Raw genomic sequence first — 105413 nt, 5'->3', positions numbered from 1 at the left:
CCGTCGCGGTTGATCGAGTTGTGGCGCCAGGTGTTCTGGTTGACGTTGATCTGGCGGTTGGAGTTGATGTTGTTGTAGCGGTTGACGTCGATGTCGATATCGCCGCGACCCCAGTCGCAGTCGCCCCAGAGCGAATTGACGATGGCCACGCCCGCGCCGAAGGCCAGGCCGGTGGCGAGCGCGGAGCCGAGGTAGGAGCCCGGCGGCGGCGGGTAGTACGCCGGCGGGTAGGAAGGGTAGGCCCAGGTGCCATAGACCACGCTCGGGTTGTAGCTCGGTACGTAGACGGTCTGCGGCTGGGCCGGCTCAATGATGATGGTCTGCGTGGCGGCAGGCTGCTGCACCACCACGGTCGAACTGGCCGGTGCCGGCGCAGCCGGCTGCACGATGATTTTCTGTTGCTCGTTGGATTCGAGGTGGCCGGCGGCTTGCGCTTGCCGGCGCAGGCGTTGCACTGAATCCATCACGGCGTTGGGCTGCGCGAGGAAGGCATCGCCCACGCGCTGCACCCAGGCCGGATCCTGGCCCAGGATCACCAGCGCTGCCGGGAAGGCGACCAGCGATTGCACGCTCGGGTCCCAGGGCTCGTTCGCGACTTGACGCACGGCGGCGTCGCCGCTGCTGTCCGGATGCGCCTTGGACCAAGCCACGGCGTCGGCGACATCGCCCGGATAGGTCGCCGCCATTAGTACCTGGGCCAGTAACGAATCCGGGTACAAGGCCAGCGGCGCCAGCATCTGGTCGAGTTCCTCCGGCGCAAAGACAGCCTCGGCCGGTGCAGTCGGTTCGGGTGCGGGCGCAGCGCCCGCGACACCCGCCTCGGGAACGGCGGCCAACGCCTTCGTGGTGAGGAACCCATCCTCGTCCGAATAGCCGGACAGAGACAGTACGGCGAGCAGGATTGCGCTGAAGCAATAGCAAACACGCATAACGCTTCTCCCGGGGGAAGAAAAAGCGGGACTGGATGCAGGGTTGTAGCGACTGCCGTAGGCGGGGCGGAATTTTATAAATCATACGCCGGGCGATAAGGGGGGCGTAGCGATTTATGTGGATGGATCACTACGCCTCGAAAAAATAAATCCATCCCCTTCTTCGCGATAGTGGCGCACAGGGGCTATTTTTCAACGATGAAGAAAAATGTGCAGCTGCACGGCCTCATGCACCAGTTGCCTGCGTTCGCAACCACATGACCTAAGCTTGTGGCAGTAAACCAAGCCGGCGCCCTTGGCGAGCCCAATAGCCAAACAGGTCACCCAAGGGGCGGTCTCTACGGTAACGATGCCGTTCAGCAATGAGCCGCCCGAGCATTGGCTTCGTCGCCATCAAAACCGTCGAACAGCGGGATATATAGATGACTATGAAAATCACCAGCCTGATTGTGGCGCTGTTTGTGCTGATGCAAGGCTGCGCCTGGGCGCCGCCTCGCCTATCCGCGGTGCCGTCCGAGTTGACGGCGAGAGCGCAGATCCCGGGAATGCCCGGGGTGCGTTATGTCGCTGGTGGAGACATGACAGAGCTGACCCGAGTCGCGCTTCAAGCGCTGCTGCGCGAACAGGCTTACCTCGTCAAGCAGGGGCACAAAGGGCCCCTGCCGCCAGCGGTATATCTGGCCATTTCGGGCGGTGGTGACAATGGCGCGTTCACCGCGGGATTGATGAATGGCTGGACGGCTGCAGGAACGCGTCCTGAATTCAAACTCGTTACCGGCATCAGCACGGGCGCGCTGATTGCGCCGTTCGCCTTTCTTGGGCCGAAGTACGACGCGGAGCTGAAGCGGGTCTATACCACCTTATCGCCCAAAGACGTCATTTTGCATCGCAGCTTTTTCGCAGGCGTTTTGGGCGATGCGATGTCGGACAACGCACCGCTGTTGGAGCTGACGCGCAAATCGGTGACCGATGACATGCTCAAGGAGATCGCCGCCGAGTATGCGAAGGGCCGCTTTCTGTTGATCGCCACCGCCGACCTCGATGCGCGACGCCCCATTATCTGGGACATGGGGAAAATCGCGACCTATGGTGGTCCGAAGGCTCTGGACCTTTTCGTGAAAATCATGATCGCATCCGCCTCGATTCCGGGAGGATTTCCGCCCATGATGATCGATGTGCAAGTCGACGGTAAAACCTATCAGGAAATGCACGTGGATGGCGGCATCATGGCGCAGGTATTCGCTTATCCGGCCGGGATCCGTGTCAATGAGGAGGCGCTAAAAGCAGGATTCACCCGCGAGCGCAAACTCTACGTGATACGCAACGCGCGACTCGATCCAGACTGGGCGCAGGTCGAGCGCAGCACCATGAGCATCGCTGGACGCGCGGTCGCCTCGTTGATCCATAGCCAGGGCATCGGCGACCTGTACCGGATCTATGCGACCACCCAGCGCGACGGTGTGGACTTCAACCTCGGGTTCATACCGTCGAGCTTCAAGTTCCCCCACAAGGAAGAGTTCGACAACGAGTACATGCGCAAGCTCTACGACACCGGATATGACATGGCATTGCAGGGCTTCCCGTGGCTCAAAGTGCCGCCCGGATTCGCTCCTCCAGGGGCAACAGCAACGGGAAAACAGTGAGCGTGTGTTGCGCTCCAGGCGCAACACCTACAGAACGCCCCAAACAGTCCTTATTGCAATCAGCCATGACTCATCGCTGCCGACTTAAAGAAGATAGCTAGAGATGAGCTTCGAAATTTCTACAACCGAAGTCTTTCCGGTGAATTCAAACTTCACTTTGCCCAGCGACGAAAAGTAAATTTCCAGTTCGGAGTCCAGATCAAAGGTTCCAGACGTCTCCACGGAATAGGCGACGATATTTTTGTAGGGCAAGGAGGTGAAGTCTTTTTTGCTTCCAGTGATGCCTTGCACGTTTACCGCGATGATTCTTTTGTTCGTAAATACCACGCCATCGCGCATGGATTTATATGAATCGATTACCTGCTCTCCCTCCAGCAGAAGGGAAGTGACCCGTTCAGCATACTCATCGTTCTGTTTCAGCTTGAAGAAACCCTTGTTGTTGAAATCGATCATCCAGCCGTCCTCGTTATTAAAATAATCATCCAGGATTCCTGCGAGCTGCTGACTATAGCTGGCTGCAAATCCTTGCTTGCCAGCTCGATTCGCCAGCATCCCAAATGGGTATCCCTTTTTTCTTGTTTATTTTGTCTGCTGCTATTTAGTACTCGACCCGTAGTCGCTTGCGTAGTGGTCGCAGGCGTCGCTGACCGCCTTCTCGGCGCGTTTTATTTCCTGCCGAGCCTCGGCCGGTATCCGCCGCTCTTCATTGACCACCCGCTCGACCTGGGCCTCGATATCGGCTTCGCTCCTGTCGGATTTACTGTCGCTGACGGAGGCGAACAACTCGGCCTCAACGTACGCGCCCGTTGGCAACGCAGCAACTGAAGCCCGCGCCTTGGCGTAGAGGTCTTCCACGTGCAGCTGTGCCATTTCGCACAGCGCGTCCTGCTTTCGGCCCGCTTCGATGGAGTACTCGCTGACGGCATAAACCGCACCGATGGCCAGTGCCAATTTCATGCCGTTGGCGAACCAGTTGTTTGTCATGGTCTGCGTCCTCGAGGACATCAGGGAAAGAGTAGTCAGGGGGCATCGCTTCGACTCCATTCGAAAAATCCAAAGCCTGGCAGCCTGCAAACCGAAGTCTAGCCGCAATGCTGAGCCGGTTAACTCGGATCGGCATTTGGATTGCCTTGGAAACAAAGGAGACTGATCTGTTTTTTGAGCAACTGGCAAGCCGGGAAATGAGCCCGTCCCCTTTCCCCTTTCAAACTCCAGATACAAAAAAACCGGCTTTCGCCGGCTTTTCCCCCCACTCTCCAGATGGTCAAGCCACGCCGCAGATATGGGTTAGTTGTTGAGGCCAAGTCTGTTCAAGGTTGACGCTCCTGTCAACCGAAGCTATTCGGCGTCAGACCACCCGTTCAAACCTGTAATTCGTGCTCTACCTCTATTTCCAGCGACTGCGCCCCAACCTGCAACGGCCACTCCCAGTGCCCCGATTCCGGCTCCACTAGCCGCTCGAAATGCCCGGCAATCGCCTCGACCAACCCCGCATCCTTGACCGGGTCCAACCCCGGATAGGGCTTGCCGTTGTAGCTCCCGGTATACGTCAGCACTGTCTCGATACTGCCGCTGTCAGCGTAGAGTTTGCGCATCAGCTGGCATTCCTGGTCCTTGCTGTCGGTCGAACGCAGGGCATAGTGAATGGCCAGTGCTGTGCCGAACTCCAGGGCGGGGGAGTCGATGCCGTGTTTTTTGGCGAGATCGATGCTTCGCAGAATGCGTTCGTTGCGTTGCAGTTTGCGCAGCGGATCGCGGCCTACTCGCGCGCAAGGGTCCTTGAAGGAGGTCTTGCAGCGTTCGAGGAATGTCTTGGCAAATACCGCGACGGCCTCGTTCATTTGCGCATTTTCGGCCACCAGGGCCGGCCCGACTTCTTCTCGGATCAACCGTTCGGCCAGGGCGGCGACACGCGGGTCACCCATGCCCTGCCCCAGCAATTTATGCCCCAACAGGCTGGCATACCAGGCAATGATCGCGTGGGGGCCGTTCCATAGGAGGTTTTTGATCACTTGGGTCTGGGCGATGTCTTCCACGGTCTTCACTTGGCGCAATCGCTCCAGCAGGTTGCTGCCGCGCTCGACGTAAAGGGGCATGTCCGGTTCGCTGTTGAACAGGATCAAGTGCAACTGGCTAAGCGCGTTGCTCGACTGGGTGAAGGGCCGGAAGCGACCGATCAGCCGTTCGTACTCGGGAACCGGTGTCGTCGGCTTCACCTGAGGCTCGATCTGCTCGTCGTTGATGCTGTTCTGGAAGATCTTCGACTTGATCCGCAGCTGGCGCACCAGGGCATCGGTGGAGATCTTGGAGACGATGCGGCTGACCACTGTTTCGGCAAAGTGGGTCTTCTCCAGAACCTTCTGGCAGAACTCAGCCGAGCACATACGCTTCAGCTCCGCTTCGACCTGTCGACGAACGAAGGCCGCGCCGCCCACCTTGTTCAGCACGATGAGGATCGTCAGCTCGCGCCGACGGCGTTCAAAGCGGCGGATCAAGCCTTTGGCAATCACGCCGGCCTGTTTGCGTATGGCCGCCTCGGGCAAGCAAAGCCCGACGATTTCCGCGACGTGGTACATGTCGATCACCGCTTCGGCGTCGTCCATGTCGATCATTCTGAGGTTTTCGATGGTCTGGTCGAAGGACGTGGCACCGTAGCGCACGCTGAATCTGCCAAAGGCTGTGACCGTTTCACGGAGCATCCGCGAGCGAGTGGCGGCGATGATTTCACAGGGCCGGGTGTAGCCGTCCCAGTGGGAGAACACCTGTGTCAGGTAGCCGCCACCGATCGCGCCGAAGCCGTGGATGCCCACGCGAAACTGGTTGAGCGCCGTAGGGAAGGCCTCGGTCAGCTCGGGGGTGCCGAGGTCGGGCATGCACTCGCTCAAGTCACCGAGAAACTCCTGCATGTTGCTATACGCCTTGAGCGCGCCGGCTTTGACCTCGGGCGCTGGCGGCTTGATGTCCTCGATCAGGATCGGTTGCCCCTCGGCGCGGATCGCCGACAGCAGGCCGTTTTCAGAATCTTCGAACATCAAGCAGCTGCCCGGCAGGCAATTGAGTGCGCTGGCCGCCTTCAGGAAGATCTCGGGATGGGGCTTGCCATGGCTGACTTCGTCGCCACAAACGGTGATGTCGAAATATTTGAGCACGTTGGCATTGATCAAATATTCCTCGGCGATGGCCCGACGGCTTGAGGTCGCGACCGCCATGGTCAGGCCGTACTTGCGCAACCGCTCCAGCACCTCCAGCAAGCCAGCCTTGATCGGCACCCCGTGATTGCGCACAAACGCCAGCTCGAGTTCATCGGCGCGCTGGCGGATTTCGGCGTAGGGGAAGTCTTCACCATGGTTCGCCTTCGCCAGGGCTTCGGCTTTCTTCGCGCTCAGGCCGAGTGAACCGATCAGGGTTTCCTCGCTCAGTGGCGTGCCGAAAATCTCGCTGGAGGCCTGCTTGAGGGTCTTGAAACGCAGGCGCTCAGTGTCAAACATGGTGCCATCCATATCGAAGATGGCGCTGAATATTCTTTTACCCTGGAAAAAAATCATAGGCTGATACTCCTTGTGACGTGGTGGCGCGCCTGCAGGCCAGTCTCCTGGGAGAGGCACTGCGGCAGCACTCTGTTATGCCGTGTAGCGGACGGGCGCCGTTCGAGGCTGGAATGCCGACGGGGCGATGTCGCGCTCAGGTAGTGATGAATTCAGATAGAAAAAGCCAGACGAGCAAAACATCCCGCGACAAAACGGAAAGGGATGCGCCGGTTTCAGTGGCTAACGATCAGAAAAAGCAGGCGGAGGGACGTATCGATGGCGCCGATCGAGGCAGCTGCCAGACAAACAAGGTCGCAGACGGTGTAAAGCGGAGAGGCGAGTAACAAGCCCTGTGGCTGCGCCAGCGCAGCATTTTACGTGAGGCCCACAGTGCGCAATCAGGGATGCGGACAGTGGGCCGGACGGGCGATCGATACGTGTGATTCCATGCATATTGGCGTGTAATTTCCTGCGGTGTGGCTAATCGTCTTATTAGCTATACAGCATACGATGTGTCTAAATCAAGGTTAATGGTCGGATGGGATTAGCCGGGAGCGGTGCGAACTGTTACGGTATTCGCATAAATACTAGATATTGTTGCGAGGCCATCCCATAGCATTTCAATCCCACGACCGTCCGTTTCACGTCACCCACGACGCAGAAACCGCGAGCAAGATGGCCTTGAGAAGGGAGCTGTCGCTGTTCATCACCGACTGCATCAAAAAGCTCGGTCTCAAGCAAGTTGAAGCCGCCGCCAGGCTGAACGTACCTCAGTCGCGCGTCTGCGAATTGGCCAATGGCAACATCGAGAAATTTACCGTCGATGCCATGATGGACATGCTGGATAAGCTCGGCTTTCGCACCCACGTCAGCCTGCCGTCCAATGAGGCCGGGGCGTCAGCTCAAATAGTCGTTAAGCCACCACCTGTCTGCTAGCAAGGGCAGTGCCGGCGATCCCGTCCGACACGTCGCCGCCCTCTCGCACGTTGGATTCCCTCGCTTGATAAGCGAGTCAACGCTTGTGGTGAACAGGCTCAACCCTTGACCTGTTGATTCCTGCCGTAGACATCTTCCAGACGCTCGATATCGTCCTCGCCCAGGTAACTGCCCGACTGCACTTCAATGATTTCCAGCGGGATCTTGCCGGGGTTGGACAGCCGATGCACCGAAGCGATCGGGATGTAGGTGGACTGGTTTTCAGTGAGCAGGAAAACCTTTTCATTGCACGTTACCTGGGCGGTGCCGGAGACCACGATCCAGTGTTCGGCGCGGTGGTGATGCATCTGCAGGGAAAGCTGCGCGCCAGGTTTCACGGTGATGTGTTTGACCTGGTGGCGGGTGCCGCTGTCCACCGAATCGTAACTGCCCCAGGGGCGATACACCGCGCAATGGTTCTGGGTTTCCGAGCGGCCTTTGGCATCGAGCGCATTGACCAGTTTTTTCACGTCCTGCACGGCATCGCGGTGGGCAACCATCACCGCATCCTTGGTTTCTACCACGACCAGATCGTCCAACCCGAGCAGGGTCACCAGTTTGCTGGTGCCATGGACGAAGCAATTGTGGCTGTTGTAGCTGAGGACATCGCCCTTGAGCACATTGCCATCGGCATCCTTTTCATGCACATCCCACAGCGCCGACCAGCAACCGACATCGCTCCAGCCAGCGCTCAACGGGACGACCCAGGCACGGCTGGTGCGCTCCATCACCGCATAGTCGATGGAGTTGTCCGGGCAGCATTCAAAGGTGACCCGATCGATATTGGTCACGCTTTCGTTGCTGTGACTGCGCTCCAGGGCCATCACGCAGGTGTCGTACATGTCCGGTTCGTGAGTGCGCAACTCTTCCAGATAGCGACTGGCACGGAACAGGAACATGCCGCTGTTCCAGAAGTAGTCGCCGGACTGGACAAATCCGCTGGCGGTTTGCTGGTCAGGTTTCTCGATAAACTGCTCGACCTTGAAGGGGCCGGTGCCGGCATCGCCGCAGGCGGCCTTGATATAACCAAAGCCGGTTTCCGGACGTATCGCCGGAATGCCGAACAGCACCATATTGCCTTTGAGTGCCTCTTCCTGCGCCTGCGACAGCGCGGCGCGCAAGGCCGGTACGTCGCTGATCACATGGTCGGCCGGAAGCACCAGCAGCAGTTCATCGCGGCCCTCGGCGATCAGCTTGAGGGCCGCCAGCGCCACCGCGGGCGCGGTATTGCGACCGAAGGGTTCGAGCAGTATCGCCTGCGGCGTACAGCCGATGGCGGCAAGTTGTTCGTTGACGATAAAGCGATGTTCCTGATTACAGACCACGATCGGCTTGCCGATACCCTCGAACGCCAGGCGCTGCAGGGTCTGCTGAAACAGCGATCCGTCGCCGGACAGACTCAGGAATTGCTTGGGGTACAACTTGCGCGACAGCGGCCACAACCGTGAGCCACTGCCGCCGGACAGAATTACCGGAATCATTTTACTTTCCTCCCATACCTTTATCACTCGATATGAAGGCTCTTCGAACAGCGAAGGACTGCCCTCCCCGTTTACAACCATAGGCATCTACACATCTTTTTGGTCTAGCCTCGTAGCAGCTGCCGAGCCTGCGAGGCTGCGTTCGAGGACGGAGTCCTCGCAAATCCTGCGTACGCGGTTTACTTGAAGCAACCCGTTGCCTGATTTAACGACAACGACCGCTTCGCGGTCGGACGCAGCCTCGCAGGCTCGGCAGCTGCTACGGACTCAGCCCTATGCCGCATTGGCCCCACCTTGTACCCAGGGCGTGTTGGCTATTGCATCTACTTCTTCTGGTCAGCAAATAGCTGGGTGATGTCGCCGCCCAAGCGGTAGGTTTTCATCGGTTCGGCCGATTCGCGCCAGCGGTTGGTTTGCACCGAGCAGGCGTACAGCGCGCAGTAAGGTTCCAGCCAGGCAAACTTGCCATCCTCGTCGAGGTCCTCGAGTTCCTGCTTGTAGCCGGTCTTGCGTTCAAACGAGCGAGGGTCCTTGATCCCCTCCTCCACCCGCGTCGCCAGACGCCGCATGGCGCCATGATTTTCTTCGCGCAAGTCGACGTCATTGGCTTGGGCGAAGGCGGCGATCATCATCAGCGGCCCCATCGCGTAATTGTGGTAAGCCAATGCGCGGGTTTCGCGGCGCAATTCGTTGGGCAGATAACCGTCTGCGTCGACCTGGGAAGCGCCGATGCGGAACTGTGCCACCGACCAGTCGAACAAATCGTGCCGGTCGACCACCACTGAGGCCGCCATCACTGCCCAGGCTGCCCAATACTGGTGATTGTTCAGCCGATCCCGCGGCTGGTCGCGCCAGTCCCGCACCACCTGATCGGCGACCTGGCCGATCCAGGCCTCGATCGGCCGGGTCTGCGCCTCACGGCCCTTTAAAGGTTGCGAACGCGAATACTTGAGCCGCAGATAGGCCGAAGAAATACTGCCCAGCGCCCATTTGCGCATCGACTTGCCGGTATGGGTGTAGGTGGTGCTCAGCAGCGCCTGCGCCTTGGCCCAATTGCCCAGCCAGGTCAGGGTGCAATCGACATAACCAGGGCGACCGAGCCGCAAATAAGCGGCCACTTGTTTGTTGACGCCCTTCTCCAGTTCATTGATATCGGCTGACAGTTGCTTGTAGCGCTTGTTGGATTCCACGTTGAGCTGATCACGTGCCTTGCCCGAGCCCTCGTACTTACTGGGGATCAACAGGTCACCGGTATAGGGCTTGGGCGCTGCCGGACAGCTCGGCACGTCTCCCTTCTTGTCCACGGCCGGCGCGTAATAGCCCTCTGGCGGGCGGAGTTGAGCCGCGGCCGCCTGCACGGTCGGCCCCGTCAGGATGAAGGCCACCCCAAGGGCGGCCCAGTGCACAGGACGCATCAGCGACCCTCCGTCTGCGCAGTGCGCAGGGATGGTGTTTCAGAGAGGATCGGCTTGGCGCACAAGCGGGCCGAGAGTCCCATGGAGGTCGCCCCAAGCGGTGGCTGCACGTCCAGGGAAAGAAAAGTGAGTTCGTCCCAGTCCGCATCGGCGCGCAGTTCGAAGGCGAAGCGGCCCTGGGTGTTGACACTGGGTGGACGGCTCAAGTTGATGTTTTCCTGGCGACCGTTCATGAAGGTCAGGGTCGCGCTCATCAGGTGCACACTGGGATCGGCGAACGTCAGGTCGACCTGATAACGATTGCCCTTGATCGGATACACCGCGCCGCCACCGCCGTTGAACAACACTTGATTGCGCCCGCTGTGCAGGGTCGAATGGCTTTTGAGCAGCGGCGTCTGAATGTCGCAACCATCGCTCAGCGCCGCCATCGCCTGTCGGTAGAAGCTGGATTTCTGGATGCTGTCGAGATTATCGGTTTCCCACACCAGCACCGCCGGCGGGCGCTTCTGGAAGTCATCGCCGAGCAGGTAGGCGATCAACGAATCATCGTAGCCACCGCCCGGTACACTGAAGTTGCTGACGGGCGTCTGCAGATACTGTTCGAGGAAGCCGGCAAAGTTGAACGACTCGCCACTGGCGCTGGTACCGACCAATGCGACCTTGGCGGGGACCTTGACGCCTCCCTGGACCTGAGTCTGATAACGGGGGACAAACTGCGCCGCATAACCATTGCCGCAGATCTGCAAGGCAGCGGCGTACAAGGTGCCGGAGCGTCCCAACAGGCCGGTCGGCTGGCTGGCGAAGACCTGATGCGGCAACCCCTTGAGCGCATCGTTGCCTTTGAGCGTCTGGGCCACCAGCAGGGCGCTGCGTTCGGCGCCATAGGGCGTCCAGTTATGATCGCCCTTGAAATAGAAGGGCTGTTCGGCTGACTGCGGCGCACCCAGCACGCTGGAAAAGTCGGGCACAAGAATACGTAAGCCACGCACCCGCTCCAGCGTTTGCAAGTAGTTCTGCCGGGCCGTGGGCTGATCGAAGTTGGCCCGTTCCTGCGGCGTCAGCCGGTCGGCATGCAGCAGGCCGCGGCTGGGTGGCAACACCAGCACCAGCTCGACCCCGCGCTGGGCCAGTCCGTCGCGCAGGCGCTTGAGGGCCTTGTAACCGCTCTCATCGAGGCCGAATTCGGTGCGAAAATCGCTTTTGCTGCGGAACAGCCACTGGTCCTTGGCCTCCACCAGGGTTGCGTAGTTCTTCAGCCCCGGCTGTTCGTACAGTGTCGCCTGCGCCGCTTGCGGGCACAGCTGACAGCAGGCTTCGGCGGTGTACTGCGGCTCCGCCTGGACCCACGCCGGCACAGACAGCAGGCACAGAGCGGCGGCACATCCATGGATTGTCTTCATCAGCAGGCTCCTCAAAGTGTCTGCGGCAGAATCAGCGCGGCTTCATGGCGGCGCAGGAGAATCTCCATCAAGTCACCCTGTACCTCCCCCAGCAAACCGGTGAAGGACAGGCCGTCCTGTTTCTGCGGCGCCAAAAAGGTCAAGTCATAGAGCTCCAGCCGCGACGGCGAAAACACCGTGATGGGGCTGGAGCCGTTGCCGATCAGCTTGCCGCCGACCACGGTGAGCGACAGCTTGGCTTCGAAGGGGTCTTCCTTGAGATCGCGGTCAGTGCCGCGCAAATCCTTGATGTGGCCATAGATACCGGTCAGGGCATTGGCCATCAGTTCGTTTTCATAAAGCCGCACACGGGTACTGTTACGCACCCGGATCCCGTGCCGGTTATTGTCGACCGCGCGGTTGCGCCAGAGCAGGTTATTGCCGCTCTCATACAGGGTGATGCCGTCGGAGAGGTTCTTGTAGGTTTCGTTGTAGGCCACCAGGTTATTGACACTGGAGCGGTCCAGGACGATGCCCGACAGGTGATTGTTGTAAGCGCGGTTGTAGATGATCCAGCTGTCATTGACCTCGCGCGAGAGGATAATGCCGTGCTTCTTGCGGGTGCCGAAGGCGTCGTTGTGGGCAATGATCAGCCGGCGCGAACGGTCGTGCGGGTCGATGCCATAGACGATGTTGTCGCGATAGGAATTGCCGAGAATCACCACGTCGTCGGCCTCATAGCAATAGAAGCCGTACCAGTTATCGACGAACTCCGAATTGAGCAGCCAGCCGGTCGGCCGCTTGCGCTTCATCTTCGGCGCCATGCTCGGGCTGTACTGGGAAATACTCACGCCATAACTCTTGCTCGCGGTGTAGCCGAAGCTGGCGATGGTGCTGTTGACGATGTAGGTCTCGGTGCCGCCCCAGGACACCAGGAAGGGCCGGAACTCCCCCTCTTTCTTGAACCAGGCCGGGCTATTGTTCTTCTCGCTCCAGGCAGTGACCTTGGTGTCGGTGATAAACAGCTTGCCGTCATTGACCAGGAATGAGCCGGCTTCCTGGGACAATCGCAACTCCTTGACCGACTTGTCGATATGCAGGGTCCCGCCGGGACGTATCACGATCGGCAAGCGCGCCAGAAATACCCCCGGCGCGGTTTCGCGCAAGGCCGTTGGCGGCAGGCTGCGCGCCAGTTGCCCCAGGCTTATGTAGCCACGGTCGATGAAGATCGCCACTGGCATGCGCTGCTGGCGCACTACCCATTCCTTGAGTCGCTCCTTACCGCCGATGAACTCGTCGAGCGAGTTTTCCTTGAGCATCGGCTGGATCAAGGCACGGCCAGCGGGCTTGTACGAAATCTTCGCCTTGGCTGCCTCGGCTGTGTAGCCGGACAGGTTGGGCATTTTCGGTTCTTTAAGCAGCAGGGACTTTCCCGGAGCCTCACTGATGGTATAGCGCGGCGGTACGACGAGACCCGCCGCACTGACACCTGCGACCTGCACCAACAGCAGACCGGCGAGCAACAGCCCTATCTTGACGACACTGTCCATAAGTCTCACTCATCAAAAATAAATGCAACTTGGTGTGATCAAGGCGCTGTTGCCCACAATGGCATCACTGTGGGCAACAACCTGGACCTAGATTTTCCAGACGAAATCAACGAACGCCCGGTGCATGCTCGAGTCGGTGTCGCTGGCGTAGGCATCGCCCGTGAAGAACACGCCGAGGCGCAAGCGGATCAGCGCCGAGGGTTCGTCGACCCAATCCACCATGCTCGAGGGCAACAGGCCCTGCTTGAAGTACTTTGTCATGACCAGATCGACTTCCTGGCCCAGATCCTTTTCACCGTCCACCAGCACCGCATTGATGATCCCGCCGTCGCCGGTCTCCTCCTGGTCGTCGACCCGCCAGAAGTGGTGGTAGACAAGGCTGGCGTCGTAGTCCTCGCGGAGCGACCAGGAGCCGAACACTGTGGCCACCTGGAGGTTGCTCAGTTCACCGCGAAAGGCTTCGCCGAAGCGGTGTACGCGCGCACGCGTGCCGGTGTAGTTCGAGCGGTTACTCTGCAGACCGGTTTGTTGGTACTGACTTTCCTGGTCGGTACCACCGCCTTCGCCGCGGGCCGCGCCAGCGCCGAGGCGCCAACTCTCATTGATATTCCAGCGCAGGCCCATGTCCGCGCCCCAGGCGTCGACGTCACCACTGTTGTGCCCCGTCGCGACGCGGTTGCCATTGGCGTCGACCTCGCTGCTGAGGGTGTCGCGACTGCCGGTCAGCCAAGTGCCGCTGAGCCAGTAGTTGACCGGCATCGTCGAGCGATAGTTGTAGCCGTCGCCGTTCGCTTCAAAACCGACCCAGGTCAGGCTGCCGGTATTGGTCTTGTCGAGTGCGTCGAGCTGCTCGCCCGGATCGGGCAGGCTGCCGCTGTCCTCGATGTGATGCACGCGCAGGCCGAACCAGTGGTTGGGCGCCCATTGGGTGGAGATGTCGGCGAACGCATGGCTACGGTCCTCGTCTTCGGGCGAAAGGTCGTCCACGTCGGTGCGGTAGTCGGAAAAGCGCTGGGCGGCACCCAGGTGGGCGCGCAGCAGCGTGGTCTCGAAGCTCCAGTTGAGCGCTTCGATGTTGGTGTCCATCCACTCGCCGCTGTCCTCGCGCAAACGCTGGCGTCCCAGGCGCAAATGCTCGCCCGGATAGGCGCTGATGCCCGTGTAATCGACCCAGAACTCGCGCATCGCCAGGTAGCTGTCATCCGTATCACGGGCATTGGTGGCGTCGACGCCGTTGTTGATCGTATCGGTATCGATGGTATCGGTCGCGGCCACCGCCTGCGCCATCGTATAGGCACTCCAGTTACCCCACTGGCCAAAGGCCCAGGGGCGCAAGTCGATACCAATACCTTCGACCGAGCCACCGCGCGCGGTGCCCAGGTCACGGTCTTCCTGCGACTCACCGGTAATCTTCACATCCAGACCGAAATTCTTCGGTGCCACTTCCGCCGCCAGCACCAGACCGGCACTGCACATCAGCGAAACCCCAAGTCCATATCCTGCCAACAATGCTTGCTTCATAGTAAGTCCTGTCCATTTTCCGGAGTTTGCAGTCTAGCTAAAGCCGCGCCCGTCACACGGGCCTGGGCTTCCCCCTCAAGCAAGGGCTGCGCGATTTTCTTTTCCGCCGGGGTCAGCCCCGACTGCAAGGCCGACAGCACTGGCTCTGCATTTACCACCCCCTGACGCTGCGCAAGTTGCGCAAAGACAAAGGCATTGATCCGATTGACCTTGACCCCGCGCGAGTCGGAAAACATGTGCGCCAGGGCCAGGTCGGCATTGGGCGAACCGTTGCGGGCCGCCAGCAACAAATGTTGTAACGCCTTCTGCGGTTCGACCTTGCCCAGATAACCGCGCCGGTACAATTGGCCCAAGTAGTAATGCGCCCCGACTTCACCGGCCGCCGCCGCCTTGAGCAAATGCTCTTCAGCCAAGCGCGGATTCTGCGGCAACCATTTGCCGAGGTAATACAGCCGCCCAGTCAGCAGTTGCGCCCGTGGGTCGCCCGCTTCGCGCCCGCGCTGCAAGGCCGAGAGCAATTGAGGCGCATCGCCCTGCACCGGGTAGTCATTGATCAAGCGTGCCAGGCTGGTCCAGGCCGGCGCATAGACCGGCGCCAGTTCCTCGAGCAGGCGCTGGGCGCTTTGTGCATCGGCCGGGCCTTCCAGGGTTGGCGACGACAGGACGCGCGCCACCGACTCGACCCGCAAGGGCGCTACTCGCCCCTCGCGCCAAGCCTGGCGTAATTCCACCAGCAAGGCCGCTTGCGCCTTGGGCTGGGCGCGCATCCGATTGATCGTGGCCAGTTCCACATAACAGGCATCGAGTACCGCCAGCCGAGCCTTGCACATCTGCTCGATCTGCGGCAGGTGAGCCTTATAGGTGCCCTGGTTGCGGTAAATCAGGATCTGCGCCAGATCCGCCTCGACAATGCCCTGGGCACGCCAGCTATCGACCTTCTGCTGCGGATCCACCCCCGGTGCCAGTTGCGGGTAGCTCAGGTACAACAGCGTTAACGGCACCACCGCACTGAACTCGTTTTTATCCAGCGCGCCTTGCAACAGGTCCTGGGCCTCGCGCACTTGCTTGGGATCAGTCGGTCCCTGACGCAGCAACAAGCGGCCCAGCCGCGCCTGCGCCTTGACCGACTCCGGTGCGGCCTGCCGGTACATGGTTTCAGCCTCCTTCAGGCTCGCCGGGTCCCCCGCCGACGCCGTCAGGTCGCCCATACCGGCCTGGGCATCGGCATAGCCGTCCTCGGCCAGCGCCCCATAGTGCTTGCGTGCCGTTTCATAATCGCCGCGCAACATCGCCTCGCGCGCCAACCCCTGATCCGGCAGGGTGCCGCAACCATGAATTATCGTCAGAGCAGCGGCCAGCGCACAAAACCGCAGCCCCGATCGCCATGGGCCGTTCATTTTCCGGCCGCCATGACTTTGTTCACCCAGGAATTATTCGTCCAGGCATCCTTTACCCAGGCATTGCCCGCCAGGCTTTCGATGCTGACTTCCACCGGACGCCCGGCCAGTTCGGTCGGCAACGCGCTGTCAGATTCAATGGTGACCCGCAGGTCGGAGGCCAGGCCGCCGTTGTCCAGCACCACCGTGGCGATTTTGCCGGTGCGTGGCTGTTCTTCACCGGCCAGCTGGAAGGTCACTGCCTTGCCAGGCTGGATCTTGGCAAAGCTCTTATAGGGGAAGCGCGCTTCAATGGTTGCCACACCATCGACCGGCATCAATTCGAATACCGTGGTGCCCTTGCCGACGACCTGGCCGTCCGGCACCAGTTGCGCCACCACCCGGCAATCGCAAGGACTGGTCAGCGAACCTTGCAGGGTCCGGCTGAACAGGCGCTCGAGGTTCTCCGGGGTTGCCTGCCCGGGCGGCAGGTTGCCTTTCATCACATCCAGCAGCGAGGCGGAAAAGGTCGCCAGCGGGGCCCCCTTGGACACCACCGACCCCACCTTGACCACCGCATTGACGCTGCCGTCACGCGGCAGGCCGATCAACTGGCCAGGGACGTTGACCCGCGCCGATTCGGCGTGAGTGACGAAATAAACGCCATACAACTGGTGCAGCACATAACCAAAGGCACCCAGTCCCACCAGGAAAATCAGCAAGCTCACCGTGGTCGCTCGCAAGCGTGCGATAAAGCCCAGGCCGTTACCACTTTCGTGCTTACGCGGCCTGGCGAAGTTATTGCGCTGCTGGGTCGCGAGCATGTCACCCAGGCTGACCACCCCGCCCGAGAGGTAGGAGGTGATCAGATAACGCAATGCGGAGATCTCGCGCGGGCGCAGGTTGTGAAACTCGCATCCCACCCGTAGCCCCTCGTCGCATACCGAGCGCACGACAAACTCCACGTCGATGGCGAACCCAAGCGCTTCGACCTGGAACGTCACCTTGCCTTTGTGCTGCCGGCCCACGATCAGCGGTGAGCTTGGCTGATTCAGACTGAAGCCACCGGCCGACAAGTCGATCAGCTCGCAATCGAACTTCTCCCGGTTCAGCCCGTGAAACTTGATCCGCGCCGGTAGTTTCAGCCGCGCATGCTGACGCGCCACCTCCGACTCATGCACGACATTCTCATCAACAGCAATATAGGCTGTGCTCATAAAGCGTCCCTTCCTATCCACGATTGAGATCGATCCGGCAGCTCAGAGCCGGTGTTCAGCTTTTATCCTTTGCCACTGTGCAGACCGGCACGGCATACCGACTACCCTGGCTCTGGCGTTACACCATCCACATCAACAGCGCGCAATACACACTGCCTGCCGAAAAGGTCATGGCCCGCGACGACCAGGTATTGAACCAGCGTTGATAGCTGGCCAGCCCGCGGTCGAGCTTGGTGTTCTGGCGAGTCCACGATTGCCGGTCGAGACGGAAGAACACATAGATCTTCACCATTGCGCCGACCAACTGGTTGTAATAGAGAATCAGTGGAAAGGCCGGCCCGACCGGGTGCCCCGAGGCCAGCAACAGCAGGCTCAGGATCAAGCGAGTCAGGCCGATCCAGAGCACATAGATCAGCAGGTAGGCCATGCCGTATTTGAGGCTGGCAATGATCGCCACCGACGGCCCGAGCAGGCTGGCCCACATCGATACGCGTTGGTCGAACAGCACCAGCGAGGTGAACCAGCCCAACCGGTTCGCGCCCAGGTGCAGGGCCCGCGAGTTCTGCCGCAGGTTATTGCCATACCAGCGGAACATCAGTTTGCGGCTGGCCTTGAAGAAGCTCTTTTCCGGCGGGTGCTCGACCGTGTTGATCGCCGCATCGGGCACATAAAAGGTGTCGTAGCCCAGCCGCATCAGGCTGTACCAACTGGACTTGTCATCACCGGTCAGGAAGCGGAAACGCCCCAGACGCCAGTGCTGCAGATAATCGCTCTCGATGTCTTGAATAAAGCCGGGGTCGGTCACCACCTGGGCGCGGAACACCGACATCCGCCCGGTCATGGTCAACACTCGCTTGCCCAGTGCCATCGAACACATGTTGATGTGCCGCTGGGCGAACCGCAGCTTGTGCCATTGGCTCATCAGGTAGCTGCCGCGCACCTCGCAGAATTCATTGGTGGTCAGCCCGCCGACTTTCGGGAACAGCTTGAACCAGGACACGGTCTGACGCACCAGGCCGGGCGAGAGCACGGTGTCGCCATCGACCACCGCCACCACCGCATCGGCATCCGGCAAGTGCCGGGAGATCGCCCGAAAACCATGGGCCAGGCCATCGCGCTTACCTGTGCCGGGAATCCGCACGAAATCCAGTTTGACGTGCTTCGGCGGGCTATAGCTGTCCCAGAGCGCCTTGATCAGCAGTTCATCGGCCAGCTCGACGATGGAACAGACCATCCTGGTCGGGTAACCACAACCGATGGCCTCTTCGATCACCGAGCGGTACACCTGCGCCGTGGTCAACGCATCGATACGAAAACTGGTCACCAGCAAAAACACTTGCGATGGATCGGCACTGCTGCCCAGCCTGGTGACTTTGCGCCGGTAATAAGGGAACACCAGATACAGGAACAGCATCCCCCGCAGGTAATGGATCGCGCCCATCGAATAACGCCAGAGCCCGACCGCCCCCACCAACAGGAGAAAATCCGTGGAGTCGGGATCAAACACCGTGTGCGGCAGCAACAGCGCAAGCCCCATCAACGCGGTGAGGTAGAACAGCCAGCCCGCAGCTTCGCGCAAGTAAACCCTGGAATCAGCCATGCCTATGCCCCCCTACCCCTGTTCGATAACCCCATGTTGTTCAGGGCACGCCAGCACCGCGCCTCGCCCAATTTCCGTATTTACCAGCAGATACCTTCGAGCTGATCGTTACTGGCGAGTGGCATAAAGCCCACCAGGTCGACCACCCGTTTGCCCTCGGGCACATCAAGCGCAATGGCTTTGAACGACTCGTCGCCATTACCCAATACAATCACATCCGCCAGTCCGATCACCTGCGCCAAATCCGAGCACAACAGCGACGCCAGGTGCGGAATCTTCGACTCGATGTATTCCTTGTTCGCCCCGTAGATGCGCGCGTACTCAACGTTGCGGTCGTATATTTGCAGGTCGTAGCCCTTGCCGATCAACATCTCGGCCAACTCCACCAACGGGCTTTCGCGCAGGTCATCGGTGCCCGCCTTGAAGCTCAGGCCGAGCAGCGCGATACGCCGCTTGCCATAACTGGTGATGATGTCGAAGGCTCTCTGTACCTGCGCCGCATTGCTGCGCATGATCGAGGCCAGCATCGGGTGCTCGACATCCATTTGCCCGGCGCGATAGTTCAGGGCACGCACATCCTTGGGCAGGCAGGAACCGCCAAACGCGAAGCCGGGGCGCATGTAATAACGCGACAGGTTGAGTTTGGTGTCCTGACAGATCACGTCCATCACATCGCGACCGTCCACGCCGACGGCTTTGGCGATATTGCCGATCTCATTGGCGAAGGTCACTTTGGTCGCGTGCCAGACGTTGCAGGTGTACTTGATCATCTCCGCCACTTCGATGCTCCTGCGCAGGAGCGGCGCATCCAGCTCTTGATAGAGCGTAGCGAGCATCTCACCGCTGCGCCGGTCGAGTTCACCGATCACCGTCATGGGCGGAGAGTTATAATCCTTGATCGCGGTACTTTCGCGCAGGAACTCCGGGTTGATCGCCACGCCAAAGTCGATCCCGGCTTTCTTGCCGGAACAGTCTTCAAGTATCGGGATCACCACGTTCTTCACCGTGCCCGGCAGCACCGTGCTACGCACCACTACCGTGTGCCAACTGCCCTTGTCGTGCAGGGCTTCGCCGATCTCGCGGCAGACCGACTCGATGTAGACCAAATCCAGATCGCCATTCTTCTTGCTGGGCGTACCGACGGTGATAAAGGACATATCCGTCCCCATCACCGCCGCCTTCACATCACAGTCACCCCGCAGGCGCCCAAAACTCACCCCCAGTTCGAGCAACCGCTCCAGATCCGGCTCGACGATGGGCGACTTGCCCTGGCTGATCAGGTCGACCTTGACCTGCGAGACATCCACCCCGATTACGTCATGACCGCGAGCGGAGAGACAGCCTGCGCATACAGCGCCCACATAACCCAGTCCAAATATGCTGATACGCATCGGTGAAATCCCCCGCAGCCCCAGATTCAAGAAAGCCGTCGGCATGCCACGCAGGCCGACATTCGTTCTACCGCACCAACTAACCGGCAGTCAGGTACAACTTGATCCTCTACCTACACTCGACGCACTCGGAGGAGTGTAGACAAACAATCACAGGGGTATTGTTATTTTCTTTAATCGAGATTTAAAACACACTTTACGCCGCCAAATTCATTTATAGCAAAGCGAGTGCCAAAAACCACAACCCACAAATAATTAATGTTTTTTTATTAAAATCAGATAGTTATAAAGTATTTTCGACTGATGACATGAACAAGGAAAATAGCTATAGCACCAAAAGGTAGCAGGCATTTTTGATACTTCCCGCACAGGCATGCATAAAGCCCTGAAGCGGTGCAAGGCCAATATTATAACTTTATCAATGGTTTTATTAACTTCAGCGCAATGTGTAAAGCAAATGAAACACGTCAATTTTTTTACAACCATTTATTGGCGCACACACTACTTTATACATTCAAAAAAACTATTAGATAACTTCCCCGGCGAGTTCTCTGCATATCCGCAATAGCGAGTTCCCGACGCGGGTCTGCCCAGCAGCGGTCGAGGCGATTGCTGCGACTGAAATGTCATGAGATATCGTCATCAGAACGGCACACGCGATGCGGCGTGACGAAAGTGCTCGGAGGCCAGAGCACTGTGGGTCATAAAGGTCTTTTTTATCCCGCAGAGACTCCCCGGCATACCCCCCGTAACTGCCGAAGGTTCAGGCTGCATTCAGACGATTTTTTTATCTTGAAAAATCGCAGCCCTGATGTATCTCCTTACATAGCCCCCGCAATCGCAGCGCAATCAGCCGCAACCGCCTGCTGGCCAGGACGCTCCATCTCAATACCAATCAGCTCACCAATCGCCAGCGCATCCATAGGCTTGCTCAAGAAATACCCCTGAACCTCATCACACTGAGCATCCTGCAACACCTCGAGCTGCTCGATCGTCTCGACCCCCTCCGCCGTGACCGTCAGCGACAGCGCTCGCCCCAGCCCGACGATGGCCTGGATGATCGACTGATCGTCACTGCTGGCGGTCAGCCCGGAAACAAAACTGCGATCGATCTTCAGCCCATCGAAGGGAAACGAACGCAGATAGCTCAACGACGAATAACCGGTGCCGAAATCGTCCATCGACAGCCGCACGCCCAGCGCTTTCAAGTCGGTCATGATCAGCAGCGCGCCCTTGGCGTCTTCCAGCATCACATTCTCGGTCAACTCCAGTTCCAGCCGGGCCGGGCTCAAGCCAGTATCCGCCAACACCGCCTGGACCCTGGACACCAGCTGCCCGCGCTGAAACTCGGTCGGCGACAGGTTGACCGAAACAAAGAACTCTTCAGGCCAGGTCGACGCGGCCATGCAGGCGGTGTGCAGCACCCAGTTGCTCAGTGGCAGGATCAGGCCGGTGTCTTCGGCGATGGGAATGAATACATCGGGGTTCAACAGCCCGCGCTCCGGATGCTGCCAGCGCACCAGTGCCTCGGCACCGGCCATCCGCCGGCTTTCAATCTGGTAGCGCGGCTGGAAGTGCAGGCGCAACTCACCATGTTTGATGGCATGGCGCAGGTCGCTTTCCAGTTGGCGACGATCGATGATTCGAGCGTTCATGTCGCCGGCGTAAAAGCGCCAGGTATTGCGCCCCGCGTCCTTGGCTTCGTACAGCGCGATATCGGCATAACGCAGCAACTCGTCGGCCTGGGTGGCGTCAGCCGGGGCCATGGCGATACCGATGCTGGCACTAATAAAGATCTCATGCTCCTCAACCTGGAACGGCTGCTCGATGCAATCGATCAAGCGCTTGCACAAGAGCTCGACTTCATCCTGAGAGACCATGTTGGCCAGCACCAGGACAAACTCATCGCCGCCGATTCGCGCGACCAGATCATCATTACGCAGGCACTGCCCCAGTCGTTTGGACACTTCGTTGAGCACTTGATCGCCCGCGGCATGCCCGAGCAAGTCATTTACCGGTTTGAAGCGATCAAGGTCGATGCTCAGCATCACCAGCGGCTCGTCGAGGGTCGGCGCGGCCTTGAGCTTGCCGTCGAGGAATTCCTGCATGCGGGTGCGGTTCGCCAGGCCGGTCAGCGCGTCGTGTTGCGACAGGTATTCGATACGCCGGCGGGCCGCCACTTCCTCAGTGATATCGCACGCCGTGCCGCGATACCCCAACCCTTCCATCTCCCGCACCGAAAGACGGCTGATCCGGGCTTGCCCGTCACCAGCCTGATAACTGCACTGCAAAATGGCGTTGGCCCGGCGCGAGTGGTTTTTCAGCCACTGGGACAGCGACCCCTGATCAGAGACCAGCAAGTCATCGATAGGGCGACCGATGCAATCGGCCCTGAGCAACCCCGTCACTGCCTCGAAGCGCTCCGACAGGTAAGTGAAACGCAGCCCGGAATTGATTTCCCAGATCCAGTCGGACGAAGCTTCGGCGACATCCCGAAACCGCGCCTCACTGGCCGCCAGCGCGGTCTGGCTGACCTGCAGGGAAGTGTAATTGGCATCCATGGCCCGCGCCGCCGCCGTGGTGCGCCGCCGCAGAATCCAGGTCATCAGCCCGATAACCAGCCCCGCGATACCGATCAACGGCAAGACAACCGTCAGCAACTGGTGCCCCGGACGCTCCGGCGTCCATTGCAGAGCTCCCGCTGCACCTGTCTCCCCCAAGGGTAAAAACGATGAGCTGAGCACTGCACTATCGCCAGGGGCAACGCGCAACTGGTCAATACCAAAATCACTGCCCAGGGCGCTCAACCTGGCGGCGTCCAGCTTGGCGACGAACACCAGCACCGAGGAAGGCCTGTCATCCGCTTCCACCTGGGGGTCGGTGCCAGGCGTCAAGGGCGCGGCGGCAACCAGCACCGGCGTGCCCTCAACATTGAGATAGGTAGCGACTGGCGTCTCGCTTTCCAGCCCCTCGCGAGCACGCTCGATCAGCGCGGTGAAGGGTTGTTTCAACCAGTCTTGCGCCGCGACCGATTGCATCTGACCATCAATGAGCGAGTACACCGTTCGATCGGTGGGGTCGATAACAAACACCCCCTGAAAGCCGAAATCTTCAGAAAGCGTAGAGCCAATGTTCTGCCGGCCGAACGCCCAATCGGTATCCACCGTCTTGTGCAGATGCTCATAGGCATCGCCCCAGAACGCGTAGTCCTTGATCGTCAACAGCACCGACTTCTCCAGGGACTGCACGGCCTTTTCCGTATAAAAACGGCTGCGTGCCTCGGCGTCATGGTTCTGCTTGAAGGCGATAAAAATAATCAGCACGCTGGCCAGCAAGAAAATCGACAGCAACAGGCCAGAGAACCCCATCAGCGAAATGCGGGTCAGGGACAGATTGGAGGTTTGCACCTTCACGTGGGGGTCGAGATTATGAATTTTCATAGTGCTCCAGGCGGTGCAGCGAATACGGGCCAGCAATGGAAGACAACGACACCACCTCGGCAGTGTGCGTTTAGAGTTTTCCCTGACTGGTAGTGCGCTACCCCCTCAGCCCGGACTATTGGCAGAACAATCCGGAATGCACCTGTTGACTGTATCGGCCTGAATCTTGAGGTCTTGACCCGTGGCCGAATTCAACTTCCCACATACCGACGTTTGCGCCGAAAGCAGACAGCGCAACGCCTGAAGGCCTGCACAATTCAAGGGAGGAAATGGCCATGGGAGATGGCAGGGAAAGTCTGCTTTGTTTCCTCGGCAGACTTGTTCCGCAGGTAAGGACAGGACGCCAAAACCCAATACTTGTGGCGAGGGGGCTTGCCCCCGCTGGGTTGCGAAGCAACCCCAAAATCAGCCACCGCGAGTCTTCAGATACAACGCGGCGGCCTGCAGCTTTCCATCAACTGACCGGCATTGCCACCCGCCCGTCAAACCAACCGTCAGCGGTCGTTCTTGATGCTTGAGGCGCCAGCATTACGCAGCCCCTTGGTATTGTGATCGCCGGGCGTGGTGCGAGAAATCGCAGTCGCCTTGGTCAACCCGCGGGTATCACTGTCATGCGCCACCGAAGAAGTCACCGAACCATGACCATTGTCGTCATTGCGCGTACTGCCGTAATGCTTGCCGCTGTCGCCTCTATCCCGGACGGCTTTCCCCGCATGGTCGCTGCTTAGCCCCTTGCCGATACCACTGCCGGCCGAACCACCGGAATGACCAGCGCCACCGCCATTACCGCCACCGTGACCTCCCCCATTACCGCCGCCATTGCCACCACCGTGGCCGCCACCCCCGCCACCGCCACCGCCGTTGCCACCACCTTGGGCCTGAGCAGAGGAGATGAGCGATAGCTCACCTGGCAGCATGGTTGTCCCCGCCAGCATCAAGGCGCAAACAGCAACAACCATCAAATTTTTCTTTTTTATAAACATGATGCCTCCCGGCGATTGGATTCCACCCTCATCAGACAGGGACCTTGAAATTAGGTTCTTGCTCCCTGCAAAGGTTTCCCTGCGTTACACACGGCCTCCACAGGAACTTAGGGCTTAACCATAATCTAATGGCATGTGGGCAGCCCCTGTAGAAGCGAGCTTGCTCGCGATGGACTCAAGGACGGCGCGTTTATCCAGAAAACACGCGTTATCCTTAACGTCCATCGCGAGCAAGCTCGCTCCTACAACACCATCTCCTTAACGGACTGGCATTGGGGCAAGCCCCTCCTCCAGAGGCATCTACGCTATGTCGAATATTCGTCTGTCAGTCGCCACCTTCACCGCCGCTGCACTGCTCGCCGGCTCACCCGCGCTGCTCGCCGACCCAGGCAACGGCAAAGGTAACCCGCATGCCAACCAGAACCAGCAAGGCAATAGCGGCAACAAAGGCAACCCGAACGGCGGCAACGCCAAACCGGGGCAAGGAAAGCAGGGCGATAGCAACTGGGATCGTGGCCCGTCTATCGACGTGGGCGGGATCCGGGTCATCCTTGGCGATAATCGACAATACTGGGGCAGCGCCCAACCCCTTCCACCGGGCATCCAAAAAAACCTCGCTCGCGGTAAACCCCTGCCACCCGGCATCGCCAAAAAGCTCGACGGCCGGCTGATCGGACGCCTGCCCCACTATGACGGGTACGAATGGCTCCAGGCCGGAACCGACGTGATCCTGGCGGCCGTCGCGACAGGCATCATCTACGAAGTCCTGCACGACGTACTCCATTGACAGAACACAGCCTGCACAGGCCGGGACAGCAACCCCGGCCTTTTGCCTGAACAAACATTGAGCGTCTTGTGCTGAATGCGGCCAAAAAACAACCTTGAGAGACTGGCAGTGGCGCCGGGCACATCACTTGCTCCCGCTGGGCTGCGAAGCGGCCCTAAAATCAGCACCTTCACTTTGTCAGGTAGAGAGAACAAACGGAGAGCAAACGGACAGAGCAAACGGGACAGATTTATTTTTCGAACGTCTAACATCCGACCTCTAGAGATCGGTGTCAGAACTACATGTCGACGGCAATAACAAGTGGTCTTGGTTGTTTAGAACCAAGGCTTGGCAGAGTTGACGTAGATTTGTTCGAAGTCTTCGTCAGACTTGGTGAGATAAACAATAAATTCAACAAAGGCAATAATGCCAATAATCATCGACGGAATGCCAACCAATATAAACCCGAAGATAAATAACAGCAGCATAATCACGCCTTGCTTGTTGTAGCCAAGGAAAAATTTATGCGCACCAAAGGCGCCGAGGAATAAAGCCAGTATTGCTGCCGTTATTCTCTTTGAACTACTACCTGTCGCACCTGGCTCTTGGTAGATAGTCTCGGCAATGCCATTATTTGTAGAAAAATCCACCTTGACGCCAACTTTCGGCAATACAGAGCTTTTCCATTGTGCGACTTCAAAAGTATAGCGATTTCCATCATCCGCACTAATAATGCCAGTGCGGTTTTCACTATTGAAGTCCAGAATTTTTCCTTTCATGCAGCTTTTCCTTCTTCTGTTTGCGTTTTTTTTGATAGACGTTTGATCAGGTTGAAATTCAGGCTCGACGAGCCGAAGGCCAACAAACTGATGGATGCGAGAAAAATCACGCGATGGCGGTACTTGAGTGCGAGTTTCTTCAGCGCCGGGCAGTCGGTAAATATAAATTGGCTCGCACCTATAGATAGATGCCCAAGGCGCATAGGGTGACAGCAGAGATGAGTTTTACAAATCGCACAAAAATTCCTTTTTTCCGTTCTGAATTTATTTGAATGCCATCGTGGCATTCTGCCTCCATCCATCTAAATTGTACCCGGGCCTGTACAAAAAATCACCCAGAGATGCCCTTCAAATAGCTTCAATCCGGGCAATGCAGGTGAGGTCGTTCGAGGGTGCAGCGTAAGTCAGCAGATGGTGTGCCCCCTGCGCGGCGACGAGCAATGTTCGTTTTGCAGTGAGTACACCGCCGGTTTTATCGTCAGACCAATCTCGGCCATAGCCAAGCCGATACTCCTGATAAAAACTCTCAGGTATACCTTGGCGACCCGCAGGTTCAGCGCCGGTTCGAAACTATCTCGGCACCCAGGATCGCCCGCTCCGGCAACCCTTCAGTGCGCTTCACGCCTTGCGCCCAATGGCCATCCTGGTAATAGGTCGTCGGGGTTGCGGTCACGCCAACAGCCTTGCCGGCATCCTGCTGGGCGGCGAGCGTACTGATGTCGTTTTTACTGCACGTCTGCACCTTCACCCGCTTACCCTTCATAGCGTCATCGAGCGCCTGCTTCGGGTTGTCGCTGCACCAGATGTTCTTGTAGATCGTCCAGGCCGGCTCATCGAGTTGCCCCGTCGGCCAGGCGACGTAGCGCACCTCAATGCCCTTGGCGTTGAACTCAGGCACCTTCTGGTGCAGTTCACGCGAGTAGGGACAGGTGGCATCGGCGAACACGTAGACGTGGGCCTTGGGGTTAGCCGGACTGAAGGCAATCCAGTTCTCCGGCTTCAGCTTGCCCAGAGCATCGCGGACATAGCGCAATTGCGGGTCAGGCTTGGGCACCGGCGGCTGGGTCAGAGCAGAAAGGAAGCTGCCGACGCTCTTTGTGGCCTCGCCCAGGCTGACAACTTCTGCTTGGGCAAGCGGCGAGGTGAGAAAAAAAACTGCTGCAAGACCGGCACCAGCCAGGCTGAACGAACGTTTATTGGAAATCATCCATGTTGCGCGAGAGCCGCGCCTCCAAGTTTGCGGGTTGCCGGTCAGGCCGGGCACGCGGTGAGGATATGCCACCGTTGGTCAGTGTGGGAGGCTTCAGCGAACAAAAAAATCCCGGAGACATTTCTTAATCCAGAATCTCGATTCCTGCATAACAAACCCCCAACTCCACCTGCGGTATGATCCGGCTCTGTTTTGCGCAAAGAGCCTTGAACCTGGATGTCTGTCACTTCCCCGCTACCCGAGTCCCCAGCCCCATTACCTTCCGTATTGGCCGGCCCGCTGCTGCGACGCCTGGAGCCGACGCGGCTGGTGTTGTGGTTGGTAGGATCTCGGGCGTTGGCGCTGACGTTGCGCCTGCGGTTCGTCGAGGGTGGCGGTAACGAGAAGGCTCTCGATTTCCCCCTTGATGCCCAACAGTGCCAAGTAGTACCAATCGGCCTGCATGGCTTTGTCCATCTAATCGATCTACACCTGGACACCGCCCTCCCCTGCGACCAGTCGATTAAATACGACCTGCTGATCACCGAAACAGACGGCCAGCATTCAGGCATCGCCGACTGGGCACCACACCTGCTTTACGGAAATGCGCGTTGCCCCGACTTCGTCCTGCAGAGCCGCATCAAGCAATTGCTCCACGGCTCCTGCCGCAAACCCCATCATCACGCCGACGAAGGTCTGCTCTGCGTCGATCGATTGCTGGCCGAGGCTCCCGAGCCTGAGCAGCGTCCGGCGTTGTTGATGATGAGTGGCGATCAGGTCTACGCGGACGATGTCGCAGGCCCGATGTTGCGGGCGATTCATGCCTTGATTACGCGTCTCGGGTTGTTCGAGGAGTATCTGGAGGGCGCGGTGGTCGAGGACAGTGCCCGGCTCTATGGGCATCCGGCCAGTTATTACCATCGGGCTGATTTGCTGCCGGCGCTGGAAAGTAATGAAACCCTGCGCGAGCGGTTTTTCGGTGGGGTGAAGAAGCCGATTTTCACCAGCAGTACCGCCGACAATCACTTGGTGACCTTCTCTGAAGTGATGGCGATGTATCTACTGGTCTGGTCGCCGGTGCCCTGGACGTTGATCGCGCCGCAGCCGCCGGTGCTTACTGCCGAAGAACAGGCACGCTATGACCTCGAGCAGACGCACATCGATGCCTTCAAGGCGGGTCTGGGCGGTGTTTCGCGGGTGTTTGCGCACTTGTCGTGCCTGATGATCTTTGACGACCATGACATTACCGATGACTGGAATCTCAGCGCTCAGTGGGAGGAGACGGCTTACGGCCATCCGTTTTCCAAACGCATCATCGGCAACGCGCTGATGGCTTATATGCTCTGTCAGGGCTGGGGCAATAACCCCGATGTGTTCGGCGAGCTGCTGGAGAAGACCGGCGCGCTGAGTGCCGAGGCGATCGGCGGGGACCGTCACTTGGACAGCGCCGATCAAGACAGTTTGATCGATGATTTGCTGCGCTTTCAGAACTGGCAGTATGTGTTGCCGACCACTCCGGCGCTGGTGGTGCTCGATACCCGCACTCGGCGCTGGCGCAGTGAGTTCACCCTGAAGCAGCCGTCGGGCCTGCTCGACTGGGAAGCCCTCAGCGAACTGCAGCAGGAATTGCTGGATCACCCTTCGGCGATCATCGTTTCGCCGGCGCCGATCTTCGGTGTCAAGCTGATCGAGACGGTGCAGCGGGTGTTCAGCTGGTTCGGTTTTCCGCTGTTGGTCGACGCGGAAAACTGGATGGCCCATCGCGGCGCGGCGCAGGTGATCCTGAATATCTTCCGCCACTCCCGCACGCCGGGGAATTACGTGATTCTGTCCGGGGATGTGCATTATTCCTTTGTCTATGAAGTGCTGATCCGCCACCGCAAGGCTGGCCCACGGATCTGGCAGATCACCAGCAGCGGCATCAAGAATGAGTTTCCGCCAAAACTGCTGGAGTGGTTCGACCGGCTCAATCGCTGGCTGTACTCACCGCGCTCGCCCCTCAACTGGTTGACCAAGCGTCGCCGGATGCAGGTGATTCCGCATATTCCCGAGCATGCTGAAGCGGGTGAACGGCTATGGAATTCGGCGGGGATCGGGCAGGTGTTTTTCAATGAAAAAGGTCAGCCGCAGGCTATCTATCAACACAATGCCAATGGGTCACCGCCTACGCGGTTGGTTGGGCCTGAGGAGCCGCGGTGAGCAGTGGTTGTCGGATGTTTGAGTGTGCGGTTTTCCCGATGCCAGTCAGCCAGGAGCCGGGCGCAGCCAAAAGATCGCAGCCTGCGGCAGCTCCTACGGGGTTTGAGTACACCTGATCATTTGTGGGTGCATGGGATTGGCGTAGGAGCTGCCGCAGGCTGCGATCTTTTGGGGCATTCGGCTGGCTGCACCGTCAGGTCTTTAACTCACTCTCGGGCAGGCTCCACTGCGCCCGATATTCCATCAGGAAGTCGACAAAGGCCCGAAGCCGCAACGGGGTGTGGCGTCCGCCCGGGTAGAGCAGCGTGAAGGGCCGGGATCGTCCGTGGAACGCTTCAAGGACTTCGATCAGCGAGCCTTGTGCCAACTCTTTTTCAACAATGAATTTATAGGTCTGAAACAGGCCGGCACTGTGTTTGGCCAGGGTCACGCCGCCCAGTACATCATCCGAGCAGCTGTAGCCACCTTCGGTCAGCAGGTCCTTGTCTTCGCCGTTGTCCTTGAACAACCAGGCGATGTGCCGGCCGCTGCTGGGTAGCTCGAATTGAATGCACTCATGTTGCTGCAGGTCCTCCAGGGTTTGCGGCGTACCCGCACGCTGCAGGTATTCAGGGCTGGCCACGATGACCAGTTGCGCGTCTTCCAGGTGGCGGGCAATCAAGCCTGAATCCGGCAGGACCCGAACCCTGATCGCCATGTCGTAGCCTTCCTCGATGAAGTCGACGTTGCGATTGCTGACATGGGCCTCGACCTTTACCGCCGGGAACCGCTCTCTGAATATCGGCAGCAACGGCAGGATGCGGTGATGGGCGTAGGTAGTGGGCACGCTGATGCGCAAGGTCCCGGAGGGCGTTTGCTGCTTGCCCATCACTTCCCGTTGCGCTTCGACCAGTTGGGCCAGGGCCTGGCGGCATTGCTCAAAATACGCTCGGCCGCTTTCCGTCAGTTTGACGCTGCGGGTGGTTCGGGCAAACAGCCGTACGCCCATGCGCGCCTCCATCCGCGACACCGAGCGACTGACTGCAGCCGGGGTGACACCGGCGACAGCGGCTGCGGTGGTGAAGCTGCCGGACTCAGCCGCCAGGCAAAACAACTCGATGCTGCCCAGCTGAATATCTTCGAACTGTCGCTTCATGATTGATTACACCATGGATCAAATGAAGTGCTCGTACCTGTATTTATCAAACAAAGGTAAAGAAATACAGTGAATTCAACCCGAGCAGTTCCTTCCGAAAAAGGGCTCTGGGACAACCTATGAAACCCAATTTTTGCAGGTACCCGACATGAACTCTCCAAGAACTGTAGTAATCACCGGCGCGTCGAGCGGCATTGGCCTGGGCCTGGCAAAGGCCTATCTGGAGCAAGGCTACAACGTGGTCGGCAACGCTCGCACTGAACAGCGTCTGCGCGAAGCGGCCGAGCAACTGGGCAACTCCCCGCGCTTTCTCGGCGTAGCTGGCGACATTGCCGAGCCGGACACCGCCAAGCGGCTGTTCCAGGCGGCCATCGAGGCCTTCGGCCAGGTCGATATCCTGATCAACAACGCCGGGATTTTTCAGGCCAAGCCGTTCATTGACTACAGCCCGGAAGATCTGGAAGCGATGATCAGTACTAACCTCAGGGGCTTCGTTTATCCGTCACAGGTCGCCGCAGCGCACATGATCCCGCGCAAGCAGGGCTTCATCGTCAACATTACCGCGAGCGTGGCCTTGCAACCGAATCAACAGGTGCCGGCGACCTTGCCGGTGTTGATCAAAGGCGGGATCAACCAGGCCACTCGCGCCCTGGCGCTGGAGTTGTCACCCCATAACATCAAGGTCAACGCAGTGGCTCCCGGTATTGTCGACACCCCTATGCACAGCCCGGAACACCGCGAATTCCTCAAGACCCTGCAGCCTCTGGGACGTATGGGCAACATCAGCGAAATCACCGATGCTGTGCTTTACCTGACCAATGCCGAGTTCACCACCGGCACGGTGCTGGCGGTAGATGGCGGGATGAGCAGCGGCAAGTGGTAAACAGTCTTGCCCGGGGAGCCGCCAACGGCTCCCCGGTTCAGGGTCATTCGAGTACATAACAGGAGCACGATCATGCCTTTCGTCAATGTGCGCATCACCCGAGACGGAGTGACCCGGGAGCAAAAAGCCCAGGTCATCGCCGAAATCACCGAAACCCTGGAACGGGTCCTGGGCAAACGTCCCGACCTGACCCATATCGTTATCGAGGAAGTGGATACTGATAACTGGGGGTATGCCGGGATGACCACAACTGAGTATCGCAAGAACTTGAATCCTGGATAGGGTCCAGCCATCTAGAACCAACCCCTGTGGTGAAGGGGTTTAAGACGTTACGCAATCCGTAGCAGCTGGCGAAGCCTGCGTTCGGCTTGCGTAGCAGCTGCCGAGCCTGCAAGGCTGCGTTCGGCTGCGAAGCAGCTGCCGAGCCTGCGAGGCTGCGTTCGGCTGCGAAGCAGTCGTAAAATCAGGCACTGCGGTTTTCCAGAAAACCGTGGACGCATAATTTTACGGCTGCTGCGCAGCCGGACGCAGCCTTCGGCAGCTGCTACGAGCCCCCTAGCTACAAGTGAGCATCGCTTCAGGCACCGCGCGATGCGCAGCGCGAATTCATGTAATTATTCCTTCACTAACCAAGTTAAAACGCCAGAATAATTGCACTGCACTTTTTCCAGAGTTTACATTTAGTGTTATTATTTTTGCACTCTATGGTAATAAACACTGGAATACTGGCACTCATGGCCAAAAAAACTGCTCCATTGCTCCCGACCACAAGCCATTTGCTGGTAGAGCTGGGTGAAAGGCTGCGCCTCGCGCGGCTGCGGCGCAAGCTGACGGCCAAGCAAGTGGCGGAGCGCGCCGGCATGTCGCAAATGACTTTGCGGGCGCTGGAGCGCGGCGGCTCGGGCGTTACCATGGGGGCTTATCTCTCTGTGCTGCAGGTGCTTGGCTTGGAGAAAGACATTTCCCTGATTGCCCAGGCCGACGACATAGGTCGTCATTTACAAGACTCCGCGCTCTCGGGAAAGCAGCGGCCTGCAGCGCAAAGATCGACCTTGACTGGCAAATCCAGACCGGCGCCTCACTTGAAGGAAGAGTCCGCGATACCTGCGCCCAAACAGGCCAAGCGGCTGCCCAGGCCGAGTGAGCCTGGTGCCCCGGTTCAGGTCGCCTCGAAGCTTTCGGCCTTGATTGTGAAACCCAAAAAGGTCAGTAAAGCGCCTTCCGACACAGGGGACAAGGAATGAACCCGATAGCTGTTTATGCCGACTGGGATGGTTTGCCAGCACCTCGACGCCTGGGCCTTCTTCATGCGCGGCGTAGCGGTGCCAGTGAGCTGTTTGAATTCGAATATGAGCGTAAGGCGCTCTCGGATCCGACCCTGGGGATGATCCAGCTCGAGCCCGGGATCGGTTTATTCGAAGGCTCGCAATATCCTGCGCGGGGACGCGAGACCTTCGGCGTTTTTTCTGATTCGAGTCCTGACCGATGGGGTCGCATGCTCATGAATCGTCGGCTCGAGCGTGACAAGAGAGCAGGCGCGGAACCGGCGAATAAGCGACTGTTCGAGTCGAACTATCTCTTGGGAGTGCATGATACTTACCGGGTCGGTGCTCTGCGTTTCAAGCTCAATGACGAAGGCCCGTTCCTCGATGATCGGCAAGGTCTGGCGGCCCCTCCGCTGGTCAAGTTGCGCGAACTGGAGGCTGCTAGCCGGTCCCTGGAAAATGACCAGGACAACACCGCGGCCGAAGGCGGTGACTGGATTCGCCTATTGATTGCTCCAGGCGGCTCACTGGGAGGTGCCCGGCCCAAGGCCAGCGTGGTCGACACCGACGGGCAACTCTGGATCGCCAAGTTTCCCAGTGTGCGCGATGAGCAGGATATTGGCGCCTGGGAATATATCGTCGGGTCCCTGGCCGAGGCCTGCGGGCTTCGGGTCGCGCAGATGGATGCAGAACGTTATGCCAGCGCGCATCACTGTTTCCGGGTAAAGCGTTTTGACCGGACCGCCAATGGCCGACGACTGCACTTTGCCTCCGCCATGACCCTCACCGGCCATACCGATGGTGATGATGCCTCGACCGGCATCAGCTATCTGGATTTGGCTCAGGTGCTTATTACTCAGGGCGCCAACACCAACGCAGATCTGCGTGAGCTTTGGAGCCGCATCCTGTTCAACATGCTGGTTTCCAATACCGACGATCATCTGCGCAATCACGGTTTCATCCTTGAACCTGCCCGAGGCTGGCATCTCTCCCCTGCCTATGACATGAACCCGGACCGCTACGGGCAAGCGCTCAAGTTGAATGTCAGCGAACACGACAATGCACTCGACCTTGACCTGGTTCGTTCAGTAGCACCGATTTTTCGGGTTCCGCTGAATGAGGCGGACCAGATGATCGAGGACTTCCAGGGAGTTGTGCGCCAATGGCCAACGCTGGCCAATGCACTCGGCCTATCTCGACGGGAGCAAGATGAAATGAGCATGGCGTTCAGACTCGCCGTTGAGACTCGCCATTGAGGCTCGACCGTAGCAGCTGGCGAAGCCTGCGTTCGGCTCGCGTAGCAGCTGCCGAGCCTGCGAGGCTGCGTTCGGCTGCGAAGCAGTCGTAAAATCAGGCACCGCGGTATTCCAGACAAACCATGGAAGGAGGATTTACGACTGCTGCGCAGCCGAACGCAGGCTTCGCCAGCTGCTACGGGGGACAGTACTGAACCTCAAATTCCTTAACGGACCGGCATTAGAGCAAGCCCCTTCGCCACAATTGTCACCCGCCAGACAAATTGCTTTATTAATCGGCATCGGCCTTTCTCCCTTACATCCCCGCCTTCACCAACACCGGCTTCTCCTGATAACGCTGTGGATACAGCTGTTTGAGCTGCGCCACCTTTGGCAGATCGTTGATCACGATGTAGGGATAGGTCGGATGTTCGGTCAGGAAGTCCTGATGGTAGTCCTCGGCCGGGTAGAAGCCGTTGAAGGTTTCGAGCTTGGTGACGATCGGTTTGTTGAACGAATGCGCGGCGTCGAGTTGGGCGATGTAGGCCTGGGCGACTCGTTGCTGTTCGGCGTTTGCCGGGAAAATCGCCGAGCGGTATTGGGTACCGGTGTCCGGGCCCTGGCGATTCAGTTCGGTGGGGTTGTGGGCCACCGAGAAGAAAATCTGCAGCAAGTTGCCATAGCTGACCTGGGTCGGATCGAAGGTGACTTCGACGGCTTCGGCGTGGCCAGTGTTGCCGTTGCTGACCTGCTCATATTGAGCGGTGCTGGCGGTGCCGCCAGCGTACCCGGAAACCGCTCGCTTAACGCCTTTCACGTGCTGGAATACCCCTTGTACACCCCAGAAGCAGCCACCGGCGAGCACTACGGTTTCACTGGCGGATTGACCGGCCGGCAGATCCAGAGCCGGTGGGGGGATGGCGACGGCATCCGCTGTGGAGCCGAAGGAAAAGGCGGTGCATTGACCGATGAAGGTGGCGGCGGCGAGGCCCAGCAGGAGACGGCACCAGATTGGTTGGGACGGGATTTTCATGGTGGTGACTCCAAATCTGATGATTCCGCTGCAAGGGCCTTTCAGTGCTTGCCAGATTGCCAAGATCGCAGCCTGCGGCAGCTCCTACAGGTTTTGCATTCACTCGGTATCTCTCGGGTGTATGGCGTCGGCGTAGGAGCTGCCGCAGGCTGCGATCTTTTAGGGGCGACCCTACTCATCGCTAAACGCCTGCAGTTTTCACCCAAAGGTAAACGCATACGCCGACACCTGCGGGTCAAGAAACTCGATGCTGAAGGTGCGTTCCGCCACGTCACCGGGTTGGCGTACCAGCTGATACAACCGCTGCTCGGTCACGACGCCCGTGCCGTCCGGGGCTACGTCGGTGCCATGGGCCGCGCCTGGGATCTGGCCGTCGAGGGTGACTTTGAAGCGCACCGGTTTACCGTCTGCGCCGGGGCCCAGTACCAAGTGCAGATCCCGGGCATGAAAGCGGTAGACAATTTTCCCTGCCGGAGCTGCCAGGGTGGCCTGCTCGGCGCCGACCTTCCATTGGCCCTCCAGCCCCCACTCGTTGAGGGCCGGATTAGTCGGTGGGCTGTAAGCCGTGACACGGTCGCGCGCCAGGCTGGCGGCCGGAACAAAGTGTTCCAGGCGTTGATAGCCCAGATAGGTTTCCGGCGAGCGGATTTCGCTCATATCCGCGGCCAATTGCACGCCCTGAGCCTTGGCGTCGATCAGACCGCCCGCCACTTGGGCGGCACCGGCCTCGCGCAACAGCTGCTGGATCACCCGCTCCGACTCGGCATAGTTGCCCTCGCCAAAATGGTGATAACGGATCCGGCCCTGGGCATCGGCAAAGTAATGCGCCGGCCAGTACTGGTTGCTGAAGGCGCGCCAGACCTTGTAGTCGTTGTCGATGGCCACCGGGTAGTTGATACCCAGATCCTTCATGGCTTTGGTCACGTTGCCGACGTCACGTTCGAAGGCAAATTCCGGGGTGTGCACGCCGATCACTACCAGCCCCTGATCGCGATACTTCTCTGCCCAGGCCTTGACGTACGGCAAGGTGCGCAAGCAGTTGATGCAGGAGTAGGTCCAGAAATCCACCAGCACCACTTTGCCCTTTAACGCCTCGGCGCTCAGTGGCGGCGAGTTGAGCCATTGCACGGCGCCGTCGAGGGGTGGCAGCTTGCCTTCGATCGGCAGCGTCGCAGCGGTCATTTTCATCGCGCCACCGGCAGCCATCATGCTTGAGCCGAGCTGAGAATCTTGCGCCATCATCGCCCCGCTGCTGATCGCCGATTTGCCGGCCAGCCGACCGACCAGCGCCTGTTCGATACCGCCGGTAGAGGCCGTCGACAGCCGCGCCAAAATGCCGGTATCCCACCCCAGGGAAATCGCCACTACGCCCGCCAGCATCAAAGCTCCCAAACCACGGCGCAGCCATTCACCGGCGCCGATCGAGCGCTTCATCGCGGCGAAGACTTTACCGCCCAGCAGCAATGCTCCGGCAAGCGAAGTCGCGGCACCCGCGGCGTAGGCCAGCAACAGCAAGGTCGTGCCGATGTTTGCCCCTTGCAGCGCCGCGCCGGTCAGCAGCAGCCCGAGGATCGGCCCGGCGCACGGCGCCCAGAGCAGACCAGTGGCGACGCCGATCAACAACGAGGCGCCAGGCCGTGGCCGGGTATCGGCACCCGCCGCTTCGGACAGCCGACCGCCGGCTGCCACCAGTGGCCGAGTCAGGCGCTCGGCGAGGCGCGGCAGCAACAGCGTCAGCGCGAATAGCGCTACGAACAGCAACGCGAGCCAGCGACCATACTGATTGACTTGCACCACCCAACCGCCGCCCACCGCCGCCAGCGAGGCGACCAGCGCGAAGGTCAGGGCCATCCCCGCCAGCAGCGGCAAGCCACTGCGCAAAAACGGTTGGCCGGTGCGCGCGAAGACAAAGGGCAATACCGGCAGAATGCACGGGCTGACAATCGTCAGCACGCCGCCGAGATAAGCGAGAACCAGGAGCCACATGGCGTCGACCTTATATGAAGTGAATGAACCGGCTTATGCCGACAGTGGTTTGAAGGTCAGGGCCAGACCGTTCATGCAGTAGCGCAGACCGGTCGGCTTGGGCCCATCGTCGAAGACATGCCCCAGATGGCCGCCGCAACGTCGACAGTGGACCTCTTCGCGCACCACCCCGAATGAGCGGTCCTGACGAGTCGCGACCGCATTGTCCAACGGTGCCCAGAAACTCGGCCAGCCGGTGTGGCTGTCGAATTTGGTGCTCGATGAAAACAGCGCCAGGTCGCAGCCGGCGCAGGCGAACACACCTTCACGGTGTTCGTTGTTCAGCGGGCTGGTATAGGCGCGTTCGGTGCCTTCCTTGCGCAGAATGTCGTACTGCTCGGCGCTGAGCAGCGCCCGCCATTGCGCATCGGTATGAGTGACCTCGAAGGTCTCGCTGGCACTGGCATCGCTGACCAGGGCCGGACTTGCCGTCCACCTGGGCAGCACGCCGATGGCCAGTGCCGCTACGCCCAGCCCGCCGCCCGCTATCAGGAACTGTCGCCGAGAAAACATGGCTCTCTCCAAAAAATCGCAGTGTGTTGCGTTGGATACAGCCTAGGCTGGTGGTGGTCGCCAAATCCTCACGCCAAGTTAAACAATTCGTGATAACTCGGCCCCGTGAAAACCCGCACAATAAGAACATTGCCCAGCGCAGGATCGAGTTCCGATGGATCAGCCCAAACGTGTCCTGGTGGTCGAGGACGATATGCACATCGCCGACCTGATCGCGCTGCATCTGCGCGATGAACAGTTCGAGGTGGTGCACAGCGCCGACGGTAATGAAGGCCTGCGCCTACTGGAGCAAGGCGGCTGGGACGCGCTGATCCTCGATCTGATGCTGCCGGGTGTCGACGGACTGGAAATCTGCCGCCGTGCCCGTGCCATGGCGCGCTACACACCGATCATCATCACCAGCGCACGCTCGAGCGAACTGCACCGCATTCTCGGTCTGGAGCTGGGGGCCGACGACTATCTGGCCAAACCCTTTTCGATGCTCGAGCTGGTAGCGCGGGTCAAGGCGCTGCTGCGACGGGTCGATGCGATGGCGCGCAACCTGAAAATGGACGCCGGCAGCCTGATGGCCGACGGGCTGTTTATCGACCCGCTGACCCGCGACGTCTCCCTCGACGGCCGGCGCCTGGACCTCACGCCGCGCGAGTTCGACCTGCTGTATTTCTTCGCTCGCCAGCCAGGCAAAGTGTTCTCGCGCATGGACCTGCTCAACGCCGTGTGGGGGTACAGCCACGAAGGCTATGAACACACGGTCAACACCCATATCAACCGCCTGCGGGCCAAGATCGAAACCGATCCGGCGCAACCGGTGCGCATCCTTACGGTGTGGGGCCGTGGCTATAAATTCGCCTCAAAGGAGGATCAGTCATGAGGCTGACCCTCACCCAGCGCCTGTCGGTGGTGTTCGCCCTGCTGTTGCTGGTGTGCTGCGGCACTTCGGTGTGGATGCAAGTGCGCTCCAACAAGATGCACGAACTGGAAGTGGTGCAAGGGCTGTCCCGCGACCTGGCCCGACACATTGCCCGCGACACCCAACTGATGGACGCCAACGGCTTGAAGCCGGACGCCGTGCGCCAGTTGTTCAGCCAACTGATGCTGGTCAACCCCAGCGTCGAGGTCTATCTGCTCGACGCCAACGGCCGCATCGTCGGCAATGCCGCGCCCGAGGGTCGCTTGCGCCGCGACAAGGTCGATCTGGCGCCGGTGCAGCGGCTGATCAATGGCGAGGCCTTGCCGATCCTCGGCGAGGATCCGCGCAGTGTCGACGGGCGCAAGGTCTTCAGCGCCGCGCCGCTGCAGGTCAACGGCCAGCAGGCCGGCTACCTCTACGTGGTGCTGCTCAGCGAGGAACACGATCGTTTTGCCGAACGCGGCGCAACCAGCGCGGCCCTCAACACTGCGCTCTGGTCGATTGGCCTGGTGGCGCTGTTGTGCCTGATCGCCGGCCTCACGGCCTTTGCCCTGATCACCCGGCCTCTACGCCGGTTGACCGAGACTGTCGCGCATTTCGATATCGACGGTGCCCCGGTGGTCCCGCCCTCGCCGCCCGCATCAGACACAGCGCAAACAGCCAGCCATGACGAAATCGCCACGCTCGACGCGGCGTTCCGCCAAATGCAGACCCGCCTCGGTGAGCAATGGCGCTCACTGACGCGCCAGGATCAGGAGCGTCGGGAACTGGTGGCAAATATCTCCCACGATCTGCGTACGCCGCTGGCGTCGTTGCATGGGTATCTGGAAACCCTGTCACTCAAGGACGCCACGCTCACGTCTGCCGACCGGCGCCGCTACCTGGGCATCGCCCTTGATCAGAGCCGCAAGGTGAGCGGTCTGGCGCAGGCGCTGCTGGATCTGGTGCGGCTGGAACATGGTTTCGTGCAACCGGTGCTGGAGCGGTTTTCCCTGACCGATCTGGTGCAGGACGTGTTCCAGAAATTCGAGCTGACAGCCGAGGCGCGGCAGATCACCTTGAAAGCCACCTTCGCCCCCAGCGGGTCAGCGGTGTGTGCCGATCTCGGCCTGATCGAACGGGTCCTGACCAACCTGCTGGACAACGCCCTGCGGCATACGCCGCTCGGTGGCGAAGTCGAAGTCAGTCTTGTGCCCCAGGGGGCCTTCGTCGAAGTGACCCTCAGCGACAGCGGCCCGGGCATCGCCGACGAACTGCGCGAAGGCTTGTTTCTGCGCCCGTTCAACATCGGCGGCGCCCGGCGTGATGGAGGGCTGGGCTTGCGCATCGTGCACCGGATCCTGCAACTGCATGGTCGCGAGATCCAGCTGATCGATGTTCCCGGCCAGGGCGCGACCTTTCGCTTCTCGCTGCCGGTGGATGAGGAAATGGCGGCGCAGCTGGCGATTCGCTCGATGAATCTGAATTCGCCAGGGAAGTAAGCGCGATCTCGCGCCGGGCACAAAACCTGTGGCGAGGGGGCTTGCCCCCGTTCGGCTGCGCAGCAGTCGTGAAACCGGCTGACGCGTTCTGTCTGAAGAATCACCATGGCCGGGTTTGGGGTCGCTGCGCAACCCAACGGGGGCAAGCCCCCTCGCCACAATTGATCACCAGGCTTGGGATCTTCGTTGATTTTCCGGCATGGGCAACCCCTCTCCGTACCTCTTCCACCGGGCCGCTGGATGACCTGCGCCTGGCCGACGGGGTGCGCCTGGACGCGATCCTCACGCAACAAAGCACCCTGGAAGCGGCGGTGAAAAAGAACTACCCGCTCAAGGCTGTTGATGGCAGCGTGGTGTTCTACGAACCGCTGGCGATTGCCATCGACAAGGGTGACCCGGAGTTGAAAGCCAGTCTGGGCGAAGTCATCGGCGCCATGCACAAGGATGGGACCCTGACTAAACTCTCTAACAAGTGGTATGGGGTCGATTATTCGACGGTGAAATAATCGGGTGGCCGGGGGAGTTTCAATAATTCCCCGGCCTTTGTGTTGAGGCTTGAATCGCCAAGATCGCAGCCTGCGGCAGCTCCTACAGGATAACTATGCCCTTTCCAAAAACCTGGTATTCCCAGACCTCGCTCCCGCGCGAGACCAGAGCCGAACTGCTGACCGATGCAGAATGCGATGTGTGCATCATCGGCGCCGGTATCGCCGGTTTGACCGCGGCACTGGAGCTGACCCGACGCGGTAAACGGGTGATCGTCCTTGAAACGCACCAGATCGGCTGGGGTGCCTCCGGGCGCAACGGCGGCGTGGTTTCTCCTGGCTGGGCGCAGGGAACCGACGCCATTCGGAAAAAGCTCGGGCTGGAGCGTGCCAAGGCCTTGTTCCAGATGTCGGTGGAGGGGCTGAACATTGTCAAAAGCAATATTGCCGAACTCGCACTACAGGGCTGCGACCCGTCGCCCGGGACGATTCAGGTCAAACGCTACGACGACCACGCAGCGGTGAAGAACTACGTCGAGAGCATGCAACGCGACTTCGGTTATCCATTGAATTTCCTCGATACCGAGCAGGTACGGGCACTGGCCCACACCGAAAAGTACTTTCAGGGCATCGAAGATCCACAGGCCATGCACTTCCATCCGCTGAATTATTGCCTGGGGCTGGCCAATGCCATCGAAAGCGCCCACGGGCGGATTTTCGAACACTCGAAAATGCTCGCCTGGCGCCCTGAAGGTGCCATTAAAACGGTACAGACCACCCTCGCCAGTGTGCGCTGCAAGGACCTGATCTTCTGCGCCGGCGGTTACGGTGGCAACGAACTGCAGAAGTTGAGCCGCGCCTATCTGCCAATCGCCACCTATGTGGTGCTGACCGAACACCTGGGCGCCTCGATCAAAGACATCCTGAACTCCAGCGCGGCCTTTTCCGATGACCGCCGCGCCTCGGATTACTACCGGGTGGTCGAGGGCGACCGCTTGCTGTGGGGCGGCCGTATCACCACCCGCAACGAACAGAACGAGCAAGCCCTGGCCAGCATGCTCAAACACGACATGGTCTCGGTGTATCCCCAGCTGGCATCGGCGAAGATTGAATTGGCCTGGTCCGGGCTGATGGGGTATTCAACCAACAAAATGCCAAATCTGGGCCTGCTTGAACCGGGCGTCTGGGCCTGTACTTCGTTTGGCGGCCACGGGTTGAACACCGGATCCATCGGTGGCCGGGTGATTGCCGAGGCGGTCTGCGGCGAGAGCGACCGCTATCAACTGTTCAAACCCTACCTGCTGGACTGGAACGGGGGCCCGTTCGGATTGCTCGCGGCCAATGCCATCTATCAATCGTTGAAGGTCATGGACTTTGTGCAGGAGCGTCTGCGTAATCGCTGAGGGCTGTGGTTACTGAATGCAGGTCAGTCAAGACGACCACGCGCCGCACTACTCTGGGTCCTGAAAATCGCCACTGCAGCATGGTTCCTTGACGCCGCCGCACAGCCGCGCTGAAAATGCCCGGCGCTTTTCCTGTCTCAAACCCTGTTAAACGAAGTAGTGAAATTTCAATGCCTGATTCCAACACCGATGAATCCGTAATCAGCTTGTCGTCCAAAGCCGAATACGAAAACGCCATCAATCTTTCGCAGCATGTGCCGCAGGCCAAGACCATCAGTGAAATGGTGCTCGATGCTTTCCACACATCGAAGGAAAGCGACCAGATTCGTGAGTTACGCAATGCGATTCGCCACGCCCATGACCAGTTTGACGACGACAAAGCCTACGACCTGATGGGCGAGCTGAAACAGCTCAAAGACGCAGAGGCCGCCGACAGCGCCGCGCTGGAGGACTTGAGCACGAAATTCTCCATCAGCCGGATCCTTTCCTGCTTCAAGGACGACCCTGAATTCCAGGAGTTGGTGTACGGCCTGGCGCTAAAAGTGCTGAACCACACCCACCAGGCGGTGAAGGATCCAGCCGGCGGCAAAACCAAAACCGCTCGCGCCAAGAAAGAAGTCGAAGTGTTCTCCATCAGCAAGGACGGCATGAGCGTCACCCTGCCCCTGCGCACGCCCCGCTCCAAGCCGAACGTAGACCGTGAAGCCTTCGAATTCCTCGGCTTTGCGTTCATCGGCGAAGGTGATCAGGCCGAGCTGGAAACCGAGACTTTCATCGACAACGAAGGCACCGAACAGCCGGTTACCCGCAAAAGTATCATCGCAGCCCTGCAGCAGCAGAGCGCGTTCGACGGTTACAGCATCGCTGCGCAGTAACATCAAAAGATCGCAGCCTGCGGCAGCTCCTACGCCGACCGAGTACACCTGTGAAATTGCAGGAACACGCGGTCCTGTAGGAGCTGCCGCAGGCTGCGATCTTCTGCTTTTAGCGACCTAAAAAAAGCCCCGCTCTTCACATCGAAGGCGGGGCTTTTTTTACAGCGTCAGACACTCAAGGCGCGTACGTCAGCAGTAGCTCACTCGGCACTTGGAAGTCCAGGGACATCATCACGCTCAAAGCGGTGATGGTGAAGATCGAGAACACGAACAGCTTGCGCGCCCAGACTCGGTCATCCACTGCCTTGTAGCCGGTCCAGGCCATGTACAGCCAGTACATGCCCATGGCGGCGGCGACGGCGAGGTAGCTCATGCCGGCGTAGCCGCTGAAGGTCAGCATCAAGGTCGCGATGAGGAACGCCAGGATGTAGAGCAGGATGTGCTTCTTCGCCACTTCAATCCCGCGCTTCACCGGCAGCACCGGGATCGATGCGGCCAGGTAATCGTTGAAGCGGAAGATCGCGATGGCGTAGGAATGCGGCATCTGCCACAGGCTGAACATCACCAACAACGTCAGCGCGGCCATGTCGAAGCTGTTCGTCACAGCCACGTAGCCAATCACCGGAGGCATAGCCCCCGACAGGCTGCCCACCAGCGTGCCGTGAACCGACTTGCGCTTGAGGTACAGGCTGTAGAAGCCGACGTAGATGACAAAACCGATCACCGCGAACAAAGCGGCCAACGGGTTGGCCACCTTGTACAACAGTGCAACGCCGAAAACACCCAGGACGGTTGCAAAAGCTAGTGCCAGTTTCAGGGAGATCAGGCCCTGGACCAGCACGCGGTTTTTGGTGCGTTCCATCTTCAGGTCGATGTCGCGGTCGATGCAGTTGTTGAACACGCAACCGGATGCCACCACCAGCGAAGTACCGATCATCGCGGCCAGGAAAATGGCGATGTCGACATGCCCTTTCGAGGCCAGGAAGAACCCGCCTGCCACTGAAAGCACGTTACCGAAAATGATCCCCGGTTTGGTGATTTGGATAAAGTGCTTAAAGGACATCCGGAGTTCCTCAGTGCGCCATCATGTTGGAGTGGATGCTGAACATGATCCACAACGACAGGCCGACCAACAGGACGATCACCAGGGCAGCGAAGACAAACGCGATCACGTTGTTACGCTGGGCGGCGGAGCGGTCCAGATGGAGGAAGTACACCAGGTGCACCAGCACCTGGATCACGGCGAAGGCCAGGACGATCCACAGGGTCACGTCTTTGGGCAGCGACGGGTACATCACCAGGCCGAACGGAATGACGGTCAGGATCACCGACAGGATGAAGCCGATAGCGTAGGACTTGACGCTGCCGTGGCCGGCGTCATGGCCAGCGTGGGAATGTGCTGCGTTAGCCATTTACATAGTCCCCATCAGATAAACAACCGTGAATACGCAGATCCACACAACGTCCAGGAAGTGCCAGAACAGGCTCAGGCAGCTCAAACGGGTTTTGTTGGTCGCCGTCAGGCCGTTTTTCTGCACCTGATACATCATGATCGCCATCCAGATCAGACCGCTGGTCACGTGCAGACCGTGGGTCCCGACCAAGGTGAAGAACCCGGACAGGAAGCCGCTACGGCTAGGGCCGAAGCCTTCGGCGATCAGTACGTGGAACTCGTTGATCTCCATGCCGATAAAGCCGGCGCCGAACAGGAAAGTCATGCCCAGCCAGCCCAATACCTGGTTCTTCTTGCCCTTGAACAACGCCAGCATGGCGAAGCCGTAAGTGATCGAACTGAACAGCAGCAGAGCGGTTTCGCCCAGCACGTACGGCAGCTCGAAGATGTCGTGGCCCGACGGACCACCCGCTACGTTGTTAACCAGTACCGCGTACACCGCGAAGATCGACGCAAACAGAATGCAGTCGGTCATCAGGTAGAGCCAGAAACCGAATACGGTTATCTCGCCCGAGTCGTGGTGGTGGTCATCGTGCCCATGGTCCAGACCATGGGCGTGTCCAACATTGGTCACTAAGTTCGACATGGTTTAAGCCTGTTCCAACGAGGTTTCAACACGGGTGGCGGTGGCCGGAATCGCTTTGGCCGCTACCAGACGCTTGTGCTGCTCGGCTTCGATGCGTTCGATTGTTTCAACCGGCACCATGTAGCCCTGGTCATCACGAGCAGCGTGGATCACGAAGTACACAACAGTGCCGACCAGACCGAAGATGGCCAGCCACCAGATGTGCCAGATCATCGCGAAACCGAACACCGTCAACAGAGCCCCCATGACCACACCGGTCGCGGTGTTGTTTGGCATGTGGATCGGTTCGTAACGGTTTGGCGCCTTGTACGCAGTACCGTTTTCCTTGGCCTCGGTGAACGGGTCGATGCAGTCGGCTTTCGGCAACACGGCAAAGTTGTAGAACGGTGGTGGCGACGAGGTCGACCATTCCAGCGTGTGAGCATTCCACGGGTCGCCGTGTTCGCACGCGTTCTGCGGCAACTTGCGATCACGCACACTGACGTAGAGCTGGATCAGCTGGCAGGCGATACCGATGGCGATCATGACCGCACCGAACAACGCAACGTACAGGTAAGGCACCCACTCAGGGTTGGTGCTGGAGTTCAGACGACGGGTCATGCCCATGAAGCCCAGGACATAGAGCGGCATGAACGCAACGAAGAAGCCGGTGATCCAGAACCAGAACGCTGCCTTGCCCCAACCTTCGTGCAGCTTGAAGCCGAACGCTTTAGGGAAGTAGAAGCTGAAGCCGGCGATGTAACCGAATACCGCGCCGCCAATGATCACGTTGTGGAAGTGAGCGATCACGAACAGGCTGTTGTGCAGTACGAAGTCGGCACCCGGGATGGCCAGCAGTACGCCGGTCATGCCGCCGATGGCGAAGGTCACCATGAAGCCCAGGGTCCACAGCACCTGACTGGTGAAACGCAGACGGCCCTGGTAGATGGTGAACAGCCAGTTGAATAGCTTCACCCCCGTCGGGATCGAAATCAGCATCGTCGCCAGACCAAAGAAGGCGTTGACGCTGGCACCCGAACCCATGGTGAAGAAGTGGTGCAGCCAGACCATGAAGCCGAGGATCGAGATCGCGCCGCTGGCGTAGATCATCGAGTGGTGGCCGAACAGTTTCTTGCCGGTGAAGGTCGAGATGACTTCGGAGAAGATCCCGAACGCCGGCAGAATCAGGATGTACACCTCGGGGTGACCCCAGGCCCAGAACAGGTTGACGTACATCATCGGATTGCCACCAAGTTCATTGGTGAAAATGTGGAAATCCATGTAACGGTCAAGCGTCAGCAGTGCCAGAGTAGCGGTCAGGATCGGGAACGAAGCCACGATCAGGACGTTGGCCCAGGTGCAGGTCCAGGTGAAGATCGGCATGTCCATCAGCTTCATGCCCGGGGTACGCATTTTCAGCACGGTGGCCAGGAAGTTGACCCCCGTCAGCGTCGTACCTAGCCCGGATAGCTGTAGCGCCCAGATGTAGTAATCCATCCCGACGCCCGGACTGTATTGCAGCCCCGACAGCGGCGGATAGGCAACCCAGCCAGTCTTGGCGAATTCGCCAACGCCCAGGGACAGGTTGATCAGCACCACGCCGGACACCAGCAACCAGAAGCTCAGGGAGTTGAGGAACGGGTAGGCCACGTCACGCGCGCCGATCTGCAGCGGCACTGCAAGGTTCATCAGGCCGGTGAAGAAAGGCATCGCCATGAAGATGATCATGATCACACCGTGAGCGGTGAAGATCTGGTCATAGTGTTCAGGTGGCAGGTAGCCAGGTGAACCTTCGGTGGCCATGGCCAACTGGGTACGCATCATGATGGCGTCGGCAAAACCACGCAGCAGCATGATCATGGCGACGACTATGTACATCACGCCGATTTTTTTGTGATCGACCGAAGTCAGCCACTCGGTCCACAGATAGGTCCACTTCTTGAAGTAGGTGATTGCAGCAAATACCGCCAGACCACCGAGCGCGATCATGGCAATGGTCACCATCACGATCGGCTCGTGGAACGGGACCGCTTCCCAACTTAATTTACCTAACATCGATTACTCCTCTGCCCCGGCAGCTGAATGCGAACTCATGTCCATCCCTTCCATATGGGCCACTGCTTTGTCTTTCTTCTCGTGGTGCATCGGCTTGCCCGGTTTCATGCCTTCGTACTTATCGACGATGGTCTGGAACAGGTTCGGCGTGAACGAGGAGTAGAGCTCGACAGGGTTGTTCTGGCTTGGTTTGGAAAGGGCTTCGTATTCAGCTTTTTCAAGCTGTTTAGGTGCCTTCTTGACATCACTGACCCAGGCATCGAAATCCGCCTGAGAGGTGGCGATTGCTTTGAACTTCATGCCAGTGAAACCCGCGCCGCTGTAGTTGGCGGAGATACCGTCGAGTTCGGCGTTCTGGTTGGCAATCAGGTGCAGCTTGGTCTGCATGCCCGCCATCGCGTAGATCTGGCCGCCCAGGCCCGGGATGAAGAACGAGTTCATCACAGTGTCGGAGGTGACCTTGAAGTTGATCGGCGTGTTAGCCGGGAACACGATCTTGTTGACGGTGGCGATGCCCTGTTCCGGGTAGATGAACAGCCACTTCCAGTCCATGGCGACCACTTCGATGGTGATCGGCTTGACGTCGGACTCCAGCGGACGATACGGGTCCAGTGCGTGGGTCGACTCGTAGGTGATGTAGCCCAGGGCAATGATGATCAGCACCGGAATGGTCCAGATCGCGATTTCGATCTTGGTGGAGTGCGACCACTTCGGGGTATAGACGGCATCTTTGTTGGAAGCGCGGTATTTCCAGGCGAACAGGAAGGTCATGAAGATGACCGGTACGACGACCAACAGCATCAGCAGCGTTGCGGTGATGATCAGGTTTCGCTCGTCCAGGCCGACCTGGCCCTTGGGATCGAGCAAGGTCATGTTGCAACCACTCAGCAACAACGTGCCGAGCAGCGGCAATAAGCCTAGGAATCTGGGGTACCTGTTTTTACTCATCTCACGACCTCTAAAGCAGCTTGCGCAATGCAGTTGGGTTTTGATCGCCAACACTTCACCCTGCCAAGGGTTGGCATTTTTCTTGGATTGAATAAGGGCCTGCCCGAAGCGCTGAGCGCTGATCGACAAATCCCGGGCTAGCGGTGAGTCTTATTCGAATTCTGGGTCAAAGGCCTTTTTACAGACCAATTCCATTTGGTGCGGAAAGCTGGAAGGTGCCGACACCTGGGGTCCTATGGAGCAAGCAAATCGCTCCTCGACCGCACTCGTATGCCCAGGGATGAGCAGCGTCGGAAATTCAGTGCCGGCGATTGTAGATATGTAACGTTTCAGAAACCATGTCTCATCTCGAAATAATTAATATCGGATTCGGCAACAATCGCTAAATATTATTGCAGCAGCGAAAAAGCGTATCAATTTTCATTCTCAATAATAACCTCGAGAAATGTAGGCCTAAGCTGCTCATTTCAGACAGTTTTTTTCTTACCAATGGTTTCTTGATCCGTCCGAAGGCCAATTGAACCAAGGCCTCAGGCGATTCGCCGGAATCTGTTAAATCTGCATGATGGGACTTTGCGACTATTGGAAAATAGACTGTGTTGCGCCGCCAATCAGCTCAATCCTGAAGCACGGATTCAAGCTGGGGAAATGTTTTGCCACACCTTGCATGTGACAACGTGTCGCACATGTGCAGCGCATTTCCTTGCGCCAAATCATGTTCTTTTTCCAATTCCCTGAAATGCAAAACGCCCCGGCCCTCACAAGGAGGACCCGGGGCGTTTTGATGTCACTCACCGATGAGGCTTAACGGATGCTCCTGCGGTTGCGGGAAACGCCCAACGGCACCAGCACGATAGTCAGTACAAAGGCCACCAGCGCCCACTGCGCCAGGGACAGGCCCAGCACCGGCGGGTAAGGCGTCGAACAGAAACCGTCGACCTGAAAGCCCAGCGGGAAGACCGACGCCAATGGCAGGCTATCAACGATTGGCTGCAGCACATCGATACCGCAACTGACCGTCGGGTAGAACTGGGTATACACGTGATGCCCGGCGACCGCGGCACCGGCGATGGCGCTGAGCACCACCAGCCCTTCGAGCACGGTAATGCTGCGTCGGCTGCGCATTGCCGCACCGATAAAAGCGAAGATCGCGATCAGCAACAGGGCATAGCGCTGCAGAATACACAGCGGGCAAGGCGCCTCGCCCAATGCCACCTGCATGTACAGCGCGCCGCCGATCAGCGCCAGGCAGATCAGGCCGAGCAAGACCAGGAATCGTCGCTCGCGTCCCAAACGCAGTGTTTCGTCAATCATCCCCGTATCCCTTTGCTGAAGTGGTGGTAGTCATCGATAGGCTAGTTTACCGCGCGACGGCAGTGTGGTGGTTTAACAGGAGGGAATTAACGGGCAGGGGCATTAACGGGGGATTAAGCTGGAGAGGTGTGTTGAAGCGGATGACGCTATCGCGAGCAAGCCCGCTCCCACACTTGACCGCGTCCAGACACAAATTCTGTGTACGACGCAGTGCTAATAATGTGGGAGCGGGCTTGCTCGCGATGGACTCAAGGGAGGCGAGTTTACTCAGAAAAACACGCGTTATCGTTAACGTCCTTCGCGAGCAAGCTCGCTCCTACAAGGCAGCAGCCGGGCCGAAGAACTCATAACGGCTTTGCTTCTCCGGAACGCCCAACGCCTTGAGGTGACGTTTGACCGCGCCCATAAATCCTTTGGGACCGAGGAAATAGGCGTCAAGATCGCGCTCTTCAGGCAGCCAATCGGCAAGCTGCTCCTCGCTCAACAGCCCAACCTGGTCCGCCGCCGGGCTGACGCCGTCATCTTCGGCGTAGCAGTAGAAGCGCTTGAGTTGCGGGTGACGCTCGGCGAGGCCATCGACCCAATCCCGGAAGGCGTGAACGCCACCATTACGCGCGCAGTGAATGAAGTGCACCGGGCGCTTGCTCGCCAGTGCCGCTTCCAGCATCGGCAAGGTCGGCGTGATACCGACTCCGCCGCTGATCAGCACCAGCGGCTTGTCGCTGGCAGTCAGGGTGAACTCGCCGGCCGGTGGAAACAGCATGATGCTCGCGCCGACATGCAACTGGTCGTGCAGGAAGTTCGAGGCACGGCCACCGTCTTCGCGCTTGACGCTGATGCGGTATTGACCGGCATCTGCCAGGGCCGACAACGAATAGTTACGACGAATTTCTTCACCCTCAAGCACAAGCTTCATGCCGATGTACTGGCCAGGTTCCGCCGCGAGAATCGGGCCTTTGTCCGCCGGTTCAAAGTAAAAGGAGGTAATTTCCGAACTCTCCTCGACCCGCGCAACCAGTTTGAACGCCCGCTCACCGCGCCAGCCGCCCGGTGCCTGGGCCTTCTGGTCGTAGATCGCGGTTTCGGCACCGATCAGGATCTCGGCCAACTGGTTATAGGCCGCGCCCCAGGCACTCATGACTTCAGGAGTGGCAATTTCGCTGCCAAGTACTTCAGAGATGGCCCGCAACAGACAGCTGCCGACAATCGGGTAGTGTTCAGGAAGAATTTGCAGGGCAACGTGCTTGTTGATGATCTTCGCCACCAGATCGCCAAGCTGGTCCAGCTGGTCGATATGCCGCGCATACATCAATACGCCATTGGCCAGTGCCCGCGGCTGATCGCCGCTGCTCTGGTGGGCCTGGTTGAACAGTGGGCGCACTTCAGGGTATTCGGAAAGCATCATGCGATAGAAGTGAGTGATCAACGCTTCACCACCACTTTCCAGCAGCGGGACGGTCGATTTGACGATGGCACGGTCTTGAACGCTAAGCATAGAGTGTCTCCTGAGCTTTTATGATAACTAGCTGATTGCCCCTTACGTATCAGTATTCGTGCCAACAATTAAAGCCATATAAATCAATTGCTTGATAAATGTGTAGTCATATCGACAACCATTATCTATAGTCATCCTGACCACATGGAGTCAATATGACTGCGAAATCCCTGCTCACCACCCTGCTCCCCCTGGTTTCCGACCTGTCCCGTGAGTTGCCGGAGGGTGAGCGCTATCGACGCCTGCTCGAAGCCATGCGCGAACTGCTGCCCTGCGACGCCGCCGCTTTGCTGCGGCTCGACGGAGAATGGCTGGTCCCCCTGGCGGTGGACGGCCTCAGCCCGGACACCCTGGGCCGCCGTTTCAAGGTCAGCGAACATCCGCGCTTCGCGGCTTTGCTCAGCACCCCGGGACCGACCCGTTTCGCCAGTGACAGCAGCTTGCCCGATCCCTATGACGGGTTGGTGGACGGCCTCGACGAACACCTGGAAGTCCACGACTGCATGGGTTGCCCGCTGTTTATCGATGAACGTCCCTGGGGTCTGCTGACCCTCGATGCGCTGGACCCACAGCGTCGCGAACCCATCGAACTGGATGCCCTGCAGGCCTTCGCCAGCCTCGCCGCCGCAACGGTGAATGCCGCCGAGCGCATCGAGCGCCTGGCCCTGCGCGTTGAAGACGAACATCAACGGGCCGAGGTCTACCGCCAGGCCAGCGGCCAGCAAAACCGCGAAATGATCGGCCAAAGCAAAACCCACAAACGCCTGATCGAAGAGATCAAGCTGGTCGGCGGCAGCGATCTGACGGTGCTGATCACCGGTGAAACCGGGGTCGGCAAGGAGCTGGTGGCTCAGGCGATTCATGCCGCCTCGGCACGCGCCGACAAACCGATCATCAGCCTCAACTGCGCCGCCCTGCCAGAGACCCTGGTGGAAAGCGAACTGTTCGGCCATGTGCGCGGCGCCTTCACCGGGGCGATGAACGACCGCCGCGGCAAGTTCGAACTGGCCAACGGCGGCACGCTGTTTCTCGATGAGGTCGGCGAGTTATCCCTGACGGTGCAGGCCAAGTTGCTACGGGTTCTGCAAAGCGGCCAGTTACAACGCCTGGGCTCGGACAAGGAGCATCAGGTCGATGTGCGCCTGATCGCCGCGACCAACCGCGATCTGGCCGAAGAAGTGCGCAGCGGTCGCTACCGGGCCGATTTCTACCATCGCCTGAGCGTTTATCCGCTGCTGGTCCCGGCGCTGCGCGATCGCGGTCGGGATGTATTGCTGCTCAGCGGTTTCTTCCTGGAGCAGAACCGCTCGCGCATGGGCCTTAACAGCTTGCGCCTGACCAGCGATGCCCAGACGGCGCTGCTGGCTTATGCCTGGCCGGGGAATGTCCGTGAACTCGAACACTTGATTGGTCGCAGTTCGCTGAAGGCGCTGGGCAATTGCAAGGAGCGACCGAAGATTCTCAGCCTCAGTGCGGCGGATCTGGATTTGCCGAATGTCACGGTGCAGGTGCCCGCACCAGTACCTGCCGGTGCTCCCGAGGTTATGCTCGACGTCGCCGGGGATCTGCGCCAGGCCACCGAGAACTACCAGCGCCAGCTGATCACTGCCTGCCTTGAGCGCCATCAGCACAACTGGGCAAGCGCCGCCCGTGAGCTAGGCCTGGACAGGGCGAATCTTGGACGGATGGCCAAGCGGTTGGGGATGAAGTGATCGCACGCCGAACACATCATTGTGGCGAGGGCTTGTGTGGCGAGGGGGCTTGCCCCCGCTCGGCCGCGCAGCGGTCGTAAACCAGCTTGCGAGTTGTACCTGAAGAAACCCAGTGGCAGATTTTGGGACCGCTTCGCGGTCCAGCGGGAGCAAGCTCCCTCGCCACAAGGTTCAGCGTATGACTAACGGACCGCCAATAACCCTAAAGCCAGCCCGCAACAAGTCGATAACCCGTTATCGATAGCTGTTCACGGTGTCGCACCGCGAACCACCTTTTCCACAGAAGGTTCATATGTCCTCCACCAAAGCTCGCGCAGATTCACTCTCGCTTCTACTGTTTACCTTGCGCAGCGGCAAGCTGATGGCGATCAACCTGCTGAAAGTCAGTGAGATCATCCCCTGCCCGCCCCTGACCCGGCTGCCGGAGTCGCACCCGCACGTCAAAGGCATCGCCACCCTGCGTGGCGCCTCGCTGTCGGTGATCGACCTGAGCCGGGCCATTGGTGAAAGGCCGTTGGTCGACCCGGACGGTGGCTGCCTGATCGTCACCGACGTCAGCCGCTCCAAGCAGGGTTTGCACGTTCAGGCCGTGAGCAAGATCGTGCATTGCCTGACCACCGATATCCGTCCTCCGCCCTACGGTGCTGGCGGCGCCAAGTCGTACATCACCGGTGTGACCTCGGTCGACGGTACCCTGGTGCAAGTGCTGGATATCGAGAAAGTCATCCACGGCATCGCGCCTGCACCCATCGAAACGGCGCCGACCGAACTGAGCATGGAAGACGCCGAGGTGCTGGGTAATGCGCGGATTCTGGTGGTCGATGACAGCCAGGTGGCGCTGCAGCAATCGGTACACACCCTGCGCAACCTCGGCCTGCAATGCCACACCGCGCGCAGCGCCAGGGAAGCCATCGACTGCCTGCTGGACCTGCAGGGTACTGATCAACAGATCAACCTGATTGTCTCGGACATCGAGATGTCGGAGATGGACGGTTACGCCCTCACCCGCACCCTGCGCGAGACTCCGGATTTCGCCCACCTCTACGTGCTGCTGCACACCTCCCTGGACAGCGCGATGAACAGCGAGAAAGCCCGCCTGGCCGGGGCCAACGCGGTGCTGACCAAGTTCTCTTCACCGGAACTGACCAAGTGCCTGATCGAGGCCGCCAAGGCCGTCGCTGCCCAGGGTCTTTGAGCCGTGGCCAAGGACTATTGCCTGCTGCTGCGGCGCGACCTCACTGAGGTTTTGCCACCGGTCATCTGGCCGAGCGGCATCAGCCTGACCGCTTACCACCCGGCGCTGGCCGAGGAGGTTCACGGTTTGATGACACTCGGTTATCAGCAGGGCGGCGGACAGGTGCCGGTGCTGGACCTCTGGCGCGCACAATTCGAAACCGATGCCGAGTATGACCCGGCGCTATGTTTTATCGCCTCGGACGCTCAAGGGCTTGTCGGCGTTGCCCAATGCTGGACCAGCGCCTATATCAAGGATCTGGTGGTACATCCGCGCGCTCGGGGCCGGGGCCTGGGTCGAGCATTGTTGTTGCATGCGTTCACGGTGTTTCAGCAGCGCCGGGAAGGTTTTGTCGATCTGAAAGTGCTGGAAGACAACCAGCGGGCGCGGCGCCTTTATGACAGTGTCGGGATGCGACTGGTGCGCAGGGAACCCGTTCCAACATAAAGCAGCTAAAAGATCGCAGCCTGCGGCAGCTCCTACACCGACCGAGTCAGGCCATCGATATGCGCGCCTCGACACAATCCCCTGTAGGAGCTACCGCAGGCTGCGATCTTGGCAGCCTCAGCTGCACAGCAGATCCTCAGGCATACTTCCCACTTCGCCCAAACGACGCCCCTAGGAAGCCTCGCCATGAAAGCCCTCACACTGCCCTTCATCTGCCTGGCCACTTTCGCCGCCCAGGCCAACGCCTCCAGCTCCGACGCCTGGGCGTCTTTCGACAAGGCGGTGCTCGCCAGCTGTAACAAGGCCAGTCATCTCAAGTACGCCAAACCGGTCGGCAAGATCGCACAGTTCGATGACCGGGTGGGCTACAGCGCGATACTGCTGCACGGCCAGTACCCGCAAAAGCACATGAAGGGTCAACCCGGTACCGAGCTGTGTCTGTACAACAAAAAAACCAAAACCGCGTATGTCACCGAGTGGGACTCTATCCACCTTCCCGCCAAAGCCCAATGACTGGCGCATAACTTGCTTCCAGACAGGCCTTCATGGTGGTTGCGTGGGTATTCCCGTCACCACTCACACCTATCAATGACGGCCGCCCGCTCGATGAATACAATGTTTTCCTGTGTAGGTTGCGGCAAGTGCTGCCACGACCACCACGTCCCCCTGACCCTAGCCGAAGCGCGGCAGTGGGCGGCGGACGGCGGTAACGTGATCGTGCTGGTGGAAGGCTTTCTCGGTAATGGCCTGGGCCTGCCTGTAGCCCAGCGCGAACATGCCGAGCGACGCTCCTGCGTGGTGCCCAGCGGTTCGACCGAGGCGTATGTGGCAATCACCTTCGCGGCGTACAACGTCGGTCCCTGCCGGAATCTTGACGAAGACAACCTCTGCCGGATCTATGAACGCCGGCCTTTGGTCTGTCGCATCTACCCGATGGAAATCAATCCGCACATCGCGCTCAAGCCAACCACCAAGGAATGCCCGTCGCAATCCTGGGAAAAAGGCCCGTTGCTGATTGTCGGTGGCGAGTTAGTCGACCGGCAACTGACCGATCTGATCCAGCGTTCGCGCCAGGCTGACCGGGACGACATCCAGACCAAGGAAGCCATTTGCGAACGACTGGGCATTCGCACCACAGCGCTCAAGGGTGACGGGTTTACCGCTTACCTGCCGGATATGTCGGCGTTCGCCGTGGCCATTGAACAGCTTGAAGGGCAGGTGCTGGCGGGCTCGACCGGCGAGTGGCAGTTTCATGTTTCGGGAGACGATATCGCCGAACAGGTGCAAGCGGCCGGGGCTCAGCTGGTGACGGCGGAGCCGGTGAATTATGCGTTTATCTCGTTGCGAGCGGCCTGAAGACCCAACTCGAGATTTCCATTGGCTGTACGGGTCTCTTCGCGGGCAAGTCGGATCGCCGCACCGCTGCTCCCACAGGTGACATGCGCAATACTTGTGGGTTTGGGCTTGCGGCGAAGTCAGATGACAGTGTCGTCAGGCCAATTCAGGACTTGATGGCCGCCAGGCATTCCACTTCGACGCGGGCATCGAGTAACAATTTTCTGGCAGAGAACGTCGTACGGACAGGCAGGCGATCCTCAGGGAAATACCTGACATACACTGCATTCATCGCGGAAAAGTCGCCAATATCGGCAAGTATGACCGTGCATTTCGCCACATGAGCAAAGGAAGAACCGTTGCGCTCAAGCGCCTTACCCAAGAGGTTCATGGCCTGGGTCATTTCTGCGCGAATGCCCCCGGGCACCAGTTTCTCATTGGTACCGATGCCCAGCACCCCGGATAGGTACAGCGTCGAACCCAGCCGCACGGCTTGCGAAAAAGGCAGGCCTTTCCCCTCGGGGCTGTACTGCAATGAGTTTGCCGCAACAGGTTCAACCGTCGCAGAGGCGGACGACTCAGATAGATAGCGCTTGATAATGGAGTCGTACTGGCCATTTTGTTTAACTTGCGCCAGCGCTTTGTTCAAGGCATCGCGCAGATCAGGATCGGTCTTGCGCACCCCCATCGCCACACCACTGCCCAGCAGCTCGTCGATAATCACTGGCCCGGAGAAACCGAAGTCATGGCCTTGAGGCCTATCGAGCAAGGCAGCGGAAATCTCGATGGTGTCTTGCAGAGTTGCATCGATCTTGCCCGTCAGCAGGCTGTCGATCAGTTCGTCATTGAGTTTGAAACTCTGAATGAGTACTCCGGCCGGAGCCCACCGAGCCTGAGCAAAGGCTTCCCGGCTGGTGCCGGCCAGGACACCGACCCGCTTGCCCTTGAGCAGTTGCCCATCAGGCATTAAAACCATATTTTTGCGGGTTACCAGCCGGCTGCCGAGGGGGTAGAGATTCTCGGTGAAATCGATTTTCTGCCGGCGTTGGGGCGTCGCGCTCATCGGCATGATCGCGTCGAAACGTCCGGCCTCGAGCGCTGCAATGTTGGTTGCATAATCCTGATCGACCCAGACACAGCGGGCATCGAGTTCGGCGCACAGGGCGTTGCCCAGCTCGATATTCAGTCCGACCAGCTCACCTTGGGCATTGCGGCTTTCGAACGGTGGTACCAGGGCTTCGACCCCGAAGAGGATTTCAGCCCATTTCCGTTCATCTGCGACAACCAGCGAACACAGACCACCCAGGGTCATGGACAAAAGCAGCGTCGTCAGGGGTTTTCCAGACATCATCGTGGCGTCCTTCCAGAAAGATCAATGGAACCCGCAACGACCTCCTCCGGGATGAGCAACGTTGAACGGGCAATGAACTTTCAACCAATCTCCGCTTCCCCTCTACAGGAAGAATCTGGGCTTGGCGTAGGACGAGGCCTGGAATGGAGCAGCTTGATTACTGCTCCGCAAGGGAAAGTCAGCTAAAACTGCGCGAATCAGCGCTTGCCCATCGAGCGACGGGTGCCGGGAGGCGCTACGCCCGGGGTCTTGGTGTGACCGTTCTTGGCGCCGTTTTTGTACCACGGTTGGTTGGCGTTCTTCGCCGCGGTCAGTTCGCCCGGGTTGAACGGGAACTTGAACGCGGGGATAGCGGCCTTGTCTTCGGTCTCTGCGCTGGAGTCGACGCTGTTTTGCAGCTCAGCCTGTTCGTCGCTCTGAACGTCAGCAGCAGACGGTTGTTTAGGGGAAGTCATGAAAGCTCCGGGTGATGCATAAATAAGAGTCGGGCCAGGATGGCGGGCCGCGAAAGGCGGCAGTATACCTGCCCGGCTGGTGCCCGCACGCTCACCTTCGGTCGCCCGTTGCAAAATTCTCTGCGGCCGCTTTAATCTGCACCGTTGAGCGGCGATCCAGCCTTACTGACAGCGCTGTCAGTCAGCAGTCATTTTGCTGACCGGGTCAGAGGGCTATAAGTAGTCATTGATACTGGCCAATCCATTGATCACTTGCTCTGGCGTCCTGACAGCATGCGCATTCAGAAAAAAAACATCGTGATCGCAGGCTTGCTGATCCTCCTGGCCGCCATTGCCGGCTGGTACCTGACCAAGCCCGCCACGGCCAGAGTGGCGGCACCGAGCGCGATTCCAGTGCGGGTAGTCAAAGTCAGCGAGCAGGACGTGCCGCGTTATGTCAGCGGTATCGGTTCGGTGCTGTCGCTGCACAGTGTGATCATTCGTCCGCAGATCGACGGGATCCTCACCAAAATATTGGTCAAGGAAGGTCAGCTGGTGAAAGCCGGTGATCTGCTGGCCACCCTCGACGATCGCTCGATCCGCGCCAGCCTCGATCAGGCCCGCGCGCAATTGGGCGAAAGCCAGGCGCAACTGCAAGTGGCACAGGTCAATCTCAAACGTTACAAGCTGCTGAGTGTCGATGATGGCGTTTCCAAGCAGACCTACGATCAGCAACAGGCGCTGGTCAATCAGTTGAAAGCCACTGCCCAGGGCAATCAGGCCGCCATCGACGCCGCGCAAGTGCAACTCTCCTACACACAGATTCGCTCGCCGGTGACCGGTCGGGTCGGCATTCGCTCCGTTGATGAAGGCAACTTCCTGCGCATGGCTGACGCTCAAGGGCTGTTCTCGGTCATCCAGATCGACCCGATCGCCGTCGAGTTCTCCCTGCCGCAACAGATGCTGCCGACCCTGCAAGGGCTGATCGGCGCTCCGCGCCAGGCCGAAGTCAGTGCCTACATGGGCGCCGATACCGATGGCGAAACCGGTGACCTGCTGGGTAAAGGGCAGCTGACCCTGATCGACAACCAGATCAATACCAACACCGGGACCATTCGCGCCAAGGCCGAATTCAACAACCCGGGGCAAAAGCTCTGGCCGGGGCAACTGGTGACCATCAAGATCCAGACCGCTCTCGACAAAGCCGCCCTCGTGGTACCGCCGACAGTGGTACAACGCGGCCTGGACCAGCATTTCGTCTACCGGGTCAACGCCAATACCGTCGAAATCGTGCCAGTGCGAATGGTCTATCAGAACAGCAACCTGAACATCATTACCGGTGTGCAGCCTGGCGATGTGCTGGTCAGTGACGGCCAGTCGCGGCTCAAGGCAGGTTCCAGGATCGAGGTGCTCAGCGAGCCGCCGCAAGTCATTGAAACGGCGAAGACGCAGGTGCAACCATGAAAGGCCATGGCTCGATTTCGGCCTGGTGCATTGATCATCCGGTCGCCACGCTGTTGTTGACCTTTGCCCTGGTGCTCCTGGGGGCGATCGCCTTCCCGAAGCTGCCCATCGCACCGTTGCCGGAAGCGGAATTCCCGACCATTCAGGTCAACGCCCAACTGCCCGGCGCCAGCCCGGAAACCATGGCGTCCTCGGTGGCCACACCGCTGGAGGTGCAATTCAGTGCCATTCCCGGCATGTCCCAGATGACCTCCAGCAGCGCCTTGGGTTCGACCAACCTGGTCCTGCAATTTGTCCTCGACAAAAGCATCGACACCGCCGCCCAGGAAGTCCAGGCGGCGATCAACACGGCCTCCGGCAAATTGCCCAATGATATGCCGAGCCTGCCCACCTGGCGGAAGGTCAACCCGGCCGACAGCCCGGTGCTGATCCTTGCTATCAGCTCGACGCAGATGCCAGGCACCGAACTCAGCGACTACGTGGAAACCTTGCTGGCACGGCAGATCAGCCAGATCGACGGAGTCGGCCTGATCAACATCAGCGGCCAGCAACGCCCGGCCATTCGCGTGCAGGCCTCGCCGGACAAGCTGGCGGCCATCGGCCTGACCCTGGCCGACATCCGCGTGGCCCTGCAGCAGGCCAGCCTGAACCTGGCCAAGGGCGCGCTGTACGGTCAGTCGAGCATTTCCACCCTGTCGACCAACGATCAACTGTTCCACCCCGAGGAATACGGGCAACTGATCGTCTCCTACAAGGACGGTGCGCCGGTCCTGCTCAAGGATGTCGCGCGGGTAATCGCCGGCCCCGAGAATGCCTATGTGCAAGCCTGGTCCAATGACCAGCCGGGGCTCAATCTGGTGATCTTCCGGCAGCCCGGGGCCAACATCGTCGAGACCGTTGACCGCATTCAGGCCGAACTGCCGCGCCTGCAAGGGATGCTGCCAGCCTCGGTGCAAGTGACTGTGCTCTCGGACCGGACCAAAACCATTCGCGCTTCCTTGCATGAAGTGGAAATTACCCTGCTGATCACCGTGTTGCTAGTGGTCGCGGTGATGGCTTTGTTTCTGCGCCAGCTGTCGGCGACGCTGATCGTTGCCAGCGTACTCGGCGTGTCGTTGATTGCCAGTTTCGCCCTGATGTATGTGATGGGCTTCAGCCTGAACAACCTGACCCTGGTGGCGATCGTGATTTCCGTGGGGTTTGTGGTCGACGATGCGATAGTCGTGGTCGAGAACATCCATCGCCATCTCGAGGCCGGCGACGGCATGCGCGAAGCCGCGATCAAGGGGGCCGGCGAGATCGGCTTCACCGTGGTCTCCATCAGCTTTTCGCTGGTGGCGGCGTTTATCCCTTTGCTGTTCATGGGCGGCGTGGTCGGCAGGCTGTTCAAGGAATTCGCCCTGACTGCGACCTCGACCATCCTGATTTCGGTGGTGGTGTCGCTAACCCTGGCGCCAACCCTGGCCGCGCTGTTCATGCGCAGGCCGGCGCACCACACCCACGGTTTCGGCGAGCGCTTGCTGGCGCTCTACGAAAAAGGCCTGCGCCGCGCCCTCGCCCACCAACGGCTGATGCTCGGGCTTTTCGGCTTGACCCTGGCCATGGCGATCGCCGGCTACGTGACGATCCCCAAAGGCTTCTTTCCAATACAGGACACCGGCTTCGTGCTCGGCACCACAGAAGCAGCCGCCGATATTTCCTTCCCGGATATGGTGGAAAAACATAAGCAGTTGGCGAAAATCCTCGGCGCCGACCCTGCCGTCCAGACCTTCTCCCATTCGGTTGGCGTATCCGGCAACAACCAGACCATCGCCAACGGGCGTTTCTGGATTGCCTTGAAGAACCGCAGTGATCGGGACGTCTCGGCCAGTGAGTTTATCGACCGTATCCGGCCGCAAATGACCAGGGTGCCGGGCATCGTCCTGTATTTGCGCGCAGGGCAGGACATCAACCTCAGCTCCGGACCGAGCCGCAGCCAGTACCAGTACGTGCTCAAAAGCAACGACGGACCGACCCTCCACACCTGGACCCAGCGTCTGACCGAGAAACTGCGGGCCAACCCGGCGTTCCGCGATATGTCCAACGACCTGCAACTGGGCGGCAGCATCACCCACATCAGCATCGACCGCAGCGCCGCGGCGCGTTTTGGCCTGACCGCCACCGATGTCGACGAGGCGCTCTACGATGCCTTCGGCCAACGCCAGGTCAACGAATTCCAGACCGAGACCAACCAGTACAACGTGATCCTCGAACTCGACGCCAAACAGCGCGGCAAGGCCGAAAGTCTGAATTACTTCTACCTGCGTTCGCCCCTCAGTGGCGAGATGGTGCCATTGTCGGCATTGGCCAGGGTCGATCCCCCCAGGGTCGGCCCGCTGTCCATCGCCCATGACGGGATGTTCCCTGCGGCCAACCTGTCGTTCAACCTCGCGCCGGGCGTGGCCCTGGGCGATGCAGTCAGCATGCTCAACCAAGCGAAGAACGAGATCGGCGTGCCGGCCACGATCATCGGCACCTTCCAGGGCGCGGCCCAGGCGTTCCAGAGTTCCCTGGCCAGCCAACCCTGGCTGATCCTCGCGGCGCTGGTGGCGGTCTACATCATTCTGGGTGTGCTGTACGAGAGTTTCGTGCATCCCCTGACGATCATTTCGACCCTGCCCTCGGCCGGCCTTGGCGCCCTGATCATGCTGTGGATCTGCGGTCAGGACTTTTCGATCATGGCCTTGATCGGCCTGGTGCTGCTGATCGGGATCGTCAAGAAGAACGGCATCCTGATGATCGACTTCGCCCTCGACGCCCAGCGCAAAGGCGGCCTGACGCCGGAGGAAGCCATCTACCAGGCCTGTTTGACCCGGTTCCGGCCGATCATCATGACCACCCTCGCCGCGCTGCTCGGCGCCTTGCCATTGATGCTCGGCTACGGCACCGGCGCCGAGCTGCGCCAGCCGCTGGGGATCGCCGTGGTCGGCGGGTTGCTGGTGAGCCAGGCGCTGACGTTGTTCACCACTCCGGTCATATACTTGTGGCTTGAGCGGCTCTTCCATCGGCCCAAACCAGCCCCGGTGCTGGCGACCACTTACTGAGGCGGGGTCATGCGCGTTCTGATCATCGAAGACGAGGAAAAAACCGCGGACTACCTGCACCGCGGCTTGACCGAACAAGGCTATACGGTGGACGTGGCCCGGGATGGCGTCGAAGGTCTGCACCTGGCGCTGGAAAGCGATTACGCGGTGATCGTGCTGGATGTGATGCTGCCCGGCCTCGACGGTTTTGGCGTACTGCGCGCCTTGCGCGCGCGCAAGCAAACCCCGGTGATCATGCTCACTGCCCGCGAACGGGTGGAAGACCGGATCAAGGGCCTGCGCGACGGTGCCGACGATTACCTGGGCAAACCCTTTTCCTTTCTCGAACTGGTCGCGCGCCTGCAAGCGCTGACCCGCCGCAGCGGCGGTCATGAACCGGTGCAGATCAGCATCGCCGACCTGTGGATAGATTTGATCAGTCGCAAGGCCACCCGCGGCGGCACGCGCCTGGACCTGACCGCCAAGGAGTTTTCGCTGCTCAGCGTGCTGGCCCGGCGTCAGGGTGAAATCCTCTCGAAAACCGCCATTGCCGAAATGGTCTGGGACATCAATTTCGACAGCGATGCGAATGTCGTCGAAGTCGCGATCAAGCGCTTGCGGGCCAAGCTCGATGGGCCGTTCGAAGAGAAACTGCTGCACACCATTCGCGGCATGGGTTATGTGCTGGAGAGCCGCAGTGAGTAACTCGATTGCCCTGCGCCTGAGCGGTATGTTCACCCTGGTGGCGCTAGTGGTGTTCCTGCTGATTGGCTGGGCGCTGTATCAACAAGTCGACAAAGGCCTGGGCCTGCTGCCCGAAGCCGAACTGGATGCGCGCTACAGCGTGCTGGAATCGACGGTTGGCCGTTATGGCACCCCGGAACACTGGGTCAAGATCAACAACAAACTCAAGTTGCTCGGCGAAGAAGACAAACGTATCCGCTTCTGGATCATCAGCGGCGATCCTGACTATGAATATGGCAACCCGACCCCGCAGATTCGTGCCTTTGCCGAAGGCCCGCTGGGTAGGCGCGACTTGCAACTGCCAGACCAGCCCTACCCGTTGAAAGTACTGGTCAGCCAGTTCCCGGCCAAGGACCAGCGTCCGCCGCTGCGCTTCATGATCGGCATCGATACCGAAACCTTCTTCCAGACCCAGCATCAGTTGCTGGTCGCCCTGATCAGCCTGGCCATCATCGGCGTGCTACTGGCCTCGGCGCTGGGTTACTGGGTGGCGCGGATCGGTTTGAAACCGCTGATCAAACTGTCCCAGGAGGCACAACGCCTGGCCCCCCCGCGACTCTCCGGACGCCTGCAACTGTCGCCGCTGCCACCGGAGCTCAACCAATTCGTCAGCGCCTTCAATTCGACCCTGGAACGGGTGGAACAAGCCTACTCGCGCCTGGAGTCGTTCAACGCCGACGTGGCCCACGAACTGCGCTCGCCGCTGACCAATCTGATCGGCCAGACCCAGGTTGCACTGACTCGCGGACGTTCGGCCGAACACTACTTTGAAGTCCTGCAATCGAACCTCGAAGAGCTGGAGCGGCTGCGCTCGATCATCAACGACATGCTGTTTCTGGCCAGCGCCGATCAGGGCAGCAAAGCCACCGCCCTCACCTCGACTTCACTGGCCGATGAAGTCGCGACCACCCTGGATTACCTAGACTTCATCCTCGAAGATGCTCAGGTCAAGGTCGAGGTCAGCGGCGATGCCCAGGTGCAGATCGAAATCGCCCACCTGCGCCGGGCACTGATCAACCTGCTGAACAACGCCGTGCAACACACCGCGCCCGGGCAAACCATTCGCGTACAGATTGAAATGCAAGAACACCAGGTCGCCATCGGCGTTGCCAACCCCGGCGAAGCCATTGCCCGCGAACACCTGTCGCGGTTGTTCGAACGCTTCTATCGGGTCGACGCCTCACGCAGCAACAGCGGCGCCAACCATGGGCTGGGCCTGGCAATCGTCAAGGCCATTGCCTTGATGCATGGCGGCGATGTGTTTGTGCGCAGTGATGACGGGATGAATACCTTCGGGATTTATCTGCCGGTGTAGTCGGTTGGACTTCTGGTGAGGAGGCTTACCTTCCCCCGTAGCAGCTGGCGAAGCCTGCGTTCGGCTGCGCAGCAGTCGTAAATCATGCCGCCACGGTTAACCTGTAAAACCGCAGTGCCTGATCTTACGGCCGCTGCGCAGCCGAACGCAGCCTTCGGCAGCTGCTACGGCCTGTCGCAACTATTGCCCTTTACGCAACAGTCCTTTAAGCGATCCGCTCTTTTTCCCCACGCCCAAGACCGGTACTTTTGCCACACCAAATATCACTTGCTCTGCAAGAAGGTTTTCAAGATGTCCAACACTATGGGTATTGCCAGCGCTTTTGTTTTGTCTTCCTTGTTTCTGTCGCCGTTCGCCATGGCTGAAGAGTCGCCAGCATTCGTTGCCCAGAATGCCGCACGTGCCGACGCCTGGGAACAGTCCCGGAGCGAACTGACCGCCAAGACCAAAACCGCTGAGAAACCCCAGCAAACCTCAGTCAATCAAGCGCAAGCGCCGGCTGATATAGATAGCTGATCTGTACTACCGCTCTATTTCCCTCGACACTTTCAGGGCTCTTTCCCCCGAGAAGTTGTCTTCAAAGCCGCTGCTCTCAGCGGCTTTTTTTTCGTGGTGAAAAACACCTCGAATGCCCGGTCCTGCCGAATAAGAAACACCCCCTCAACACAATAATAACTGCCATTATCGATCGAAGGAGTTTTAACCCCACGTGTATCTTTCACTAAAGCTCAGCCCGCTATTCATTGCAATGGCTGTAACTATCGCCTCAACCGCGCACGCAGCAGACGAACCGGCCGAAGGCTTCGTCGAAGGTTCCAGCCTCAAGCTCAACGCCCGTAATTACTACATGAACCGCAACCGTCTGCAGGGCGCGGATGACAACATTGAATGGGGTCAGGGCTTGCTGGGGATTTTCGAATCCGGCTACACCCCGGGTACCCTCGGCTTCGGCCTCGACGCCCACGCCATGCTCGGGCTCAAGCTCGATGGTGGTGGCGGTACCGACAGCTCGAGCATCCTGCCCATCGGTAGCGGCAACGGCAAAGCACCCCCCGGATTCTCCACGGCAGGCGCCACGCTGAAAATGCGCGCTGGGGATACCGAACTCAAAGCCGGTGATCTGTTCCTGAATAATCCAGTGATTGCCGGCGGCGAGACCCGCATGTTGCCGCAGACCTTTCGCGGCATCAGCCTGAGCAACCAGAGTATCGACGGCTGGCTGATCGAAGGCGGCCAGGCCAGCTTCACCAAGCTCTACAACCAGAGCGGTCATCAGCGCATCGGTACCTCTTATGGCAGCCTGCCAGCGGGTGAAGAAAGCCAGCACCTGAACTGGGCCGGGGTCGCCTGGAGCAGTCTGCCAGGGCTGACCAGCAGCCTGTATGCCTCTGAGCTCAAGGACATCTGGAACCAGTACTACTACGACCTGGACTACAACTATGCGCTGACCGATCAGGTCAGCCTCAACCCGGGCCTGCACTTCTATCACACCCAGGACACCGGCGATGCACTGCTGGGCAAGATCAACAACAACACCTTCAGTCTTCACTTGGGCGTCGCCGTCGGTCATCACACCGTCACCGCTGCCTATCAACGGGTGAATGGCAACACCCCCTTCGATTACATCAACCAGGGCGACAGCGTCTATCTCGATAATTCCCAGCAGTACTCGGATTTCAACGGCCCGAACGAACGCTCATGGAAACTCAAGTACGCCTATGACTTAGTGGGTCTCGGCCTGCCGGGCCTGACCTCGGCGGTGTCTTACTCGCGCGGCGAACTGGACCTGAGCAAGGTCGATCCGCAGAGCGCGGGCTACGGCGAAACCTGGTACAGCGCCGATGGCAAGCAAGCCAAACACTGGGAGCGCGACATCGATCTGAAATACGTGGTCCAGAGTGGCAAGGCCAAGGATCTGGCGCTGCGCCTGCAATGGGCGACCCACCGCGGCGGCAATGGCTACGGCGCGCTGGATCAGGACACTGACGAATACCGGGTGATCGTCGATTACCCACTGAATGTGTTCTAAGCTCAATGATGCAAATGGTCAGCATTTTTTGCTGGCCTTTTTTATGCTTCGGATTTATACAGGCGCCCCAGGCGCGACTGGTCTCTGCCACTCTGCACGCTTGCTCGCAACCCTCTTGATACCGTCCCGGACAGCAGAAGTCAGAACCATGAGTGTGAGAAGTGCGACATCACTGCGCCCGCCCCCTGTCAGTCGCTCGGTATTGATCCTGATTGCTGGCAGTTCGCTGACGGTGATCGCCATACTGAGCATCGTGACCTTTCTGCTGATCCGCGAACACCGCAGCGCCGAGCTGGCCGCAACCCGCAGCGCCACCAATATCGTGCAATTGATCAATGCCGACGTGCTGCGCAATGTCGAACTCTATGACCTGTCCCTCAAAGGTCTGATCGCCGCCGCCCAGCGTGACGACCTCAAGCAGGTATCACCGCAGATACGCCACCTGGCGCTGTTCGACCGGGCCACAAGCGCCCCCTTCAAGGGCGAGATCCTGCTCCTCGACAAGTATGGCGAGGTGATCGCCGACTCGTCGCTGATCCAGCCGAAACCGGCCAATTTTGCCGACCGCGACTACTTCCTCGCCCATGCCTTCAACCGCGATACGGGGATGTTCATCAGCCGCCCCTTCAAGCTCCGCTGCGAGTGCAACGAGCGTGACGAATGGCGCATCAGCTTCAGCCGACGACTATCCTCCGTCACTGGCGAGTTTCAGGGGGTCGCAGTGGCTTCCATGCGCCTGGGGTACTTCGATCAGTTGTTCAACAGCCTGAACATCGGCAACGACAGCACCATCAACGTCATTAACCGCGACGGCATCATGCTGGCGCAACACCCATTGCGGAACAAGGATCTGATCGGCAAAAACTTCAGCGCCCGGCCGAACGTCGAACGCATTCTTAGCGAAGGCTCTGGCAGCTTCAGTGGTGTATCGAGCGTCAACGGGGAAATCCGCCTGTTCACCTTTTCCCAGGTTGGCAACCTGCCTTTGACGGTGATGGTGGCCCTGTCTACCCATGAAGTATTCGCCGCCTGGAAGCGCACTGCGATAGTCATCAGCAGCGCCACCGGAGTGCTCTGTATCGGCCTGCTGTGGCTGACCTGGTTGCTCTGCCGCGAGCTGAAGCTGCGCCATCACGCCGAGCAGGAACTGGCGCAACTGGCCGCCACCGACGCGCTGACCGGCGTCGCCAACCGCCGGGCGCTGGATCAGGTGCTCAGCGGTGAGTGGGCGCGCGCGCAGCGTACGGGCAAACCGCTGTCGGTGCTGATGATCGATGCGGATCACTTCAAGGCGTTCAATGACCGACATGGCCATCAGGTCGGCGACGACGTCTTGCGCACGGTCGCCAAGGTCATCGGCGAGAGCGTCCGCCGGCCGGCCGATCTGGTGGCGCGTTATGGTGGCGAGGAATTTGCGGTAGTACTGGCCGAGACCGATCGGGCTGGCGCGTTACAGATCGCCGAAAGCATCCGCGCCGCGGTCGAACGCTTGCCGCGGACCAAGGGTGATGTGTCACCGATTACCGTCAGCATCGGCTTGAGCACCTGGTCCGGAGCGCCTGAAGAGAGCTTGAAGACCTTGCTGTTCGCCGCCGACAAGGCGCTGTATCAGGCCAAGGAAAGAGGCCGCAATCGGGTGGTGACTGGATGAAAGCTGCGGCGTGGCCTCTGACCTCATCGCGAGCAAGCTCGCTCCCACATTAGATCTGCGTTGGACACAAAATTGCGGGTTGATGCAAATCAACTGTGGGAGCGAGCTTGCTCGCGATGGCGTCCTGATAGGCGCCGCCAAATTAGAGGCACCCATAAAAAAAGGCCACCCGAAGGCAGCCTTTAAAAACTAAAGAAAGAGAGTGTTACTTACACGGCCGCAACCGGACGCATGTAAGAGATCGGTGCAGTGCTGGCATCTTCGAAGGTCACGACTTCCCAGGCATCTTTCTGCTCAATCAATTTGCGCAGAAGCTGGTTGTTCAGTGCATGCCCCGACTTGAAGCCGCGGAACTCACCTATCAGGCTGTTGCCCAGCAGGTAGAGGTCACCAATTGCATCGAGGATCTTGTGCTTCACGAATTCGTCTTCATAGCGAAGGCCGTCTTCGTTCAGTACTCCATCCGCGTCGACCACGATGGCGTTTTCAACGCTACCGCCGAGTGCGAGGTTGTGCTTGCGCAGGTACTCGATATCACTCATGAAACCAAAGGTCCGGGCGCGGCTGACTTCTTTTACGAACGAAGTGCTGGAAAAATCCACGCTGGCGCTTTGAACGCGGTCACGGAACACCGGGTGATCGAAATCGATCTCGAAGCTCACCTTGAAACCTTCGAAAGGCAGGAAAGTGGCGCGCTTGTCGCCGTCTTCCACAGTCACTTCACGCAGGATACGGATGAATTTCTTGGCTGCGTCCTGTTCTTCCAGGCCGGCAGATTGAATCAGGAATACGAAGGGTCCAGCGCTACCATCCATGATCGGGACTTCAGACGCGGAGAGCTCGACGTAGGCGTTATCGATGCCCAGGCCAGCCATGGCCGAGAGCAAGTGCTCCACCGTGTCCACTTTAGTGTCACCGCTGACCAATGTGGTCGACATAGTGGTTTCACCAACGTTTTCTGCGCGAGCAGGTATCTGCACCACAGGGTCCAGGTCGGCACGACAAAACACAATGCCGGTGTCTACAGGCGCAGGCTTGAGAGTCAGGTATACCTTCTCCCCGGAGTGCAGACCTACACCTGTGGCACGGATAATATTCTTCAGGGTGCGTTGTTTAATCATGGCTTGGGCCGCTTCAGCGCAAATTGCGAACTGGTATCAACAAAGGCTGGCGATAATAGCAGACCAGACCTTTGCTGAACACCAATCACCCTAATACCCCTGATACATTTCATCAATCGGCCTGGCGACGCAGGAATGCCGGGATGTCCAGATAATCCAGATCATCGTGCGGATTCAGTTTCGCCGCGGTCGCAGCACTGGCCTGAGCCTGGTTGCGCATCACGGTTGGACGGTCCAGATCGCGGTAGTTGACCGACGGCATTTCCTGACGGGCAGGTGCCGGCGATTGAGCTGCCATGGAGGTATGAACGGTATTATCGATAAGTTTAACAGGCTTCTCGATTTTTGCGCCCAGACCCGTGGCTACCACTGTCACGTGCAACTCGTCGCGCATGTCCGGATCGATAACAGTACCGACCTTGACCATTGCGTGCTCGGAAGCGAAGGCTTCGATGATGCTACCCACGTCGGAGTACTCACCCAGGGACAGGTCAGGACCGGCGGTGATATTCACCAGGATACCGCGTGCACCTTGCAGGTTCACGTCTTCGAGCAACGGGTTGCGGATCGCCGCTTCAGTGGCTTCACGTGCACGGTTCGGACCGCTGGCGCAGCCAGTGCCCATCATCGCCATGCCCATTTCGCTCATCACGGTACGCACGTCGGCAAAGTCGACGTTGATCATGCCCGGACGCTTGATGATGTCGGAGATACCGCGAACGGCACCCGCCAGCACGTCGTCAGCCTTGGCAAAAGCCGACAGAAGGCTCGCGTCCTTGCCAAGAATGGTCAGCAGCTTCTCGTTGGGAATGGTGATCAACGAGTCGACGCTTTCGGAGAGCAGACGGATGCCTTCATCGGCGATCTGCATGCGCTTTCGGCCTTCGAACGGGAACGGACGGGTCACCACCGCAACGGTGAGGATCCCCATTTCCTTGGCCACTTCGGCAATGATTGGCGCAGCACCGGTACCGGTACCGCCGCCCATGCCGGTGGTGATAAACACCATGTTGGTGCCCTGCAGCACTTCGGCAATGCGCTCGCGGTCTTCCAGAGCGGCCTGACGACCGACTTCCGGATTTGCGCCAGCACCCAGGCCCTTGGTCACGCCAGTGCCCAGTTGCAGGATGGTTCGTGCGCCGATGCTTTTCAGCGCCTGGGCATCAGTGTTGGCGCAGATGAATTCCACACCTTCAATGTTGCTCTTGACCATATGGTTGACAGCGTTGCCGCCGCCACCGCCGACACCGATAACTTTGATTACCGGGCTTGCGGGGATGTTGTCTACGAGTTCGAACATTTTCCCTCTCCTTACATTTCTCTAGTTTTTCGCCTACTGCTTTTTGCTGCTGCCTACCGCTTGTTGCTTGCTGCCTGCCGCTTTTTACTTGCTGCTTGCCGCTTGAAACTTGTCACTGCTCTCTTGCGGTAAATCTTTAGAAATTGCCCTGAACCCAGCTCTTGAAACGATCGAACAGCGGGGTCTTGGCCTCTTCACTGCTGTAGCTGTCGCGGTTGCTGCTGATTCCGGAAAAGGAAACACCGCCGTCGGACTGTTTTTGCAGTCCATACATCAGCAAGCCCACACCAGTGGAATAAATCGGGTTGCGCACGACATCGTCGAGGCCTTTGACGCCATGGGGTACGCCGAGGCGGACCGGCATGTGGAAAATCTCTTCAGCCAGTTCCACCGCGCCTTCCATCTTCGAAGTACCGCCGGTCAGCACGATGCCGGCCGGAATCAGGTCTTCGTAGCCGCTGCGACGCAGTTCGGCCTGGATCAGCGTGAACAGCTCGTCGTAACGCGGCTCGACCACTTCGGCCAGGGCCTGACGGGACAGTTCGCGCGGCGGACGGTCACCGACGCTCGGGACCTTGATGGTTTCACCGGCACCGGCCAGCTTGGCCAGGGCGCAGGCGTAGCGAATCTTGATTTCTTCGGCGTACTGGGTCGGAGTGCGCAACGCCATGGCGATGTCGTTGGTCACTTGATCACCGGCTATCGGGATGACCGCGGTATGGCGAATCGCGCCTTCGGTGAAGATCGCGATGTCGGTGGTGCCGCCTCCGATGTCCACCAGGCACACACCCAGCTCTTTCTCGTCATCGGTCAGCACCGAATAAGCCGAGGCCAGCTGCTCGAGAATGATGTCGTCGATTTCCAGACCGCAGCGGCGCACGCATTTTTCAATGTTCTGTGCGGCGTTCACAGCGCAGGTGACCACATGGACCTTGGCTTCCAGACGCACGCCCGACATACCCAGGGGTTCGCGCACACCTTCCTGGTTATCGATCACGTAGTCCTGCGGCAGGGTGTGCAGCACGCGCTGGTCGGCCGGAATCGCCACGGCCTGGGCCGCGTCGAGTACCCGCTCCAGATCCGCAGCGCTGACTTCGCGGTCACGAATCGCCACGATGCCGTGGGAGTTCAGGCTGCGGATATGATTACCCGCCACGCCGACGAATGCCGAGTGAATACGGCAACCGGCCATCAGCTGCGCTTCTTCAATGGCGCGCTGGATCGACTGCACGGTGGATTCGATATTCACCACCACGCCCTTCTTCAGGCCACGGGATGGATGAGTGCCGATACCGACGATTTCCAGGGTGCCATCGGCCCCCACCTCGCCCACCAGTGCGACCACCTTGGAGGTGCCGATATCCAGACCGACGATCATTTTCCCGCTTTGCACGTTTGCCATGGTCCTGCCTCTCTTAATTCTTCGCGACAGCGGGTGCGGCTGTCGTCGGCGCTACAGGTTCCCGCCAGCCGACGGCGAGGCCGTTGGCATAACGCAGGTCGATGCGCGCAATGTTCGTAATCTGTTCTTTAAGCGTCTTGTCGTAGATGGCAATGAAGCGGCGCATCTTTTCCACCAGGTAACCGCGACCCAACAACAACTCGATCCCCGGGCCGGCGCTTCCTGCACCAGTGGTCAGAAACCAGCTGCCACGTTCACGCAACTCCAGACGGGCAATCGAAAAGCCCATCGGCCGGAGCATCTGACTCAACACCTGATACTGCTGCATCACTTGCTGTTGAGCCCGCTGTGGGCCGAACAACTGTGGCAAATGTTCGTAGTTCGCCAGTTCACGCGGGGTGAACGCTTCGCCCTGGTTGTTCAACAGCGCTTCGTCACCCCAACGGGCTACTGGCAGCTGCTCTTCCAGGCGAATCACCACTTGATCAGGCCAGACGCGACGCACTTCGGCGTGAGCGATCCATGGCATTTTTTCAAGCTCGGTACGCATGCTTGCCAGATCAATGGTGAAGAAGCTCGAGGCAACGTAAGGGGCGATTCGCTGCTGCACGGCTTGCTGGCTGATGTAACTCAAATCGCCCTGGACATTGATTTTGGTGATCGGCCGGTCGGCGTACGGCAGCAAACGCTGCGCGCCTTCGTAGGTGCAGAATCCCAGCGCCACCAGCAGCACCGGCCAGAACAGGCTTTTCAGAAAGCCGAAATTGGCTTTCGGCAGGCGCGACGACATCGGCTCTTTGGCCACCATTCGGCTGGCACCACGCGGCACCGGCTTGCGGCCGGGAGCGGGTGACTGATGACGTAGCGATGCGCCTTGCATGGACTTAACCTCGTGGCTCTTTGTTGCTGGCGGCGTTACTGGCCATACTTGCCGCCAGGATTGCCAACACCAGTTGCTGGAAATCCAGGCCGGCGGCACGAGCCGCCATCGGGACCAGACTGTGGTCGGTCATGCCCGGTGTGGTGTTGACTTCCAGGAACCAGAACTGCCCATCGGCGTCCTGCATCACGTCAGCCCTGCCCCAACCGGCAATACCCAGCGCCTCACAGGCTTTGGCCGTGAGGTCCATCAGTTGTTTTTCTTTGTCGCTGTCGAGGCCACACGGAATCCGGTACTGGGTATCGGAAGCCACGTACTTGGCGTCGTAATCGTAGAAACTGTGGGTCGTGCCCAGGGCAATCGGTGGCAACACCTGGTCACGCAGAGTGGCGATGGTGAACTCCGGACCTTGAATCCATTGCTCGACCAACACTTGCGAATCGTAGGTACTGGCCGTTTTCCAGGCGTCGATCAATTCCGACGCGCTGGTCACTTTGGCCATACCAATACTTGAACCTTCATGGGCCGGTTTGACGATCAAAGGCATGCCCAGTTCCGTCGCCGCAGAAATACAATCGGCTTCGCTGCTCAGTACTGCATGACGCGGTGTTGGAATGCCCAGGCTGTGCCAGACCTGCTTGGTCCGCAGCTTGTCCATGGCCAGCGCCGAGGCGAGGATTCCGCTGCCGGTGTAAGGAATGCCCAGGCATTCCAGCAGGCCCTGCATGCTGCCGTCTTCACCGCCACGACCGTGGAGGATGATGAAGGCGCGGTCGATCTTCTCGTTCAGCAGGCGCTGCAGCAAATCGTCGCCGACGTCGAGGCCGAAGGCATCCACGCCGGCGCTCAGCAGCGCGTCGAGCACGGCATTGCCGGACTTCAGCGAAACCTCACGCTCGGCGCTCTTGCCGCCGAACAGCACGGCGACGCGACCGAAGTCTTTCGGCTCGATTGTCGAGACCAGGTTGGCATAGGCAGCAGTCATTTCACTTTCCCCGGAGCGGGAGCGGCAACGGCACCCGCAAACAACGGACTGTTCAATAGTTTTGGCGCGAGACCACCGATGTCACCGGCGCCCTGGCACAGCAGGATGTCGCCGGCACGCAGCAGCGGCTTGACCAGCGGCGCCAGTTCGACGCCACGCTCGATGTAGATCGGGTCGAGCTGGCCGCGTTGGCGGATGCTGTGGCACAGCTGACGGCTGTCCGCGCCCGGGATCGGTTCTTCACCGGCCGGGTAGACTTCCATCAGCAGCAGGACGTTGGCATCGGCCAGCACTTGCACGAAGTCGTCGTACAGGTCACGGGTGCGACTGAAACGGTGCGGCTGGTAAACCATCACCAGACGCCGGTCCGGCCAGCCACCGCGTACCGCTTTGATCACGGCCGCGACTTCGGTCGGGTGGTGACCGTAATCATCGACCAGCATTACGCTGCCGCCATCGATCGGCAGTTCGCCGTAGACCTGGAAGCGTCGACCGACACCCTGGAAGCCCGACAGCCCCTGAACGATGGCTTCATCGCTGATGCCCTCGTCGGTGGCAATGGCGATAGTCGCCAGGGAGTTCAGGACGTTGTGGTTGCCCGGCATGTTCACCGAGACATCCAGCGGCTCACGATCAGGACGCAGCACGGTGAAGAAGGTCAGCATGCCTTGCTGGCGCACATTGATCGCACGCACGTCGGCTTCTTCGCTGAAGCCATAAGTCAGGGTTGGCCGAGCGATCAACGGGAGGATCTCACGGACCACCGGATCGTCCAGGCAGACCACCGCCAACCCGTAGAACGGCAGGTTGTGCAGGAACTCGACGAAGGTTTTCTTCAGTTTGTTGAAGTCACCGTCGTAGGTCGCCATGTGGTCGGCGTCGATGTTGGTGACGACCGCGACCAGTGGCTGCAAGTGCAGGAAGCTGGCGTCGCTTTCATCGGCTTCGGCGATCAGGTATCTGCTCGTACCCAGCTGTGCATTGGTGCCTGCTGCATTCAGCCGGCCACCAATGACAAAGGTCGGATCCAGGCCACCGGCGGCGAACACCGAGGCGATCAGGCTGGTGGTGGTGGTTTTGCCGTGGGTACCGGCAACCGCGATGCCATGGCGATAGCGCATCAGCTCGGCGAGCATTTCCGCGCGCGGCACCACCGGAATCCGCCGTTCCAGGGCAATGGCGACTTCCGGGTTGGAGGTGTTCACTGCACTGGAAACCACCAGCACATTGGCATTCACGGCGTTCTCGGCACGGTGGCCGATAAAGATCTGCGCACCGAAAGATTCGAGACGTTCGGTCACAGGCGAGGCCTTGAGGTCGGAGCCCGAGACGTCATAGCCCAGGTTCAGCAACACTTCGGCGATCCCGCACATGCCCACACCGCCGATACCGACGAAGTGGATGCGACGGATACGGCGCATTTCCGGTTGTGGCATGGCTTTCTTATTCTCAACCATGGGCCACCTCCAGACAGATATCGACCACGTTACGGGTGGCATCGGGTTTGGCCAGGCGGCGAGCCGCGGTGGCCATAGCGTTGAGTCGTTCCGGTTGCATCAATACCTCTGTCAGGCGTGCAGCGAGATCCGCTGCGCCAGTCGTTCTTTGCGGCATCAGGAAGGCAGCGCCTTCGCGGGCCAAATAATCGGCATTGCGGGTCTGGTGATCGTCGATTGCATGGGGCAAAGGCACCAGCAACGAGGGCAGACCGGCGGCAGCCAGTTCACTGACAGTCAGCGCACCTGCGCGACAGACCACCAGGTCGGCCCAGCCATAGGCTTGGGCCATGTCTTTGATAAACGGCTGCACTTGCGCCTCGACGCCAGCGGCGCGATAGCGCTCGGCAGTCACTTCATCGTGGTTTTTACCGGCCTGATGAAATACCTGCGGACGCAGCTCGGGGGAGACCTGCGCCAGGGCTTCAGGCAGCAATTTATTCAAGGGTTCTGCCCCCAGGCTTCCGCCCAGGATCAGCAAATGCGCCTTGCGTCCGGCCAGGGCCTGACGCGGTGTCGCGAGGAACAGCTCGGTACGCACCGGGTTACCGGTTGTACGCCGGCTGTTCGATGCCCCGAAGGTATCCGGGAAAGCTTCGCAGACTCGGGCAGCCAAGGGCACCAGCAGCCGATTGGCGGTACCGGCCACGGCATTCTGTTCGTGAACGATCACCGGTACGCCGGACAGTTTTGCCGCAACACCACCGGGGCCGGTCACATAACCGCCAAATCCGACGACGCAAACCGGCTGCAACTGACGAATGATCTTGCGTGCCTGCAACACCGCCTTGAGCAACACGAATGGCGCCTTGAGCAGGGACAACTTGCTCTTGCCGCGCAGGCCGCTGACGTTGATCAGATGCAACTGCAGGCCCGCGTTCGGCACCAATTCATTTTCAATTCCGCGAGGCGTGCCAAGCCAGTGCACGGTGTAGCCACGCGCCTGGAACTCGCGCGCACAGGCCAGCGCCGGGAACACGTGCCCGCCGGTGCCGCCAGCCATGATCAGCACGTTAGCGCCCATGAGTCGGCTCCTCGGCGAAGTCGCTCTCTTTGAATTCCATCTCTTCGCTGCCCAAGTGGGTTCGACTCTCCCATTCGATGCGCAGCAACAAACCGAGGCAGGCGCAGCAGATCACCAGCGAGCTGCCGCCGTAGCTGAGGAACGGCAAGGTCAGGCCTTTGGTCGGCAGCAGGCCGACGTTCACCCCGATGTTGATCAGGAACTGACCAATCCACAGGAACGCCAGCCCATAGGCGACGTAAGCGGCAAAGAATTGCTTGGATTTTTCTGCCCACAAGCCGATGTACATGGCCCGCACGCAGACGAACACGAACAGCCCGACGGTGAGCAGCGAGCCGACCATGCCGAGTTCTTCGGCCAGCACCGAGAACACGAAGTCGGTATGCGCTTCGGGCAGGTAGAACTGTTTCTGCACGCTGTTGCCCAGGCCGACGCCCAGCCATTCACCGCGACCGAAGGCGATCAGTGCCTGGGTCAATTGATAACCGGAGCCGAACTGGTCGGCCCACGGGTCGGTAAACGTAATCAGACGCGCCATACGGTAGGGTTGGGCCTGAACCAGAACCGTCACCGCGCCCACTGCCAGGGCCACCATCAAGGTGAAGCGGAACAGGCCGACGCCGCCGAGGAACAGCATGGCCGCCGCAGCGCCCATCATCACCACGGTGGCACCGAAGTCCGGCTCCATCAGCAACAGACCCGCCATGGGCAACAGCACGATGAATGGCTTGAAGAAACCCATCCAGCTTTCGCGCACTTCTTTCTGACGCCGCACCAGATAACCGGCCAGGTAGATGACCACGAACACCTTGGCGATTTCCGACGGCTGCACGTTGAAGAAGCTGAAGCCGATCCAGCGCATCGAACCGTTCACTTCGCGGCCGATACCCGGCAGCAGCACCATCACCAGCAAACCGAACGCACCGATCAGCATCAGCCAGCCCAGGCGCTGCCAGGTGGCAATCGGAATCATCATGGTCACCAGGCAGGCGCCGAGACCGATGATCAGGTAAATCAGGTGGCGCATCATGTGGTACAGGGTGTTGCCGGACTGCACCGCGGCGACTTCCGAGGACGCCGAAGTGATCATTACCAGGCCCAGGCCGAGCAGGGCCAGGCAACCGGCAAGCATCGGGAAGTCGAGATCGATACCGCGCCCGGTGATCAGCGGCGATGGATACGGCTTGATGATGTTACTGAAGATCATTTCAAGCCCTCCACGGCCTGGGCGAACAACTGCCCACGCTCTTCGTAGTTCTTGAACATGTCGAAACTGGCGCAGGCCGGCGACAGCAACACCGCGTCGCCCTTTTCTGCGATCGAGCGGCATTGTTCCACCGCTTCGATCAGCGAGTTGACACGAATCAGCGGCACGGCATCGCCGATGGCCTGGCCGATCAGCTCGGAGTCCCGACCCATCAACACCACGGCGCGGCAGTTGGCCGCGACCGGACCGCGCAAGTCCTTGAACTCCGCGCCCTTGCCATCGCCACCGGCAATCAGCACCAGCTTGCCGTCGATGTCCGCACCCAGGCCTTCGATGGCGGCCAGTGCGGCGCCGACGTTGGTGGCTTTGGAATCGTTGTAGTAGCTCACGCCGTTCAAGTCGCGAACCCATTGGCAGCGATGTTCGAGTCCGGCGAAGGTGCGCAGGCTCGAGAGCATGGCGTCGAACGGCAGACCAACGGCGTGACCCAAAGCCAATGCCGCCAGGGCATTGGACTGGTTATGGGCGCCGCGAATTTTCAGCTCGCGCACCGGCATCAGGTTCTGGAATTCGAAGGCCAGGTATTTCTCGCCGTCTTCTTCCCGTATCCCGAACGCCTTGAAATCGGGTTTGCTCAAACCGAAGGTCCAGCACGGCTGACCTTCGCCAATCAACGGACGACTCAGGGCGTCCTGACGGTTGACCACAAACTGTCTGGCGCCACGGAAGATCCGGTGTTTGGCCAGGTGATAGGCCGGCAGACCGCTGTAGCGGTCCATGTGGTCTTCGCTGATGTTCAACACGGTGGCCACTTCAGCACCCAGGTGATCGGTGGTTTCCAGCTGGAAGCTCGACAGTTCCATCACGTACAGCTCGACGTCGTCGCTGAGCAGGTCCAGCGCTGGCGTACCGAGATTACCGCCGACCGCGACGCGCTTACCGGCCGCTGCCGCCATCTCGCCGACCAAGGTCGTCACGGTGCTTTTCGCGTTGGAGCCACTGATGGCGACAATCGGCGCTTTCGCGTTACGCGCGAACAGCTCGATGTCGCCGGACAATTTCACTCCACGGGCGGCGGCAGCCTGCAGGGCCGGGGTCGCCAGGGCCAGGCCGGGGCTCACGTAGAGCTCGTCGGCACGGCACAGGAACTCGACGTCCAGCTCGCCACAACGCACTTCCACGTGCGGATAGTCACGCCTTAGCGTGGCCAGCTCCGGTGGATTTTCCCGCGTATCGGCCACAGCAAACGACACGCCCCGGTTCGCCAGGAAGCGAACCAGGGACATGCCGCTCTTGCCGAGGCCGACAACGATGCGGAAGTGGTCAGAAGCGATCAGAGACACTCGTTCTACCTCAGCTTCAGGGTGGCAAGGCCGACCAGAACCAGAATCACCGTGATAATCCAGAAACGGACGATCACGCGCGGCTCGGGCCAGCCCTTGAGTTCAAAGTGGTGGTGTATCGGTGCCATGCGGAACACCCGGCGACCGGTCAGTTTGAAAGACGCGACCTGAATGACCACCGACAGGGTCTCCATCACGAACACCCCGCCCATGATGAACAGGACGATTTCCTGACGGACGATCACCGCAATGGTGCCCAGGGCCGCGCCCAGCGCCAGTGCGCCAACGTCGCCCATGAAGACTTGTGCCGGGTAGGTGTTGAACCAGAGAAAACCCAGGCCGGCACCGATCAGCGCGCCGCAGAACACAATCAATTCACCCGCGCCCGGCACATAAGGAATCAGCAGGTATTCGGCGAACTTCACGTTACCCGACAGGTAGCAGAAGATCCCCAGTCCACCGCCGACCATGACCGTCGGCATGATTGCCAGGCCATCGAGACCGTCGGTCAGGTTGACCGCGTTGCTCGAACCGACAATGACGAAATAGGTCAGCACCACGAAGCCCACGCCCAGCGGAACGGTCACGTCTTTGAGCATTGGCAGGATCAGCGTGGTTTCAACCGCGCTTGGCGCGGTCATATAAAGGAAGATCGCCGCACCGAGACCAAACACCGACTGCCAGAAATACTTCCAGCGGCTTGGCAGCCCACGGGAGTTCTTCTCGATCACCTTGCGATAGTCGTCGACCCAGCCGATAGCGCCGAACAACAGGGTCACCAGTAGCACTACCCAGACATAACGGTTGCTCAGGTCCGCCCACAGCAACGTGCTGATGCCGATCGCCGAAAGAATCAGCGCGCCGCCCATGGTCGGCGTACCGGATTTGGACAAATGCGATTGCGGTCCGTCGTTACGCACCGACTGACCGATCTGGCGACTCTGCAAGGTGCGGATCATCCATGGCCCCAGGCACAGCGACAACGACAGCGCGGTCAGCACACCGAGGATCCCGCGCAGGGTCAGGTACTGGAAGACCGCGAAGCCTTTGTGGAACTGTTGTAGGTACTCCGCCAGCAGCAGCAGCATTAATGTTTCTCCAGACTGGTCGCGCAGAAAGCCGCAACGATGTTTTCCATCGCTGCGCTGCGCGAGCCTTTGATCAAAATAGTGGTATTAGGGTCTTGCTCGGCACCCAGGGCCTCGATCAGTTCAGCCTGAGTGGTGAAGTGATATGCCTGTGGGCCGAAAGCTTTCACTGCGTGAACCATCATGGGTCCGACCGCATAGAGTGCAGAAACCTTGCCGGCGGCATAAGCACCCACGTCACGGTGCCCCTGCTCCGCCCACTCGCCCAACTCGCCAATATCCCCGAGCACCAGGACGGTGCGACCGGAAAAGCCGGCAAGTATATCAACCGCGGCGCACATAGAGGTGGGGTTCGCGTTGTAAGTGTCATCGATCACGCGCATGCCATTGCTCGCCAGTTGCGCGACAGTCCGACCCTTGACCGGCTGCACCGCGCCCAGGCCACTGGCAATGCCAGACAGCGAGACACCCAGTGCATGAGCCGCAGCCGCCGCGGCCAGCGCATTGGCGACGTTGTGGCTGCCGAGCAGATTCAACTGCACCCGCGCCACACCCTGCGGGCTGTGCAGGTTGAACGCCAGGCAACCGCGTGCATCGCGATCCAGATCAGTTGCATGGAAGTCGGCAGCGCTATTGTTCAGGGCGAAACTCAGCACCTGACGACCGCCAGCGCGGGTCTTCCAGATGGCGAAAGCCTTGTCGTCGAGATTGAGCACGGCGACGCCATCGGCCTCCAGCCCTTCCAGGATCTCGCCCTTGGCTTCGACGATTTTTTCCGGACCGCCAAACTCACCGACATGGGCGGTCCCGGCGTTGTTGATCACGGCCACGTGGGGCTTGGTCATGCCCACGGTATAGGCAATCTCGCCGATTCGCGAAGCACCCAGTTCGATCACCGCCGCGGTGTGTTCCGGGGCCAGTTCGAGCAAGGTCAGCGGCACGCCGAGGTCATTATTCAAGTTGCCACGGGTCGCCAGCACAGGGCCGCGCGTACGCAGGATGCTCGCGAGCATTTCCTTGACCGTGGTCTTGCCGCTGGAGCCGGTGATGGCCGCGAGCGGATTGCTGTACGCAGCTCGATTCAACGCACCGAGTTCACCCAAGGCCTGACGGGTGTCCTTCACCAGCAATTGCGGCAGAGCCGAATCGGCCACTTCACGTTCTACCAGTGCGCCGACCGCGCCTTTGGTGGCAACCTCATTCAGATAGTCATGGCCATCGAAACGCGGACCGCTCAACGCGATAAACAGTTGCCCCGGTTTAATCGCGCGGCTGTCGATGCTGACGCCGTCGAAGCTGCAATCGCCAGCGATCAGGCGACCGGCCAAAGGCCCGCTCAACTCGCTCAATTTGAGAGCTTTAAGCATGGGCCACCTCCCATGCGGTCAAGGCTCTGTCGGCCTCGACCAGATCCGAGAAGTCAAGGCGCTGACCGTGGATTTCCTGATAGTCCTCATGACCTTTGCCGGCCAGGACGATCACGTCGTCGGCCGAAGCGCTGGCAATCAGTTGGGCAATGGCCTGGCCGCGACCGGCGACAAAATTGACTTTATCCACAGCACTGAAGCCGGCGCGGATATCGTCGAAAATCTGCGTCGGGTCTTCGCTGCGCGGGTTGTCGTCGGTGACCAGCACACCGTCAGCCAGACGCTCGACCACTTCGGCCATCAGCGGACGCTTGCCGCGATCACGATCACCACCGCAACCGAACAGGCAGAGCAACTTACCCTTGGCATGCGGACGCAGAGCGGTCAGGACTTGTTCCAGTGCATCCGGGGTGTGGGCGTAGTCGACCACCACCAGCGGTTGCGTACCGCCGCCCAGACGCTGCATGCGACCGGCCGGGCCTTCGAGTTTCGGCAGCACCCGCAGAATCTCGTCCAGCGCGTAGTCCAGGCCCAGCAAGGCGCCGACCGCCGCCAGCACGTTGCTGAGGTTGAAACGACCCAGCAAGGTGCTGCGTAAATGATGTTCGCCCTGGGGCGTGACCAGGGTGGCGCGTACGCCCTCGTCATCGAACTGCGCTTCACGGCAATACAGGTAGGCGCTGGAATCTTCCAGGCTGTAGCTGATCAGTCTTGACTCACGTTTTTCAGCGGCCAGCTGCCGACCGAAATCGTCGTCGAGGTTGATCACCCGGCAGCTCAGGTCAGCCCAGTCGAACAACTTAGCCTTGGCGTCGGCGTAAGCCTCCATGGTCCCGTGATAATCCAGGTGATCGCGGGACAGGTTGGTCATGACCGCCACATCGAACGCCAGCGCGGTGACGCGACCTTGATCCAGGCCGTGAGAGGAGACTTCCATCGCCACGGCTTTGGCGCCGGCCTTTTTCAGGTCGGCCAGGGTCGCCTGCACGGCGATCGGGTTAGGCGTGGTGTGCAGGCCGCTTTGCAGCGCGCCATAAAAGCCGCTGCCCAGAGTACCGACGATGCCGCAATGCTGGCCGAGCAGGTCCAGCGCCTGGGCGATCAATTGGGTCACGCTGGTTTTGCCGTTGGTGCCGGTGACCCCGATCATATTCAGGTGCCGGCTCGGATCACCGTAAAAACGACCGGCGATATCCGACAACTGCGCCGCCAGGCCTTTGACCGGAATCAGTGGCACATCGGTGATAGGCAGAACGGTAGCGCCTTCAACTTCATAGGCCACCGCCGCCGCGCCGCGCTGCAAAGCATCGGTGATATGCGTACGACCATCCACCTTGCCGCCCGGAACCGCGAGAAACAGGTCACCGGCACGTACATTGCGGCTATCGAGCGTCAGCTCGCGAATCAACAGATCACGGCCAGCGTGGGCGAAAATCTTGTTCAGGCTAAGAGACATCAGCCGCGCCCTCCATTAGCTTTGACTAAATTGCCGGGTGTGGCATTGGCTTGTTCCACGGGTGGCAGGTTGTCCGGGGTGATATTCATCAGGCGCAGGGTGCCGGACATCACTTTGCTGAACACCGGTGCCGAAACCAGGCCACCGTAGTAGCCGGCCTTGCTCGGCTCATCGATCACCACCACGATCGCGTAACGCGGGTCGTCCATGGGACCGAAACCGGCGAACAGCGAGCGATAGGAATTTTCGGCATAGCCTTTGGTGCCTACCGACGTCTTGCGTGCGGTACCACTCTTGCCAGCCACGTGATACGCCGGCACCTGTGCGCGGAACACGCCGCGCGGTGCTTCGATCACTTGCTGCAACATGCCTTGCATGGTTTTGGCGACATGCTCGGAAATCACCTGGGTGGTTTGCGCAGGCTTATCGGATTTGATCAGGGTCAGGGGTGCGATCCGGCCATGGTTGGCCAACGCCGAGAAGGCATGGACCAGCTGAATGGCGGTGACCGACAAACCGTAGCCGTAGGACAGCGTGGCCGTTTCGGCCTTGCGCCATTCGCGGTAGTTCGGCAGGTTGCCGACGCGCTCGCCCGGGAAAGCCAGACCGGTGTCCTGGCCCAGGCCAACTTTCTGCATCAAGCGGTAGATGTTTTCACCACCGACATCGAAGGCAACCTTGCTCATGCCGACGTTACTGGAATTGATCAGAATCCCGGTCAGGTCGAGCACCGGCCCTTCGGTCCTGGAAACGTCACGAATGGTGTATCGGCCGATCTGCAAAGTGCCCGGATACACCTCGACGGTGTCGCTCGGCTTCCAGCGCCCGGTTTCCAGGGCGGCACTCATGGAAATCGCCTTCATGGTCGAACCTGGCTCGAACACGTCGATCATGGCGCGGTTACGCATCGCCGCCGGTTGCAGGTTGCGACGGTTATTCGGGTTGTAGGTCGGCTGGTTGACCATGGCCAGGATCTCGCCGGTCTTCACGTCCATGATCACCAGACTGCCGGCCTTGGCACCGTTTTCGACGATGGCATTGCGCAGTTCGCGGTTGGCCAGATATTGCAGGCGCAGATCAATGGACAACGCCAAGGGCTTGCCGGCCTTGGCGTTTTTGGTGACCTGGACATCCTTGATCAACCTGCCTCGTCGATCCTTGATGACTTGTCGCTTGCCGGGCACTCCGGCCAACCACTCATCGTAGGCCAGTTCGACCCCTTCGCGTCCGCGGTCATCGATATCGGTGAAGCCCACCATATGCGCGGTCACTTCACCGGCCGGGTAGAAGCGTCGGAACTCTTCGATGCCGTAGACACCCGGCACTTTCAGATCGAGCACCAACTGGCCTTGCTCCGGGGTCAAGCCGCGTACCAGGTAGATGAATTCTTTAGTGGCCTGAGCCTCGAGACGCTCGGTCAGCACTTTAGTGTCTTGCCCAAGCGCGGCGGCCAACGCCGGCCACTTGTCCTTGGCCTGCTGCATTTCCCTGGCGTTGCCCCACAAGGTGGTCACCGGGGTGCTGACAGCCAACGGCTCGCCATTCCGATCGGTAATCAAGCCGCGGTGTGCAGGGATAGGAATATGCCGAACGCTGCGGGCGTCGCCCTGACCTTTGAGGAAGGCCCTGTCCACGACCTGCAAGTCGATGATGCGCCAGGCGATCGCACCCACCATCAATGCCAGCAAACCCAGCACCAGACGGAAACGCCAAGGATAAAGGGCGCCTTCGAGTTTCATCATGGCGCCACCATCCGAACTTCAGCCGCGCCAGGAATGCGCATCTTCAGTTGCTCGGTCGCCAGCACTTCGATTCGGCTGTGGGCAGTCCAGGTACTCTGCTCGAGAATCAACCGGCCCCACTCGGCTTGCGTCTTGTCACGCACACTCAACTCACCGTACAGGGTATTGAGCAGCTGCCGGTTCCAGTGGGCGCTGTATGACACCGCGATCGCGGAAACCAGCACTCCAATAAACAGGAGCAGCATGAAAAAGCTCCCGCCCGGAAGTGGTTTGGCGAAGAGCTTGCTCACCGCAGCTTCTCCGCCACACGCATGACGGCGCTACGCGAACGTGGATTGGCCTTGAGTTCGGCTTCGGAGGCAAACTGCGCCTTGCCGTGAACCTTGATTTTCGGAACGAAGGCTTCGAAGCGCACGGGCAGGTTGCGCGGCAGGTTGTCGCTCTCACCTTTGACCAGGCGACGCATGAACAACTTGACGATGCGGTCTTCCAGCGAATGGAAGCTGATGACCACCAGGCGGCCGCCCACTTCAAGGGCTTGCAGCGCGGCTTCGAGGCCGGTTTCCAGATCGCCCAATTCGTTATTGACGTGAATGCGCAAACCCTGGAAAGCCCGGGTCGCCGGGTGCTTGCCCTTTTCCCAGGCCGGTTTGGCAACTTTCAGGACTTCGGCCAGATCGCCGGTGCGCTCGAACGGTTTGATTACACGGCGCTCGACGACCGCTCGGGCCATGCGCCCGGAGAAGCGTTCCTCGCCGTACTCCTTGAACACCCGGGCGATTTCTTCCGCGGGAGCCGTGGCGATGAATTCGGCAGCACTGACCCCGCGGCTCGGGTCCATGCGCATATCCAGCGGGCCATCATTCATGAAACTGAAGCCGCGCTCCGGATCATCGAGCTGCGGCGAGGATACGCCCAGGTCGAGCAGAACACCGTTGATCTTGCCGGCCAGGCCGCGTTCGGCGATTTCCGAACCCAGCTCGGCAAAGCTGCGCTGCACAATGACAAAGCGGCCGTCTTCGGCCGCTAGCGCTTGCCCGGTGGCAATCGCTTGAGGATCCTTGTCGAACCCCAGCACCCGACCATCGGGCCCGAGCTGGCTGAGTATCAGGCGACTGTGTCCGCCGCGTCCGAACGTTCCGTCCAGATAGCAGCCATCAGCGCGTACGGCGAGAGCCTCCACGGCTTCGTCAAGCAGTACGGTGATGTGGTTAAAGCCGCTATCAATAGTCACAGGATCAAATCACGCAGTTCATCAGGCATGGCGCCCGGTTGTTGAAGAGCAGCCAGGTCCGCAGCAGAAACTGCGTCCCAGGCATCCTCGTCCCATAATTGGAACTTGTTCAGTTGGCCGACCAGCATCGCGTGCTTATCGAGTTTTGCGTACTCGCGCAGACGTGGCGGAACCAGAAAACGACCACTACCATCGAGCTCGAGGTCGACGGCATTGCCGATCAGTAAACGTTGCAAACGACGGTTTTCTTCGCGTAGCGAAGGCAGTGCGCGTAGCTTGGTTTCAATCAACTCCCACTCATCGAGGGGATAAACACATAAACAAGGGTCAACGGCATCAATGGTGACAATTAATTGGCCAGCACTGCGCGAAACCAGCTCGTCACGATACCGGCTCGGCATGGCAAGCCGACCCTTTGCATCGAGGCTGATAGCGTTAGCTCCGCGAAACACTTCTGCGTTTCTCCAAATTTTAGCGTTTTTCGTTCAAAAAACCCACTTCATGCCACTTTTCGCCACTTGTGCACACTATAGGAATGCGCCCACCGCACCGTCAAGGCGCGGTTTCAACGAAAAGCCTTACAGAACTGAGATTTAGGAGACTCTAAAGAGGGAGTAACAAGAATTTGGCGGATGATTCGAATCGCGAACTTCAACCGAACCAGGAAGCTACGATCAGAAGTTAATGTAATTTATTAAGAGTAAGATTTTTTCGGTCTTATAAAAGCGCTTCTGCCATTGATTTCAGCAGGGAGGGAAATCGCCAAAACTAGCCCCCCGCTGTCAACGATTCAAGCAGGGAGATAGCGGTATTGCAACGCCCTGTCGTCAGCGACCGGGCGGGAGGGAAAAAGGTGGAGAGTCGATCTGTAAGCCGGGTTCTGTCGAGGACAGTCATTCGTCTACGATGGCCATCACTGGACATCTTTAGCAACCTACCCGGTTCCAGCGCGGGCCACGCCTTGGAGCCCTATTTGGTCTTGCTCCGAGTGGGGTTTACCTAGCCACGAACTGTTGCCAGTCGTGCGGTGCGCTCTTACCGCACCTTTTCACCCTTACCGGCACCGAAGTGCTTAGGCGGTTATTTTCTGTGGCACTTTCCGTAGGCTCACGCCTCCCAGGCATTACCTGGCACTCCGCCCTATGGAGCCCGGACTTTCCTCCCCCCTCTAATTTTCATAGAAGGCAGCGACTGTCCAATCGACTCTCCGCGGCGAAGATTAACGGCAGAACCGTCGAAGAACAAGCGCTAAACGCCCTTCGCCACTCTACAGCCCGCAGGCTACTCGTCTTTCTGCTTATCCAGGGCAACCTGATACAAGACATTTTTCCGCTCGCCGGTAATTTCCGCCGCCAGCGCCGCAGCTCGTTTGAGTGGCATCTCCTTGAGCAGCAAATCGAGAATGCGCATCGCCTCGCTACTGACCGCCTCCTCGGTTTCCGGCGCCGACCAGCCGGCGACCAGTACCACGCACTCGCCACGCTGCTGATTGCTGTCGCCCTCGACAAAAGCCCGCAGCTGCGCCAGCGGCAACCCCTTGAGTGTCTCGAAGGTCTTGGTCAACTCACGAGCCAGCAGAGCCGGGCGCTCGGCACCGAACACCAACTCCAGATCCTGCAGGCATTCAAGAATCCGGTGCGGCGCTTCGTAGAAGATCAACGTGCGCGGCTCTTCCTTTAAAAGCTCAAGACGAGCCCGGCGCCCAACCGCCTTGGCCGGCAGAAAGCCCTCGAAGATAAAACGATCGGAGGGCAAACCTGCCGCGGACAGTGCAGCAATCAGCGCACAGGCACCCGGAACCGGAACCACATTGATACCGGCAGCACGGGCCTGACGAACCAGATGGTAGCCAGGGTCGGAAATCAACGGGGTGCCCGCGTCGGAAATCAGTGCCAGGTTGTCACCCGCCAGTAATCGGGTAATAAAACGGCTGCCTTCGTCGCGCTCATTGTGCTCATGGCAGGCTGCCAGCGGAGTCGAAATTCCGAAGTGCTGCAGCAAACGGATGGAATGACGCGTATCTTCGGCGGCGATCAACGCCACCTCACGCAGTATTTTCAGCGCCCGTGCACTGATGTCGTCCAGGTTGCCGATGGGCGTCGCCACCACATAAAGCGAGCCAGCAGCGGAATTCAAAGCACCTGGAGCAGTCAAAGCGCACACCTCGTGATCGTTAAAAAGCGCCATTGTAGCGCGTAGAGGCTCTGCGAATGCGCGTTACGGACATACTGTATTGCCGTGTTTTTCAGCCTTTTGCGATGCATCGCAACATTTGCACCAGCTAAATAATCAGTTTAACGCCAGTAACATCGCGCCCCGGCCAGTGCTTGGGTACAATTCCACGCTAATTTGATCGAGTATCAGGAACACTTACATGATCGCTTGCCTGCGGCTGTTCTCTGCCCTCTGCCTCGCTGCCCTACTGGCGGCTTGCGCCAGCTCGCCCTCGTCCAGCCTTGGCGACCTCCCACGGACTCCGGATGCCAGTATCGAGCAGCTGCTCGAACAGGCCGCCACCAGCAAAACGCCGGAGAAAGCGGCGTTGCTGCGCCTGAGCGCGGCGGACCTGGCCTACCACCAGAACAATCCCGGCCAGGCCGCGCAGATCCTTGCGCAAGTCCCGCTGGAACAACTCAAGCCCGGCCAACAGATCTTCGCCAGTACGCTGGCGGCCGAGTTGGCCATGGCCCGCAACCAGCCCAAGGCAGCACTCAGTGCCTTGAGCCATCCGAGCCTGCAGCGCCTGGGTGAAATGCCGGAAGAGCAACAGGCCCGCACCGGCACTGTTCATGCCCTGGCGCTTGAGGCCGATGGCCAGACCCTGGCCGCCGCCCGGGAGCGCATTTTCATTGCTCCGCTGCTCAGCGGTGAGGCCGCGAGCAAGAACCATGACGCGATCTGGACGTTGATTGCCTCCTTGCCCACCGATCAGCTGCAACCCACCAGCGATGACGATCTCGGCGGCTGGCTGAGCCTGGCGCTGGCGGTAAAAACCGCCGGCACCCTGGAACAGCAACAGGCCGCTATCGACAGCTGGCGCGCCCAGAACCCGAAACATCCGGCCGCCATTCAACTGCCGCTACCGCTGACCCAGCTCAAGCAACTGGCCAGCCAGCCGATCAGCAAGATCGCCTTGCTGCTGCCTCAGGAAGGTCCTTTGGCCTCGGTGGCCAAGGCCTTGCGCGAAGGTTTCATGGCCGCTCACTACCAGGCCCAGCAAGCCGGGCAGAAGCCACCCAGCATCGAGTTCTATGACAGCTCGCGCCTGACCTCCCTGGACGAGTTCTACCGCAAGGCCCAGGCCGATGGCGTGCAACTGGTGATCGGCCCGCTGGAAAAACCCCTGGTCAAGCAACTCAGCGCTCGCCCGCAACTGCCCATTACCACCCTCGCCCTGAACTACAGCGAAGGCAACCAGGGCCCGGCGCAACTGTTTCAGTTCGGCCTTTCCGCCGAAGACGAAGCCCGCGAAGTCTCGCGCCGCGCCCGTGCCGATGGCCTGCAACGCGCCGCCGCCATGGTCCCTAAAGGCGAATGGGGCGATCGCGTACTCAAGGCCTTCCGTCAGGACTGGGAAGCCAACGGCGGCACCGTGATCGGTGTCGAGCGCGTGGATCAACCAGTGGCCCTGGCCCAGCAGATTGCCAATCTGTTCCAGCTGCGCCAGAGCGAAGGCCGCGCCAAAAGTTTGCAGAGCACCGTCGGCTCGCAAGTCGCCGCACAGCCTTCGCGCCGCCAGGACATCGAATTCCTGTTCCTCGCCGCGACCCCACAACAGGCGCAGCAGATCAAACCGACCCTGAATTTCCAGTACGCAGGCGATGTGCCGGTTTATGCCACCTCCCACGTGTTCAGTGCCAGTGGCGATCAGAACCAGTACAACGACATGAATGGCGTGCGCTTCTGTGAAACGCCATGGCTGCTGGACCCCAACGATCCGCTGCGCAAGGAAGTGACTGCACAATGGCCACAAGCCGGCGGCAGTCTGGGTCGCCTGTACGCCATGGGCGTCGATGCCTATCGCCTGGCGCCGCGCCTGGGTCAGCTCAAGGCACTGCCAGACAGCCGCATCGAGGGACTGTCGGGCAGCTTGAGCATGAGCCAGACCCAACGGATTCAGCGCCAACTGCCTTGGGCCGAGTTCATCAGCGGCCAGGTTCAACGCCTGCCCGATACCCCGCACTGATGCCCGACAGGTCACGCCAGCAAAGCGGTCGAGATGCGGAAAGCCAGGCGCTCAAGCATCTCCAGCAACAGGGTCTGCGCCTGCTGGCGCAGAACTGGTTGTGCAAACGCGGCGAGCTTGATCTGGTCATGCTTGACGGCGATACAGTAGTATTCGTCGAAGTCCGTTATCGACAACACACTCAATGGGGCGGCGCACTCGGCAGCATCGATGCCCGCAAGCGCCGGAAGCTGATACTCGCCGCGCAGTATTTTCTGCTGCGCGAGTCCCGCTGGGCCGATCACCCCTGCCGTTTCGATGTGGTCGCCATAGACAGCGCCACGGGCGCAGCACCTCATTTGAACTGGCTACGGAATGCCTTTGACAGTTGATCGAAGCGCTCAAGCCGAGCCGGTCATTTTCACTCAACCATTTTGCTCTTTGCTTTGCGGGCTGCACTTTCATGTGCCGGAAAGCCGCGCTACTTAAGGTCACACAGATGGACATGCAATCCCGAATTCGCCAGCTTTTTCAGGCCAGTATCGATACCAAGCAACAGGCGATGGACGTACTTGCACCGCACATCGAGCAAGCCAGCCAGGTGATGGTCAACGCCCTGCTCAATGAAGGCAAAATGCTCTCGTGCGGTAACGGCGGCTCTGCCGGCGACGCACAGCATTTCTCCTCCGAGCTGCTCAACCGCTTCGAGCGCGAACGCCCGAGCCTGCCGGCCATCGCCCTGACCACCGACAGCTCGACGATTACCTCGATCGCCAACGACTACAGCTACAACGAAATCTTCTCGAAACAGATCCGCGCCCTCGGCCAGCCCGGCGACGTTTTGCTGGCGATTTCTACCAGCGGCAACTCGGCGAACATCATTCAAGCGATCCAGGCCGCACATGATCGCGAAATGATTGTCGTAGCATTGACTGGACGCGATGGCGGCGGCATGGCTTCGTTGCTATTGCCCGAAGATGTCGAAATCCGCGTACCGGCCAATGTCACCGCACGTATTCAGGAAGTCCACCTGCTGACGATCCACTGTCTTTGCGACTTGATCGACAGCCAACTGTTCGGGAGTGAAGAATGACCCCTAATCGCCTTGGCCTACTGGCCTTGACTCTGTGCCTGAGCATCAGCGGCTGCACCTCGGTAGTGACTGCCAGCCGCGAAAAACCCATTGATGACGACCGCGGCACACGCACCTTCGGCAGCACGATCGACGACTCCTTGATCGAAACCAAGGCTGGCGTGAACATTTCCAAAGCCAATCCGGACCTGGACAAAAACTCGCACATCGTCATCACCAGTTTCAACGGCGTCGTCCTGCTAGCCGGACAGACACCGCGCGCCGACCTCAAGGCCCAGGCCGAACAGGTTGCGAGCGCTGTCCAGCGCGTGAAAAAGGTGCATAACGAACTGCAGGTCATCCAGCCCTCCTCGCTCCTGGCGCGGCAGAACGACACCTGGCTGACCACCAAGATCAAGACCCAGATGCTCGCCGACGCCAACATCCCCGGCTCGCGCATCAAGGTCGTGACCGAGAATGGCATCGTCTACCTGCTGGGGCTGGTGACCAAACAGGAAGCTGCCCAGGCCACCAGCCTGGTGCAGGGCGTTTCCGGCGTGCAGAAGATCGTCAAACTGTTCGAGTACATCGATTGAGATGCACCTAATAAAAAAGGCGATCTGAGATACACCCTGTAGGAGCTGCCGCAGGCTGCGATCTTTTGATCTTGAAAAGCAAAATCAAAAGATCGCAGCCTGCGGCAGCTCCTACGTAACAAAAAAGGCGATCCTTGCGGATCGCCTTTTTTGTTATTTGACCACTTTCAAACTCGGCCGGCCAGTGGGACGCGGCGGCTCGTCATCGGGTGGTGGAACGTCATCATCGGGCTCGACGTCCTCATCGTCTTCCAGGGAAGACTCCAGGTCGAAGACCATACCCTGGCCATTCTCCCGAGCATAAATACCCAGGATCGCAGCGATAGGCACGTACAGCGTATGCGGCACACCGCCGAAACGCCCTTCGAAGCTGACTGCATCGTTATCCATGTGCAAATGCCGCACAGCACTGGGCGATACGTTCAGGACAATCTGGCCATCACTGGCAAAGCCCTGCGGCACCTGCACCGACGGGTACTCGGAATTGACCAGCATGTGCGGGGTGCAATCGTTGTCAACAATCCACTCATAGAGCGCACGGACCAGATAAGGTCGACTGGAGTTCATAGCGGCTCCTTAAGCTTTTTAGCGCATATCGCGTTCGACACCAGACAGACTCGCCTGGAAAGCCTCACGCGCAAACTGGCGCTCCATATAATCAAGCAGCGGCTTGGCCGGCCGCGGCAATTCAATACCTAGAATCGGCAAACGCCAGAGTATTGGCAATAGGCAGCAATCGACCAGACTTTGTTCCTCACTGAGGAAAAACGGCTTGTCGGCGAACAGCGGCGAAACACCGGTGAGGCTTTCGCGCAGTTCTTTACGAGCCTGGACGCGAGCGGCTTCTTTGCTGCGCGAATCCAGAATCAGATCCACCAGCCCACACCAGTCACGCTGAATGCGATGAATCAGCAGACGGCTATTGGCACGCGCCACCGGATACACCGGCAGTAAGGGTGGATGCGGGTAACGCTCATCCAGATATTCCATCACCACGGTTGACTCCCACAACGCCAGGTCACGATCGACCAGGGTGGGCAAGCTACCGTAAGGGTTCACTTCGATCAGTTTCGGTGGATGACGACCCACCTCCACGCTGATGATCTCGGCGCTGACACCCTTCTCTGCGAGCACGATGCGTACTCGGTGGGAATAGTGGTCGGCGGGGTCGGAGTAACAGGCCAACCGATTGGTCACGCCCATGGCGGTCCTCCTCGCTTGTTGAAATTATCGGGAGCGGAAAAACGAGCGCGCCCAGAGGGCGCCTCCCGTAACGCCTGGAGATCCAGACTCGTTACACTTTCAGAGACGCCCTTGGGCGCGCACGATTAACAGCAATTGCTTACAACTTAATCAATGAACATCCTTCCAGTATTCGCGCTTGAGCAGATAAGCGAATACGAAGAAGAAGGCCAGGTACAGCAACACGTAGGTACCGATGCGCTGATGCTGCAGCTTCACCGGGTTGGCCGAGTAGGCCAGGAAGGTCACCAGATTCTTGACCTTCTCGTCGAACTGCTCTTCGTTCAGCGTGCCGGTTTTCGGCAATACGGTCAGCTGATCGCAGGCTTCGTGAGTCAAAGCCGTGCCGGTCAGTGGATCGAATTGCTTCTTGCCGTCTTCGACGATTTGAACTTGTTTGCAGCCTACCACCTGACGACCTTGCAGGCCGACCAGAACGTTAGGCATACCGACGTTCGGGAATACCTTGTTGTTCACACCATAAGGACGCGACGGATCTTCGTAGAAAGACCGCAGGTAGCCGTACAGCCAGTCCGTACCGCGAACACGAGCCACCAGAGTCAGGTCGGGCGGAGCCGCACCGAACCAGTTCTTGGCATCGGCCGATTGCATGCCGATGTTCATGTGGTCACCGATTTTGGCACCGGTGAACACCAGGTTCTTGAGCATCAGATCATGGGGAATGCCCAGATCGTCGGCAACGCGCTCATAGCGCTGGAACTTGGCGCTGTGGCAGCCCATGCAGTAGTTGGCGAACGTACGCGCGCCATCCTGCATTGCGGCCTTGTCGGAAACGTCGATATCGACGCTTTCCAACGCAGGACCACCGTGCTCGGCCGCGAAGGACAAGACAGGCATGGCAGCAAGAATCAGTACAGCAAATAGCTTTTTCATCAGCCAGTCACCCTTTCCGGAACCGGTTTGGTCTTCTCGAGCCTGGTGTAGAACGGCATCAGAATGAAGTAGGCGAAGTACAGGAAGGTACATACCTGCGACAGCAGCGTACGACCCGGAGTCGGCGCCAGAACACCCAGCACACCCAGAATCACGAACGAGATGCAGAACACCCAGAGCCAGATCTTGCTCAGCCAGCCTTTGTAGCGCATGGATTTGACCGGACTGCGGTCAAGCCAGGGCAGGACGAACAGCACGGCGATCGCGCCACCCATGGCGATAACACCCATGAGCTTGTCCGGAATCGCCCGCAGGATCGCGTAGAACGGTGTGAAGTACCAGACCGGCGCAATGTGTTCCGGGGTCTTGAAGGCGTTCGCCACTTCAAAGTTCGGCTTCTCGAGGAAGTAGCCGCCCATTTCCGGGAAGAAGAACACGATCGAGCAGAAGATGAACAGGAACACCACCACGCCGACGATATCTTTCACGGTGTAGTACGGATGGAAAGGAATGCCATCCAGCGGTACGCCGTTTTCGTCTTTGTGTTTCTTGATGTCCACGCCGTCCGGGTTGTTCGAACCGACTTCGTGCAGCGCCAGGACGTGCAGCACCACCAGGCCGAGAATCACGATCGGCAAGGCGACTACGTGCAACGCGAAGAAGCGGTTCAGGGTAATACCCGAAATCAGGTAGTCACCACGAATCCACTGGGTCAGGTCGTCGCCAATGAGCGGGATCGCACCGAACAGCGAGATGATCACCTGGGCACCCCAGTAGGACATCTGGCCCCACGGCAGCAGGTAGCCCATGAAGGCTTCCGCCATCAGCGCCAGGTAGATCAGCATGCCGAACACCCACACCAGTTCGCGCGGCTTCTGATACGAACCGTAGAGCAAGCCACGGAACATGTGCAGATAGACCACCACGAAGAACGCCGAGGCGCCGGTGGAGTGCAGCAGACGCAGGATCGAGCCGTACTCGACGTCGCGCATGATGTATTCGACGGAAGCGAAAGCCTCCTCCGCCGACGGGGTGTAGCTCATGGTCAGCCAGACACCGGTAACGATCTGGTTAACCAGCACCAGCAGTGCCAGGGAGCCAAAGAAATAGAAGAAGTTGAAGTTCTTCGGGGCGTAGTACTTGCTGAGATGGTCTTCCCACATTTTGGTGGCGGGAAAGCGCGCATCAACCCAATCCATGAACTTGCTCATCACGCTTTCTCCGTATCGACGCCAACGACAATGACGTCGTCCGACTCATAGGAATGCGGGGGAACTGGCAGGTTCAAAGGCGCAGGTTGCGACTTGTAGACGCGGCCAGCCAGATCGTAGTGGGAACCGTGGCAAGGGCAGAAATAGCCCCCTACCCAGTCCGCGCCCAGATCCGCAGGCGCCACTTCTGGACGGAAGGTCGGCGAACAGCCCAGGTGTGTGCAAATTCCGATCAGCAGCAGAATTTCTGGTTTGATCGAACGCACTACCGGGTCGACATAAGTCGGTTGGTCCGAGTTCTTGGAGTCAGGGTCAGCAAGCTTCCCCTCGATCTTTTTAAGATTCCCCAGGATTTCCTCCGTACGGCGGACAATGAACACCGGCTGACCGCGCCACTCAGCAATCATCTGCTGACCTGGCTCAATCTTGCTGACATTCACTTTCACCGGTGCACCTGCGGCTTTCGCCTTGGCACTGGGAAACCATGACCCCACGAACGGGACCGCAGCCCCCACCGCTCCTGCAGCACCCACCACGGATGTGGCTGCTACCAAGAAGCGACGCCGGCCTGCATTCACGCCGTCATTGCTCATTCAGTCCTCTCCCATCAGCTTTGTGGCCTGTTAAATCAGGCATCTACTAAGTAAAAATCTGAACTTATAAAAATTTTGCCGAATGGTAATGAAAAGCCCCTATTCTGACAAGGTAATTACCAGCCCTCTCCAGCGCGAAGCCTTGTAACGCAAGGGGGCTGCGGATGTGGCAAGTTGTCACAGCTAAAACAGTCGCCCATAAAAAACGCCCAGCTCCGTGAGGAACTGGGCGCTTTTGAACGCAAAAGCGAATTAACGCTTCGAGTACTGCGGACGCTTACGCGCTTTACGCAGACCAACTTTCTTACGTTCAACTTCACGTGCATCACGAGTAACGAAGCCAGCTTTGCGCAGTGCACCGCGCAGAGTTTCGTCGTACTGCATCAGAGCGCGAGTGATACCGTGGCGGATTGCGCCAGCTTGACCACTTACACCACCACCGATCACGGTGACGTAGATGTCGAATTTCTCGACAGTCTCAGTCAATTCCAGCGGCTGGCGAACTACCATGCGGGCAGTTTCGCGACCGAAGAAATTTTCCAGGGTGCGGTTGTTGATGGAGATGTTACCAGTGCCCGGACGCAGGAAAACGCGTGCGGTTGCAGTCTTGCGACGGCCAGTGCCGTAATTTTGAGTCGCCGACATAATGAACTATTCCGTTAAAACTTCAGTTCTTGGGGCTGCTGAGCAGTATGAGGGTGTACAGCGCCCGCATAGACTTTCAGCTTACGGTACATGTCGCGACCCAGCGGGTTCTTAGGCAGCATGCCTTTAACCGCGGTCTCGATCACGCGTTCAGGAGCTTTGGCGATCAGCTTTTCGAAGTTGATCGACTTAATCCCGCCCGGGAAACCGGAGTGAGAGTAGTACATTTTGTCAGTGAACTTGGCGCCAGTGACACGTACTTGCTCAGCGTTGATCACGACGATGTAGTCACCGGTGTCAACGTGCGGAGTGTACTCAGGCTTGTGCTTGCCACGCAGGCGGCTCGCGATTTCGGTGGCCAGACGACCCAGGGTCTGACCAGCAGCGTCGACGATGAACCAGTCGCGCTTTACTGTTTCCGGTTTAGCAGTAAAAGTTTTCATTCTTTATAGCCTCAGGGGCCGCCCTGATAAATTAGACGGCGGATCTTACTGAATAGTGCGTACTTTGACAAGTCAAAGGCAGCCGGATACAGACGCTATCGGGGGCTCGGGTCAGCGCGTCCGTTCAACGGCAAGATTCTTCGGCAGGCGGCGCATCACTTCCACTGCAGAAAGAGGTGCGCAATTATGCAGATTGCGAAAAAATTTTCAACCTGCTTTTATGAATGTTTTGCCAAGGGAGCACCTGATGGACTATCGCCAGCTAGGCAGAACCGATCTGAACGTGAGCGCCATCTGCCTCGGGACCATGACCTGGGGCGAGCAAAACAGCGAGGCAGAGGCCTTTGCCCAGATCGAGCAGGCCAAGAGCGCCGGGATCAATTTCATCGACACCGCCGAAATGTATCCGGTGCCGCCCAAAGCCGAAACCTACGCCAGCACCGAACGCTACCTCGGAAACTGGTTCAAGACCCGCGGTGATCGCGCCGACTGGGTACTGGCGAGCAAGATCGCCGGCCCCGGCAACACCATCGATTATATTCGCGACGGCCAGCTCAAGCACAACCGCAAACACATCGTCGAGGCGCTGGACGCCAGCCTCAAACGCCTGCAGACCGACTGGATCGACCTGTACCAGCTGCACTGGCCGGAGCGCAGCACCAACTTCTTCGGCCAGCTCGGCTACACGCACAAGGCCGACGAGGATTTCACCCCACTGGAAGAAACCTTTGAAGCACTGGAGGAGCAGGTCAAGGCCGGCAAGATCCGCCATATCGGCCTGTCCAATGAAACCCCGTGGGGCACCATGAAGTTCCTCGCCCTGGCGCAAAGCCGTGGCTGGCCGCGGGCGGTGTCGATCCAGAACCCCTACAACCTGCTCAACCGCAGCTTCGAAGTCGGCCTGGCGGAAATTGCCATCCGCGAACAGTGCGGCCTGCTGGCTTATTCGCCGCTGGCGTTCGGTTTTCTCTCCGGCAAGTACGAAGGTGGGGCCCGCCCGGCCAAAGGCCGCCTGAGCCTCTACAGCCGCTTCAGCCGCTATTTCAACCCACAGTCCGAAGCTGCTTGCAGCCGTTATGTGGCACTGGCTCGGGAACATGGCCTGGACCCGGCACAAATGGCGCTGGCATTCGTTACGCAACAGCCGTTCGTGACCAGCAACATCATTGGCGCCACCACCCTGGAGCAGCTGGAGAGCAACCTTGCCAGCTTCGATTTGAAATTGTCGGATGAAGTGCTGGCGGGGATCGAGGCGATTCACAAGGATCATCCGAACCCGGCGCCGTAATTTTCGTCGCTCCCGAAAAGATCGCAGCCTGCGGCAGCTCCTACGGGATCGAGGTAAACCGTTTGTTCCCGGTTGCACCCGATCCTTGTAGGAGCTGCCGCAGGCTGCGATCTTTTTTCAGGCACCGCAGATTGATCAAAGCGACCGCGCAATAATCTCCTTCATGATCTCATTGGTTCCCGCATAGATCCGCTGCACCCGCGCATCCGCCCAGGCGCGGGCGATCGGGTATTCCCACATGAAGCCGTAACCGCCATGCAACTGCACGCACTCGTCGAGCACCTTGCATTGCAGGTCGGTGCCCCAATACTTGGCCATTGCCGCCGTTGGCACGTCCAGCTTGCCTTGCAGATGCAACTCCAGGCAGCGATCGACAAACACCCGACCGATCTGGATCTCGGTGGCCATCTCGGCCAGTTTGAAGCGGGTGTTCTGGAAGTCGGCGATCGCCTTGCCGAACGCCTTGCGTTCACGGGTGTAGTCCAGCGTCCACTGCAATGCCGCCTCGGCCGACGCCAGGCCGCCTATGGCGACCGTCAGGCGCTCCTGAGGCAACTCCTGCATCAGATAGGCAAAGCCCATCCCGGCCTGCCCCAGCAGGTTCTCCTTGGGCACACGGACGTCCTGGAAGAACAGCTCGGAAGTGTCCTGGGCCTTCATCCCGACCTTTTCCAGGCGCTTGCCCTTGGCGAAGCCCGGCGTATCCGCTTCCACCAGGAACAGGCTGGTGCCCTTGGCGCCGGCTTTCGGGTCGGTCTTGGCCACGACAATCACCAGATCGGCGAGAAAACCGTTGGTAATGAAGGTTTTCGAGCCATTGATCACGTACTCGTCCCCGTCCAGCACCGCCGTGGTTTTCACCCCTTGCAGGTCGGAACCGGCGCCCGGCTCGGTCATCGCGATGGCCGTGACCATCTCGCCCGAGACCAGCTTCGGCAGGTACTTGTGCTTCAGCGCTTCACTGCCGTAATGCAGGATGTACGGCGCGACGATGTCCGAGTGCAGCGAAAAACCGATGCCGGTCAAGCCGAGACGCCCGACCTCCTCGATCACCACCGCGCTGTAGAGAAAATCTGCCCCGAGGCCACCGTATTCTTCCGGCAGATGCGAGCAGAGCATCCCCGCCTCCCCCGCCTTGTTCCACAGTTTGCGGTCGATGTAGCCCTGTTTTTCCCATTGCCCATGGAACGGCACGGCCTCTTTTTCGAGGAACGTGCGCACGCTGTCGCGAAACAGTTCGTGCTCGGAGCTGAACAAGGTTCTGGGGATCATCGGGGCACCTGTAATTATTGTTAGTCGGGATTGACTCACAGAGCCTAAGCCTGCGATCCGATACAGGACACTGGACACATGCGACAAAAAATAAGACGATCCAGCCGTTTGGTGACCACTTTCCCCTATAAGAATAATTGAATTTATGTCTATCCAGCTCTCCACGCCTCTGCGGCGCGTCAGCATCCTGGCTATCGACCGGGTTTTCGCTTCCACCCTGATGCAGGCCAAGGATTTCTTCCATCTGGCCAGCCTGCGTTATGGCAAACAACTCGGTCACGGCCTGACTCCGGCCTTCGAAACCCGCCTGGTCAGCCCTGATGGCCAATCGGTGTGCAGCTTCAGTGACGTGATCCTGCCGGTGGATGGCGGCCTGGAAAACACCGACGTGATCATCCTCCCGGCCTTCTGGGACGATTTCGAAACCCTCTGCCAGCGCTACCCACAAGTATTGCCATGGCTGCGCGAGCAACATAAACGCGGCGCGGTGCTCTGCGGCGAAGCCACCGGGGTGTTCTGGCTCGCCGAAGCCGGTTTGCTCGACGGCAAGGAAGCGACCACCTACTGGCGTTTCTTCAATGCCTTCAGCGAACGCTTCCCCAAGGTCCAGCTCAATCAGGACAAACACCTGACTGACGCCGACAATCTGTACTGCGCCGGCGGCACCACCTCGGCCTGCGACCTCTACATCTACCTGATCGAGCGTTTCTGCGGCGCCAACGTCGCCCAGGCCGTGGCCCGCGACATTCTCTACGAAGTGCAGCGCAACTATTCGCCAGGCCGGATCGGCTTCGGCGGGCAGAAACTGCATCAGGACGTGATCATCCTGCAGATCCAGCACTGGCTCGAAGAACACTTCGCCGACAAATTCCGCTTCGAAGACGTCGCCCGCGAACACGGCATGAGCATCCGCAACTTCATGCGCCGCTTCCAGACCGCCACCGGCGACAAGCCGCTGCATTACCTGCAACGCCTGCGCATCGAAACTGCCAAGGGCCTGCTTTCCGCCAGCCGCAAAAGCATCAAGACCATCAGCTATGAAGTCGGCTACGACGATGCGAGCTTCTTCGCCCGACTGTTCCGCCAGCACACCGAACTGTCACCGAATCAGTATCGGCAGCAGTTTCAGCAGGCGGCGTAGGAAAGCGCGATCGCACCCACGCTTCTTCGGTGTAGAGGAGATCGCACCACCACGCTTCTTCGGCGCATAGGAGATCGATGAAGATCGCAGCCTGCGGCAGCTCCTACGCGGTGTACGGCATGACCCTGTAGGAGCTGCCGCAGGCTGCGATCTTTTGATCTTCAGCACAAAAAAGGGCCTGCAATGCAGACCCTTTTTATTTTCCGAAATGTCCTACGGCTTGTGCGCCCGCGACAGGAATTCGTGGGACTGCATTTCCAGCAGACGGCTGAGGGTGCGCTGGAATTCGAAGTTCAGGCGACCGCCGGTGTAGAGGTCTTTGAGCTCGACTTCAGCGGAGATGATCAGCTTGACATTGCGGTCGTAGAACTCGTCGACCATGTTGATGAAACGTCGGGCAATGTCGTCGGTGGTGACGCTCATTTGCTCGACGCCACTGATCAACACAGCATGGAAGATTTTGCCGAGTTCGATGTAGTCATTCTGGCTGCGTGGACCGTCGCAGAGTTCGCGGAAGTCAAACCAGGCCACGTCTTCGCAGGTGCGCAAGGCACGGATTTCGCGGTTTTCGATCATCAGCACATCGTTTTCGACAGCCAGAGTGCAATCCGGCGTCAGGGCACTGAAGCTTTTACGCAGGCTTTCGTTGGCCTCAGCGTCCAGCGGGAAGTGGAACAGTTCGGCCTGCTCGAGGTGACGCAGACGATAATCCACGCCGCTGTCGACGTTGACGATGTCGGTGTTCTGCTTGATCAGGGCGATAGCCGGCAAGAAGCGCGCACGTTGCAGGCCATCCTTGTACAGGCCGTCCGGGACGATGTTCGAGGTGGCGACCAGGGTCACGCCATTCTTGAACAGCTCTTCCATCAGCGTGCCGAGGATCATCGCGTCGGTAATATCGGACACGAAGAATTCATCGAAACAGATCACCCGCGCTTCATCGGAGAAACGCTTGGCGATGATGGTCAGCGGGTTTTTCTCGCCTGGCAGGGTCTTCATCTCTTCGTGCACGCGCTTCATGAAGCGGTGGAAGTGAGTACGGACTTTTTTCTTGAACGGCAGGGCTTCGAAGAAGGTATCGACCAGGTAGGTCTTGCCGCGGCCAACGCCGCCCCAGAAGTACAGACCCTTGACCGGTGCCTGGTCTTTCTTGCCAAACAGTTTGCCGAACAGGCCCGGCTTGCTCTGCGAGGCGGCGACCAGATCGTCGTACAAGCGCTGCAAATGACGCACCGCAGTTTCCTGGGCGGCGTCATGGAAGAATTCCGGGCGTTTCAAATCAGCTTGATATCGTTCTAGGGGCGTCATAATTCGCTGGCAAGGACAACAAAAACGGGCCGTCACTGTAGCGACGGCCCTGGAGAATGGCAATCAACCCTTAGTCGGGCTGGCCCCTGATTAGTCCTGGGAAGGACTCAGAGCGATCCGCAAAGCCTCGATGGCGGCATCACGCGCAGCACTGTCGGCGAATGTCGGGCTGTCCGCCACGCATTCACCTTCCAGCCAGACGCTGAAGCTCAGGTCTTCGCTGCGCAGATCCAGGTCTTGCCCGGCTTGCAGTTGCTTGGTCACCGCGCCAGCGGTTTTACCGTCGGCGAAGTTGCGCGACAGCAGCAATTGCTCGCCATCAGCCGCCAGCAGCCGGAAGCGGAAACTGCCGTCATCTTCACGGAAGCTGACGAAGCGCGCGGCTTTTGCGGCTTTCTTTTTGCTGGCCGTGGTGGTTTGCGCCTGATTGACGAAAGAACGCAGGCCGACCGCTTCACGCAGTTCGCCAAGGAACGGTGTGGCGACACTGCGGGCTTTCTTCGCGCCGATCTGAAGGATGTCTTCCAGGTCCGCCGGACGTTCGAGCAACAGGTGATAACGCTCGCGGGACTCGCCCAGCTCGTTGTCCAGCAGCTTGAACAAACGACTTTTGGCTTCGCCCCAGCCCAGCCCCTGCAACAGTTCGCTGCGGAATTCGTCAGCCTGTGCCGGCGTGGCGAAGGCCTGGAACAAGGTGAACAGGTGAGAATTGTCCGGATCCTTGGCTTCGCCAGGAGCGCGGGAGTCGGTAACGATCCGCGAGATGGCGTCTTTCATTTCCTTGGCGCTGCTGAACAACGGAATGGTGTTGTCGTAGCTTTTCGACATCTTCCGGCCGTCAAGACCTGGCAGCGTGGCCACGCCCTCTTCGATCACTGCTTCGGGCATGGTGAAGAATTCTTTGCCCTGGCCGAACAGGTGGTTGAAACGCTGGCCGATGTCGCGGGCCATTTCCACATGCTGGATCTGATCGCGACCGACCGGCACCTTGTGCGCGTTGAACATCAGAATGTCCGCGGCCATCAGCACCGGGTAGCTGTACAGGCCCATGGTGATGCCGGCGTCCGGGTCTTCACCGGTCTCGACGTTTTTGTCCACCGAGGCCTTGTAGGCGTGGGCACGGTTGAGCAGGCCCTTGGCCGCTACGCAGGTCAGCAGCCAGGTCAGCTCAGGGATTTCCGGGATATCGGACTGGCGATAGAACGTCACCCGATTCACATCCAGACCACCGGCCAGCCAGGTCGCGGCGATTTCCAGACGCGAGCGCTGGATGCGCAGCGGGTCATCGCACTTGATCAGGGCGTGGTAGTCGGCCAGGAAGTAGAACGAATCGGCGTTGCTGTCACGGCTGGCAAGGATCGCCGGACGGATAGCCCCGGCATAGTTGCCCAGGTGCGGCGTGCCGGTGGTGGTGATGCCGGTGAGAATTCGCGTACGAGTAGTCATGGGTAATCGCTTATCAGACTGCAATCAATTCGAAAGGCGCGGCAGGATCAGATCTTTGAGATCCGTCAGCTTGCCGTGAAAAAAGTGTCCGCATTCTGCCACTTTCAGCAGCTCATGGGGGCGATCAAGGGCTGCTGACCACTCGTAGACCAGTTGCGGATCGATCACTTCGTCGGTTTCTGGCTGAATCAGGGTCAGCGGGCAGTGTTGCGGCAACTGATCCTGATCGCCCAGACGCATCACCGCAGGCGCGATCATGAATAAGTGAGCAAGTGTTTCGCCCTTGGCTTCGAGGCGACCGCCAAGGCTGGCCGCAATGAAACCACCAAAGGAGAAACCACACAGGGTCATTGGCAAGTCAGGGTGTCTGGCTCGCAACCATTGGGCCACAGCCTGCGCATCATCGACTTCACCGGCGCTCATGTCATGGCTGCCGGCGCTGGCGCCAACCCCGCGATAATTGAAGCGCAAGGTGATCAGGCCGGCATCCCGCGCTGTGCGCTGAAGGGTCGACACGACTTTATTGAGCATGGTCCCACCCTGCACCGGATTGGGGTGGCAGATCAGCGCCAGGCCACGGGCGTCGGGCTGATCCAGGTACAAGGCTTCCAATTGGCCAACCGGGCCATCGATAAATACAGGGGTTTCGCGCATAAGCAAGGAAGGAACTCCGTGACCTCGAATTGGGTCGACTCGTCTAGCTAAAAGTCTGCGCCTGGCATGATTGCGATCTCGTCGCGGTATACAGCGCAGGTCCGAGCCGTTAACGTAAAGCAAAGCCGTTTATAGAGGAAGGACTCGTGGAACACTCGCTCTTAGTTTGGCTGTTGCCGACTCTTGCCCTGGTTGCTGGTGTCGCCATTGGATTCCTGATCGCCCGGCTGCTGCCGAATGCCGCGCCTAACCGCACGCAACGTCAGCTGGATGATATTCAGGAACGTTTTGACAGTTATCAGAATGAAGTGGTCACCCATTTCAACAGCACTGCGTCTTTGGTGCACAAGCTCACTCAAAGCTATCAGGATGTGCAAGATCATCTCGCCGAGGGCGCCAATCGTCTGGCCCTGGACGAACTGACTCGCCAACGCCTGCTGGCTGCACTGCACGCCGATTCCGTGCAGGCTCCACGGGAACGCCTGACGCCACCGCGCAGTCAGGAAGCGCCGAAAGATTACGCGCCAAAAACGCCGAATGCTCCCGGCATGCTCGATGAGCATTATGGTCTGAAGAAATAACCGGACTTTTCGAGCGACACTAAAAAGCCCGGCCGATCATTGATCGGCCGGGCTTTTTTACGCCAGTAGCCGAGGCGGGCTTACTGGTACTGCTGCCCGGGAATCGGCTTGAGATTGACCTCGACCCGACGGTTCTGCGCACGACCATTGACGTCGCCGTTGCTGGCGACCGGATTGTCCGGGCCGGCACCGCGGGAAGTCAGGTTGGCACCGCTGACGCCTTGGGAGGTCAAGTAGGTCGCGACGCTTTGAGCGCGACGCTGGGACAGGTCCATGTTGTGCTGACGGCTGCCGGTGCTGTCGGTGTAGCCGACGATTTCAATCTGGTTCTGGTTGAACTCCTTGAGGGAGCCCGCCAGGTTGTTCAACGGCTGATAAAAGCCTGAGGCGATGTTCGCCGAATCGGTGGCGAAGGTGATGTTGCCCGGCATGATCAGCTTGATCTGATCGCCCTCACGCTGCACTTCGACCCCGGTATTGGCCATGCTCGCACGCAGTTTCTTTTCCTGCTGATCGGCGTAGTAGCCATAACCGGCGGCGGAAGCACCGACCACTGCGGCGCCAATCAGCGCACCCTTGCCACGGTTGTTGTGGTCGATAGCGGCACCGGCCAGCGCCCCGGCCAAAGCACCCAGCCCACCGTACTTGGCGGTCTTGCTCATGCCCGTGGAGCTGTCGGCCTGACCCTGGTTGTCATACGGGTTAGGCGAAGCGCAGCCAGACAGCAAAGCCACGGCAGTAGCGACAATAATCAAACGACGCGAGGTGAACATGGAAAGCTCCTGTTTTTTTTGCATTCTGAGGTGCAGCGGACGTTGGCAATAGACTTTAGCTGGCGTTGGAACACGACGGACGGCAAAAATTCCATCAACTCGTCCAGGCAAATCAATCAGGCCCGTACAAAAGGGTTTTCGCGCATTTCATCGCCCAGACGGGTGTCGGGGCCATGCCCGGTGATCACGGTTGCGTCTTCATCGAGGGTGTACAGACGCTGTTTTATCGAGCGCACGATCGTCGCCTGGTCGCCGCCCCACAAATCCGTGCGCCCTACCCCGCGACGAAACAGTGTGTCACCGGCAATCAGCAGCTTGGCATCGGAAAACCAGAAGCTCATAGACCCTGGAGTATGACCGGGTGTGTGCAACGCCACGCCACAGCCGCAGGCCAACTCTTCGTCATCGGCCAACCAGCGATCCGGAGGCGGCACGGGTGTATAGGGCACGCCGAACATACTGCATTGCATCTCCAGGTTGTCCCAGAGGAACTGATCCTCTTTATGCAGATGCAGCGTGGCGCCGGTTTTTTCCTTCAACAGGCCAGACGCGAGGAAGTGATCCAGATGGGCGTGGGTGTGAATGATGCTCACCACCTTCAGGCCCAAGGCATCGAGCCGCGCCAGGATCAACTCATGATTGCCACCAGGATCGACGACGATGGCCTTTTTTGTGATCGGGTCGCCGATGATCGTGCAGTTGCACTGCAAAGGGCCGACGGGGAAAGTTTCGCGGATAAGGGCGGGTTTGGCAGCGTCCATGGGTGTTCCTGGAAAAAATGGATCGCCTATTCTGGCACAGCCCACCGGTATCGCCGATGCCGGGGCCGTTACAATTTCCTCAGCGGCGACGCTGCCTGATTGCAGAATCGACCTACACCAGACAAAGAAACGTCTGATTTATCTCCCGCATCGCCTTACCTAGCGTGTTCGTCCCTGCAGATAAAACAAGGACATAGACCGCATGAGGCGCTATCACATCACCGTCGGGGCTAAAACCACCGTCGACGGCACCGTGCGCACCGGCTGGGAGTACAGCACGATCAATGGCCTGGCCATGGCCCGCGAAGGCGACGAGGTCGATTGCCCGGAATGCAACAGCACCGGGGAGATTGTCTGCGACGGCCCGCGCCTGGTCGACCTGCTGGAGGGACGCCACGCCGCCCTGGACGGCGACCTCTGCCGTTGCAAGTGCGATCCGCCGCCGCGCCTGATGGCCAACCAGACCCTCAAG

General features: G+C 59.4%; 94 protein-coding genes and 1 other RNA gene. 33 read left to right on the top strand and 62 right to left on the bottom strand.

Annotated elements, in window-relative coordinates; translation table 11 throughout:
- A partial coding sequence (locus tag F8N21_RS09820; RefSeq protein WP_150641937.1) for a DUF3300 domain-containing protein occupies positions 1 to 929 on the bottom strand: 929 nt, incomplete at its 3' end.
- 422 nt (positions 930 to 1351) lie between these two features.
- Here F8N21_RS09820 and F8N21_RS09815 point away from each other — a divergent pair.
- Positions 1352 to 2572, top strand: a complete 1221-nt coding sequence (locus F8N21_RS09815; RefSeq protein WP_191624264.1) for a patatin-like phospholipase family protein — start codon at positions 1352 to 1354, stop codon at positions 2570 to 2572.
- Between the two features lie 84 nt (positions 2573 to 2656).
- Here F8N21_RS09815 and F8N21_RS09810 read toward each other — a convergent pair whose 3' ends face one another.
- The 3 genes from F8N21_RS09810 to mtlD all read right to left on the bottom strand — a co-directional run bounded on the left by F8N21_RS09810 (position 2657) and on the right by mtlD (position 6117).
- Positions 2657 to 3025, bottom strand: coding sequence for a PH domain-containing protein (locus F8N21_RS09810; protein ID WP_150641941.1), 369 nt, complete (start codon positions 3023 to 3025; stop codon positions 2657 to 2659).
- Positions 3026 to 3166: 141 nt separating this feature from the next.
- The gene (locus F8N21_RS09805) at positions 3167 to 3556 is read right to left on the bottom strand and encodes a hypothetical protein (RefSeq protein ID WP_150641936.1); all 390 of its coding nucleotides are present in this window, start codon (positions 3554 to 3556) and stop codon (positions 3167 to 3169) included.
- A 377-nt stretch (positions 3557 to 3933) separates the two neighbouring features.
- The gene (gene mtlD, locus F8N21_RS09800) at positions 3934 to 6117 is read right to left on the bottom strand and encodes a bifunctional mannitol-1-phosphate dehydrogenase/phosphatase (RefSeq protein WP_150641935.1); all 2184 of its coding nucleotides are present in this window, start codon (positions 6115 to 6117) and stop codon (positions 3934 to 3936) included.
- 594 nt (positions 6118 to 6711) lie between these two features.
- Here mtlD and F8N21_RS09795 point away from each other — a divergent pair.
- Positions 6712 to 7035 (top strand): helix-turn-helix domain-containing protein, encoded by a 324-nt coding sequence (locus F8N21_RS09795; protein ID WP_150641940.1) that lies wholly within the window; start codon positions 6712 to 6714, stop codon positions 7033 to 7035.
- A gap of 98 nt (positions 7036 to 7133) precedes the next feature.
- On the opposite strand, the gene F8N21_RS09790 is transcribed toward F8N21_RS09795, so the two are convergent.
- The 11 genes from F8N21_RS09790 to F8N21_RS30425 all read right to left on the bottom strand — a co-directional run bounded on the left by F8N21_RS09790 (position 7134) and on the right by F8N21_RS30425 (position 24427).
- Positions 7134 to 8555 carry a mannose-1-phosphate guanylyltransferase/mannose-6-phosphate isomerase gene (locus F8N21_RS09790; RefSeq protein WP_150641934.1) on the bottom strand — a complete coding sequence of 474 codons (1422 nt, stop codon included), beginning with the start codon at positions 8553 to 8555 and terminating at the stop codon, positions 7134 to 7136.
- A gap of 323 nt (positions 8556 to 8878) precedes the next feature.
- Positions 8879 to 9970 carry a mannuronate-specific alginate lyase gene (locus F8N21_RS09785; RefSeq protein ID WP_150641933.1) on the bottom strand — a complete coding sequence of 364 codons (1092 nt, stop codon included), beginning with the start codon at positions 9968 to 9970 and terminating at the stop codon, positions 8879 to 8881.
- Positions 9970 to 11370: an alginate O-acetyltransferase AlgX-related protein gene (locus F8N21_RS09780; RefSeq protein WP_150641932.1), complete on the bottom strand. Its 1401-nt coding sequence runs from the start codon at positions 11368 to 11370 to the stop codon at positions 9970 to 9972. The genes F8N21_RS09785 and F8N21_RS09780 overlap by 1 nt, the downstream gene beginning before the upstream one ends.
- An 11-nt stretch (positions 11371 to 11381) precedes the next feature.
- Positions 11382 to 12899, bottom strand: coding sequence for a mannuronan 5-epimerase AlgG (gene algG, locus F8N21_RS09775; protein WP_150641931.1), 1518 nt, complete (start codon positions 12897 to 12899; stop codon positions 11382 to 11384).
- Positions 12900 to 12986: 87 nt separating this feature from the next.
- Positions 12987 to 14375 carry an alginate export family protein gene (locus tag F8N21_RS09770; RefSeq protein ID WP_224788192.1) on the bottom strand — a complete coding sequence of 463 codons (1389 nt, stop codon included), beginning with the start codon at positions 14373 to 14375 and terminating at the stop codon, positions 12987 to 12989.
- Positions 14376 to 14416: 41 nt separating this feature from the next.
- Complete coding sequence (locus F8N21_RS09765; protein ID WP_150641929.1) at positions 14417 to 15817, bottom strand: sel1 repeat family protein; 1401 nt, start codon at positions 15815 to 15817, stop codon at positions 14417 to 14419.
- Positions 15814 to 17013 carry an alginate biosynthesis protein Alg44 gene (locus F8N21_RS09760; RefSeq protein WP_150641928.1) on the bottom strand — a complete coding sequence of 400 codons (1200 nt, stop codon included), beginning with the start codon at positions 17011 to 17013 and terminating at the stop codon, positions 15814 to 15816. The genes F8N21_RS09765 and F8N21_RS09760 overlap by 4 nt, the downstream gene beginning before the upstream one ends.
- A gap of 118 nt (positions 17014 to 17131) precedes the next feature.
- On the bottom strand, positions 17132 to 18613 hold the full coding sequence (locus tag F8N21_RS09755; protein ID WP_150641927.1) for a glycosyltransferase family 2 protein: 1482 nt from the start codon (positions 18611 to 18613) through the stop codon (positions 17132 to 17134).
- Between the two features lie 80 nt (positions 18614 to 18693).
- Complete coding sequence (locus tag F8N21_RS09750; RefSeq protein WP_150641926.1) at positions 18694 to 20004, bottom strand: nucleotide sugar dehydrogenase; 1311 nt, start codon at positions 20002 to 20004, stop codon at positions 18694 to 18696.
- An 821-nt stretch (positions 20005 to 20825) separates the two neighbouring features.
- The gene (locus F8N21_RS09745; RefSeq protein WP_150641925.1) at positions 20826 to 23444 is read right to left on the bottom strand and encodes an EAL domain-containing protein; all 2619 of its coding nucleotides are present in this window, start codon (positions 23442 to 23444) and stop codon (positions 20826 to 20828) included.
- Positions 23445 to 23938: 494 nt separating this feature from the next.
- A complete protein-coding gene (locus tag F8N21_RS30425) occupies positions 23939 to 24427 on the bottom strand; it encodes a hypothetical protein (RefSeq protein ID WP_224788191.1) in 489 nt (162 codons plus the stop codon).
- A gap of 307 nt (positions 24428 to 24734) precedes the next feature.
- Here F8N21_RS30425 and F8N21_RS09735 point away from each other — a divergent pair, with 307 nt between their 5' ends.
- Positions 24735 to 25214, top strand: a complete 480-nt coding sequence (locus F8N21_RS09735) for an anti-virulence regulator CigR family protein (RefSeq protein WP_150641924.1) — start codon at positions 24735 to 24737, stop codon at positions 25212 to 25214.
- A gap of 314 nt (positions 25215 to 25528) precedes the next feature.
- Here the strand turns inward: F8N21_RS09735 and F8N21_RS09730 are convergent, their stop codons facing one another.
- From F8N21_RS09730 to F8N21_RS09720, 3 genes are all read right to left on the bottom strand, one after another.
- Positions 25529 to 25972 (bottom strand): TM2 domain-containing protein, encoded by a 444-nt coding sequence (locus tag F8N21_RS09730; protein ID WP_150641923.1) that lies wholly within the window; start codon positions 25970 to 25972, stop codon positions 25529 to 25531.
- Positions 25969 to 26259 carry a hypothetical protein gene (locus F8N21_RS09725; RefSeq protein ID WP_150641922.1) on the bottom strand — a complete coding sequence of 97 codons (291 nt, stop codon included), beginning with the start codon at positions 26257 to 26259 and terminating at the stop codon, positions 25969 to 25971. The genes F8N21_RS09730 and F8N21_RS09725 overlap by 4 nt, the downstream gene beginning before the upstream one ends.
- 266 nt (positions 26260 to 26525) lie before the next feature.
- Positions 26526 to 27236 (bottom strand): DsbC family protein, encoded by a 711-nt coding sequence (locus F8N21_RS09720; protein ID WP_150641921.1) that lies wholly within the window; start codon positions 27234 to 27236, stop codon positions 26526 to 26528.
- A gap of 162 nt (positions 27237 to 27398) precedes the next feature.
- On the opposite strand from F8N21_RS09720, the gene F8N21_RS09715 reads away from it, so the two are divergent.
- A complete protein-coding gene (locus F8N21_RS09715; protein WP_150641920.1) occupies positions 27399 to 29360 on the top strand; it encodes an alkaline phosphatase D family protein in 1962 nt (653 codons plus the stop codon).
- A gap of 193 nt (positions 29361 to 29553) precedes the next feature.
- Here the strand turns inward: F8N21_RS09715 and F8N21_RS09710 are convergent, their stop codons facing one another.
- Complete coding sequence (locus tag F8N21_RS09710) at positions 29554 to 30495, bottom strand: LysR family transcriptional regulator (protein WP_150641919.1); 942 nt, start codon at positions 30493 to 30495, stop codon at positions 29554 to 29556.
- A gap of 148 nt (positions 30496 to 30643) precedes the next feature.
- Between F8N21_RS09710 and F8N21_RS09705 the strand changes: the two genes are divergently transcribed.
- From F8N21_RS09705 to F8N21_RS09690, 4 genes are all read left to right on the top strand, one after another.
- The gene (locus tag F8N21_RS09705) at positions 30644 to 31378 is read left to right on the top strand and encodes an SDR family NAD(P)-dependent oxidoreductase (protein WP_150641918.1); all 735 of its coding nucleotides are present in this window, start codon (positions 30644 to 30646) and stop codon (positions 31376 to 31378) included.
- 72 nt (positions 31379 to 31450) lie between these two features.
- Positions 31451 to 31660, top strand: a complete 210-nt coding sequence (locus F8N21_RS09700; RefSeq protein ID WP_150641917.1) for a tautomerase family protein — start codon at positions 31451 to 31453, stop codon at positions 31658 to 31660.
- A gap of 452 nt (positions 31661 to 32112) precedes the next feature.
- Positions 32113 to 32622, top strand: a complete 510-nt coding sequence (locus F8N21_RS09695) for a helix-turn-helix domain-containing protein (RefSeq protein WP_150641916.1) — start codon at positions 32113 to 32115, stop codon at positions 32620 to 32622.
- On the top strand, positions 32619 to 33899 hold the full coding sequence (locus F8N21_RS09690; RefSeq protein WP_150641915.1) for a type II toxin-antitoxin system HipA family toxin: 1281 nt from the start codon (positions 32619 to 32621) through the stop codon (positions 33897 to 33899). Before F8N21_RS09695 ends, F8N21_RS09690 begins: the two co-directional genes overlap by 4 nt.
- Positions 33900 to 34194: 295 nt before the next feature.
- Here the strand turns inward: F8N21_RS09690 and msrA are convergent, their stop codons facing one another.
- From msrA to msrB, 3 genes are all read right to left on the bottom strand, one after another.
- Positions 34195 to 34911: a peptide-methionine (S)-S-oxide reductase MsrA gene (gene msrA, locus F8N21_RS09685; RefSeq protein WP_150641914.1), complete on the bottom strand. Its 717-nt coding sequence runs from the start codon at positions 34909 to 34911 to the stop codon at positions 34195 to 34197.
- A 198-nt stretch (positions 34912 to 35109) separates the two neighbouring features.
- On the bottom strand, positions 35110 to 36897 hold the full coding sequence (locus F8N21_RS09680; protein ID WP_150641913.1) for a cytochrome c biogenesis protein DipZ: 1788 nt from the start codon (positions 36895 to 36897) through the stop codon (positions 35110 to 35112).
- Positions 36898 to 36930: 33 nt separating this feature from the next.
- Positions 36931 to 37449, bottom strand: coding sequence for a peptide-methionine (R)-S-oxide reductase MsrB (gene msrB / locus F8N21_RS09675; protein ID WP_150641912.1), 519 nt, complete (start codon positions 37447 to 37449; stop codon positions 36931 to 36933).
- Between the two features lie 154 nt (positions 37450 to 37603).
- Between msrB and F8N21_RS09670 the strand changes: the two genes are divergently transcribed.
- From F8N21_RS09670 to F8N21_RS09645, 5 genes are all read left to right on the top strand, one after another.
- Entirely contained in the window at positions 37604 to 38320 is a 717-nt protein-coding gene (locus tag F8N21_RS09670) for a response regulator transcription factor (RefSeq protein WP_150641911.1), read from the top strand.
- A complete protein-coding gene (locus F8N21_RS09665; RefSeq protein ID WP_150641910.1) occupies positions 38317 to 39840 on the top strand; it encodes an ATP-binding protein in 1524 nt (507 codons plus the stop codon). The genes F8N21_RS09670 and F8N21_RS09665 overlap by 4 nt, the downstream gene beginning before the upstream one ends.
- A 68-nt stretch (positions 39841 to 39908) precedes the next feature.
- Complete coding sequence (locus tag F8N21_RS30795) at positions 39909 to 40346, top strand: transporter substrate-binding domain-containing protein (RefSeq protein WP_224788190.1); 438 nt, start codon at positions 39909 to 39911, stop codon at positions 40344 to 40346.
- Positions 40347 to 40441: 95 nt separating this feature from the next.
- Entirely contained in the window at positions 40442 to 41728 is a 1287-nt protein-coding gene (locus F8N21_RS09650; RefSeq protein ID WP_150641909.1) for an NAD(P)/FAD-dependent oxidoreductase, read from the top strand.
- 170 nt (positions 41729 to 41898) lie between these two features.
- Positions 41899 to 42603 (top strand): hypothetical protein, encoded by a 705-nt coding sequence (locus F8N21_RS09645; RefSeq protein WP_150641908.1) that lies wholly within the window; start codon positions 41899 to 41901, stop codon positions 42601 to 42603.
- Between the two features lie 175 nt (positions 42604 to 42778).
- On the opposite strand, the gene cyoE is transcribed toward F8N21_RS09645, so the two are convergent.
- From cyoE to hmpA, 7 genes are all read right to left on the bottom strand, one after another.
- Complete coding sequence (gene cyoE / locus F8N21_RS09640) at positions 42779 to 43666, bottom strand: heme o synthase (protein ID WP_150641907.1); 888 nt, start codon at positions 43664 to 43666, stop codon at positions 42779 to 42781.
- Positions 43667 to 43676: 10 nt separating this feature from the next.
- Positions 43677 to 44015, bottom strand: coding sequence for a cytochrome o ubiquinol oxidase subunit IV (gene cyoD / locus F8N21_RS09635; protein WP_150641906.1), 339 nt, complete (start codon positions 44013 to 44015; stop codon positions 43677 to 43679).
- Entirely contained in the window at positions 44016 to 44642 is a 627-nt protein-coding gene (locus F8N21_RS09630) for a cytochrome o ubiquinol oxidase subunit III (protein WP_150641905.1), read from the bottom strand.
- Positions 44643 to 44645: 3 nt separating this feature from the next.
- Positions 44646 to 46676 (bottom strand): cytochrome o ubiquinol oxidase subunit I, encoded by a 2031-nt coding sequence (gene cyoB / locus F8N21_RS09625; protein WP_150641904.1) that lies wholly within the window; start codon positions 46674 to 46676, stop codon positions 44646 to 44648.
- Between the two features lie 3 nt (positions 46677 to 46679).
- The gene (gene cyoA / locus F8N21_RS09620; protein WP_150641903.1) at positions 46680 to 47624 is read right to left on the bottom strand and encodes a ubiquinol oxidase subunit II; all 945 of its coding nucleotides are present in this window, start codon (positions 47622 to 47624) and stop codon (positions 46680 to 46682) included.
- 804 nt (positions 47625 to 48428) lie between these two features.
- Positions 48429 to 48938 (bottom strand): disulfide bond formation protein B, encoded by a 510-nt coding sequence (locus tag F8N21_RS09610; protein WP_150641902.1) that lies wholly within the window; start codon positions 48936 to 48938, stop codon positions 48429 to 48431.
- Between the two features lie 316 nt (positions 48939 to 49254).
- Complete coding sequence (hmpA, locus tag F8N21_RS09605; protein WP_150641901.1) at positions 49255 to 50433, bottom strand: NO-inducible flavohemoprotein; 1179 nt, start codon at positions 50431 to 50433, stop codon at positions 49255 to 49257.
- Between the two features lie 155 nt (positions 50434 to 50588).
- On the opposite strand from hmpA, the gene norR reads away from it, so the two are divergent.
- The 5 genes from norR to F8N21_RS09575 all read left to right on the top strand — a co-directional run bounded on the left by norR (position 50589) and on the right by F8N21_RS09575 (position 55182).
- Complete coding sequence (gene norR / locus F8N21_RS09600) at positions 50589 to 52145, top strand: nitric oxide reductase transcriptional regulator NorR (RefSeq protein ID WP_150641900.1); 1557 nt, start codon at positions 50589 to 50591, stop codon at positions 52143 to 52145.
- Between the two features lie 292 nt (positions 52146 to 52437).
- Positions 52438 to 53340 carry a chemotaxis protein CheV gene (locus F8N21_RS09590; RefSeq protein WP_150641899.1) on the top strand — a complete coding sequence of 301 codons (903 nt, stop codon included), beginning with the start codon at positions 52438 to 52440 and terminating at the stop codon, positions 53338 to 53340.
- 3 nt (positions 53341 to 53343) lie between these two features.
- Complete coding sequence (locus F8N21_RS09585; RefSeq protein ID WP_150641898.1) at positions 53344 to 53826, top strand: GNAT family N-acetyltransferase; 483 nt, start codon at positions 53344 to 53346, stop codon at positions 53824 to 53826.
- A gap of 186 nt (positions 53827 to 54012) precedes the next feature.
- Positions 54013 to 54339: a hypothetical protein gene (locus F8N21_RS09580; protein ID WP_150641897.1), complete on the top strand. Its 327-nt coding sequence runs from the start codon at positions 54013 to 54015 to the stop codon at positions 54337 to 54339.
- A 93-nt stretch (positions 54340 to 54432) separates the two neighbouring features.
- Complete coding sequence (locus tag F8N21_RS09575; RefSeq protein ID WP_150641896.1) at positions 54433 to 55182, top strand: YkgJ family cysteine cluster protein; 750 nt, start codon at positions 54433 to 54435, stop codon at positions 55180 to 55182.
- Positions 55183 to 55327: 145 nt separating this feature from the next.
- On the opposite strand, the gene F8N21_RS09570 is transcribed toward F8N21_RS09575, so the two are convergent.
- On the bottom strand, positions 55328 to 56512 hold the full coding sequence (locus tag F8N21_RS09570; RefSeq protein WP_150641895.1) for a transporter substrate-binding domain-containing protein: 1185 nt from the start codon (positions 56510 to 56512) through the stop codon (positions 55328 to 55330).
- A gap of 197 nt (positions 56513 to 56709) precedes the next feature.
- The gene (locus F8N21_RS09565) at positions 56710 to 56967 is read right to left on the bottom strand and encodes a hypothetical protein (RefSeq protein WP_150641894.1); all 258 of its coding nucleotides are present in this window, start codon (positions 56965 to 56967) and stop codon (positions 56710 to 56712) included.
- 273 nt (positions 56968 to 57240) lie between these two features.
- Between F8N21_RS09565 and F8N21_RS09560 the strand changes: the two genes are divergently transcribed.
- The 7 genes from F8N21_RS09560 to F8N21_RS09530 all read left to right on the top strand — a co-directional run bounded on the left by F8N21_RS09560 (position 57241) and on the right by F8N21_RS09530 (position 67211).
- Positions 57241 to 58410, top strand: coding sequence for an efflux RND transporter periplasmic adaptor subunit (locus F8N21_RS09560; RefSeq protein WP_150641893.1), 1170 nt, complete (start codon positions 57241 to 57243; stop codon positions 58408 to 58410).
- Positions 58407 to 61493: a multidrug efflux RND transporter permease subunit gene (locus F8N21_RS09555; RefSeq protein WP_150641892.1), complete on the top strand. Its 3087-nt coding sequence runs from the start codon at positions 58407 to 58409 to the stop codon at positions 61491 to 61493. The genes F8N21_RS09560 and F8N21_RS09555 overlap by 4 nt, the downstream gene beginning before the upstream one ends.
- Before the next feature lie 9 nt (positions 61494 to 61502).
- The gene (locus F8N21_RS09550) at positions 61503 to 62177 is read left to right on the top strand and encodes a heavy metal response regulator transcription factor (protein WP_150641891.1); all 675 of its coding nucleotides are present in this window, start codon (positions 61503 to 61505) and stop codon (positions 62175 to 62177) included.
- Positions 62152 to 63531 (top strand): heavy metal sensor histidine kinase, encoded by a 1380-nt coding sequence (locus tag F8N21_RS09545; protein WP_150641890.1) that lies wholly within the window; start codon positions 62152 to 62154, stop codon positions 63529 to 63531. Before F8N21_RS09550 ends, F8N21_RS09545 begins: the two co-directional genes overlap by 26 nt.
- 291 nt (positions 63532 to 63822) lie before the next feature.
- A complete protein-coding gene (locus tag F8N21_RS09540) occupies positions 63823 to 64047 on the top strand; it encodes a hypothetical protein (RefSeq protein WP_150641889.1) in 225 nt (74 codons plus the stop codon).
- A gap of 232 nt (positions 64048 to 64279) precedes the next feature.
- The gene (locus F8N21_RS09535; RefSeq protein WP_150641939.1) at positions 64280 to 65560 is read left to right on the top strand and encodes an OprD family porin; all 1281 of its coding nucleotides are present in this window, start codon (positions 64280 to 64282) and stop codon (positions 65558 to 65560) included.
- Positions 65561 to 65708: 148 nt separating this feature from the next.
- Positions 65709 to 67211: a sensor domain-containing diguanylate cyclase gene (locus F8N21_RS09530; protein WP_150641888.1), complete on the top strand. Its 1503-nt coding sequence runs from the start codon at positions 65709 to 65711 to the stop codon at positions 67209 to 67211.
- 209 nt (positions 67212 to 67420) lie between these two features.
- Here F8N21_RS09530 and lpxC read toward each other — a convergent pair whose 3' ends face one another.
- The 18 genes from lpxC to rsmI form a co-directional block, all read right to left on the bottom strand.
- Positions 67421 to 68332, bottom strand: a complete 912-nt coding sequence (gene lpxC, locus F8N21_RS09525) for a UDP-3-O-acyl-N-acetylglucosamine deacetylase (RefSeq protein ID WP_150641887.1) — start codon at positions 68330 to 68332, stop codon at positions 67421 to 67423.
- A 112-nt stretch (positions 68333 to 68444) separates the two neighbouring features.
- Entirely contained in the window at positions 68445 to 69632 is a 1188-nt protein-coding gene (ftsZ, locus tag F8N21_RS09520) for a cell division protein FtsZ (protein ID WP_150641886.1), read from the bottom strand.
- A 136-nt stretch (positions 69633 to 69768) separates the two neighbouring features.
- Positions 69769 to 71034, bottom strand: coding sequence for a cell division protein FtsA (ftsA, locus tag F8N21_RS09515; protein WP_150641885.1), 1266 nt, complete (start codon positions 71032 to 71034; stop codon positions 69769 to 69771).
- A gap of 13 nt (positions 71035 to 71047) precedes the next feature.
- Positions 71048 to 71914, bottom strand: a complete 867-nt coding sequence (locus F8N21_RS09510; protein ID WP_150641884.1) for a cell division protein FtsQ/DivIB — start codon at positions 71912 to 71914, stop codon at positions 71048 to 71050.
- Positions 71915 to 71918: 4 nt separating this feature from the next.
- Positions 71919 to 72899, bottom strand: coding sequence for a D-alanine--D-alanine ligase (locus F8N21_RS09505; protein ID WP_150641883.1), 981 nt, complete (start codon positions 72897 to 72899; stop codon positions 71919 to 71921).
- Positions 72896 to 74356: a UDP-N-acetylmuramate--L-alanine ligase gene (gene murC, locus F8N21_RS09500; protein ID WP_150641882.1), complete on the bottom strand. Its 1461-nt coding sequence runs from the start codon at positions 74354 to 74356 to the stop codon at positions 72896 to 72898. The genes F8N21_RS09505 and murC overlap by 4 nt, the downstream gene beginning before the upstream one ends.
- Positions 74349 to 75419: an undecaprenyldiphospho-muramoylpentapeptide beta-N-acetylglucosaminyltransferase gene (murG, locus tag F8N21_RS09495; RefSeq protein WP_150641881.1), complete on the bottom strand. Its 1071-nt coding sequence runs from the start codon at positions 75417 to 75419 to the stop codon at positions 74349 to 74351. Before murG ends, murC begins: the two co-directional genes overlap by 8 nt.
- The gene (gene ftsW, locus F8N21_RS09490) at positions 75409 to 76626 is read right to left on the bottom strand and encodes a putative lipid II flippase FtsW (RefSeq protein ID WP_150641880.1); all 1218 of its coding nucleotides are present in this window, start codon (positions 76624 to 76626) and stop codon (positions 75409 to 75411) included. The genes murG and ftsW overlap by 11 nt, the downstream gene beginning before the upstream one ends.
- Positions 76623 to 77969 (bottom strand): UDP-N-acetylmuramoyl-L-alanine--D-glutamate ligase, encoded by a 1347-nt coding sequence (gene murD, locus F8N21_RS09485; protein WP_150641879.1) that lies wholly within the window; start codon positions 77967 to 77969, stop codon positions 76623 to 76625. The genes ftsW and murD overlap by 4 nt, the downstream gene beginning before the upstream one ends.
- Positions 77970 to 77974: 5 nt before the next feature.
- On the bottom strand, positions 77975 to 79057 hold the full coding sequence (gene mraY, locus F8N21_RS09480; protein WP_150641878.1) for a phospho-N-acetylmuramoyl-pentapeptide-transferase: 1083 nt from the start codon (positions 79055 to 79057) through the stop codon (positions 77975 to 77977).
- Positions 79057 to 80424, bottom strand: a complete 1368-nt coding sequence (locus tag F8N21_RS09475; RefSeq protein WP_150641877.1) for a UDP-N-acetylmuramoyl-tripeptide--D-alanyl-D-alanine ligase — start codon at positions 80422 to 80424, stop codon at positions 79057 to 79059. Before F8N21_RS09475 ends, mraY begins: the two co-directional genes overlap by 1 nt.
- On the bottom strand, positions 80417 to 81880 hold the full coding sequence (locus F8N21_RS09470; protein WP_150641876.1) for a UDP-N-acetylmuramoyl-L-alanyl-D-glutamate--2,6-diaminopimelate ligase: 1464 nt from the start codon (positions 81878 to 81880) through the stop codon (positions 80417 to 80419). Before F8N21_RS09470 ends, F8N21_RS09475 begins: the two co-directional genes overlap by 8 nt.
- Entirely contained in the window at positions 81880 to 83619 is a 1740-nt protein-coding gene (locus F8N21_RS09465) for a peptidoglycan D,D-transpeptidase FtsI family protein (RefSeq protein ID WP_191624267.1), read from the bottom strand. The genes F8N21_RS09470 and F8N21_RS09465 overlap by 1 nt, the downstream gene beginning before the upstream one ends.
- Positions 83619 to 83912 (bottom strand): cell division protein FtsL, encoded by a 294-nt coding sequence (gene ftsL, locus F8N21_RS09460; protein WP_150641874.1) that lies wholly within the window; start codon positions 83910 to 83912, stop codon positions 83619 to 83621. Before ftsL ends, F8N21_RS09465 begins: the two co-directional genes overlap by 1 nt.
- Positions 83909 to 84856, bottom strand: a complete 948-nt coding sequence (gene rsmH / locus F8N21_RS09455; protein WP_412071627.1) for a 16S rRNA (cytosine(1402)-N(4))-methyltransferase RsmH — start codon at positions 84854 to 84856, stop codon at positions 83909 to 83911. Before rsmH ends, ftsL begins: the two co-directional genes overlap by 4 nt.
- The gene (gene mraZ, locus F8N21_RS09450; RefSeq protein WP_150641873.1) at positions 84853 to 85308 is read right to left on the bottom strand and encodes a division/cell wall cluster transcriptional repressor MraZ; all 456 of its coding nucleotides are present in this window, start codon (positions 85306 to 85308) and stop codon (positions 84853 to 84855) included. The genes rsmH and mraZ overlap by 4 nt, the downstream gene beginning before the upstream one ends.
- 401 nt (positions 85309 to 85709) lie before the next feature.
- An RNA gene (rnpB, locus tag F8N21_RS09445) (RNase P RNA component class A) lies at positions 85710 to 86063 on the bottom strand.
- Between the two features lie 74 nt (positions 86064 to 86137).
- The gene (gene rsmI, locus F8N21_RS09440) at positions 86138 to 87043 is read right to left on the bottom strand and encodes a 16S rRNA (cytidine(1402)-2'-O)-methyltransferase (RefSeq protein WP_150641872.1); all 906 of its coding nucleotides are present in this window, start codon (positions 87041 to 87043) and stop codon (positions 86138 to 86140) included.
- A gap of 187 nt (positions 87044 to 87230) precedes the next feature.
- On the opposite strand from rsmI, the gene F8N21_RS09435 reads away from it, so the two are divergent.
- The 4 genes from F8N21_RS09435 to F8N21_RS09420 all read left to right on the top strand — a co-directional run bounded on the left by F8N21_RS09435 (position 87231) and on the right by F8N21_RS09420 (position 90689).
- Entirely contained in the window at positions 87231 to 89042 is a 1812-nt protein-coding gene (locus tag F8N21_RS09435) for a penicillin-binding protein activator (RefSeq protein ID WP_150641871.1), read from the top strand.
- Positions 89042 to 89413 (top strand): YraN family protein, encoded by a 372-nt coding sequence (locus F8N21_RS09430; protein WP_150641870.1) that lies wholly within the window; start codon positions 89042 to 89044, stop codon positions 89411 to 89413. Before F8N21_RS09435 ends, F8N21_RS09430 begins: the two co-directional genes overlap by 1 nt.
- 107 nt (positions 89414 to 89520) lie before the next feature.
- The gene (locus F8N21_RS09425) at positions 89521 to 90114 is read left to right on the top strand and encodes a phosphoheptose isomerase (RefSeq protein ID WP_003171862.1); all 594 of its coding nucleotides are present in this window, start codon (positions 89521 to 89523) and stop codon (positions 90112 to 90114) included.
- The gene (locus F8N21_RS09420) at positions 90111 to 90689 is read left to right on the top strand and encodes a BON domain-containing protein (protein ID WP_150641869.1); all 579 of its coding nucleotides are present in this window, start codon (positions 90111 to 90113) and stop codon (positions 90687 to 90689) included. The genes F8N21_RS09425 and F8N21_RS09420 overlap by 4 nt, the downstream gene beginning before the upstream one ends.
- 153 nt (positions 90690 to 90842) lie before the next feature.
- Here F8N21_RS09420 and F8N21_RS09415 read toward each other — a convergent pair whose 3' ends face one another.
- From F8N21_RS09415 to rplM, 7 genes are all read right to left on the bottom strand, one after another.
- Complete coding sequence (locus tag F8N21_RS09415) at positions 90843 to 91256, bottom strand: ClpXP protease specificity-enhancing factor (RefSeq protein WP_150641868.1); 414 nt, start codon at positions 91254 to 91256, stop codon at positions 90843 to 90845.
- Positions 91257 to 91274: 18 nt separating this feature from the next.
- Entirely contained in the window at positions 91275 to 91892 is a 618-nt protein-coding gene (locus F8N21_RS09410; protein WP_003216049.1) for a glutathione S-transferase N-terminal domain-containing protein, read from the bottom strand.
- A 150-nt stretch (positions 91893 to 92042) separates the two neighbouring features.
- Positions 92043 to 92825, bottom strand: coding sequence for a cytochrome c1 (locus F8N21_RS09405; RefSeq protein WP_150641867.1), 783 nt, complete (start codon positions 92823 to 92825; stop codon positions 92043 to 92045).
- On the bottom strand, positions 92825 to 94036 hold the full coding sequence (locus F8N21_RS09400; protein WP_150641866.1) for a cytochrome b: 1212 nt from the start codon (positions 94034 to 94036) through the stop codon (positions 92825 to 92827). The genes F8N21_RS09405 and F8N21_RS09400 overlap by 1 nt, the downstream gene beginning before the upstream one ends.
- Positions 94036 to 94629 (bottom strand): ubiquinol-cytochrome c reductase iron-sulfur subunit, encoded by a 594-nt coding sequence (gene petA / locus F8N21_RS09395; RefSeq protein ID WP_150641865.1) that lies wholly within the window; start codon positions 94627 to 94629, stop codon positions 94036 to 94038. The genes F8N21_RS09400 and petA overlap by 1 nt, the downstream gene beginning before the upstream one ends.
- Before the next feature lie 252 nt (positions 94630 to 94881).
- Positions 94882 to 95274, bottom strand: coding sequence for a 30S ribosomal protein S9 (gene rpsI / locus F8N21_RS09390; RefSeq protein ID WP_003216038.1), 393 nt, complete (start codon positions 95272 to 95274; stop codon positions 94882 to 94884).
- Positions 95275 to 95288: 14 nt separating this feature from the next.
- Positions 95289 to 95717: a 50S ribosomal protein L13 gene (gene rplM, locus F8N21_RS09385; RefSeq protein ID WP_150641864.1), complete on the bottom strand. Its 429-nt coding sequence runs from the start codon at positions 95715 to 95717 to the stop codon at positions 95289 to 95291.
- 247 nt (positions 95718 to 95964) lie between these two features.
- On the opposite strand from rplM, the gene F8N21_RS09380 reads away from it, so the two are divergent.
- On the top strand, positions 95965 to 97005 hold the full coding sequence (locus F8N21_RS09380) for an NADP(H)-dependent aldo-keto reductase (protein WP_150641863.1): 1041 nt from the start codon (positions 95965 to 95967) through the stop codon (positions 97003 to 97005).
- 135 nt (positions 97006 to 97140) lie between these two features.
- On the opposite strand, the gene F8N21_RS09375 is transcribed toward F8N21_RS09380, so the two are convergent.
- Complete coding sequence (locus F8N21_RS09375; RefSeq protein WP_150641862.1) at positions 97141 to 98277, bottom strand: acyl-CoA dehydrogenase family protein; 1137 nt, start codon at positions 98275 to 98277, stop codon at positions 97141 to 97143.
- Between the two features lie 244 nt (positions 98278 to 98521).
- Between F8N21_RS09375 and F8N21_RS09370 the strand changes: the two genes are divergently transcribed.
- Complete coding sequence (locus F8N21_RS09370; protein WP_191624266.1) at positions 98522 to 99418, top strand: GlxA family transcriptional regulator; 897 nt, start codon at positions 98522 to 98524, stop codon at positions 99416 to 99418.
- Between the two features lie 213 nt (positions 99419 to 99631).
- Here F8N21_RS09370 and zapE read toward each other — a convergent pair whose 3' ends face one another.
- The 3 genes from zapE to F8N21_RS09355 all read right to left on the bottom strand — a co-directional run bounded on the left by zapE (position 99632) and on the right by F8N21_RS09355 (position 102826).
- The gene (gene zapE / locus F8N21_RS09365; protein WP_150641860.1) at positions 99632 to 100726 is read right to left on the bottom strand and encodes a cell division protein ZapE; all 1095 of its coding nucleotides are present in this window, start codon (positions 100724 to 100726) and stop codon (positions 99632 to 99634) included.
- A 90-nt stretch (positions 100727 to 100816) separates the two neighbouring features.
- A complete protein-coding gene (locus F8N21_RS09360) occupies positions 100817 to 102172 on the bottom strand; it encodes a tryptophan--tRNA ligase (RefSeq protein ID WP_150641859.1) in 1356 nt (451 codons plus the stop codon).
- Between the two features lie 24 nt (positions 102173 to 102196).
- Positions 102197 to 102826 (bottom strand): alpha/beta hydrolase, encoded by a 630-nt coding sequence (locus tag F8N21_RS09355; RefSeq protein ID WP_191624261.1) that lies wholly within the window; start codon positions 102824 to 102826, stop codon positions 102197 to 102199.
- Between the two features lie 146 nt (positions 102827 to 102972).
- Between F8N21_RS09355 and F8N21_RS09350 the strand changes: the two genes are divergently transcribed.
- On the top strand, positions 102973 to 103407 hold the full coding sequence (locus F8N21_RS09350) for a YhcB family protein (RefSeq protein WP_150641857.1): 435 nt from the start codon (positions 102973 to 102975) through the stop codon (positions 103405 to 103407).
- 80 nt (positions 103408 to 103487) lie between these two features.
- Here the strand turns inward: F8N21_RS09350 and F8N21_RS09345 are convergent, their stop codons facing one another.
- A complete protein-coding gene (locus F8N21_RS09345; protein WP_150641856.1) occupies positions 103488 to 104180 on the bottom strand; it encodes an OmpA family protein in 693 nt (230 codons plus the stop codon).
- A gap of 116 nt (positions 104181 to 104296) precedes the next feature.
- Positions 104297 to 104941, bottom strand: coding sequence for an MBL fold metallo-hydrolase (locus F8N21_RS09340; protein WP_150641855.1), 645 nt, complete (start codon positions 104939 to 104941; stop codon positions 104297 to 104299).
- A 202-nt stretch (positions 104942 to 105143) separates the two neighbouring features.
- Between F8N21_RS09340 and F8N21_RS09335 the strand changes: the two genes are divergently transcribed.
- The coding region (locus F8N21_RS09335; RefSeq protein ID WP_150641854.1) for a PAAR domain-containing protein at positions 105144 to 105413 on the top strand (270 nt) is incomplete at its 3' end.

The organism is Pseudomonas fluorescens (assembly GCF_902497895.1).
Taxonomy (GTDB): domain Bacteria; phylum Pseudomonadota; class Gammaproteobacteria; order Pseudomonadales; family Pseudomonadaceae; genus Aquipseudomonas; species Aquipseudomonas fluorescens_BP.
Note: the sequence above shows the minus strand (reverse complement) of the source record. Positions and strands in the feature narration are given on the sequence as shown.

Bases quoted from the DNA above. Each gene is read 5' to 3' on its own strand.
- F8N21_RS09340 (WP_150641855.1), bottom strand. From the start codon at position 104,941: ATGGACGCTGCCAAACCCGCCCTTATCCGCGAAACTTTCCCCGTCGGC.
- F8N21_RS09780 (WP_150641932.1), bottom strand. From the start codon at position 11,370: ATGAAGACAATCCATGGATGTGCCGCCGCTCTGTGCCTGCTGTCTGTG.
- F8N21_RS09420 (WP_150641869.1), top strand. From the start codon at position 90,111: ATGACCCCTAATCGCCTTGGCCTACTGGCCTTGACTCTGTGCCTGAGC.
- F8N21_RS09555 (WP_150641892.1), top strand. From the start codon at position 58,407: ATGAAAGGCCATGGCTCGATTTCGGCCTGGTGCATTGATCATCCGGTC.
- F8N21_RS09790 (WP_150641934.1), bottom strand. From the start codon at position 8,555: ATGATTCCGGTAATTCTGTCCGGCGGCAGTGGCTCACGGTTGTGGCCG.
- F8N21_RS09540 (WP_150641889.1), top strand. From the start codon at position 63,823: ATGTCCAACACTATGGGTATTGCCAGCGCTTTTGTTTTGTCTTCCTTG.
- F8N21_RS09700 (WP_150641917.1), top strand. From the start codon at position 31,451: ATGCCTTTCGTCAATGTGCGCATCACCCGAGACGGAGTGACCCGGGAG.
- ftsW (WP_150641880.1), bottom strand. From the start codon at position 76,626: ATGATCTTCAGTAACATCATCAAGCCGTATCCATCGCCGCTGATCACC.
- F8N21_RS09765 (WP_150641929.1), bottom strand. From the start codon at position 15,817: ATGAACGGCCCATGGCGATCGGGGCTGCGGTTTTGTGCGCTGGCCGCT.
- F8N21_RS09725 (WP_150641922.1), bottom strand. From the start codon at position 26,259: ATGCCACGATGGCATTCAAATAAATTCAGAACGGAAAAAAGGAATTTT.
- F8N21_RS09405 (WP_150641867.1), bottom strand. From the start codon at position 92,825: ATGAAAAAGCTATTTGCTGTACTGATTCTTGCTGCCATGCCTGTCTTG.
- ftsA (WP_150641885.1), bottom strand. From the start codon at position 71,034: ATGGCAAACGTGCAAAGCGGGAAAATGATCGTCGGTCTGGATATCGGC.
- F8N21_RS09705 (WP_150641918.1), top strand. From the start codon at position 30,644: ATGAACTCTCCAAGAACTGTAGTAATCACCGGCGCGTCGAGCGGCATT.
- F8N21_RS09695 (WP_150641916.1), top strand. From the start codon at position 32,113: ATGGCCAAAAAAACTGCTCCATTGCTCCCGACCACAAGCCATTTGCTG.
- F8N21_RS09415 (WP_150641868.1), bottom strand. From the start codon at position 91,256: ATGAACTCCAGTCGACCTTATCTGGTCCGTGCGCTCTATGAGTGGATT.
- F8N21_RS09680 (WP_150641913.1), bottom strand. From the start codon at position 36,897: ATGTGGCTCCTGGTTCTCGCTTATCTCGGCGGCGTGCTGACGATTGTC.
- F8N21_RS09435 (WP_150641871.1), top strand. From the start codon at position 87,231: ATGATCGCTTGCCTGCGGCTGTTCTCTGCCCTCTGCCTCGCTGCCCTA.
- F8N21_RS09565 (WP_150641894.1), bottom strand. From the start codon at position 56,967: ATGACTTCCCCTAAACAACCGTCTGCTGCTGACGTTCAGAGCGACGAA.
- F8N21_RS09580 (WP_150641897.1), top strand. From the start codon at position 54,013: ATGAAAGCCCTCACACTGCCCTTCATCTGCCTGGCCACTTTCGCCGCC.
- hmpA (WP_150641901.1), bottom strand. From the start codon at position 50,433: ATGCTTAGCGTTCAAGACCGTGCCATCGTCAAATCGACCGTCCCGCTG.
- F8N21_RS09355 (WP_191624261.1), bottom strand. From the start codon at position 102,826: ATGCGCGAAACCCCTGTATTTATCGATGGCCCGGTTGGCCAATTGGAA.
- murG (WP_150641881.1), bottom strand. From the start codon at position 75,419: ATGGGCGCTAACGTGCTGATCATGGCTGGCGGCACCGGCGGGCACGTG.
- F8N21_RS09545 (WP_150641890.1), top strand. From the start codon at position 62,152: ATGTGCTGGAGAGCCGCAGTGAGTAACTCGATTGCCCTGCGCCTGAGC.
- rplM (WP_150641864.1), bottom strand. From the start codon at position 95,717: ATGAAAACTTTTACTGCTAAACCGGAAACAGTAAAGCGCGACTGGTTC.
- F8N21_RS09410 (WP_003216049.1), bottom strand. From the start codon at position 91,892: ATGGGCGTGACCAATCGGTTGGCCTGTTACTCCGACCCCGCCGACCAC.
- lpxC (WP_150641887.1), bottom strand. From the start codon at position 68,332: ATGATTAAACAACGCACCCTGAAGAATATTATCCGTGCCACAGGTGTA.
- F8N21_RS09575 (WP_150641896.1), top strand. From the start codon at position 54,433: ATGAATACAATGTTTTCCTGTGTAGGTTGCGGCAAGTGCTGCCACGAC.
- F8N21_RS09745 (WP_150641925.1), bottom strand. From the start codon at position 23,444: ATGAAAATTCATAATCTCGACCCCCACGTGAAGGTGCAAACCTCCAAT.
- F8N21_RS09650 (WP_150641909.1), top strand. From the start codon at position 40,442: ATGCCCTTTCCAAAAACCTGGTATTCCCAGACCTCGCTCCCGCGCGAG.
- F8N21_RS09510 (WP_150641884.1), bottom strand. From the start codon at position 71,914: ATGCAAGGCGCATCGCTACGTCATCAGTCACCCGCTCCCGGCCGCAAG.
- algG (WP_150641931.1), bottom strand. From the start codon at position 12,899: ATGGACAGTGTCGTCAAGATAGGGCTGTTGCTCGCCGGTCTGCTGTTG.
- F8N21_RS09750 (WP_150641926.1), bottom strand. From the start codon at position 20,004: ATGCGTATCAGCATATTTGGACTGGGTTATGTGGGCGCTGTATGCGCA.
- F8N21_RS09760 (WP_150641928.1), bottom strand. From the start codon at position 17,013: ATGAGCACAGCCTATATTGCTGTTGATGAGAATGTCGTGCATGAGTCG.
- F8N21_RS09735 (WP_150641924.1), top strand. From the start codon at position 24,735: ATGTCGAATATTCGTCTGTCAGTCGCCACCTTCACCGCCGCTGCACTG.
- F8N21_RS09810 (WP_150641941.1), bottom strand. From the start codon at position 3,025: ATGATCGATTTCAACAACAAGGGTTTCTTCAAGCTGAAACAGAACGAT.
- F8N21_RS09530 (WP_150641888.1), top strand. From the start codon at position 65,709: ATGAGTGTGAGAAGTGCGACATCACTGCGCCCGCCCCCTGTCAGTCGC.
- F8N21_RS09645 (WP_150641908.1), top strand. From the start codon at position 41,899: ATGCCTGATTCCAACACCGATGAATCCGTAATCAGCTTGTCGTCCAAA.
- rsmI (WP_150641872.1), bottom strand. From the start codon at position 87,043: ATGGCGCTTTTTAACGATCACGAGGTGTGCGCTTTGACTGCTCCAGGT.
- petA (WP_150641865.1), bottom strand. From the start codon at position 94,629: ATGAGCAATGACGGCGTGAATGCAGGCCGGCGTCGCTTCTTGGTAGCA.
- F8N21_RS09475 (WP_150641877.1), bottom strand. From the start codon at position 80,424: ATGCTTAAAGCTCTCAAATTGAGCGAGTTGAGCGGGCCTTTGGCCGGT.
- F8N21_RS09630 (WP_150641905.1), bottom strand. From the start codon at position 44,642: ATGTCGAACTTAGTGACCAATGTTGGACACGCCCATGGTCTGGACCAT.
- cyoD (WP_150641906.1), bottom strand. From the start codon at position 44,015: ATGGCTAACGCAGCACATTCCCACGCTGGCCATGACGCCGGCCACGGC.
- msrB (WP_150641912.1), bottom strand. From the start codon at position 37,449: ATGTTTTCTCGGCGACAGTTCCTGATAGCGGGCGGCGGGCTGGGCGTA.
- rpsI (WP_003216038.1), bottom strand. From the start codon at position 95,274: ATGTCGGCGACTCAAAATTACGGCACTGGCCGTCGCAAGACTGCAACC.
- cyoB (WP_150641904.1), bottom strand. From the start codon at position 46,676: ATGTTAGGTAAATTAAGTTGGGAAGCGGTCCCGTTCCACGAGCCGATC.
- cyoE (WP_150641907.1), bottom strand. From the start codon at position 43,666: ATGTCCTTTAAGCACTTTATCCAAATCACCAAACCGGGGATCATTTTC.
- F8N21_RS09690 (WP_150641915.1), top strand. From the start codon at position 32,619: ATGAACCCGATAGCTGTTTATGCCGACTGGGATGGTTTGCCAGCACCT.
- F8N21_RS09805 (WP_150641936.1), bottom strand. From the start codon at position 3,556: ATGACAAACAACTGGTTCGCCAACGGCATGAAATTGGCACTGGCCATC.
- F8N21_RS09610 (WP_150641902.1), bottom strand. From the start codon at position 48,938: ATGATTGACGAAACACTGCGTTTGGGACGCGAGCGACGATTCCTGGTC.
- F8N21_RS09710 (WP_150641919.1), bottom strand. From the start codon at position 30,495: ATGAAGCGACAGTTCGAAGATATTCAGCTGGGCAGCATCGAGTTGTTT.
- F8N21_RS09470 (WP_150641876.1), bottom strand. From the start codon at position 81,880: ATGTCTCTTAGCCTGAACAAGATTTTCGCCCACGCTGGCCGTGATCTG.
- mraY (WP_150641878.1), bottom strand. From the start codon at position 79,057: ATGCTGCTGCTGCTGGCGGAGTACCTACAACAGTTCCACAAAGGCTTC.
- F8N21_RS09815 (WP_191624264.1), top strand. From the start codon at position 1,352: ATGACTATGAAAATCACCAGCCTGATTGTGGCGCTGTTTGTGCTGATG.
- mtlD (WP_150641935.1), bottom strand. From the start codon at position 6,117: ATGATTTTTTTCCAGGGTAAAAGAATATTCAGCGCCATCTTCGATATG.
- F8N21_RS09465 (WP_191624267.1), bottom strand. From the start codon at position 83,619: ATGAAACTCGAAGGCGCCCTTTATCCTTGGCGTTTCCGTCTGGTGCTG.
- F8N21_RS09715 (WP_150641920.1), top strand. From the start codon at position 27,399: ATGTCTGTCACTTCCCCGCTACCCGAGTCCCCAGCCCCATTACCTTCC.
- ftsZ (WP_150641886.1), bottom strand. From the start codon at position 69,632: ATGTTCGAACTCGTAGACAACATCCCCGCAAGCCCGGTAATCAAAGTT.
- F8N21_RS09430 (WP_150641870.1), top strand. From the start codon at position 89,042: ATGCCCGACAGGTCACGCCAGCAAAGCGGTCGAGATGCGGAAAGCCAG.
- F8N21_RS09770 (WP_224788192.1), bottom strand. From the start codon at position 14,375: ATGTGCAGTGCCGGTCTGGTGCTGGCGGCGGAAGTGGCACCGAAGAAT.
- F8N21_RS09560 (WP_150641893.1), top strand. From the start codon at position 57,241: ATGCGCATTCAGAAAAAAAACATCGTGATCGCAGGCTTGCTGATCCTC.
- F8N21_RS09425 (WP_003171862.1), top strand. From the start codon at position 89,521: ATGGACATGCAATCCCGAATTCGCCAGCTTTTTCAGGCCAGTATCGAT.
- murC (WP_150641882.1), bottom strand. From the start codon at position 74,356: ATGGTTGAGAATAAGAAAGCCATGCCACAACCGGAAATGCGCCGTATC.
- norR (WP_150641900.1), top strand. From the start codon at position 50,589: ATGACTGCGAAATCCCTGCTCACCACCCTGCTCCCCCTGGTTTCCGAC.
- F8N21_RS09665 (WP_150641910.1), top strand. From the start codon at position 38,317: ATGAGGCTGACCCTCACCCAGCGCCTGTCGGTGGTGTTCGCCCTGCTG.
- cyoA (WP_150641903.1), bottom strand. From the start codon at position 47,624: ATGAGTAAAAACAGGTACCCCAGATTCCTAGGCTTATTGCCGCTGCTC.
- F8N21_RS09570 (WP_150641895.1), bottom strand. From the start codon at position 56,512: ATGATGTCTGGAAAACCCCTGACGACGCTGCTTTTGTCCATGACCCTG.
- F8N21_RS09755 (WP_150641927.1), bottom strand. From the start codon at position 18,613: ATGGCTGATTCCAGGGTTTACTTGCGCGAAGCTGCGGGCTGGCTGTTC.
- F8N21_RS09360 (WP_150641859.1), bottom strand. From the start codon at position 102,172: ATGACTACTCGTACGCGAATTCTCACCGGCATCACCACCACCGGCACG.
- F8N21_RS09785 (WP_150641933.1), bottom strand. From the start codon at position 9,970: ATGCGTCCTGTGCACTGGGCCGCCCTTGGGGTGGCCTTCATCCTGACG.
- F8N21_RS30425 (WP_224788191.1), bottom strand. From the start codon at position 24,427: ATGTTTATAAAAAAGAAAAATTTGATGGTTGTTGCTGTTTGCGCCTTG.
- F8N21_RS09375 (WP_150641862.1), bottom strand. From the start codon at position 98,277: ATGATCCCCAGAACCTTGTTCAGCTCCGAGCACGAACTGTTTCGCGAC.
- msrA (WP_150641914.1), bottom strand. From the start codon at position 34,911: ATGAAAATCCCGTCCCAACCAATCTGGTGCCGTCTCCTGCTGGGCCTC.
- F8N21_RS09590 (WP_150641899.1), top strand. From the start codon at position 52,438: ATGTCCTCCACCAAAGCTCGCGCAGATTCACTCTCGCTTCTACTGTTT.
- F8N21_RS09345 (WP_150641856.1), bottom strand. From the start codon at position 104,180: ATGTTCACCTCGCGTCGTTTGATTATTGTCGCTACTGCCGTGGCTTTG.
- zapE (WP_150641860.1), bottom strand. From the start codon at position 100,726: ATGACGCCCCTAGAACGATATCAAGCTGATTTGAAACGCCCGGAATTC.
- F8N21_RS09670 (WP_150641911.1), top strand. From the start codon at position 37,604: ATGGATCAGCCCAAACGTGTCCTGGTGGTCGAGGACGATATGCACATC.
- F8N21_RS09505 (WP_150641883.1), bottom strand. From the start codon at position 72,899: ATGACTGCTGCCTATGCCAACCTGGTCTCGACAATCGAGCCGAAAGAC.
- F8N21_RS09380 (WP_150641863.1), top strand. From the start codon at position 95,965: ATGGACTATCGCCAGCTAGGCAGAACCGATCTGAACGTGAGCGCCATC.
- F8N21_RS09730 (WP_150641923.1), bottom strand. From the start codon at position 25,972: ATGAAAGGAAAAATTCTGGACTTCAATAGTGAAAACCGCACTGGCATT.
- F8N21_RS09550 (WP_150641891.1), top strand. From the start codon at position 61,503: ATGCGCGTTCTGATCATCGAAGACGAGGAAAAAACCGCGGACTACCTG.
- F8N21_RS09535 (WP_150641939.1), top strand. From the start codon at position 64,280: ATGGCTGTAACTATCGCCTCAACCGCGCACGCAGCAGACGAACCGGCC.
- F8N21_RS09400 (WP_150641866.1), bottom strand. From the start codon at position 94,036: ATGAGCAAGTTCATGGATTGGGTTGATGCGCGCTTTCCCGCCACCAAA.